This window comes from Nocardiopsis metallicus (assembly GCF_014201115.1).
Classification (GTDB): Bacteria; Actinomycetota; Actinomycetes; order Streptosporangiales; family Streptosporangiaceae; genus Nocardiopsis; species Nocardiopsis metallicus.
This window is the reverse complement of record NZ_JACHDO010000001.1, coordinates 1,777,984-1,888,994: the sequence shown is the minus strand read 5'-3', so window position 1 is coordinate 1,888,994 and position 111,011 is coordinate 1,777,984. Positions and strand designations below refer to the sequence as shown.

Annotated in this window: 110 protein-coding genes and 2 pseudogenes (2 of these 112 only partly in view); 60 read left to right on the top strand and 52 right to left on the bottom strand. The window is 70.2% G+C overall.

Annotated elements, in window-relative coordinates; genetic code table 11:
• The 7 genes from HNR07_RS08090 to HNR07_RS08060 all read left to right on the top strand — a co-directional run.
• Positions 1-296: the final stretch of a GbsR/MarR family transcriptional regulator gene (locus HNR07_RS08090; RefSeq protein ID WP_184363967.1), read on the top strand. 442 nt of this gene lie to the left of the window's left edge; only the last 296 of its 738 coding nucleotides appear in the window; its start codon lies off the left edge, out of view; its stop codon occupies positions 294-296.
• A gap of 503 nt (positions 297-799) precedes the next feature.
• Positions 800-1,774 carry a mechanosensitive ion channel family protein gene (locus HNR07_RS08085; protein WP_184363964.1) on the top strand — a complete coding sequence of 325 codons (975 nt, stop codon included), beginning with the start codon at positions 800-802 and terminating at the stop codon, positions 1,772-1,774.
• A gap of 428 nt (positions 1,775-2,202) precedes the next feature.
• The gene (locus HNR07_RS08080; protein WP_312893672.1) at positions 2,203-3,606 is read left to right on the top strand and encodes a hypothetical protein; all 1,404 of its coding nucleotides are present in this window, start codon (positions 2,203-2,205) and stop codon (positions 3,604-3,606) included.
• Positions 3,607-3,615: 9 nt separating this feature from the next.
• On the top strand, positions 3,616-4,173 hold the full coding sequence (locus HNR07_RS08075; RefSeq protein ID WP_184363961.1) for a dihydrofolate reductase family protein: 558 nt from the start codon (positions 3,616-3,618) through the stop codon (positions 4,171-4,173).
• Entirely contained in the window at positions 4,170-4,778 is a 609-nt protein-coding gene (locus HNR07_RS08070) for a DNA alkylation repair protein (RefSeq protein ID WP_184371698.1), read from the top strand. Before HNR07_RS08075 ends, HNR07_RS08070 begins: the two co-directional genes overlap by 4 nt.
• Positions 4,779-4,881: 103 nt before the next feature.
• A complete protein-coding gene (locus HNR07_RS08065) occupies positions 4,882-6,063 on the top strand; it encodes an NAD(P)/FAD-dependent oxidoreductase (protein ID WP_184363958.1) in 1,182 nt (393 codons plus the stop codon).
• A gap of 10 nt (positions 6,064-6,073) precedes the next feature.
• On the top strand, positions 6,074-7,009 hold the full coding sequence (locus HNR07_RS08060; protein ID WP_184363955.1) for a sigma-70 family RNA polymerase sigma factor: 936 nt from the start codon (positions 6,074-6,076) through the stop codon (positions 7,007-7,009).
• Here HNR07_RS08060 and HNR07_RS08055 read toward each other — a convergent pair.
• The 4 genes from HNR07_RS08055 to HNR07_RS08040 all read right to left on the bottom strand — a co-directional run bounded on the left by HNR07_RS08055 (position 6,954) and on the right by HNR07_RS08040 (position 11,776).
• Positions 6,954-8,135 (bottom strand): Rv2578c family radical SAM protein, encoded by a 1,182-nt coding sequence (locus tag HNR07_RS08055; protein WP_184363953.1) that lies wholly within the window; start codon positions 8,133-8,135, stop codon positions 6,954-6,956. The two genes, HNR07_RS08060 and HNR07_RS08055, sit on opposite strands and share 56 nt — an antisense overlap.
• A 231-nt stretch (positions 8,136-8,366) precedes the next feature.
• Positions 8,367-9,656, bottom strand: coding sequence for a glutaminase (locus HNR07_RS08050; protein ID WP_184363950.1), 1,290 nt, complete (start codon positions 9,654-9,656; stop codon positions 8,367-8,369).
• A 171-nt stretch (positions 9,657-9,827) separates the two neighbouring features.
• Complete coding sequence (locus HNR07_RS08045) at positions 9,828-10,808, bottom strand: aldo/keto reductase (protein WP_184363947.1); 981 nt, start codon at positions 10,806-10,808, stop codon at positions 9,828-9,830.
• A gap of 107 nt (positions 10,809-10,915) precedes the next feature.
• Positions 10,916-11,776: a helix-turn-helix transcriptional regulator gene (locus HNR07_RS08040; protein ID WP_184363943.1), complete on the bottom strand. Its 861-nt coding sequence runs from the start codon at positions 11,774-11,776 to the stop codon at positions 10,916-10,918.
• An 87-nt stretch (positions 11,777-11,863) separates the two neighbouring features.
• Between HNR07_RS08040 and HNR07_RS08035 the strand changes: the two genes are divergently transcribed.
• Positions 11,864-12,658 (top strand): SDR family NAD(P)-dependent oxidoreductase, encoded by a 795-nt coding sequence (locus HNR07_RS08035; protein WP_184363940.1) that lies wholly within the window; start codon positions 11,864-11,866, stop codon positions 12,656-12,658.
• Positions 12,659-12,899: 241 nt separating this feature from the next.
• Here HNR07_RS08035 and HNR07_RS08030 read toward each other — a convergent pair whose 3' ends face one another.
• Positions 12,900-13,535, bottom strand: coding sequence for a TetR/AcrR family transcriptional regulator (locus HNR07_RS08030; protein WP_184363937.1), 636 nt, complete (start codon positions 13,533-13,535; stop codon positions 12,900-12,902).
• 59 nt (positions 13,536-13,594) lie between these two features.
• Here HNR07_RS08030 and HNR07_RS08025 point away from each other — a divergent pair, with 59 nt between their 5' ends.
• A complete protein-coding gene (locus HNR07_RS08025; RefSeq protein WP_184363934.1) occupies positions 13,595-15,004 on the top strand; it encodes an aldehyde dehydrogenase family protein in 1,410 nt (469 codons plus the stop codon).
• A gap of 39 nt (positions 15,005-15,043) precedes the next feature.
• Here the strand turns inward: HNR07_RS08025 and HNR07_RS08020 are convergent, their stop codons facing one another.
• The 3 genes from HNR07_RS08020 to HNR07_RS08010 form a co-directional block, all read right to left on the bottom strand.
• On the bottom strand, positions 15,044-15,796 hold the full coding sequence (locus tag HNR07_RS08020; RefSeq protein WP_184371695.1) for a polysaccharide deacetylase family protein: 753 nt from the start codon (positions 15,794-15,796) through the stop codon (positions 15,044-15,046).
• Positions 15,797-16,013: 217 nt separating this feature from the next.
• A complete protein-coding gene (locus tag HNR07_RS08015; RefSeq protein ID WP_184363931.1) occupies positions 16,014-17,672 on the bottom strand; it encodes a polysaccharide deacetylase family protein in 1,659 nt (552 codons plus the stop codon).
• A 198-nt stretch (positions 17,673-17,870) separates the two neighbouring features.
• Complete coding sequence (locus tag HNR07_RS08010; protein ID WP_184371692.1) at positions 17,871-18,980, bottom strand: pyroglutamyl peptidase; 1,110 nt, start codon at positions 18,978-18,980, stop codon at positions 17,871-17,873.
• 453 nt (positions 18,981-19,433) lie between these two features.
• On the opposite strand from HNR07_RS08010, the gene amaB reads away from it, so the two are divergent.
• The 3 genes from amaB (at position 19,434) to HNR07_RS07995 (ending at position 22,156) form a co-directional block, all read left to right on the top strand.
• Positions 19,434-20,981 (top strand): L-piperidine-6-carboxylate dehydrogenase, encoded by a 1,548-nt coding sequence (gene amaB, locus HNR07_RS08005; protein WP_184363928.1) that lies wholly within the window; start codon positions 19,434-19,436, stop codon positions 20,979-20,981.
• 181 nt (positions 20,982-21,162) lie between these two features.
• A complete protein-coding gene (locus HNR07_RS08000; protein WP_184363925.1) occupies positions 21,163-21,651 on the top strand; it encodes a MarR family winged helix-turn-helix transcriptional regulator in 489 nt (162 codons plus the stop codon).
• Between the two features lie 76 nt (positions 21,652-21,727).
• Complete coding sequence (locus HNR07_RS07995; RefSeq protein WP_184363922.1) at positions 21,728-22,156, top strand: organic hydroperoxide resistance protein; 429 nt, start codon at positions 21,728-21,730, stop codon at positions 22,154-22,156.
• 130 nt (positions 22,157-22,286) lie between these two features.
• Here HNR07_RS07995 and HNR07_RS07990 read toward each other — a convergent pair whose 3' ends face one another.
• From HNR07_RS07990 to HNR07_RS07960, 7 genes are all read right to left on the bottom strand, one after another.
• Positions 22,287-22,745 (bottom strand): hypothetical protein, encoded by a 459-nt coding sequence (locus HNR07_RS07990; protein ID WP_184363919.1) that lies wholly within the window; start codon positions 22,743-22,745, stop codon positions 22,287-22,289.
• Positions 22,742-23,308, bottom strand: coding sequence for a hypothetical protein (locus HNR07_RS07985; RefSeq protein ID WP_184363916.1), 567 nt, complete (start codon positions 23,306-23,308; stop codon positions 22,742-22,744). Before HNR07_RS07985 ends, HNR07_RS07990 begins: the two co-directional genes overlap by 4 nt.
• 13 nt (positions 23,309-23,321) lie before the next feature.
• Positions 23,322-23,573, bottom strand: a complete 252-nt coding sequence (locus HNR07_RS07980) for a helix-turn-helix domain-containing protein (RefSeq protein WP_184363914.1) — start codon at positions 23,571-23,573, stop codon at positions 23,322-23,324.
• A gap of 280 nt (positions 23,574-23,853) precedes the next feature.
• Positions 23,854-24,864, bottom strand: coding sequence for a hemolysin family protein (locus HNR07_RS07975; RefSeq protein ID WP_184363912.1), 1,011 nt, complete (start codon positions 24,862-24,864; stop codon positions 23,854-23,856).
• The gene (locus HNR07_RS07970; protein ID WP_184363909.1) at positions 24,861-26,249 is read right to left on the bottom strand and encodes a hemolysin family protein; all 1,389 of its coding nucleotides are present in this window, start codon (positions 26,247-26,249) and stop codon (positions 24,861-24,863) included. Before HNR07_RS07970 ends, HNR07_RS07975 begins: the two co-directional genes overlap by 4 nt.
• 228 nt (positions 26,250-26,477) lie before the next feature.
• Positions 26,478-27,038 carry a TrmH family RNA methyltransferase gene (locus tag HNR07_RS07965; protein WP_184363906.1) on the bottom strand — a complete coding sequence of 187 codons (561 nt, stop codon included), beginning with the start codon at positions 27,036-27,038 and terminating at the stop codon, positions 26,478-26,480.
• Between the two features lie 195 nt (positions 27,039-27,233).
• Positions 27,234-27,881, bottom strand: coding sequence for a class I SAM-dependent methyltransferase (locus HNR07_RS07960; RefSeq protein ID WP_184363904.1), 648 nt, complete (start codon positions 27,879-27,881; stop codon positions 27,234-27,236).
• A gap of 138 nt (positions 27,882-28,019) precedes the next feature.
• Between HNR07_RS07960 and HNR07_RS07955 the strand changes: the two genes are divergently transcribed.
• Complete coding sequence (locus HNR07_RS07955; RefSeq protein ID WP_184363901.1) at positions 28,020-28,523, top strand: dsRBD fold-containing protein; 504 nt, start codon at positions 28,020-28,022, stop codon at positions 28,521-28,523.
• 346 nt (positions 28,524-28,869) lie between these two features.
• Complete coding sequence (locus tag HNR07_RS07950; RefSeq protein ID WP_184363898.1) at positions 28,870-30,132, top strand: APC family permease; 1,263 nt, start codon at positions 28,870-28,872, stop codon at positions 30,130-30,132.
• A gap of 76 nt (positions 30,133-30,208) precedes the next feature.
• Here the strand turns inward: HNR07_RS07950 and HNR07_RS07945 are convergent, their stop codons facing one another.
• The 7 genes from HNR07_RS07945 to HNR07_RS07915 all read right to left on the bottom strand — a co-directional run bounded on the left by HNR07_RS07945 (position 30,209) and on the right by HNR07_RS07915 (position 36,282).
• Positions 30,209-30,988: an NUDIX hydrolase gene (locus HNR07_RS07945; protein ID WP_312893669.1), complete on the bottom strand. Its 780-nt coding sequence runs from the start codon at positions 30,986-30,988 to the stop codon at positions 30,209-30,211.
• Complete coding sequence (locus HNR07_RS07940; RefSeq protein ID WP_184363895.1) at positions 30,985-31,716, bottom strand: HAD family hydrolase; 732 nt, start codon at positions 31,714-31,716, stop codon at positions 30,985-30,987. Before HNR07_RS07940 ends, HNR07_RS07945 begins: the two co-directional genes overlap by 4 nt.
• A gap of 129 nt (positions 31,717-31,845) precedes the next feature.
• Positions 31,846-32,793 (bottom strand): VWA domain-containing protein, encoded by a 948-nt coding sequence (locus HNR07_RS07935; protein ID WP_184363892.1) that lies wholly within the window; start codon positions 32,791-32,793, stop codon positions 31,846-31,848.
• Positions 32,794-32,889: 96 nt separating this feature from the next.
• Positions 32,890-33,858, bottom strand: coding sequence for a DUF58 domain-containing protein (locus HNR07_RS07930; protein WP_184363889.1), 969 nt, complete (start codon positions 33,856-33,858; stop codon positions 32,890-32,892).
• Between the two features lie 22 nt (positions 33,859-33,880).
• Positions 33,881-34,948: an AAA family ATPase gene (locus HNR07_RS07925; RefSeq protein WP_184363886.1), complete on the bottom strand. Its 1,068-nt coding sequence runs from the start codon at positions 34,946-34,948 to the stop codon at positions 33,881-33,883.
• A 180-nt stretch (positions 34,949-35,128) separates the two neighbouring features.
• Complete coding sequence (locus HNR07_RS07920; protein ID WP_184363883.1) at positions 35,129-35,986, bottom strand: DUF6671 family protein; 858 nt, start codon at positions 35,984-35,986, stop codon at positions 35,129-35,131.
• Positions 35,983-36,282, bottom strand: a complete 300-nt coding sequence (locus tag HNR07_RS07915; RefSeq protein ID WP_184363880.1) for a helix-turn-helix transcriptional regulator — start codon at positions 36,280-36,282, stop codon at positions 35,983-35,985. Before HNR07_RS07915 ends, HNR07_RS07920 begins: the two co-directional genes overlap by 4 nt.
• A 76-nt stretch (positions 36,283-36,358) precedes the next feature.
• On the opposite strand from HNR07_RS07915, the gene HNR07_RS35510 reads away from it, so the two are divergent.
• The 5 genes from HNR07_RS35510 to HNR07_RS07895 all read left to right on the top strand — a co-directional run bounded on the left by HNR07_RS35510 (position 36,359) and on the right by HNR07_RS07895 (position 43,073).
• Complete coding sequence (locus tag HNR07_RS35510; RefSeq protein ID WP_281386380.1) at positions 36,359-36,487, top strand: hypothetical protein; 129 nt, start codon at positions 36,359-36,361, stop codon at positions 36,485-36,487.
• A complete protein-coding gene (locus HNR07_RS07910) occupies positions 36,484-38,046 on the top strand; it encodes a proton-conducting transporter transmembrane domain-containing protein (protein WP_184363877.1) in 1,563 nt (520 codons plus the stop codon). The genes HNR07_RS35510 and HNR07_RS07910 overlap by 4 nt, the downstream gene beginning before the upstream one ends.
• A 2-nt stretch (positions 38,047-38,048) precedes the next feature.
• Positions 38,049-40,892 carry a DUF2309 domain-containing protein gene (locus HNR07_RS07905; RefSeq protein WP_184363874.1) on the top strand — a complete coding sequence of 948 codons (2,844 nt, stop codon included), beginning with the start codon at positions 38,049-38,051 and terminating at the stop codon, positions 40,890-40,892.
• Positions 40,893-40,940: 48 nt separating this feature from the next.
• Entirely contained in the window at positions 40,941-42,053 is a 1,113-nt protein-coding gene (locus tag HNR07_RS07900) for a calcium/sodium antiporter (protein ID WP_254422001.1), read from the top strand.
• 303 nt (positions 42,054-42,356) lie between these two features.
• Positions 42,357-43,073: a hypothetical protein gene (locus HNR07_RS07895; protein ID WP_184363868.1), complete on the top strand. Its 717-nt coding sequence runs from the start codon at positions 42,357-42,359 to the stop codon at positions 43,071-43,073.
• Here HNR07_RS07895 and HNR07_RS07890 read toward each other — a convergent pair.
• Positions 43,070-43,711 (bottom strand): helix-turn-helix domain-containing protein, encoded by a 642-nt coding sequence (locus tag HNR07_RS07890; RefSeq protein ID WP_184363865.1) that lies wholly within the window; start codon positions 43,709-43,711, stop codon positions 43,070-43,072. The genes HNR07_RS07895 and HNR07_RS07890 overlap by 4 nt on opposite strands.
• Before the next feature lie 214 nt (positions 43,712-43,925).
• On the opposite strand from HNR07_RS07890, the gene HNR07_RS07885 reads away from it, so the two are divergent.
• On the top strand, positions 43,926-44,573 hold the full coding sequence (locus HNR07_RS07885; protein ID WP_221318749.1) for a class I SAM-dependent methyltransferase: 648 nt from the start codon (positions 43,926-43,928) through the stop codon (positions 44,571-44,573).
• 34 nt (positions 44,574-44,607) lie between these two features.
• Here HNR07_RS07885 and HNR07_RS07880 read toward each other — a convergent pair whose 3' ends face one another.
• Positions 44,608-45,390 carry an SDR family NAD(P)-dependent oxidoreductase gene (locus HNR07_RS07880; protein WP_184363862.1) on the bottom strand — a complete coding sequence of 261 codons (783 nt, stop codon included), beginning with the start codon at positions 45,388-45,390 and terminating at the stop codon, positions 44,608-44,610.
• 443 nt (positions 45,391-45,833) lie between these two features.
• Between HNR07_RS07880 and HNR07_RS07875 the strand changes: the two genes are divergently transcribed.
• From HNR07_RS07875 to HNR07_RS07860, 4 genes are all read left to right on the top strand, one after another.
• Complete coding sequence (locus HNR07_RS07875) at positions 45,834-46,601, top strand: HipA family kinase (RefSeq protein ID WP_184371684.1); 768 nt, start codon at positions 45,834-45,836, stop codon at positions 46,599-46,601.
• Positions 46,598-47,026: a DUF3037 domain-containing protein gene (locus tag HNR07_RS07870; protein ID WP_184363859.1), complete on the top strand. Its 429-nt coding sequence runs from the start codon at positions 46,598-46,600 to the stop codon at positions 47,024-47,026. Before HNR07_RS07875 ends, HNR07_RS07870 begins: the two co-directional genes overlap by 4 nt.
• 145 nt (positions 47,027-47,171) lie before the next feature.
• Positions 47,172-48,428: a multidrug effflux MFS transporter gene (locus HNR07_RS07865; RefSeq protein WP_184363856.1), complete on the top strand. Its 1,257-nt coding sequence runs from the start codon at positions 47,172-47,174 to the stop codon at positions 48,426-48,428.
• Positions 48,429-48,583: 155 nt separating this feature from the next.
• Complete coding sequence (locus HNR07_RS07860) at positions 48,584-50,662, top strand: AMP-binding protein (protein ID WP_184363853.1); 2,079 nt, start codon at positions 48,584-48,586, stop codon at positions 50,660-50,662.
• 106 nt (positions 50,663-50,768) lie between these two features.
• On the opposite strand, the gene HNR07_RS07855 is transcribed toward HNR07_RS07860, so the two are convergent.
• Both HNR07_RS07855 and HNR07_RS07850 read right to left on the bottom strand, forming a co-directional pair.
• Positions 50,769-51,416: a LuxR C-terminal-related transcriptional regulator gene (locus HNR07_RS07855; protein ID WP_017580372.1), complete on the bottom strand. Its 648-nt coding sequence runs from the start codon at positions 51,414-51,416 to the stop codon at positions 50,769-50,771.
• On the bottom strand, positions 51,368-52,636 hold the full coding sequence (locus HNR07_RS07850) for a sensor histidine kinase (protein ID WP_184363850.1): 1,269 nt from the start codon (positions 52,634-52,636) through the stop codon (positions 51,368-51,370). Before HNR07_RS07850 ends, HNR07_RS07855 begins: the two co-directional genes overlap by 49 nt.
• A 392-nt stretch (positions 52,637-53,028) precedes the next feature.
• On the opposite strand from HNR07_RS07850, the gene HNR07_RS07845 reads away from it, so the two are divergent.
• From HNR07_RS07845 to HNR07_RS07830, 4 genes are all read left to right on the top strand, one after another.
• Positions 53,029-53,472 (top strand): SMI1/KNR4 family protein, encoded by a 444-nt coding sequence (locus HNR07_RS07845; RefSeq protein ID WP_017580370.1) that lies wholly within the window; start codon positions 53,029-53,031, stop codon positions 53,470-53,472.
• Between the two features lie 133 nt (positions 53,473-53,605).
• Positions 53,606-54,271, top strand: coding sequence for a peptide deformylase (gene def, locus HNR07_RS07840; protein ID WP_184363847.1), 666 nt, complete (start codon positions 53,606-53,608; stop codon positions 54,269-54,271).
• 258 nt (positions 54,272-54,529) lie between these two features.
• Positions 54,530-55,003 carry a ribonuclease HI gene (gene rnhA, locus HNR07_RS07835; protein ID WP_184363844.1) on the top strand — a complete coding sequence of 158 codons (474 nt, stop codon included), beginning with the start codon at positions 54,530-54,532 and terminating at the stop codon, positions 55,001-55,003.
• A gap of 659 nt (positions 55,004-55,662) precedes the next feature.
• Entirely contained in the window at positions 55,663-56,037 is a 375-nt protein-coding gene (locus HNR07_RS07830) for a hypothetical protein (RefSeq protein WP_184363841.1), read from the top strand.
• Between the two features lie 308 nt (positions 56,038-56,345).
• Here the strand turns inward: HNR07_RS07830 and soxR are convergent, their stop codons facing one another.
• Entirely contained in the window at positions 56,346-56,810 is a 465-nt protein-coding gene (soxR, locus tag HNR07_RS07825) for a redox-sensitive transcriptional activator SoxR (protein WP_184363838.1), read from the bottom strand.
• Between the two features lie 10 nt (positions 56,811-56,820).
• Entirely contained in the window at positions 56,821-57,519 is a 699-nt protein-coding gene (locus HNR07_RS07820) for an ABC transporter ATP-binding protein (protein WP_184363836.1), read from the bottom strand.
• Positions 57,520-57,766: 247 nt separating this feature from the next.
• Between HNR07_RS07820 and HNR07_RS07815 the strand changes: the two genes are divergently transcribed.
• Both HNR07_RS07815 and HNR07_RS07810 read left to right on the top strand, forming a co-directional pair.
• Entirely contained in the window at positions 57,767-58,744 is a 978-nt protein-coding gene (locus tag HNR07_RS07815; RefSeq protein ID WP_184363833.1) for a GlxA family transcriptional regulator, read from the top strand.
• A 62-nt stretch (positions 58,745-58,806) separates the two neighbouring features.
• Positions 58,807-59,784 carry a DUF2332 domain-containing protein gene (locus tag HNR07_RS07810; RefSeq protein ID WP_184363830.1) on the top strand — a complete coding sequence of 326 codons (978 nt, stop codon included), beginning with the start codon at positions 58,807-58,809 and terminating at the stop codon, positions 59,782-59,784.
• A 55-nt stretch (positions 59,785-59,839) separates the two neighbouring features.
• Here the strand turns inward: HNR07_RS07810 and HNR07_RS07805 are convergent, their stop codons facing one another.
• A complete protein-coding gene (locus HNR07_RS07805) occupies positions 59,840-60,823 on the bottom strand; it encodes an adenosine deaminase (protein WP_184363827.1) in 984 nt (327 codons plus the stop codon).
• A gap of 273 nt (positions 60,824-61,096) precedes the next feature.
• On the opposite strand from HNR07_RS07805, the gene HNR07_RS07800 reads away from it, so the two are divergent.
• Positions 61,097-62,272: an aminotransferase class V-fold PLP-dependent enzyme gene (locus HNR07_RS07800; RefSeq protein WP_184371681.1), complete on the top strand. Its 1,176-nt coding sequence runs from the start codon at positions 61,097-61,099 to the stop codon at positions 62,270-62,272.
• Between the two features lie 114 nt (positions 62,273-62,386).
• On the opposite strand, the gene pip is transcribed toward HNR07_RS07800, so the two are convergent.
• A complete protein-coding gene (pip, locus tag HNR07_RS07795; protein WP_184371677.1) occupies positions 62,387-63,340 on the bottom strand; it encodes a prolyl aminopeptidase in 954 nt (317 codons plus the stop codon).
• Positions 63,341-63,578: 238 nt separating this feature from the next.
• Here pip and HNR07_RS07790 point away from each other — a divergent pair, with 238 nt between their 5' ends.
• Together HNR07_RS07790 and HNR07_RS35860 are read left to right on the top strand one after the other, a co-directional pair.
• The gene (locus HNR07_RS07790; protein WP_184363823.1) at positions 63,579-64,481 is read left to right on the top strand and encodes a MerR family transcriptional regulator; all 903 of its coding nucleotides are present in this window, start codon (positions 63,579-63,581) and stop codon (positions 64,479-64,481) included.
• A 59-nt stretch (positions 64,482-64,540) separates the two neighbouring features.
• Positions 64,541-65,209, top strand: coding sequence for a transglutaminase domain-containing protein (locus HNR07_RS35860; protein WP_184363821.1), 669 nt, complete (start codon positions 64,541-64,543; stop codon positions 65,207-65,209).
• On the opposite strand, the gene HNR07_RS07780 is transcribed toward HNR07_RS35860, so the two are convergent.
• Together HNR07_RS07780 and HNR07_RS34290 are read right to left on the bottom strand one after the other, a co-directional pair.
• Complete coding sequence (locus tag HNR07_RS07780; protein WP_184371167.1) at positions 65,169-66,179, bottom strand: IS3 family transposase; 1,011 nt, start codon at positions 66,177-66,179, stop codon at positions 65,169-65,171. The two genes, HNR07_RS35860 and HNR07_RS07780, sit on opposite strands and share 41 nt — an antisense overlap.
• Positions 66,180-66,202: 23 nt before the next feature.
• Entirely contained in the window at positions 66,203-66,619 is a 417-nt protein-coding gene (locus tag HNR07_RS34290) for a hypothetical protein (RefSeq protein ID WP_221318652.1), read from the bottom strand.
• Between the two features lie 607 nt (positions 66,620-67,226).
• Here HNR07_RS34290 and HNR07_RS07770 point away from each other — a divergent pair.
• Entirely contained in the window at positions 67,227-67,655 is a 429-nt protein-coding gene (locus tag HNR07_RS07770) for a pyridoxamine 5'-phosphate oxidase family protein (protein WP_184371674.1), read from the top strand.
• A gap of 65 nt (positions 67,656-67,720) precedes the next feature.
• On the opposite strand, the gene HNR07_RS07765 is transcribed toward HNR07_RS07770, so the two are convergent.
• Positions 67,721-68,743 carry an aminotransferase class V-fold PLP-dependent enzyme gene (locus HNR07_RS07765; protein WP_184363819.1) on the bottom strand — a complete coding sequence of 341 codons (1,023 nt, stop codon included), beginning with the start codon at positions 68,741-68,743 and terminating at the stop codon, positions 67,721-67,723.
• A gap of 283 nt (positions 68,744-69,026) precedes the next feature.
• On the opposite strand from HNR07_RS07765, the gene HNR07_RS35855 reads away from it, so the two are divergent.
• Together HNR07_RS35855 and HNR07_RS07755 are read left to right on the top strand one after the other, a co-directional pair.
• On the top strand, positions 69,027-70,700 hold the full coding sequence (locus HNR07_RS35855; protein ID WP_184363816.1) for a tetratricopeptide repeat protein: 1,674 nt from the start codon (positions 69,027-69,029) through the stop codon (positions 70,698-70,700).
• Between the two features lie 155 nt (positions 70,701-70,855).
• A complete protein-coding gene (locus HNR07_RS07755; RefSeq protein WP_184363813.1) occupies positions 70,856-71,839 on the top strand; it encodes an NAD(P)/FAD-dependent oxidoreductase in 984 nt (327 codons plus the stop codon).
• 165 nt (positions 71,840-72,004) lie between these two features.
• Here HNR07_RS07755 and HNR07_RS07750 read toward each other — a convergent pair whose 3' ends face one another.
• The gene (locus HNR07_RS07750) at positions 72,005-72,205 is read right to left on the bottom strand and encodes a hypothetical protein (protein WP_184363810.1); all 201 of its coding nucleotides are present in this window, start codon (positions 72,203-72,205) and stop codon (positions 72,005-72,007) included.
• 224 nt (positions 72,206-72,429) lie between these two features.
• Here HNR07_RS07750 and HNR07_RS35505 point away from each other — a divergent pair, with 224 nt between their 5' ends.
• Both HNR07_RS35505 and HNR07_RS07740 read left to right on the top strand, forming a co-directional pair.
• Positions 72,430-73,416: a phosphotransferase family protein gene (locus tag HNR07_RS35505; protein WP_184363807.1), complete on the top strand. Its 987-nt coding sequence runs from the start codon at positions 72,430-72,432 to the stop codon at positions 73,414-73,416.
• A gap of 246 nt (positions 73,417-73,662) precedes the next feature.
• Entirely contained in the window at positions 73,663-74,373 is a 711-nt protein-coding gene (locus HNR07_RS07740) for a Mut7-C RNAse domain-containing protein (protein WP_184371672.1), read from the top strand.
• A 4-nt stretch (positions 74,374-74,377) separates the two neighbouring features.
• Here HNR07_RS07740 and HNR07_RS07735 read toward each other — a convergent pair whose 3' ends face one another.
• Positions 74,378-75,307, bottom strand: a complete 930-nt coding sequence (locus HNR07_RS07735) for a phosphotransferase family protein (RefSeq protein ID WP_184363804.1) — start codon at positions 75,305-75,307, stop codon at positions 74,378-74,380.
• A 418-nt stretch (positions 75,308-75,725) separates the two neighbouring features.
• On the opposite strand from HNR07_RS07735, the gene HNR07_RS07730 reads away from it, so the two are divergent.
• Complete coding sequence (locus HNR07_RS07730) at positions 75,726-76,298, top strand: maleylpyruvate isomerase N-terminal domain-containing protein (protein WP_221318748.1); 573 nt, start codon at positions 75,726-75,728, stop codon at positions 76,296-76,298.
• A gap of 866 nt (positions 76,299-77,164) precedes the next feature.
• On the opposite strand, the gene HNR07_RS07720 is transcribed toward HNR07_RS07730, so the two are convergent.
• Positions 77,165-78,112 (bottom strand): threonine ammonia-lyase, encoded by a 948-nt coding sequence (locus HNR07_RS07720; protein WP_184363801.1) that lies wholly within the window; start codon positions 78,110-78,112, stop codon positions 77,165-77,167.
• 174 nt (positions 78,113-78,286) lie between these two features.
• Between HNR07_RS07720 and HNR07_RS07715 the strand changes: the two genes are divergently transcribed.
• The 4 genes from HNR07_RS07715 to HNR07_RS07700 all read left to right on the top strand — a co-directional run bounded on the left by HNR07_RS07715 (position 78,287) and on the right by HNR07_RS07700 (position 81,483).
• Positions 78,287-78,796 (top strand): Lrp/AsnC family transcriptional regulator, encoded by a 510-nt coding sequence (locus HNR07_RS07715; RefSeq protein WP_184363798.1) that lies wholly within the window; start codon positions 78,287-78,289, stop codon positions 78,794-78,796.
• Positions 78,797-78,982: 186 nt separating this feature from the next.
• Complete coding sequence (locus HNR07_RS07710; protein ID WP_184363795.1) at positions 78,983-79,531, top strand: DUF1062 domain-containing protein; 549 nt, start codon at positions 78,983-78,985, stop codon at positions 79,529-79,531.
• Positions 79,532-79,681: 150 nt separating this feature from the next.
• Complete coding sequence (locus tag HNR07_RS07705) at positions 79,682-80,260, top strand: TetR/AcrR family transcriptional regulator (RefSeq protein WP_184363792.1); 579 nt, start codon at positions 79,682-79,684, stop codon at positions 80,258-80,260.
• Positions 80,257-81,483, top strand: a complete 1,227-nt coding sequence (locus HNR07_RS07700) for an FAD-dependent monooxygenase (RefSeq protein WP_184363789.1) — start codon at positions 80,257-80,259, stop codon at positions 81,481-81,483. Before HNR07_RS07705 ends, HNR07_RS07700 begins: the two co-directional genes overlap by 4 nt.
• Before the next feature lie 49 nt (positions 81,484-81,532).
• On the opposite strand, the gene HNR07_RS07695 is transcribed toward HNR07_RS07700, so the two are convergent.
• On the bottom strand, positions 81,533-82,336 hold the full coding sequence (locus HNR07_RS07695) for a hypothetical protein (RefSeq protein ID WP_184363787.1): 804 nt from the start codon (positions 82,334-82,336) through the stop codon (positions 81,533-81,535).
• A gap of 241 nt (positions 82,337-82,577) precedes the next feature.
• Positions 82,578-83,579, bottom strand: a complete 1,002-nt coding sequence (locus HNR07_RS07690; protein WP_184363783.1) for an aldo/keto reductase — start codon at positions 83,577-83,579, stop codon at positions 82,578-82,580.
• Between the two features lie 140 nt (positions 83,580-83,719).
• On the opposite strand from HNR07_RS07690, the gene HNR07_RS07685 reads away from it, so the two are divergent.
• Together HNR07_RS07685 and HNR07_RS07680 are read left to right on the top strand one after the other, a co-directional pair.
• Positions 83,720-84,574, top strand: coding sequence for a helix-turn-helix domain-containing protein (locus HNR07_RS07685; RefSeq protein ID WP_184363780.1), 855 nt, complete (start codon positions 83,720-83,722; stop codon positions 84,572-84,574).
• Positions 84,575-84,684: 110 nt separating this feature from the next.
• The gene (locus HNR07_RS07680) at positions 84,685-85,224 is read left to right on the top strand and encodes an MOSC domain-containing protein (protein WP_184363777.1); all 540 of its coding nucleotides are present in this window, start codon (positions 84,685-84,687) and stop codon (positions 85,222-85,224) included.
• A 121-nt stretch (positions 85,225-85,345) separates the two neighbouring features.
• Here HNR07_RS07680 and HNR07_RS07675 read toward each other — a convergent pair whose 3' ends face one another.
• On the bottom strand, positions 85,346-86,281 hold the full coding sequence (locus HNR07_RS07675) for a nucleotidyltransferase domain-containing protein (RefSeq protein WP_246420182.1): 936 nt from the start codon (positions 86,279-86,281) through the stop codon (positions 85,346-85,348).
• 212 nt (positions 86,282-86,493) lie between these two features.
• On the opposite strand from HNR07_RS07675, the gene HNR07_RS07670 reads away from it, so the two are divergent.
• Genes HNR07_RS07670 through HNR07_RS07660 form a run of 3 tightly spaced genes read left to right on the top strand, consistent with a single transcriptional unit; the run spans position 86,494 to position 89,305 of the window.
• Positions 86,494-87,321, top strand: coding sequence for an alpha/beta hydrolase (locus HNR07_RS07670; RefSeq protein ID WP_184363774.1), 828 nt, complete (start codon positions 86,494-86,496; stop codon positions 87,319-87,321).
• 8 nt (positions 87,322-87,329) lie between these two features.
• On the top strand, positions 87,330-88,415 hold the full coding sequence (locus HNR07_RS07665) for an ATP-binding cassette domain-containing protein (RefSeq protein WP_184371666.1): 1,086 nt from the start codon (positions 87,330-87,332) through the stop codon (positions 88,413-88,415).
• Positions 88,412-89,305, top strand: a complete 894-nt coding sequence (locus tag HNR07_RS07660; protein WP_184363770.1) for an ABC transporter permease — start codon at positions 88,412-88,414, stop codon at positions 89,303-89,305. The genes HNR07_RS07665 and HNR07_RS07660 overlap by 4 nt, the downstream gene beginning before the upstream one ends.
• A 112-nt stretch (positions 89,306-89,417) precedes the next feature.
• On the opposite strand, the gene HNR07_RS07655 is transcribed toward HNR07_RS07660, so the two are convergent.
• Both HNR07_RS07655 and HNR07_RS07650 read right to left on the bottom strand, forming a co-directional pair.
• Positions 89,418-90,257 carry a MerR family transcriptional regulator gene (locus HNR07_RS07655; protein ID WP_312893662.1) on the bottom strand — a complete coding sequence of 280 codons (840 nt, stop codon included), beginning with the start codon at positions 90,255-90,257 and terminating at the stop codon, positions 89,418-89,420.
• A 45-nt stretch (positions 90,258-90,302) separates the two neighbouring features.
• Positions 90,303-91,049, bottom strand: a complete 747-nt coding sequence (locus tag HNR07_RS07650) for an SDR family oxidoreductase (protein WP_184363767.1) — start codon at positions 91,047-91,049, stop codon at positions 90,303-90,305.
• A gap of 297 nt (positions 91,050-91,346) precedes the next feature.
• Here HNR07_RS07650 and HNR07_RS07645 point away from each other — a divergent pair, with 297 nt between their 5' ends.
• The gene (locus tag HNR07_RS07645; protein ID WP_184363764.1) at positions 91,347-92,732 is read left to right on the top strand and encodes an FAD-binding oxidoreductase; all 1,386 of its coding nucleotides are present in this window, start codon (positions 91,347-91,349) and stop codon (positions 92,730-92,732) included.
• Positions 92,733-92,740: 8 nt separating this feature from the next.
• Here HNR07_RS07645 and HNR07_RS07640 read toward each other — a convergent pair whose 3' ends face one another.
• From HNR07_RS07640 to HNR07_RS07630, 3 genes are all read right to left on the bottom strand, one after another.
• Positions 92,741-93,457: a MerR family transcriptional regulator gene (locus HNR07_RS07640; RefSeq protein ID WP_184363761.1), complete on the bottom strand. Its 717-nt coding sequence runs from the start codon at positions 93,455-93,457 to the stop codon at positions 92,741-92,743.
• 90 nt (positions 93,458-93,547) lie between these two features.
• Positions 93,548-93,742 (bottom strand): response regulator transcription factor, encoded by a 195-nt coding sequence (locus HNR07_RS07635; protein ID WP_376769908.1) that lies wholly within the window; start codon positions 93,740-93,742, stop codon positions 93,548-93,550.
• A 150-nt stretch (positions 93,743-93,892) separates the two neighbouring features.
• A complete protein-coding gene (locus tag HNR07_RS07630; protein ID WP_184363758.1) occupies positions 93,893-94,504 on the bottom strand; it encodes a histidine phosphatase family protein in 612 nt (203 codons plus the stop codon).
• Between the two features lie 315 nt (positions 94,505-94,819).
• Between HNR07_RS07630 and HNR07_RS07625 the strand changes: the two genes are divergently transcribed.
• Complete coding sequence (locus HNR07_RS07625; RefSeq protein WP_184363755.1) at positions 94,820-95,362, top strand: type 1 glutamine amidotransferase domain-containing protein; 543 nt, start codon at positions 94,820-94,822, stop codon at positions 95,360-95,362.
• 194 nt (positions 95,363-95,556) lie between these two features.
• Here HNR07_RS07625 and HNR07_RS07620 read toward each other — a convergent pair whose 3' ends face one another.
• The 3 genes from HNR07_RS07620 to HNR07_RS07610 form a co-directional block, all read right to left on the bottom strand.
• Positions 95,557-95,682, bottom strand: a complete 126-nt coding sequence (locus HNR07_RS07620; protein ID WP_184363752.1) for a methionine/alanine import family NSS transporter small subunit — start codon at positions 95,680-95,682, stop codon at positions 95,557-95,559.
• Positions 95,682-97,298 (bottom strand): sodium-dependent transporter, encoded by a 1,617-nt coding sequence (locus HNR07_RS07615; RefSeq protein WP_184363749.1) that lies wholly within the window; start codon positions 97,296-97,298, stop codon positions 95,682-95,684. Before HNR07_RS07615 ends, HNR07_RS07620 begins: the two co-directional genes overlap by 1 nt.
• Before the next feature lie 588 nt (positions 97,299-97,886).
• Positions 97,887-99,374 carry an NF041680 family putative transposase gene (locus HNR07_RS07610; protein ID WP_221318747.1) on the bottom strand — a complete coding sequence of 496 codons (1,488 nt, stop codon included), beginning with the start codon at positions 99,372-99,374 and terminating at the stop codon, positions 97,887-97,889.
• 155 nt (positions 99,375-99,529) lie between these two features.
• Between HNR07_RS07610 and HNR07_RS07605 the strand changes: the two genes are divergently transcribed.
• The 3 genes from HNR07_RS07605 (at position 99,530) to HNR07_RS07595 (ending at position 102,029) form a co-directional block, all read left to right on the top strand.
• Complete coding sequence (locus tag HNR07_RS07605) at positions 99,530-100,138, top strand: MBL fold metallo-hydrolase (RefSeq protein ID WP_312893660.1); 609 nt, start codon at positions 99,530-99,532, stop codon at positions 100,136-100,138.
• 158 nt (positions 100,139-100,296) lie between these two features.
• The gene (locus HNR07_RS07600) at positions 100,297-101,226 is read left to right on the top strand and encodes a ribonuclease Z (RefSeq protein WP_184363746.1); all 930 of its coding nucleotides are present in this window, start codon (positions 100,297-100,299) and stop codon (positions 101,224-101,226) included.
• 608 nt (positions 101,227-101,834) lie between these two features.
• Positions 101,835-102,029, top strand: coding sequence for a hypothetical protein (locus tag HNR07_RS07595; protein ID WP_184363744.1), 195 nt, complete (start codon positions 101,835-101,837; stop codon positions 102,027-102,029).
• Between the two features lie 28 nt (positions 102,030-102,057).
• On the opposite strand, the gene HNR07_RS07590 is transcribed toward HNR07_RS07595, so the two are convergent.
• Together HNR07_RS07590 and HNR07_RS07585 are read right to left on the bottom strand one after the other, a co-directional pair.
• Positions 102,058-103,038 (bottom strand): EamA family transporter, encoded by a 981-nt coding sequence (locus tag HNR07_RS07590; RefSeq protein WP_184363741.1) that lies wholly within the window; start codon positions 103,036-103,038, stop codon positions 102,058-102,060.
• 126 nt (positions 103,039-103,164) lie between these two features.
• On the bottom strand, positions 103,165-103,683 hold the full coding sequence (locus HNR07_RS07585; protein WP_184363738.1) for a GNAT family N-acetyltransferase: 519 nt from the start codon (positions 103,681-103,683) through the stop codon (positions 103,165-103,167).
• 40 nt (positions 103,684-103,723) lie between these two features.
• Here HNR07_RS07585 and HNR07_RS07580 point away from each other — a divergent pair, with 40 nt between their 5' ends.
• Positions 103,724-104,284 carry a helix-turn-helix domain-containing protein gene (locus HNR07_RS07580; protein WP_184363735.1) on the top strand — a complete coding sequence of 187 codons (561 nt, stop codon included), beginning with the start codon at positions 103,724-103,726 and terminating at the stop codon, positions 104,282-104,284.
• Positions 104,285-104,310: 26 nt separating this feature from the next.
• On the opposite strand, the gene HNR07_RS07575 is transcribed toward HNR07_RS07580, so the two are convergent.
• Positions 104,311-104,673, bottom strand: a complete 363-nt coding sequence (locus HNR07_RS07575) for an ArsR/SmtB family transcription factor (RefSeq protein ID WP_184363732.1) — start codon at positions 104,671-104,673, stop codon at positions 104,311-104,313.
• 149 nt (positions 104,674-104,822) lie between these two features.
• Here HNR07_RS07575 and HNR07_RS07570 point away from each other — a divergent pair, with 149 nt between their 5' ends.
• Positions 104,823-105,935, top strand: coding sequence for an NADH:flavin oxidoreductase/NADH oxidase (locus tag HNR07_RS07570; protein ID WP_184363730.1), 1,113 nt, complete (start codon positions 104,823-104,825; stop codon positions 105,933-105,935).
• A 64-nt stretch (positions 105,936-105,999) separates the two neighbouring features.
• Here HNR07_RS07570 and HNR07_RS07565 read toward each other — a convergent pair whose 3' ends face one another.
• The gene (locus HNR07_RS07565) at positions 106,000-106,731 is read right to left on the bottom strand and encodes a phosphotransferase family protein (protein ID WP_312893658.1); all 732 of its coding nucleotides are present in this window, start codon (positions 106,729-106,731) and stop codon (positions 106,000-106,002) included.
• Positions 106,732-107,392: 661 nt separating this feature from the next.
• Positions 107,393-107,749 (bottom strand): annotated as a pseudogene (locus HNR07_RS07560) (DUF3224 domain-containing protein); the annotation flags it as partial.
• Positions 107,750-107,918: 169 nt separating this feature from the next.
• On the opposite strand from HNR07_RS07560, the gene tnpA reads away from it, so the two are divergent.
• The 5 genes and pseudogenes from tnpA to HNR07_RS07540 form a co-directional block, all read left to right on the top strand.
• Positions 107,919-108,341: an IS200/IS605 family transposase gene (gene tnpA, locus HNR07_RS07555; RefSeq protein WP_184371658.1), complete on the top strand. Its 423-nt coding sequence runs from the start codon at positions 107,919-107,921 to the stop codon at positions 108,339-108,341.
• Positions 108,338-109,555, top strand: a complete 1,218-nt coding sequence (locus HNR07_RS07550) for an RNA-guided endonuclease InsQ/TnpB family protein (protein WP_184363727.1) — start codon at positions 108,338-108,340, stop codon at positions 109,553-109,555. Before tnpA ends, HNR07_RS07550 begins: the two co-directional genes overlap by 4 nt.
• Before the next feature lie 185 nt (positions 109,556-109,740).
• Positions 109,741-109,854, top strand: a pseudogene (locus HNR07_RS35850) (HTH domain-containing protein); the annotation flags it as partial.
• Positions 109,855-109,924: 70 nt separating this feature from the next.
• The gene (locus HNR07_RS07545) at positions 109,925-110,788 is read left to right on the top strand and encodes a helix-turn-helix transcriptional regulator (RefSeq protein WP_312893657.1); all 864 of its coding nucleotides are present in this window, start codon (positions 109,925-109,927) and stop codon (positions 110,786-110,788) included.
• 69 nt (positions 110,789-110,857) lie between these two features.
• A protein-coding gene (locus tag HNR07_RS07540) for a GNAT family N-acetyltransferase (RefSeq protein ID WP_184363724.1) crosses the window boundary here: on the top strand, positions 110,858-111,011 show its 5' end (the start). 536 nt of this gene lie beyond the right edge of the window; only the first 154 of its 690 coding nucleotides appear in the window; its start codon is at positions 110,858-110,860; its stop codon lies beyond the right edge, outside the window.

Sequence of the window (111,011 nt, the reverse complement as noted above, 5' to 3'; positions counted from 1 at the left end):
TCTCCAAGGCGGTGCGCTTCCTTGAGGCCTTCTCCCTGGTGCGGCGGGAACGCCCGCCGGGCCAGCGGCGGGACCTCTATCGGTTCAGCGGGGACTGGGTGCAGACCTTCGCCCGCCGCGAGGAACTGTTCGCCCCCTGGGAGGACGGGGCGCGCCGCGGCGCGCACCTGCTGGGTCCGCGAACCCCGGCCGGGGCGCGGATGGCCGAACTCGCGCACTTCATGCGTATCGTGCGCGGCACCATCGTCCAGGTGCGCGAACGCTGGCGCCGCGCCCGACCGGGACCTGGCTCCTGAGGACGTCGTCCGGGTTGTGGGCCGGTCCGTCATCGACGGCGTCCAGAGCCCGGGCACCCGAGCTTCGTCGCTCCGGAAGGGGGCGGGCCCGCTCAGCGGGCTGTGCGCCCGCGCGCCGGCCAGATCAGGGGTTGGCGTACATCCGAACCGCGACGCGGTCGCAACGGCGCGCCTGCGGGTCCTAGCGGGGATGGTCCGGTACGAGACGCCCATCGGGACCCCGGCCCACTGGCGGGTTCGAGCGGTCCTCCCAACCCCCGTACTTCGGGGAGGTGCGGGGGTCGTGGTTTTTCACGGGTGAACGCCGGGCGGTCCCACCGCTGCGGGCGCATGACGCCGCGCCAGTGGGGGGAGTCCCGCTCCCCGCGCACAGGCGTCTCCTCCTCGGCGGGACGGTGGTGGAGCGGAGAGCAGTCCCACAGCCTTTGACCAGTGCGGAGACGCGCAAGTACGTTCTACGTCGATCGTCGCTCGTATCCCTCCGACACAGTGGAGTATTTTCCGTGACACCCGCCGAGCTCGACCTGGTGAACAGCGAAGTCGTCGACCAGGCCACCGCCCTGCCCGCATGGGTTCAGAGCAACCTCGACGTGCTGATCGGTGTCCCCTTGCGGATCCTGTTGATCATCGTCGTCGCGCTGGTCGTGCGAGCCCTGGCCAGACGCGCCATCTCCCGCCTCCTGGAACGCGTCCTGCAGCCCGGAGAGGGCCGGAACGGGCAGCGCCGCCCCGCGCGGGGCCCCGCGGTCCTGCAACGGGATCCGGCGCGGGCCGACGAGCGGCGCCAGCAGCGCGCCAAGACCCTCGGCTCGGTGCTCAGCAGCTTCGCGACCATCGTCATCGTGGTGACGGCCCTGGCGATGGTGCTCGGTGAGGTCGGTATCGCCCTGGGCCCGCTGCTGGCCAGCGCGGGCGTGGTCGGTCTGGCGATCGGCTTCGGTGCCCAGAGCCTGGTCGCCGACTACCTGTCCGGCCTGCTCATCATGGCCGAGGACCAGTACGGCGTCGGTGACGTCGTCGACCTCGGTGAGGCGGTCGGCGAGGTCGAGAACGTCGGTCTGCGCCTGACCCAGGTGCGTGACATCAACGGTGGCCTGTGGCACATCCGCAACGGTGAGATCCAGCGGGTGCGCAACGACAGCCAGGGCTGGGCCCGCGCCGTCCTCGACGTCTCGGTGGCCTACGAGTCCGACCTGGAGAAGGTCTACGCCGTCCTGGAGCGGACCGGCCGGGAGCTGCGCGAGGACCCCGAGTTCGGGAAGTTCTTCCTGGAGGACCCGGCCGTCTGGGGTGTGCAGTCCCTGGACGCGGACGGCGTCGTCGTGCGCCTGGCCGCCAAGACCGTTCCCCTGGAGCAGTGGGGTGTGACCCGTGAGCTGCGCCGCCGGGTCAAGATCGCCCTCGACGCCGCGGGGATCGAGATCCCGTTCCCCCAGCGCACCGTCTGGATGCGGTCGGGCGACGGCAGCGCCGCCTGACGGATCCGCTCGCGCCCCGATCGGGGCGCCACCGGACGGTGACGCGTCAGCGGGGTCGCCCGTACGGGTGCCTGGTCACTCGTGCGGGCGACCCCGGAGTGTGCGCGGGAATGCTGTTCGGGTACGGCACACGAAGGCCCTCCAGCCCAGAAGTGGGAGGGCTGTTCTTGTGCGGAGGGGAAGCTCTCACGCAAAGGGTTGAAAAAGGGCGAGTTTCGCTTTTGGGTGTGCGGGTTGTTCTTCGTTTCTCTCGCGTGTGCGGATTTGTGAGAAAGCCCCGCGAACTCCTGTTCGGCTCGCTAGGTTGGATCGCGACAAGAAAAAACCCGACCCGGTGCGCTAACACCCGGTCGGGTTGTGGCCGACGCCTGCGCAAACAGGTTTGTCGACTGAGCCACTCCCTGACACCAGCAGGAAGGCGACTCGTCGTGGAGTCTACCCTCACGCACCCCTCCAGCACATCCGAAACTCCGAATCCGTCCGGGTTCTCTCCACCCCGCAAGCGCCCCCGGGGTGCGCTCAAGGGGATCGGGTTCATCCTCCCCGTCTGGGTCGTGCGGATCTTCAGCCAGGGTCGGCTGCCCACGCTGCGCTCGCTGGCTGCGTTGACGGCCATCGCCAACGCGGTCGACGCCGACGGCCGGTGGTGTTTCTTCTTCCTGGAGAACCTGGTCCAGCGCTCCAGCGGAACGCTGAGTGTCAGCAGCCTCAAGCGCGCCATCGACGACCTGGCCGAGGCGGGTATCGTTCGCAAGCTCACGCGTTCGGAGGTCATCGAGTTCTTCGCCGAGGACATCAAACGCGGCCGTTCCCCCTATCGGCTGCCGTGCGTGATGGAGCTCCTCGTCCCGGCCGAGGACTACCCCGAGTTGGTACTCGAAGAGATCAACGCCTGCCGCGCGCAGCTGGGCGAGGAGCCGCTCACCGCGCACAACCGGCCGCCCCTGACGCGCCGCCCGACCCCAGCTCAGGCTGAACCCACCCCCAGCTCAAATCGACCCACAGACTGTTTCCCTGGGGACCTTTCTGATGCCGAGGTGGATGGTTCCGTCCGTGGCACCTCAGGTACAGGAGAACAAACCCAACAAAAGCCACGGAACGGACTCTTCGGTATAATTGATCGAATTCCCAACAAATGTCTGGCCGACCCAGTGGCGGACCGGGAACGGTTGGCGCAGGCCGTGGACAGGCTCCTGCGCCAGGGGCTGAGCGAGGCCGACGTGCGGGCGCTGCTCTCGGGGCTGGAGCGGCTGCGCCGACCCTTCCCGGCGCTGATGTGGCGGCTGCGCCACATGGAGGCCGCGAGCGACTACCTGAACGGCTCGCTGGGCCGAGGCCTCCACGGATCGAACCCGCCCACGCCGTCGTGGCCCGTGCCGGGGGAGGACGGCGACCCGTTCGCCCGGCCGGAGCAGTTCCCGGTGGACAGCCAGGGGAAAGCCAGCGGTACCTGCCCCGAACACCTGACCGTGCGCAACCTCCCGGGTGGCGACTGCGCGATCTGCGGTCGACGCTGCCGCTCGGTCCCCGGCGAGCTCATGCACGAACCCGCGCCGGGCGCCGCTGACCTGCCCGACGACGCGCCGACACCGAGGGCCGCGGACCTCTCCCCGCAAGAGGAGGTCGTCCTGGACCCGGAGCTGCTGGGGCGGATGCATGACTCCCTGGGCGGGGCCGGGCGTGCCCACGGCTTCGAGCCGGTCCCGGGGAACGGTCGGCGGGTTTCCTCCGGGCCGGGGCTGAGGCCCAGAGCCCGCGCTTGGGCCGACCGGGCACGCGAGCAGTTGGAGAGGGCCCGAATGTGCGGCACACGGTGGGACCCCATCGGTTAGGTTCGCCGCATGGGACTCCTGACCTTCAGCCTCAACGTCACCCTGGACGGCTGCGTCGACCATCGGGAGGGGATCGCCGACGATGAGTCACACGCCTTCTTCACCCGCCTCATGGACGAGGGCGGGGCGATGCTGTGGGGCCGCGCCACCTACGAGTTGATGGAGGGCTACTGGCCCGCGGTCGCCCGCGGTGAGGAGGAGGCGCCCCCGGCGATGCGCGAGTGGGCGGTCAAGCTGGAGGCGAAGCCGAAGTACGTGGTGTCCTCGACGCGTACGGACTTCCCGTGGGCCAACAGCCATCACATCGCGGGCGACCTGCGCACGGGCGTACAGCGGCTCAAGGACGCGACCCCGGACGGGGTGCTCCTCGGCAGCGGCGGGCTCGCGACCGAGCTGGACCGGCTGGACCTGATCGACGAGTACCGGTTCCTGATTCATCCCAGGATCGCGGGCCACGGCCCGACCCTGTACGAGGGCGGTCTGCCCGGCACGCGACGGCTCGAACTGGTCTCGGCGAGGCCGCTGCGCAGCGGCGCGGTCGCCGTGCACTACCGGCGCGCTGACTGACTCGGAGCAGCTCTGTCGGCGTTGACCACGGCGTCAACCTGACCAGGCTGCGGGCGGTGGTCAAGCGGCTCAGGAAGCAGCAGGCCCTGGCGCGGGAGCTCTGGGCGACGGGTGAGAGCGCCGCGCGGCTGCTGGCGATTCTGATCAGCCGCCCCGAGGAGTACGGGCGGGACGAGATCGACGCGATGCTGCGGCGGGCGCGTTCTCGCAAGGTGCACGACTGGCTGGTCAACTACGTGGTGCAGAAGGGCCCGCACGCCGAGGAGCTCCGGCTGGCCTGGTTCGACGACCCGGATCCGGTGGTGGCGAGTGCCGGGTGGGCGCTCACCGCCGAGCGGGTGGTGAGGAGCCCGGAGGGCCTGGACCTGCCGGGGCTGCTCGACACGGTCGAAGCGCGGATGAAGGACGCTCCGGAGCGCCTGCGGTGGGCGATGAACGAGTGCCTGGCGCAGATCGGGATCGAGCACGCCGGGTACCGGGAGAGGGCGTTGGACATCGGGGAGCGGTTGGAGGTCCTGAAGGACTACCCGACCCCGCCGGGCTGCACCTCGCCGTTCGCGCCGATCTGGATCAGGGAGATGGCGCGGAGAAAGTCTACGTCGTAAAGGCGATGGATGGTTTCAGGGTGACTCAGGTCACACTTGAAGGCTGTCAGGGACGCGGAGGCTGTCTCGTTCAAGGGGTACTCGAACGGACAGGAGCAAGAACATGCGTCACCGCATCATCGTCCTCGGGGCCGGCTACGCCGGAGCCGCCTCGGCCGGATACCTCGCTCGTCATCTGCACCCCGGCGACTTCGAGATCACCGTGGTCAACGCCGAAGCCGACTTCGTCGAGCGGATGCGGCTGCACCAGCTGGCGGCGGGGCGGGAGCTCCGCGGGCTCGGACTGGCCGAGATGTTCGCGGGCACCGGGATCCGGTTGAAGGTCGCCCGGGTCGCCGCGGTCGACGCCGAGCGCAGGACCGTCGCCCTGGAGGGCGGAGAGGAGCTCGGGTACGACACCCTGCTGTACACGCTGGGCAGCACCGCGGCGAGCGGGGGAGTGCCGGGGGTGAGCGAGCACGCCTTCCACCTGGCGGAACGACCGGCGGCCGAGCGGTTGAAGCAGCGCCTGGACGAGCTGGGCGGGCAGGGGAGGGTACTGGTGGTCGGCGGCAACCTGACCGGGATCGAGGCCGCCACCGAGATCGCCGAGTCCCGCCCCGGGCTGCGGGTATCGCTCGCGACCAGCGGTGAGGCGGGCGGCTGGTTCGGGAAGAAGGCCCGAGCGCACCTGCTGAAGGCCTTCGACCGGCTGGGGGTCGAGCTGCACGAGCACGCCCTGATCGAGCGGGTCGAGGAGGGTGGGGCCGTCGCCGCGGGCGGCGAGGTCCTCGACGCGGACGTCGTCGTGTGGGCGGCCGGATTCGCCACCCACCCCATCGCGGCCGCCAGCGGCCTGAAGGTCGAACGCAACGGCCAGATCACCGTGGACCGCATGATGCGCTCGGTCTCCCACCCGCGGGTCTACGCCGCCGGGGACAGCGCCCACGCCGTCGGGGACAACGGTCGGCCGCTGCCCATGTCCTGCGCCACCGCCAACCTGACCAGGATGCAGGTCACCGCCGCCATCATCGGGGACCTGACCGGCCGCAAGGTCTCCAAGGCACCGCTCTTCTACCCGGGCAACTGCGTCAGCCTCGGCGGCAGGGACGCGCTCTTCCAGGTGGTCGACGGCCAGGCCAGGTCCAAGACCTGGTCCGTGCGCGGCTGGACGGCCACCGTGTTCAAGGCGGCCGTGCTCAAGAACGTTGCCTGGAACACCGCCAACCCCACCTACGGGCTGCCCGCGCGTAAACGCCGTGCGGTGGCCGTGTCCGGCCGCGTCGGGAAGGTGGTCGCCGACTAGCGTGTCACTCATGGACACCGCCACCGTGGAGCGCTTCGAGGCCAACCGGGACCGGATGGCCTCGTTGGCGTACCGCCTGCTCGGGTCGGCCACGGACGCGGAGGACACCGTGCAGGACGCGTTCCTGCGCTGGCAGGCCGCCGACCGCGCCCTGATCGAGGTCCCCGAGGCCTGGCTGACCAAGGTGGTCACCAACCTGGCCCTGGACCGGCTGAAATCGGCCCGGGCACAGCGTGAGAGGGCGGTCGGGGACTGGCTGCCGGAACCGCTGCTGGAGGGGGACCCGATGCTGGGCCCCGCCGACACGGTCGAACAGCGCGAGTCGGTGACCCTGGCGGTGCTGCTGCTGATGGAACGCCTTTCCCCGGTGGAGCGGGCCGTCTACGTGCTGCGGGAAGCCTTCTCGTACACGCACGGTGAGGTCGCCGAGATCCTCGACATCAGTGAGTCCGCCAGCCAGCAGCACCTGCACCGGGCCCGGCGCAGGGTCGCGGACGAACGAAAGGCCGGGGAGATCGACCGTGTCGCCGCCCGCCGGGTGGTGGAGGCGTTCATCGCCGCCGCTTCCTCGGGGAGCACCGGACGGTTGGTGGAGCTGCTGACAGACGACGTGTCCGCGGCCAGTGACGGCGCGGGGCTGTCCGGGAAGGTGCAGCGGCGTTCGGGGGCGCAGAAGGTCGCCGTGATGTTGCGGGCCGGGTTCAAACCCACCCCGGCCAAGCGCAGGATCGTCGGCGGCTCTCCGTCGCTCCACGCCGCCGTGGTCAACGGTGCCCCCGCCATGGTCGCCGTGATGGGGGACCGGGTCCTGGGCTTGGTGGTCCTTGAGGTCCGTGGCGGCAGGGCCACGGACGTGATCGGTACCGCCTCACCGGAGCGGCTCGAACGGTTCACCGAGGCCTGGCGGCGCGGTGAGCACGATGACCCCCTCGTCGAGTCCTGGTGACCGGGCGGTTGACTGCGGATTCCGGGAGCTGGAGGGAGAGCTGCTCGGCCTCCGTGTCGGCCTGCGCGCTCCCCCCGGTCCCGGATTCACCTCCCTGTTGCGGTCGGCGCGCCGAACCGCTTCTGCCGAGACCGTACCGGGCTGCGATCTCGCGCACCGCCGTGGTGACGATCCGCTGGTAGGACTCGGGGGCGTACGAACCCCTGCCGTACAGCTCGCGGTACAGGGGCACCAAGCGCGGGTGTTCACGCGTCAGCCAGGCGCGGTACCACTCGCGGGCACCCGGGCGAAGGTGCAGCACGACCGGGGTGAGGCGGGTGGCCCCGGCCTCGGCGACGGCCGCGACGGTCTCCTCGATCTGCTCGGCCGAGTCGGTCAGTCCGGGCAGGATCGGCGCCATCAGCACCGAACACCCGATGCCGCGCTCGGCCAGGCGGCGGACCACGTCCAGACGGGCGCGCGGGCTCGGGGCGCCCGGCTCCACCGTGCGCCACACGGCCGGATCCACGGAACCCACCGAGACCGCCATGCCGACCTCGGTCACCCGGGCGGCCTGTTCGAGCAGATCGAGGTCGCGTAGCACGAGGGTGCCCTTGGTGAGGATCGAGAACGGGTTGGCGGCCTCGCGCAGGGCCGCGATGATCTGCGGCATCAGCCGGTAGCGGCCCTCGGCCCTTTGGTAGGGGTCGGTGTTGGTTCCCATCGCGATGTGCTCGCCGCGCCAGGAGGGGCGGGCGAGTTCGGCGCGCAGCCGCTCACCGGCGTTGACCTTGACCAGGATGCGGGTGTCGAAATCGCGTCCGCTGTCCAGGTCGAGGTACTCGTGGGTGCGTCGGGCGAAGCAGTACACGCAGGCGTGCGAGCAGCCCCGGTAGGGGTTGACGGTCCAGCGGAACAGGGGGGAGTCCCCTTGGACGCGGTTGATGATGGACCGGGCCCGGACCTCGACCGCGACGGGTTCGCCGTTCTCGCCCGCCCGCACCGGCCCGGGACCGGCTGTGCGCACCCCCGCCCGCCCGGTACCGCGTGGCGGTGCCGGTGCGGCGGCGGGTTCGAAGAGTGCCTGCTGCATGGTGTTCCCGGCCCCGGCGTTCCCGGTGCCCTCTCGGAGGTTCTCCCAGCGCATGAAAGCAATTCGAACATAGTTTCGAATTCCTGTCCACTGTGCCCTGTGGACAGGAGCTCCCGGGTGCGGGCCCCGGCCCGCGTCGTGGGCCCGGCGCCCGCCCGGGGGCGTTGTCCGCGGGCGAGCAGCCACCGCGGGCGGGTGCGGCGGGCCCGGAACCGGCGTCCACCCGCTCGGGGGCTGCCGGTGTTGCCGCTCCGATCCGCCCCGGCGCAGCAGTCGGTGCGCCCTCTACCGCTCGCCGGGGTCGCGCAGCAGTCCCCGTTCGAGGCGCTCGGTACTCCAGCGCTCCACCGCACGCCCCCGGCTGTCCTGGAACTCGGGCACGGTCTCCTCCGGGTCGACCAGGATGATCCGGTGCCCGGCGTCGATGAGCTTGGCGGCCATCGCCGACGACGTGCGGCGCGCCACCGGTAGAACCTCGGCGACCCGGCTCATGTCGAACACCACGAGGCCGGTGGAGGGCTGGTTCCCGACCAGTTCGTGCACCAGCGCCTCGATGCTGCTCAGCACCATGTCGCCCTGGAGGACGTAGACCGTGGCCGGTTCGCCCTCCAAGACCTCCTTGCGGACCTCGCGCAGGGACGAGCGGGCCGGGCGGCCGGCCTCCATCAGGTGCAGGCCCATGTCCTCCGAGAGCCGTTCCATCATCGCCACCCCGCGCGCGCTGTTGCCGTGACCGTCCAGGCGCGGGGAGAACACCGCCACCCCCACCTGGCCGGGCAGGACGCCGATGATGCCGCCGGCCACCCCGCTCTTGGCCGGGATGCCCACGCTGGTGAACCAGTCCCCGGCCGCGTCGTACATGCCGCAGGAGGCCATCACGCTCAACACCTGCCGGGTGGTCCGCCTGCTGAACAGTCGTCTGCCGGTGTTGGGCTGCACACCCCCGTTGGCCAGGGTCGAGGCCATCAACGCGAGGTCGCGCACCGTGACGTTGGCCGAGCACTGGCGGATGTAGCCCTCCACGGACGCCGAGGGCTCCCCGGCCAGTCGGCGGGAGGCGTGCAGCAGGTAGGCGATACCGAGGTTGCGGTCCCCGGTCGCGAGTTCGGAGGCGGCCAGCCCCTCATCGATCTCCACCGGCCGCTGCGCCAGGTCGGAGAACAGTGCCAGTATCCGCTCCACCGCGGGTCGCTCGTCCCGCCGGACGAGCGCGTGCGTGGCGATCGCCCCCGCGTTGATCATCGGGTTGCGCGGTCTGCCGGTCTCCGGATCCAGGGACAGCTCGTTGAAGGCCTCGCCGCTGGGTTCCACGCCGACCCGCTCCAGCACGTAGTCCAGGCCGTGGTCCTCGATGGCCAGCGCGTAGGCGAAGGGCTTGGACATCGACTGGATACTGAACTCGTGGTCGGCGTCCCCGACCGCGTACACGGTTCCGTTGACCGTGCACAGCGCCACCGCCACCCGGTTCGGGTCGGCGGCCGCCAGCTCCGGGATGTAGTCGGCCGGGGCACCGGAGTCGATGTGCCCGGTCTGCTCGACGATGGCGTCGAGGTAGTCCAGGATCGGTGAGCGCAACAAGGGTTCCCCGCCTTCGGGTCGGTGCCGTCAAAGGTGTCGCCTCCACGGTTCTCCCCTGTTCGAGGACCTGGTGAAACCCCGTCGTGGTCCGGCTGCGGGCCGCGGGGCGGCCTTCGGTATGAGCCGCCGGGCCGGGGCGGGCTCGTGCCGGCCCCGGCCCCGGGCGGATCAGCGGGCCGCGTCCAGACGCACACGCTGTTCCGGGCTCAGTTCCAGGTCGACGGCGGCCAGGTTCTCCTCCAGTTGCGCCAGCGAGGACACGCCCGCCAGCGGGACGATCGGCAGGTCGTGGCCCAGCTGCCAGGCCAGGACCACCTGGTTGGGGGTCGCCCCGGTCTCCCCGGCGACCTCCCGGAGCGCCTTCAGGCGGGCCCGGGTGCCCGGGTGGTCGTAGTCGGGGGACATCGGCTTGTCCTCGCGGACGTAGGCGCCGCTCAGCAGCGGGGTGTACGCCACCAGCACCAGCCCCTCGTTGTGGCGCACGTAGGTCAGGATGTCCGTGTTGGCACCGCCGATGTTGCCGTCCGGGCAGACCGCGTCGCCCATGTCGGTGCGCGGGCGCAGGTAGCTGTGCTGGTACTGGAGCACCTCGTAGCCGGGCAGGCCCGAGGCGGCGGCGAGCCGGAGGGCGCGCTCCACCCGCCAGGACGGGTGGTTGCTCACCCCGAGCAGCCCGATGGATCCGTCGCGGACCTGCTCGCCGAAGGCCTCCACGGTCTCCTGGACGGCACCGTCGGGGTCCTCGATGTGGGCGTACATCAGGTCGATCCGGTCCCGGCCCAGCCGCTCCCGGCTGCGTTCGGTGGACTCGGCGATGACCTTGGCGGAGAGCCCCTCGCGGTTGTCCACGTAGGTGGTGCCCGGGGAGGCCGGGCGCGCCCCGAGCTTGGTGGCGACGGTGACCTCCTCGCCCACGCCCCGACTGCGCAGCCAGCGGCCGAGCAGGATCTCGCTCTCGCCGTTCCAGCCGCCGTCGGTGCCGTAGTTGTTGGAGGTGTCGATGAACGTCCCGCCCGCCTCCACGTACCGGTCCAGGAGGGCGAACGACGTCCTCTCGTCGGTGCGCCAGCCCATCAGCATGGCGCCCAGCGCGAGCACGCTCACCTCGCGCCGGGTGGCGGGGTCGGTTCCGATGGTGCGGTAACGCATGGGGGTCCCTCCGTCCGGGGGCCGCTACGCACGGTCCCTCGGCACAGGAGTCTGGGAGATGGAGCGCGCTCCAGGTCAACCCCCGAACCGAATCGGCCTCCCCGGTCTCAGCAGGACGTGTCCATGCGCTGCGTGCCCACCACGGACAGCAGCCTCAGCGCCTCCTCGGCCGGGGAACCCGGGGAGGCGGTGTAGACGACCACCCGTTGGTCCAGGTCGGTGATGTCCAGGACGTCGCAGTTGACGGTGACCGGGCCGACCACGGGGTTGTCGATGGTCTTGCGCAGGCCGGGTTCGGAGGCGGCCGAGGTGACGTCGTGCGAGTCCCACAGCAGTGCGAACTCCTCGCTGCCCGTGCGCAGCTCCCGCACCAGCGCGGTGATCTCGGGGGCGCCCGGGTAGCGGGCCGCGGCAGCGCGCAGATGCTGGGCGGCACCGCGGGCGAAGGTCTCGGCGTCCGAGAGGCCGTGCAGGCGCCGTCCACCCGGGTGCGGGCCGAGGAAGGCCCGGCGGATGAGGTTGCGTTCGCGCCGCGGGCGTGCGGAGAAGTCCTCCAGCAGGGCGGCGGCCAGATCGTTCCATGCCAGGACCTCGTAGGTGGCCGACAGCACGATCGCCGCCGCCTGCGGGAGCCGGTGGATCAGGCGCAGCACGCTCTCGCGCACTTCGCGGGAGGGGCCCGGCGGCGGTTCCGGCGGGCTGCCGGCGAGCCGGTGGAGGTGGTCGCGTTCGGCGTCGGTCAGCCGCAGGGCACGGGCCAGACCGCCCAGCACCTCGCGGGAGGGGCGCGGGGCGCGGTTCTGCTCCAGCCGGGTGTAGTACTCGGTGGAGATGTACGCCAGCTGCGCCACCTCCTCGCGGCGCAGCCCGGGGGTACGGCGGCGCTTGCCCCGGGGCAGCCCGACGTCGGAGGGGGCGATGCGTTCGCGTCTGCTGCGCAGGAAGGAGGCCAGCTCTCGGGTGTCCACCCGCCCAGTATGCGCGGGTAACCGAGGGCCGAGCCAGGTACAGCCAGTGCCTGGATAGCGGCGGAGGCTCCCAGCAGGCTTGCCGTCATGGACAACACGGAGAACACCCGCACCCACACATCCGCCGGCCTGCTGGCCGACAAGGTCGCCCTCGTCACCGGTGCCGGGCGCGGCATCGGGGCCGCCGCGGCGCGGCTCTTCGCCAGGGAGGGCGCCAAGGTGGTGCTCACGGCCCGCACCGGGGAACAGTTGGAGGGCGTGGTCAGGGAGATCCGCGACGGAGGGGGAGTCGCCGACCACGTGGTGAGCGACCTCGCCGACGGCGACAGCGTGCGCGCCGCCGTCGACCACGTGGTGGAGCTGCACGGGCGCCTGGACGTCGCCTTCAACAACGGGGCGACCGCGATCGCGCCCGGCGCGGTGGACCAGGTCAGCGAGGACGACCTGGACCGCGTCTACACCGTCAACCTCAGGGGAAGCTGGCTGGCGCTGTCCGCCGAGGTCGCCGCGATCCGCGCGACCGGCGGGACCGGGGCGATCGTCAACACCTCCAGTGTGGGCAGTCTGGGCGGCAACCCGACGCTGCCCGCCTACGCGGCGATGAAGCGGGCGCTCAACAGCCTCACCGAGTCGGCCGCCCTCAACTACGGCCCCGAGGGCATCCGGGTCAACGCCATCGCCCCGGGCACCACGCTGACCGACATGGTCCTGGGCTGGGAGGAAGCCGTGCCGGGGGTGCTCGACCACCTGAACGCCTCGACTCCGCTGCGCAGGGCCGCCCGGCCGGAGGAGGTGGCGGAGGCGGCCGCTTGGCTGCTCAGCGACCGGGCTTCCTACGTGACGGGGGCGGTGCTCAAGGTGGACGGGGGGATGGGCGCCTGAGCCCCTCGCCGAAGAGCTCGGCGGGGGAGCGCGGCCGCAAGCTGGAGGAGGCAGACGGAAGAGGGCTCGGGGCCGTCCCGTACGTGAGGCGAGGCGGCCCCCGGGCCATCCTTGCGGGCCATGATCGAATCTACATCGTCAAGGTGCTGGTTCGGAAACGACGGGAAGACCTACACCACGGGAGATCCCGACGACTACCGCAGACCCCGGTCAGGGCAACCCCTTGGGCCGGTTCTCGGACTCAGTCCGAGGCCGCGCCCAGGGCGCGCAGCAGGTAGGGCAGGAGGCGGTCGGCGATGTCGGTGCCGGGGCTGGCGCCGTCGTCCTGGCCCGGCGGGATCAGGAAGGTGTGGCTGACCATCGGGCCGATGACCATCTCGGCCACCACCAGCGGGTCCTCCACCGGGGGGATCTCCTGGCGGGCCACGGCCCGCTCCAACAGGGCGAAGACCCGTTCCTGGAGGGGGATGACGAAGGCGTCGAAGAGGACGTCGGCCAGGGCGCGGTTGTGGGCGGCCTCGCCGAGTACGGCGCGTAGGAGCTGGCCGGAGGGGCCCTCCAGGGCGGCGGCCTTGTCCTGGAGCAGCGCGCCCAGGTCGCAGCGCAGGTCTTGGTGGTCGATGTCGGGGCCCAGGTTCTCGGCCCAGGCCTGGGCGGCGCCGACCACCAGGTCCTCCTTGGAGCGCCAGCGGCGGTACAGGGTGGCGGTGGAGACCCCGGCCCGGCGTGCGACGGCGGCGGTGGTGAGCCCGCTGTAGCCGTGTAGTCGCAGTTCGGCGAGGGTGGCGTCCATCAGCGCGCGGTCCCGGTTGGCGTCGCGGGGGCGGCCCCGTGGGGCGGCTTCCGCGGACGTCTCCGGCAGATGGTCCGTCGTCATGGTGAGATCTTATGCCAGCCGACTATTGGAAACGAAACGTTTTCGTTTAGTCTTGTGGCATGGCTAACACCGAGACCCCCGAGCCCCTGACGCTGACCACCGAGATCCCCCCGATCGTCGCCAGACTGCGCGGCGCCTTCGCCAGCGGCCGCACCAAGCCGGTCGCCTGGCGCCGCGCCCAGCTGCGCGCCCTTCGGCGGCTGCTCACCGAGGAGCGCGCCACCCTGGAGAAGGCCCTCAAGGCAGACCTGGGCAAGCCCCCGGTGGAGGCGCACACCACCGAGATCGGTTTCGTGGTCAACGAGATCGACCACACGCTCAAGCACCTGTCCTCGTGGCTGCGCCCCCAGCGGGTGTCGGTGCCGATGGCGCTGGCCCCGGCCAGGGCCCGACGGGTGCGCGAGCCCCTGGGTACGGTGCTGATCGTCAGCCCGTGGAACTATCCGGTCAACCTGGCCCTGTCCCCGCTGGTCGGTGCGATCGCCGCGGGCAACGCGGCCGTCGTCAAACCCTCCGAGCTGTCTCCGGCCACCTCAGGGGCGTTGGCCGACCTGATCCCGCGCTACCTGGACAGCGAGGCGGTCGCGGTCGTCGAGGGCGGCGTCACCGAGAGCACCGCGCTGCTGGAGGAGCGCTTCGACCACATCTTCTACACCGGCAACTCGGCGGTGGCCCGCATCGTGATGGCGGCGGCGGTCAAGCACCTGACCCCCCTCACCCTGGAGCTGGGCGGAAAGAGCCCGGCCGTGGTCGAGCCCGGCGTGGACCTGGCCACCACGGCCCGCAGGCTGGCTTGGGGCAAGTTCACCAACGCGGGGCAGACCTGTGTGGCCCCCGACTACGTGCTGGCCATCGGGGACACGGCCGAGGAGCTCCAGAAGGAGTTGGCCGCGGCGATCACCGAGATGTTCGGCTCCGACCCGGCGCGGAGCCCCGACTACGGGCGCATCGTCAACGAGCGCCACTTCGACCGGCTCAGCGCGCTATTGGAGAGCGGTGACGTGGTCGCGGGCGGGCGGACCAACCGCGAGGACCTGTACATCGCGCCCACGGTGCTGGGGAACGTCGGGGCGGACACCCCGGTGATGGCCGAGGAGATCTTCGGGCCGATCCTGCCGGTCGTGCGGGTACCCGACCTGGACTCGGCGATCCGCTTCGTCAACGAGCGCGACAAGCCGCTGGCGCTGTACGGCTTCACCAACTCCGACGTCACCAAGCGCCGCCTGACCACCGAGACCTCCTCGGGCGGTCTGGGCTTCGGTCTGCCCATCGCCCACCTGGCCGTGCCCGACCTGCCCTTCGGCGGGGTGGGGGAGAGCGGGATGGGCGCCTACCACTCGGCGGCCTCCATCGACACGTTCTCGCACACCAAGTCGGTGCTCGACAAGTCGTTGCTGATGGACACCATGCGGGTGGCCTACGCCCCGATCAGCCAGGTCAAGGAGCGCATCCTGCGCAAGATGCTCTGATTCGGGACGCTCTTGATCCGGGCCGCTATTCGGTCCGGATCACTGCTTGGGCCGGGCGTCGCTGTAGGCGGTGCCCGGCTCGAGGTCGTCCTCGAACAGGTCGGTGACGGTCACGAACTCGTAGTCCTGGTCGGCGAGCTCGTCCAGGACGTCGGGGATGGCGTCGACGCTGCTTTCGTGGATGTCGTGGAAGAGCACCACACTGCCCTGGTCGGTCTCGTCCAGGGTGATGTCAAGGATCTTGTCGCTGTCGCGGTGCTGCCAGTCCAGGGTGTCCACGTCCCAGAGCAGGATGGGGTGGTGGATGGCCTCGCGGGCGGTGTCGCTGAGCGAGCCGTAGGGCGGGCGCATGGTGGCGGGCTTCTCGCCGGTGACGTCGGCGATGGCGCGGTCGGTGCGCTCGAGGTCGTCCTTGATCTGGTCGGCGGAGAGCGTGGCCAGGTCCTCGTGGTCCCAGGTGTGGTTGCCGACCTCGTGGCCGTCCTCGGCCATGCGCTCGACCGTGTCCTCGAACTTGCCGATCTTGGAGCCCAGGACGTAGAAGGTGGCCTTGGCGTCGTGTTCGTCCAGGACGTCCAGGAGCTCGTCGGTGTACTCGCCGGGGCCGTCGTCGAAGGTCAGCGCCACGCACTTGGCCTCGGTGCAGTCAGGGGCCCGGTCCGAGGAGTCCTCGCCCCTGAAGATCCGGTCCGCGGGGGCGGTGGGTGCGGCGGCCGCGGGGACGGAGGCGCTCAGGACCAGGCCCGAGGCGAGCAGCAGGCTTCCGGTCGTCCCGACGGTGGCTTTGCGCATCAAAGAGGTAACGTTCACGCGTCGAAATGTATGTGAAGATGCCGTGAAGGGCAAAGGTAAGGCCAGCTCAGAGCAGGGAAGTGAGCAAGGACTCTTTGTGCCGGGCGGGGAATGGAACGCGGGAACCTCTGCTATGAGGGGCCATCGGCGCGCCCCGGTCGCCTGAGCGGCGACCGGGGCCTCTTTGCGCTTGGTGTGCTTTCGGTGGTCGGGCGGGTCAGTTGGGCCGCGCGTCCGTGTGGACCTCGCCCGGATCCATGCCGTCCAGCCCGAAGATGTCGCTGACGGTCACGAAGTGGTAGCCATCCCGGTGCAACCCGTCCAGGACGTCGGGGATGGCGTCGACGCTGCTCTTGTGGATGTCGTGGAAGAGCACGACGCTTCCGGGGACGGTCTCCTCCAGCGCGTGTTTGGCGACGGCGGCGGTATCGCGGCTCTGCCAGTCCATGGTGTCCACGTCCCACAGGATGATCGGGTGCGGGGTGGCGCTGCGCACGGTGCCGTTCAGTGCCCCGTAGGGCGGGCGCAGGGTGGCCGGGAGCTCGCCGGTGACCTTCTCGATCGCCTTGTCGGTGCGTTCCAGGTCCTTGGCGACCCCGTCGGCGGACAGGGTGGTCAGGTCGTCGTGTTTCCAGGTGTGGTTGCCCATCTCGTGGCCTTCGGCGTGGGTGCGTCCCACGATTTCGGGGAACTCGGCGACCAGGGAGCCCAGGACGTAGAAGGTGCCCTTGGCCTCGTACTCGGCCATGTGGTCCAGAAGTTCCTCGGTGTGCTCACCGGGGCCGTCGTCGAAGGTCAGCGCCACGCATTTGAGGCGTTGGCAGTCCAGGGTGGTGCCCTCGGCGGTCAGGGTGCCGTCGAAGGGGAAGTCCTCTGGATCGGCGTTGGCGGTCACGGCCGCGCTGCGTGCCTGGTAACCCAGTTCGGAGAGGACTTCCTCGGCGGTCTCGGGCTCCACCGGCAGCAGGATCTCGCTGATCCGGCCCGCGCTGGGCACCACGGCGGGGTCCATGCGTACGGCCAGCCCGCCCGCGGTGCTGAAGGCCAGGTCGGCCAGGGGGGAGGCGGACCAGCGTTCGGCGGCCTCCCAGGCCTGCTCAGGGTCGCCCAGGTCGGCGTCGCCGACCAGGGGAGCGGCCTCGTCCTTGCCTTCCTCGGGGGCCGCGGGCGCACGGGAAGCGGCCGGGCTGTCGGGCCCTTCGGTGCCCTCGGGTTCCTCTGTGCCCTCTGCTGTGCCCTCTGCGTCTTCTGTGTCCTGGGCCGGTTCGGAGGCGGCGGCGGAGACCGAGTCCGGGTCGGCCTCGGCGCGCACGGCGATCTCGCCAACGAGCCCGGGTAGCTGTTCGGCGGAGATCCGGTAGCCGTCCTGGAGGACGTCGGCCACGGCCAGGTGCGCGACCTCCAGGGACTCCTCGTCCTGGAAGAGAGCGGTCCAGGGCAGGATCTCCTGGCTGGCGGTGTCGTACCAGAGCGTCGAGGACTCGGTTCCGGCGTCGCGTACCCCCGAGGTGGTCGCGGTGATCCGGGCGCCGAGCACGTGCTCGGAGGCGGCCAGGATCTCCACGTCCTGGGCGAGTTCGGGCTTTCCGCTGTCGGGCAGACCCTCCAGGAAGGCGGTCTGGTGTTCGGCCATCCGGGTGCGGACCTCGGTGGTCAGCGGATGGGACTCGCCCAGGACCGGGTAGCGGTAGCTCACGGTGCTGTGGTCGGCCTGGACCGACACCGTGCGGGTGGCCAGGCCTTCCAGGGCGTCCGGTGAGAACTGGATCGTCTCGGCGTAGGGCAGGTTCTGTTCGACGGTGTGACAGCCGGGTACCAGTAGTAGGCCCAGGGCAGCACTGAGAGTGAGTTTTCGTCGCAGAGAGGTGTCAGCCACCTGGGGACCATATCGGAGAGGGGTATCCGACAGGAAACCTTAGGGCGACGATACATAAGCAGAGAGTGACAAATTGCCCTCTGGTGGCCAGAAGGCGAATTTTGTCGCCTCCTCTCGGGCTCGGGCGTGTCACCGCCGCACTCGGGGCGGGGCGGAGGGCTCACCAGGGTACGGGGAGCTCAGTGCCGCACCGTGCGCTCACGACTCCTCGGACTCCTCGGGCTCCGCCGTCGCCTCGGGGCCCTCGGCGGCCACCGTGGCCACGATGGCGCGGGTCTGCGCCAGGGTGTCGGCGTGTTCGGCCGGGCGCGAGGTCTTGGGCAGGTGGACGTGTCCGGCCGCCGCCTTGGCCCCGGCCCGGTCCCGCAGCAGGGTGTTGCGGTAGGCGATCTCGTTGGACAGGTAGTCGCCGCCGCCCCCGCGCCGGGCCAGGGAACCCTCACTGGGCCCCTGCGGGCGTGTCACCGGGGCCTCGCCCTCGGCGGGCACCTCGGTCACCTCGGTGTTGGCCACGATCCGGTGCCGTCCGGCCACCGCCTCCACGATCCGCTGTGCGGGCAGGGACGAACGCGTCCACTCCGGGGCGTGCTCGCCCGGAATCGGGGCGCGTCCGGTCCGCGACACGTCCAGGTTGTCCGCGCCGCCGCCTCGCCACACCCCGTTCCAGACCTCCAGGTCGAAGCGGTCGGGGCGGCCGCGGCTGAGTGTGATGACCGCGTCGGCCACCCCGTACTGGTCGGCCAGGGCCTCCTCCACCAGTCCGGCGTCGAAGTCGCTCCAGCGCACCGGGAAGACCGCGGCGCGCACCACCGCGGTGCGCTCACCCACGGGGAAGGTCCACCCGTGCAGGTCCAGCGCGGCCGCCCCCGAGGGGTTGGAGCACTCCGGGTCGGTGTCCAGGTGGAAGGGGTCGAACCCGGTGACCACCACGCGCAGCCACCGATCGCCCGGGGGGAAGTCCAGGTCGGTGATGCCCCGGGAGGCGGTCTCGAACAGGTGCAGGAGCTCGGCGTGCCCTTGCTCCGAGAGCGGGAAGGAGGGCTCCCAGGCGCGCAGCCGGGAACGGAGCACCAGCCGGGCCCAGTACAGGGGCCGGTCGTCGACGGGGTCGGACCCGGTGCGGGTGGACTCGGTCCACAGGCGGGAGGCGTGGGAGGCGACCACCTCCCGGGCCTGGGTCAGGTCGGTGCTCGCGCGCAGGTCTGCGGCGAACAGGGGGTCGGCGGCGCCGAAGCCGGAGCGCGCCAGAATCCGGCGGGGCTCGGGGCGGTCGGCGCGGCGCTCTTCGAGGGTGGTGTCGTGGTGCACGGGCCAGCTGTCTGGGTCGGGGACGGGGGAGCGGGCCACGCGAGTCTAACGTCCACTGGTGACACTCCGGTGCGGGAGCGGGCCTGCCCGTCCCGGGGCTGACGGCGCGCACTCGGGTGTGCGCCGTCGCGTCCTGGGGACGCCGCCGCTCAGGAGGGGGTGGCGCCTTCCGGTTCGCGCCACATCGCCATCGGGGCGGCGCCGCGCGCACCCCACGCGAGATCGCCACCACGATCATGGTGCTGGCCACCGGGCTGAGCGGACTGTGGTCGGCCCCCCGGGCCAGGCCCTGGAGGACCGTGTGCCGGCCCTGGCGGCACGCCTGTCACAGCCGGCCTGGCACGTTCCAGCCGCGCCGCGCACCGGAACTGGACGTTGGGGGTGGACCGGGGGTCCTGGAGTTGGCAAGGTGTGAGGTGACCGTCTCCCCCTCTCAACGGAGAGAGAACACACATGCACAATGGTGCCCTCCCCGACACCGAGGTCCTCGCCGACCGCGCGCGGACCGCTCTGGAGCGGTGCGGCGTGACCCGCCTGCCCGAATCTGTCGGGGCACCCGGCGCGGCCCGTTCGCCGATCACCGGACAGACCCTGTTCCCCGTCGAGTTCGACACCCCTGGCTCCGCCGAGCGCGCGGTGGCCGCGGCGCGGGACTCCTTCACCTCCGTCTGGCGGGACACCCCCGCCCCGGTACGGGGGCAGCTCGTCCACCGGCTCGGTGAGCTGCTGCGCGAGCACAAGGCCGACCTGGCCGAGCTGGTCACCATCGAGGCGGGCAAGATCCGCTCCGAGGCCCTGGGCGAGGTCCAGGAGATGATCGACATCTGCGACTTCGCCGTCGGGCTTTCGCGCCAGCTCTACGGGAAGACCATGCCTTCGGAGCGGCCCGGCCACCGGCTGATGGAGACCTGGCACCCGCTGGGCGTGGTCGGGGTCATCACCGCGTTCAACTTCCCCGTGGCCGTGTGGTCGTGGAACACCTGTGTGGCGCTGGTGTGCGGCAACACCGTGGTGTGGAAGCCTTCTGAGCTGACCTCGTTGACCGCGCTGGGCTGCCACGGCCTGCTGATGCGCGCGGCCGCCGACGTGGGGGCGCCCTCGGACATCCACCGGGTGGTCCTGGGAGGTGCCGAGGTCGGTGAGGTGTTGGTGGAGGACGAGCGCATCGCGCTGCTCTCGGCGACCGGCTCCACGGCGATGGGTAGGGCCGTGGCGCCCAAGGTGGCTGCCCGGATGGGTCGCTACCTGCTGGAGCTGGGTGGTAACAACGCCGCGGTGGTGGCGCCGTCGGCCGATCTGGACCTGGTGGTGCGCGGCAGCGTGTTCTCCGCGGCGGGCACGGCCGGGCAGCGCTGTACGACGCTGCGGCGGCTGATCGTGCACGAGGACGTGGTGGACCAGGTGGTCGAGCGCGTGGTGGACGGCTACAAGCAGCTGCGCGAGCGGATCGGCGACCCCTATGAGGAGTCCACGCTGGTGGGTCCGCTGGTGGGGGAGCGCGGGTACACGGCCATGCGCGAGGCGCTGGAACGGGCCGAGGCAGAGGGCGGCCAGGTGCTGGTGGGCGGGGACCGGCGGTTGGAGAAGGACGCCGGTGACGCCTACTACGTCGAGCCGGCCGTGGTGCGCATGCCCGGCCAGGGCGAGATCGTGCGCCAGGAGACCTTCGCGCCGATCCTGTACGTGCTCACCTACCGCACCCTGGAGGAGGCGGTGGAGCTGCACAACGGGGTCCCGCAGGGGCTCTCTTCGGCGATCTTCACCCAGGACCAGGCCGAGGCGGAGCGGTTCCTGTCCGCGGCCGGGTCCGACTGCGGGATCGTCAACGTCAACATCGGTACCTCGGGAGCCGAGATCGGTGGTGCGTTCGGCGGGGAGAAGGACACCGGCGGCGGTCGTGAGTCGGGTTCGGATTCGTGGAAGGCGTACATGCGCCGGGCCACCAACACGGTGAACTATGGCGGGGAGCTGCCGTTGGCGCAGGGTGTGCGCTTCCTGTGAGTTCGGGCTGTCGGGCCTGAGCTTCTCGGTCTGACACGGGCCCGGGGTGTTATTCCCCGGGCCCGTTTCCCTGTGCGGTCCCCGGTGGTGAGCGGTGCACCCAAATCGGTTGTGTCCAACCCTGTTGTGCACAATCGAATTTCTGCTACGGTGGCCGGGACTGCGAAGCGGGGGAGGAACCATGGCAGGCATCGACGAGGGGGACCCCCTCGCTCTGGACCGGCAGCTGTGCTTCTCGCTCTACACCGCCTCCCGGGCCCTGACCGGGCTCTACCGGGAGATTCTGGCCGACCTGGAGCTGACCTACCCGCAGTACCTGGTGATGCTCGTGCTGTGGGAGCGCGAGACCCTGCCGGTCAAGGAACTCGGCCTGGCCCTGAGCCTGGACTCGGGCACCCTGTCCCCGCTGCTGCGGCGGATGGAGGGCGCCGGTCTGCTCACCCGCAGGCGCGGCCCCCAGGACGAGCGGATCGTGCACGTCAGCATCACCGAGGAGGGCGTGCGGCTGCGCGAACGGGCCGGGGGCATCCCCGAGCGGGTCCTGCGTGCCACCGACCTTCCGCCGGCCAGGCTCGCTGAACTCCAGGGCACGCTCGACCACCTCACCCGTGCGGTCAGCCAGGCCACGGGGCGGGGCGCAGCACGTGCCCCCTGCGACACCGACACCTGAACCACCAGCCAGTACGCCAAAGCAGTACATCCAACGGGCCCGGCGCACGGCCGGGCCGAACGAGAGGGAACCTTCCATGGCTTACAACGTCCTCTACACCGCCAACGCCACCGTCACCGGTGAGGGCCGCAAGGGCTTCGGCAAGACCGACGACGACCGTCTCGCGGTGGACCTGTCCGTGCCCAAGGGCCTGGGCGGCGACGACGGCGTGGGCACCAACCCCGAGCAGCTCTTCGCCGTCGGCTACGCCGCCTGCTTCCACGGCGCCCTGAAGAACGTCTCCCGCCAGGCCAAGGCCAACGTCGAGGGTTCCGCCATCGACGCCCAGGTCAGCCTGGGCAAGTCCGACGAGGGCCTGGACATCGCGGTCGAGCTGACCGTCACCATCCCGGGCCTGGAGCAGGCCGAGGCCGAGAAGCTGGTCGAGGCCGCCCACCAGATGTGCCCCTACTCCCGCGCCACCCGCGGCAACATCGAGGTCAAGCTGACCACCAAGACCGCCTAGGGTCCCCGGAGTTCAGACTCCAGAGCTGAGGAGTTCCCAGCTTCAGGGTCAACGGGTCGGGGCCGGTCACATCTTCTGTGACCGGCCCCGATTCTTGTGCCGCCCCCGCGGCCCGTGTACGCCCCCGGGCTCACGGACGACGGTAGGCCGCCAGGCGGCGCTCGAAGAGCGAGTCCACCGGATGGGCCGAGCCCCGGTCGCGCTCGGCCACCATGATCAGCTCCCGGGTCCCCGCCGAGAGCAGCGCTGTCACGGCCAGGGTGAACGCCTCCGGGGACAGCAGTGGTTCGGCCCCCAGCACCAGGGCTCTGCGGGTGGACCCCTCCATCCGGTACCAGCCGCGCAGTTCGTCCCAGGACAGCAGTATCCCCGGGCTGTCCTCAGTGGGTTCCAGCCGTACCAGGGCCCGCCGGGCGTCCTTGAGCTGGAGCTGGCTGGGCGGGAAGCGGACCGAGGGCTCGAACCGGATCTCCTTGCGCAGTCGCTCCGCGCACGCCCGCACGTAGGCGAAGTGGTTGAGCGGCCACGGGACGGAGTTGGCGTCGCTGTACAGCAGCCGTCCGGCGGTGTGGGCATAGGCGATGGTCACGGTCGCTCCTTGGGGCCGGTCGGTGCGGCGGGAGCGGGTACGGAGTCGGGGCGCACCGGGTCAGGATGCGCAGGGTCGGGGGCGGGTGCGAGCGCGTCGCCCACCGGAACCCGTGCGGGCGGGGTCCGGTCCGCGTTCGGCTCACCCACGGAAGGCCCGGTCGCGGGTGCGGGTTCGGCGGAGTTGCCGGTCAGGACGGTGAACAGCACGGTGAGCGCATGTCCCGAGTGGTGGCCGCGCAGGGTGACCACGCGTTCGCGGCCCCGGGCGTGCTCGCGCCGGGACTCGGAGGCGTCGCTCATCAGCGCCCGCCAGCGCGAGACCACCCCGTCGGGGCCGAAGAGCGAGGCCGCCTGTCCCTGGCCGTGTGCGGCGGCGTAGTGGATGATGGTCTGGCCGTTGGTGTCGGCCACGCAGGTGGTCAGGGCGGGCCACAGGCTGGGATCGGCCTCGATCAGCTCGGCCACGTCGCGGGCGCTCGCGGTGAGCCTGCGGGGGCCAGGCAGCAGGGGTTCGAGCCGGGTCGGGGCCGGGGAGCTGTCTGTCGTGGGGGTCGGGTTCACCGGACACCACCTTTCAACGGTGTGGTTTTTCGGGCTCATGGCCGATTCGTGATTCGCGCACGGCTTTTTCGACGTACAGGTTCAGCGATTCGCATGTGATTCGGCGAATCCATTTCTTGGGGCCGATCTTCACGGACTCGAGTTCATCGCTGTAGCAAAGGTCGTAGACTACGCGTTCGGATACGTCGAGTATTTGTGCTGCCTTGCGGACGCTGACCAAGAGCTTTTTCTGCTCAATGACGCGGATTTCCCGCGGCTCAGTCATGGTGAGAACCTAGCAATCCGGGTGGCCTGGTGTACAGGGTCGGGCTCCACAGGCCACATGTTGCTTATGCCCGAATGTCATGGATCGGGACCTGGGGCCCTCCCGTTCCCCCTGCCCCTTGACTTCCTCATACTCTGCGAGCCTTCGCGCCGTTTGAAAAGGGGGTCAAGTTCTCTGGGACTTTAAAGAGAAGGAAGATTTTTTCTGGCACAGCTCCAGATGGCACGAATAAGAGGGCGAAACCAACCGGTTTCGCCCTCTTATTCGTCCTTTGCTCGGTTCAGGCTGCGGTGTCCAGCAGCAACAGCCGGTCCAGGATGTCTTGGAGGGTCACCAGACCCATCAGCTCACCCGCCTCCTCGACCAGAGCCAGGTGGCTGCGGCTCTCCCGCATGATGCCCATCGCCGCGTACATCGGTGTGGCCGCCGACAGCGTCAGCACCGGGCGCATGAGGTCGGCGGCGGTGGTGTCGGCCGGGCTGGTCAGCGCCTCACGCACGTGCAGCACACCCACCGCCTCACCCTGTTCCATCACCACCAGGCGCAGATGCGTGGACTCGCGCGAGACCCGCTTGATCTCCTCCACCCCCGCGTCCGGACCCACCCAAGCGATCTCCTCGCGCGGGGTGATGTGCTCCTGGATCGGCTGGGAGTTGACCTCCAGGGCCGTGGCCAGCTGGTCACGGCGCTCCGAATCCAAAGCGCCCGCCTTGGCCGAGTGCTCGACCAGCTCGCGCACGTCGTCCGGGTTGTGGCCACTGATCAGCTCGTCCACCGCCTGTACGCCGAAGCGGTGCAGGACCCAGTTGGCCATGCCGTTGAGCATTATCAGGACCGGGCGCGTCACCAGCATGAACGCCCGCATCGGGACGGCCAACATGGTCGCTGATTTCTCCGGGTGCGAGATCGCCCAGGACTTGGGTGCCATCTCGCCGACCACCAGATGCAGGAAGGTCACGATGATCAGGGAGAATACGAATGAGAGCAAGTAGCCCAACGAGGTCGGCAGAGCACCGAACAACGGCTCCAGCATGTGGTGGAAGGCGGGCTTGGAGATCGCACCCAGGGCAAAAGTACACAGGGTGATACCCAGCTGAGAACCGGCCAGAAGCAAGGACAGGTCGCGGGCGCTCTTCAGCGCTGCCCGTGCAGCGAAACTGGTCTGTGCTGCCTCCTCCAAACGGTGCCGGCGCGCGGCCACCAAGGCGAACTCGATCGCCACGAAAAACGCGCTCAATGCGATGATCAGGGCGGTCAGCAGCAGGGCCAACCACACGTTCATGTCACTCATGCCCACACCTCCCGTTCCTTGACCTGCTCATCGGTGACCTTGATCAACCGCAGTTCCACCGTGCTGGGCACGTGCCGCTGGACCGCGTTCACGGTCAGCGTCAGCGCTGTGTCAGGGTCGCCGTCGTGAGCGCTGGAGGGCCGGGGCAGCGGCAGGTCCACTCGGTCGCCCACCAGCGGAAGCCGGTGGAGTTCGTGGATGACCAGACCTCCGATGGTCTCGTAGTCTCCTTCGGGCAGGTCGTGGCCGATCAGCCGCTCGACCTCGTCGATGTGCAGCGCGCCGGGCACGAGGTAGCCGTCCTCGCCGTCCAGGTGCGCCGGGGCCTTCTCCTCCGGTGTGTGCTCGTCAGCGATCTCACCGACCAGCTCCTCGGCCAGGTCCTCGGTGGTGATCACGCCGGCCAGTCCGCCGTACTCATCCACCACGCAGGCGAACTCCTCACCGGCCTCGCGCAGTTGGTCCAGGACACCCGGCAGCGGGAGCGAGGTCGGGACCATGACGGTAGGCCGCGCCACCTCGCTGACCCGGATGCCGGACAGGTCGCGGTCGCCCAGGGCGAGCACGTCGCGCAGGCAGATCACGCCCACGATGTCGTCCACACCCTCACCCAGGACGGGGAAGCGGGAGTGGTCGGAGGCCATCAGTTCCACGACCCGGCTGACCGGGTCGCCCTCCTCCACGGTGGTGACCTCTGGGCGCGGGATCATCGCGTGCCCGGCGGTGCGGTCGTGGAAGTCCAGGGTGCGGTCCAACAGGGTGGACACCTCGGCGGGAAGGTCACCGGTCTCACGGGACTCGGCGATGATGCGTTCCAGGTCGCGCGGTGTCGCCGCGTGCTGGACGTCCTCCACCGGGGTGATGTTCACCAGCTTGAGCAGCCAGATCGCGGCCTGGTCGAACACCCAGATGACAGGCCCGAAGACCTTGAGGTAGATGTTCGTGGACAGAGCCAGCCAGCGGGCCACCGGCTCAGGTTTGGCGATGGCCAGGTTCTTCGGGAACAGCTCTCCGAAGATCATCTGTACTGCGGTCGACAACAGCAGCGTGGTGATGGTTCCTATGGCTACGCCGGTGCCTAAGGGCACACCGGCGCCTCCCAGCAATTCTCCGAGACTGGTGCCGATCATGGGCTCCGCCACGAAACCGACCAACAGTCCGGTGACCGTGATTCCCAGCTGTGCCCCGGAGAGCATGAACGAAGTGCGGTTGGTGACCGCTAGGGCCCTTCTGGCCCCCGTATCGCCGGCTGCGGCCCGCGCCTTGAGACGTGATCGGTCCACGGCCATGTAGCCGAACTCCTGGGCGACGAAATACCCGTTGGCCGCGATTAGCAGCAGAACGACGACTACGCCGAGCAAGATGGTGAGAATGGTGCTGATCATCGGGCACGCACCGCCTGGTTCCGCCTGCTAACAGGGGTCCTGCTCAGGTGCGCGCCCTTCGGAGAAGGGGGCTCGTCGAGGTCTGGGTCACAGCATCCCTGGGGGACGCTGCCGGTACTTCGGGACGGATCCACTGTTCCTCTCTCTGCGCCTGTGCGCGTGGGGTGTGTGAAATATGTGGTTCTGGTCAAAGAAGGGACGACCGGCGGCGGGGAAAGATTCCCCGGCTCAGTTCCCGACGGGCGCGTCGGCCTCGTCGCCGAAGGTCGCCCACTCGCGGCGGCGGGCCTCGGCGAGGGCGATCGAGGTGGCCACGGCCACGTTCAGCGATCCGACCCGGCCGATCTGCGGAATGTAGGTGACGGCGTCCGCGCCCGCCAGCAGGGCGGGGGAGCAGCCGTGGTCCTCGGCTCCGACGGCCAGACACACGTCGGACTCCAGCGGCGCGGCGTGCAGCGGCACGGCGCCCTTGGCCAGCTCCAGGGCCACGACCTTGTAGCCGCCGGCGCGGGCGGCGTCCAGGGCCTCAGCCGTGCTGGACAAGCGGGTGTGCGCGACCTTCGCGGACGTACCCAGGGCGGTCTTGCCGACCTTGGGGTCGTCGGGGTCCGCGCTGTTGCCGGTGAGCCAGAGCTGGTCGACGCCGAAGGTCGCGCAGGTGCGCAGGATCGATCCCAGGTTGTAGGGCTGGGTGACCGACTCGACGAGAAGGGCCAGACGCCCCTCGGTGCGCCTGCGCCACTGGCGGTTCAGGCGTTTGACGTCCGTGGGACGCAACTGCGTGCTCAACTGCGGTGTGTTCCTCGAAGCTGTGGGCCGGGCGGTCCCGGCGGTTGTCGATACACATTACCGGGCGGGGGTCGTGCGCGCACGCGTGACCCGTGACACGTCACGGTAGGTTCGGGCATTCGGGTTCGGAGCCGACCGGTGGGCCCGGCCTGGTACCGGGGCGCGTGCCCGGTGCGGCGCCAGGGCCGGCGGGGCCTAATGGGCCTTGCGTACGGCCAGGACGCGGAAACCGGCCCGGGAGGCCACCCGCTCGGCGGGCAGGCCCTGGGCGTCCAGCCACTTCTGCAGGGAGTCCGAGCCCAGGTGGCGCTGGACCACCAGGTGCGCCACGCCCTCGGGGGTGAGCCGGTTCAACCAGGTGCGCAGCATCGAGTGCAGCACGTTCTTGCCCACCCGGATCGGTGGGTTGGACCAGATCGCGTCGAAGGGGCCGAGCAGGTCCTCGGCAGCAGGGGCCGGGCCCTCGCCCCCTTCCGCCGCCAGGCCGCCCTCGGGGGCGACCACGGCGAAACGGGCGTTGCGCAGATCGTGCTCGGCGGCGTTGCGCCGGGCCAGCCCCACGGCCCGGGCGTTGACGTCCACCCCGAGCACCTGGGCCCCGGGCGCACGCGAGGCCATCGTCAGGGAGATGGGGCCGTAGCCGCAGCCCAGGTCGAGCAGGCGGCCCTCGGCGGGCGGCGCGGGAACGCTCTCCAGCAGGACCCGGGTGCCCAGGTCGACCTTGTCGGGTGAGAAGACGCCGCGGTCGGTGTGCAGACGCAGGTGCAGGTCGGGCAGGACCAGGTCGGCCGTGGAGGGCCGGCTGGCGGCGTCGGGATCGGAGTCGAAGTAGTGCTGGGCCACGCCGTGACGCTACCAGGCGGCGCTGGGAGGTCGTGACGGCAAAAACCTCGCATACCACCGGAAACGAAAGGATCAACCCCCTGTCCCCGGGCGAAACTGCCCGGAAGATAGAGACAAGCGAGGTTTGTGGGGGAACCCATGCGAGCAGAGGTAGGAGACCGGCTGGTCGTCGAGAGCCCGAACGCCGACACCCACCGCCGCACGGGGGTGGTCACCGAGGTCCGGGGCGCGCAGGGGGCACCGCCGTACCAGGTGCACTGGCAAGACAGTGAGCAGGGCCACGAGGTCCTGGTCTACCCGGGACCCGACGCGCACATCGAACACCCGCCCGGTCCGGGCGCGGACGGAGAGGGAGCGGATGCCATGCAGACGATGAAGCGCTGGAACGTGGACGTGGTCGTCGCCGAGGAGAGCGAGGGTGACGCCGCGCGCACCTGGGCCGAGGTGGGGCTGATCGCCGACGACGGCACGGCTCTGCGCGGCCACGGGATGGCCCGCAAGCACCCGTCGGACATGGACGTCCCCGAGATCGGCGAGGAGCTCGCCGTCTCCAGGGCACTGTCGGACCTCTCACGTCAGCTGCGCCAGGTCGCGGCCGAGGACATCAACGACAACACCGGTTCGCCCTGGCGTCCGACCTGACCCCACAGCGTTGTCCGCGCCCATCCGGGCGCGACCGTACTGGGAGCGGCCCCCGGTCCACCACCGGGGGCCGCTCCATGCCCGAACCCGGCACCGTGCGGGGCGCGCGCGGTGCCGGGAGGCGGCGTCAGAGGTCACTCCTGGATACTGATGTGGAACGGTTCGCACCCGGCGGTCGCCGGTATCGGGCACACTCGGAAGTTGGACACGACCTTTGTCCCGTTCCTACGGGCCTCCCCGTCCCCCGCCGCTCGTGCTTCCCTTCCGGAGCGACCAGGACCGCGGGAACGGGGAGAAGCGCGTTCGCCGGCCAGGCGCCGGCAGACACTCACCCAAGGAGACCTCGTTGGCCACCTCTTCCGGACCGCAGGCCAGATCCGCCCGGACGCTGGGAACCGTCGACGCGGCCGCCATCGGCGCCGCGGCGATGCTCGGCGCCGGGGTGTTCTCGGTCTTCGCCCCGGCGGCACTGGGCGCCGGGGCGTGGCTGCCCGTCGCCATCCTCATCGCCGGGGCGGTCGCCTACTGCAACGCGGTCTCTTCGGCCCGGCTGGCCGCCCGGCACCCCGAGAACGGCGGTACCTACGTCTACGGGCGTGAGCGCCTGGGCGACCTGTGGGGGTACCTGGCGGGCTGGTCCTTCGTGGTGGGCAAGATCGCCTCCTGCGCGGCGATGGCCCTGACCTTCGCGGCCTACACGGTCCCGGAGTACGCGAAACCGGTGGCTGTGGCCGCGGTGGTGGTGCTGGCCGCGGTGAACTACCGGGGGGTGCGCAGATCCACCCTGGTCATCAAGGTGCTGCTCCTGCTGGTGCTGGCGGTCCTGGTCGCGGTGTTCGTCACGATGCTGCTGAGCGGGCGCCTGGCCGCGGTGGCCCAGGTGGACGGGCTGGGGCCCTGGCCGGGCTCCTTCGGCGTGCTGGGCGCCGCGGGGATGATCTTCTTCGCCTTCGCCGGGTACGCGCGCATCGCCACCCTGGGCGGGCAGGTGCGCGATCCGCGGGTCACCATCCCCAGGGCGATCACGCTCTCGCTGGGCACGGTCCTGGCCCTGTACCTGGTGATCGGTACCGGCCTGCTCATCGTGCTGGGGCGGGAGCGCCTCACCACCAGCCACGCGCCCTTGGTCGACGCGGTCCAGGTGGCCGGGTTCCCCCTGCTGGTGCCGTTCGTGATCGCCGGGGCCGCGCTGGCCAGTCTGGGCGCCCTTGTGCCGCTGCTGATGGGGGTCTCGCACGTCACCGCGGCGATGGCCGCCGACGGCCACCTGCCGCGTCCGCTGGCCGCCATGAGCGAACGCTACGGGGTGCCCTTCCGGGCCGAGGCGGTGGTGGCGGCCATCGTGATCGGTCTGATCCTGGTCGCCGACCTGACCGGCGCGATCGCCTTCTCCGCCTTCGGGGTGCTGGTCTACTACGCCATCACCAACGCCTCGGCGCTGCGCCTGGGCCCGGACGAGAACCGTCCGCCGCTGATCGTTCCGGTCACCGGCCTGGTGGGGTGTGTGGTCCTGGCGACCAGCCTGCCGCTGCCGGCGGTCGTGGCCGGGGTCCTTGTGCTGGGGGCGGGCGCGGGTCTGTGGTGGCTGCGCCACCACGTGCTCGTCTAGCCGCCGCCGGTCGGTGGGGCCCGGTCGGGGCCGGGGCTCCGCAGTGCCTCAACAACTCCGGCCCCAGGAACCCCGGTCACCGCAGTCGGCGGTGCTGGACCAGGAACTCCATGCCGCGCCGGGCGGTGGTGGACAGCCGCAGCTCCGCCAGCCCCGCGGGGGTGAACCACCCGCAGTCGGCGGTGGAGCCGTCCTGTTCGAGCACGTGCGGTTCGCTCGGTTCGAGGACGTGCACGTGGGAGAAGACCCACACCGAGTAGATGTCGGTTCCGCTGGTCCGGGTCCGGCGGTGGCTGGCCACCTTGATCAGGTCACCGACCACACCGGCCTGACCGGTCTCCTCGAGCACCTCGCGCCGTAGCGCCGCGCGCACGTCCTCACCGGTGTCCACGCCGCCGCCGGGCAGGTGCCAGGTGCCCGCGCCGGGGAAGCCCTCGGCGATGCGGCTCAGCAGGATGCGCCCGGCGGCGTCGGTGACGATCCCGTAGGAGGCGAAGCGGCGCAGCCGGGGCCGCGCGTCGTCTGCGGGACCGGGCTCCTCCTCGGCCAGGGCGGGGGCCGCGGGGGTGAACCCCTCGACGGGCACCACCGAGGGCCAGGCCGAGACCAGGTGGGGCTCGGCGAACACGACCCGGTCCACGTGCAGGGCCCGGCCCCGGTACAGGCTCACGGTCTCGGTGAGCACCTCCAGGGCCACCAGCGGCGCCTGCGGCTCCAGCCCGCCCAGTTCACGTGCGACCTCCTCGGGGTCCTGGCCGAACAGCACACGCGTGCCGGACAGGACCGGCCCCTGGGGGCCGGAGGTGATCAGGTGCGCGGTGACCCGGCGGGCCATCCAGTCGTCGATCGAGCTCACAGTGCGCCCGTCGCGGCCGCGCTGGGCAGACCGAGCATGCGCAGGAGGCCGTCCAGGCCGGTAAGGGTGGTGATGCCCTCGAGGGGCTGGCGGGCCTGGCGGTCCACGATCACCGGGCGCATACCCGAGGACACCGCGCCCACGCCGTCGGCCTGGATCTGGTCGCCCACGTGCCAGCAGGCGCTGGGCTCCACGCCCAGGCGCTGGGCGGTGGCGTGGAAGATCCGCGGGTCGGGCTTGCCCGCGCCCACGGTGTCGGCACAGACCACGGCGTGGAAGTAGGGCGTCAGTTCCAGGGCCTGGAGCTTGGCGTGCTGCAGGGCCTCGATGCCGTTGGTGAGCACGGCCAGCCGGTAGCCGGCAGAGGACAGGGCGCCCAGCACCGCGAAGGTGTCGGGGAAGACCTGCCAGCCGGCGCGGTGGCCGTCCAGGTAGAGGCGGTAGAGGTCGTCGCAGTGCTGGTCGGCGACGTCGTTGTGGCCGGCCTGGACGGCCAGGGCCCGGATGCGCTCGCGGCGCTGGTCCTCAAGGCTCAGGTCGCCGCGCAGGTAGGCGCCGAAGGAGATTTCGGTCTGGGCGTCCCACAGCGCGCGGGCGGCGCCGAAGTCTGGGTGGCCGAGCCGCTCCATGACCGCGCGCAGACCCGCGGACGAGGCGGCGACGTCGTCAATGAGGGTGTCGTCCAGGTCGAAGCAGATCGCGGCCGGGGGTGCGGGTGTGTTCGGCATCGTTCCTCGAAGTGGATGGGCATGACAAAACATGCCAACGCTAACCGGTAGCCGCGCAGGAAAAGGTGTAAACCCCACCTAAAGGGATGTGACCAACATCACTGATGCCGAGGGTTGGTTCTCTCCACATCAGGGAAGTCGCTGGAACCACAGCAGTGAGGTCAATGCGGTCGCCAGCGCCAAGACGATCGCGACCATCACGAACCGAGTGACGATCTCCTCATGCACCATCTCCAGACCCAGCGAGGAACCGATGTCCTCATAGACCTCGTCCAGCTCCGTCTCGCTCTCGGCCTCGTAGAAGTGCCCCCCGGTGTCCTGGGCCAACCCCTGCAACGCCTCCTTGTCGATGTCGGCGGGCACCTGGTAGCCGTCGATCTCGATCATCGCCGCCCCGCTTCCGAACGCGATCGTGGACACCGGCACCTCCTCCTCGGCGGCAGCCGCCGAAGCCTGCGCGATATCGCGCCCACTGGTGTTCTCCCCGTCCGAGAGCAGCACGATCGCCGACGGCGGCGGATCCTCCTCCGCGTCCTCGTCGAAGCCGCGGATCGCCTCCAGCGAGGCGAACACCCCCTCACCGATCGCCGTCCCCGGCCCCAGCCGCAGGTTCTCGATCAACCCGATCACCGAGGCGTGGTCCTGTGTGGGCGGCGCCACCACCGTCGCGGTCGACGAGAACGACACCAACCCCACGTTGAACCGGTCCGGCAGCGTCCCCACGAACCCCTGGGCCGACTCCTTGGCCGCGTGCAACCGGTCCGGCTCGATGTCGTTGGCCGCCATCGACAACGACACGTCCACCGCCACCATGATCGTCGCCCGCTCCCGCGGCGCCTCGACCGGCATCGCGGGCACCGCCATCGCGGCGATCAGCACCCCCAGAGCCAGCGTGAACAGCGTCGCCGGAACATGCCGGCGGACGTCGGGCCGGTGCGGCACCACCTGGTTCAACAGCTCCAGGTTGGTGAAACGCACCGTGTACTCGCGCCGCTGCCGCTGCACGTACACGTACGCGCCCACCAGTAGCAGCAGGGCCAGCAGCCACCACAGCCGCTGCGGCTCCAGGAAGGTCATGGCTGCCTCACGTCCCCCGTGCCCGTCCTGGCGCGGGACCCTCCCGCGCCCTTGTCACCCGCACTCCGTCCGAGTCCCCCGAGTCCTCAGAAGCACTCACCGCGGCACCCCCGGGGTGTGCCTGGCCATGTGGTGGGCGGTCCGGCGCTGGTGGATCACGAACCGCGCCGTATCCAGGACCCAGTCCCGATCCGTGCGCAACACCAGGTGGTGTACCCCGCACCGGCGCAGTGCCCCCCGCACCGCCGCCCGCTGTGCCTCGGCCGCCCTGCGGTAGCGCTCGCGCACCGTACGGGTCAGACGCACATCACGTACCCGTCCCGTGGTCGGATCACGCAGAGCCACGTCACCCACATTCGGCACGTCCAGCTCACGCGGGTCCACCACCTCTACCACCAGCACCTGGTGGCGCGAGCCCAACTGGCGCAGCGGACGCTCCCAGCTCACCTCGCCGCCGAACGCCGGGGTGTCCAGGAAATCGGAGATCACCACCCGCAGCCCCCGCCTGCGCCGGGTCCGCACCAGATCGCCGACCGCCTCGGCCAGAGTCGCCCGCTCCGCGTCCGCGGAGCGCTGGTCCCCCCGCGGAGCGGCCGCCACCGTGGCCAACAACGACAGCAGCGCCTCCTTGCCCGACCGTGCGGGCCAGCGCCGCACCCGCCCCTCGTGCAGGAAGTGCGCGCCGAAGCGGTCACCCACCCGCTGGGTGAGCAGGTTGGTCGCCACCAGGGCGCCCACCGCCACGTCACGCTTGGAACGCAGACCCGTCCCGAAGTCCATGCTCGGCGACAGGTCCAGCAGCGTCCAGCTCTCCAACTCGCGGTCGGCCACCACGTCGCGCACGTGCGGGGTGTCGGTCCGGGCGGTCACCGCCCAGTCCATGTGCCGCACGTCGTCCTCACCGGGCTGGTACAGCCGGGCCTCGGCCGCCTCCGAACCCGGCCCCAAGCGCAGCCCCAGGTGCTCGCCGTGCAACAACCCGTCCAGGCGATGCACGATACGCAGGTCCAACCGCCGCAACGCCGCACGCAGCCGCGGATCGGTACCGATGGCGGGTGTGTTCACACGATCACCTCGTCACCCTTTCCTATCTCTGCGAGGCGAAGGAGGCGGTCTCACCGGTGGGCGGTTCGTCCCAGATGACCCGGGGCGCGGGAACGGTGGACAGGATGCGGTCGACCACCTGGGCCGGAGTGACGCCGTCGGCCAGGGCGTCGAAGGTCAGCACCAGGCGGTGCGCGATCACGTCGTGGGCCAGTACCCGAACGTCGTCGGGGAGCACGTAGTCGCGCCCGCGCAGCAGCGCCAGCGCGCGGGCGGCCGCGACCAGTCCCAGGGTGGCGCGCGGGCTCGCCCCCACCTCCAGCGCCTGGCGCAGGTCGGGCATCTGGTAGTTCTCCGGCTCACGCGTGGCCATGACCAGGCGCACCACGTAGTCGGCGATCAGCTGGTGGATGTGCACGCGTTCGGCGTCGGCCTGCAACTCTCCCAGGGTGACCGGGTCCAGGACCTGGTGCGCGGTCGGCGGCTTCGAGCTCATCCGGCGCAGGATCTCCATCTCCTCGTGCGCCTGGGGGTGGCCCACGGTGACCTTCATCAGGAACCGGTCGCGCTGGGCCTCGGGCAGCGGGTAGACGCCCTCGGACTCCACCGGGTTCTGGGTGGCGATCACGATGAAGGGGGAGGGCAGCGGGTAGGTGGTCCCGCCGATGGACACCTGCCGTTCGGCCATGACCTCCAGCAGCGCCGACTGCACCTTGGCCGGGGCCCTGTTGATCTCGTCGGCGAGCACGAAGTTCGCGAAGACCGGGCCCAGCTCGACGTCGAAGCGCTCGGTGGAGGGGTGGTAGATACGGGTGCCGACGATGTCGGAGGGCACCAGGTCGGGGGTGAACTGCACCCGGGAGAACGAACCTCCGGTGACCTTGGCCAGGGTCGACACCGCCAGGGTCTTGGCGATGCCGGGCACCCCCTCGATGAGGCAGTGCCCCTGCGCGACCAGGGCGATCAGGGAACGCTCCACCATGCGCTCCTGGCCGACGATGACCGTGGACACCTCGTGCAGTGCCGCCCGCAGCAGCCGGGTCGGCTCGCCCGGAGCGCTCTCCGGCCCCGGTGCGGGAGCGGAACCGTTCCCGGGTGAGGTTTCTGCCATGTCCCGTCCTTCCCGGACTCGGCGCCCCGTACGTGGACGCCGGTAAGGAGTAGGTTGTGGATCACCTGTGGCGACACTACCTGTTTAGGCGCTCTCGGTCCGTTAGACAACGCCAGGCCAGAACCTGGGACGGGCATGGGAGCGGGGTGAGCTGGGCAGCGGCCGGGGGCTGCCGATCCGTCAGGGGTTGCAGTAGGGGCATTCCCCGGGGTCGGCCGCGCGGGCGCCCGCGACCGGGCGGGGTCGCCGGTGCTCGCAGCGGGCGCAGCCCTGGACCTCGACCGCGATACGGGCGGTAGGGGTGCGGCATGCGGAGCAAGGCAGTCCGGGGCGTGTGTCGACGGTGCCGTAGCCGGGTGCTGCACAGGCGGGGCACAGAGCGCTGAGCCTGTCGGCCAGACGTCGGGCAAGCAGGGCGATCTGCCGCATACGCGTCGGGTTGTGGTGGGCCCGCATGTCGGTCTCCACGAAGGCGAGGCCGTCTTCTGAGGCGTGGGCACAGCGGCGGATCGCCTCCGCGAGCTCCTCGCGGGAGACGATCCCCTTCTGGAGGCCGTCGTTGGTGTCGCCGGCGTTGGGACGGACGATGAGGGCGTGCTCCCCGAAGCGGGCCGAGGCCAGGAAGCGCTCGGTCTGCTGGTCGAGTGCCGAGGCGGTGGTGTGGGCGAAATTCGTGTGCTCGCTCAGCCGTTGCTCGACGACCTCGATGCCGAGGTCGTGGTCCACGAAGGCGAGGATCTCCAGTCCCACGGGGACGAAGGGCACCTGCGGGTGGGGACCGAAACTGCCCTCACTGGCCAGCCCGCGGGGAAGCCCACTGGCTTCGATCCCGAGCCGGGCCTTGAGGAGGGCGGTTTCCCGCGCCGGAGCGGGACGCTCGATCTCGCCGGTGAAGGTGCCGAGCCGGTCGGTATCCAGTTCGGGGACGCTGACGCGCAGGCCGGGGGCGCGGGCCAGCGCGGGGGCCAGTACGTGTTCCTTGGCGTGCTTGGTGGCGAGTGCGACGGGGGTGCCCCGGTAGGGGTGGGTGCCGCTCAAGCTGCGCCCTGTGTGGGAGGGGAGCCGTTGTCCAGGACCCTCAGGATGTCGCCGACCGCGTGGTCGCGTTCGAGCGGGTGACGCAGGGGCAGTTCGGGGTGCAGGCGGTAGTGGTTGCGTCGGCCCTCGCGGGTGCGTTCCAGGTAGCCGGCCTCGGCCAGGTCGGCGACGATCCGCTGGGTGGCGCGTTCGGTGATGCCCACCGCCTCGGCCACGTCGCGCAGGCGTATGTACGGATCACGGGCCAGGCACAGCAGTACATGGGCGTGGTTGGTGAGAAAAGTCCAGTCGGCCACGGGCCCACCCTACTTCATGCGACGGTTCAGTCGCGCTCTTTGACTCACGTCTTATAATTCGTGTATAGATTTGCGTATGTCATGGAGAGAAGCCGACGCGGCGATAGAGGGCGTGCACGGGCCCGCGCACGGCACCGCTGAGCCCCAGGAACCCCCGACCCGCTTCGCGGCCCGACCGCTGCGCACCCCGGGGCGGACCCGATGAGCGCCCTGCTGGTCATGGCGGTGGCACTGCCGGGACTGGCCGCGCTGGTATGCGTGCTGGCTTCCGAACGTCTCGGTGACCGCGCCGGCGCGCTCGGCGCGGCAGCCGCGGCAGCCGCGCTCTGCGCGGTCGTCCCCACAGCGTTCTCCGCGCTCTCCCAGAGCCCGGTCACCGCCCCCGGGCTGTTCGCCGACCGCCTGTCGGTGGTGATGCTGGCCCTGGTGCTCGGCGTGAGCGCCGTGGTGCAGTCGTACGCCAACCGCTACCTCTCGGGCGACCCGCGTCAAGCACGCCTGATCGCGGCCATGGGAGCCACCACCACGGCCGTCGCGGTCCTGGTGAGCTCCGCCACGTTCGGGGTGCTCGTCGCCGCCTGGGTCGCCAGCGGTCTGGGCCTTCTGGTGATGCTCGCCCAACGCTCGGACCTGCCTGCTGCCAGAACGGGCCTGCGCCGGACCGCAGCGGCCCATGCCGTCGGCGACCTCGCGCTGATAGCGGCCGCGGCCGTGCTCTGGACGACGATCGGCGGCCTCGACCTGCGCGGTGTGGAGGCCGGGGCCCAGGAACTGGCGGGACAACAGCTCCACCTCTTCGGCGTGGGCGTACCCGCGGCCCCCCTGGTGGCCTGCCTGCTACTGGTGGCGGCGATGGGCCGCTGCGCGCTGGTGCCCCTGCACCGCTGGCTGCCTGCGACCCTGGCAGCCCCCACCCCGGTCTCCGCGTTCATGCACGCCGGGCTGGTCAACGCGGGGGGCTTCCTGCTGGTCCGTATGGGCCCGGTCTTCGGCGCGTCCGGCCTGGCCACCCACCTGGCGTTCACGGTAGGAGCGCTGACGGCCCTCTACGGGACGGCGCTGATGCTGGCTCGCCCCGACGCCAAGGGCGCGCTCGCCTACTCCACGATCGGCCAGATGGGGTTCATGGTGATGGCCTGCGCGCTGGGCGCCTTCGCCGCCGTGGTCTTCCACCTGGTCGCGCACGGAATGTACAAGGCGACACTGTTCCTGAGCGTCGACTCCGCCATCCACAACCGCAAGCGTCACCGGGCCGTCCCGCTCCCCGCTCCGGCCGGAACCGGCTGGCCGCCACCCCTGCGGCTGGCAGCGGCCGCGCTCGTGCCCGCCGCGGCGATCTCACTGGCCCTGGCCACCTTCGCGCGGGGGGCCCTCGAACAGCCGGGCGCGATCGTGCTGCTCGCCTTCGCCTGGTTCAGCGCGGCGCGCGCCCTGTGGGTCTGGCTCGGAGCGACACCGGGGCGCGCAGCCGTGGGCATGGGTGCGGCAGCGAGCGTGTGCGTGGCCTACGCGGCCCTGGTGGCCGTGGCCAAGGACTTCCTCGGGCCGGTGCTCGGTGAGGCCGCCCACTCCGCAAGCCCCTGGCTGGTACTGGTCCCCGCAGCCGTCATGGCGGCGCTCTCCCTGGTCTGGTTCAGGTCTTCGCAGAGCACGCGCTCGGTGCTGTACACACGGGCGCTCGACGCGGGCACGGTCGTCACCGATGACGGATGGCGCAGCACGACCCCGAGACAGCCCTCCCTTCGAATCCCGTCTGGAGTCTGAAGATGACCGCTCTCAGATCGCAGAGCCACAACCGGTTGCGGGCGCAGGTGGCCTCGGCGGAGAGGGTCCTCTCCGCGGCCTGGCCGCTGAAGACCTTCGTGGCCGTGAACCCGCTCGGCGGAGTCGAGCACCTTCCCTTCGAAGAGGCGGTGCGGATGGCGGGCGACCTGCTCGGGCTGCGCGGCCACCTGCCCCTGGAACGCTTTCGCGCCCTGCACGTCCAGGGCCGGATCAACGACGCGGACCTGGACGCGGCCCTGCTGCGGCGTTTGCCCGAGTTGGCCGGACTCGACCCGGTCCTGCTCGGCGAGCGCCCCCGCACGGCACTGCAGGTACTGCGTACCGACCTCCTGCACGGTGAGGAGCCGGCGAAAGGGGCACCACGGCCACGCGGTGCCGGCCAGTGGTGCGACACGCTCCTCGGAACACGGGTCGCCGAGGCCGTGGACGGTCAGGTCAGCAAGTGGTGCGCGGCGTTCTTCGACACCGCACAGGCACACTGGTCGATGCCGGGGCGCGAACACGGCCTCTACGGGTCCTGGCGCGCGCTGGTCGCCTCCGACCCCGCCCTGCGGCGGTTGCGCCTGTCCCAGGAGCGCTTCACCGACCTGCCCGAGCGTCCCGAGGACGCGGTGCTCGGGGCGCTGGCCGCGTTGAACGTGCCCGAAGGCGAGCACCGAGGTGAACTGCGGGCCCAGCTCGCACGCACCCCGGGCTGGGCGAGCCAGGTCAAATGGCGCGGTGAACACCCTGACCAGGCACCGCACCCCGCCGACCTGGTCGACCTGTTGGCGATGCGTCTGACCTACGAGGCCGCGCTCGTCGAGGCGGCCACCAGCCAGCTTCCCTACGGAAGCGGTTCGCTGCGGGCCCTCATCGAGGTACGGCTCGTGGACGAGCGTCCGCTCTCGGGGGTGGAGTCCGGTTTCGCGCGCGCCTGTGGCGTCGCACGCGCCCTGGGTGCCTCGACGCCTGGAGGGCCGGCTCTGAACCGGCTCAGGGACGTGCTCGAACGCCTGCCCGCCACCGAGCGCGAATGGGTCTGGCTGGACGCCTACGAGTGGCACTACCGCGACCGACTGCTGACCGCCCTGGACCGCCCGGCTCCGCCCGAGCGGACCGGACGCCCCCCGGCGCAGGCCGTGTTCTGCATCGACGCGCGCTCGGAGGGACTACGCCGCCACCTGGAAGACCTCGGCCCCTACCAGACCTTCGGCTTCGCTGGTTTCTACCAGCTGGCCATCCGTTACCGGGGCCTGTCCAGCCCCCACGAGGCACGTCTGTGCCCGGCACCGCTCACCCCGAACACCCGGATCACGGAGCTTCCGGCAGAGGGCGCCGAGACGGAGGCGGCACGCGGTATCGCGGCCGAACGCCACTCCGACGCGCTCGCGCGCGCCTTCCACGGCGCCAAGGACGACCTGGCGTCCCCCTTCGCGCTGGCGGAGGCCGCCGGGTGGGTAGCCGGTCCGCTGTCCGCCGTCAGGACCGCGGCCCCCGCCCTCTACACGCGGCTACGCGGCCGCCTCGCCGAACGGGCCACCCGACGAACCACCGACCTCACCGTGAACGCCCCGGACTGGGAGGAGGCCGAGGCCCTGGCCCGGGCCGCCGAACACCAGGGGATCCGCGCCCTGCTCGCCCGCCCCGGACTCTCCGAACAGGAATGCGAGGAGTACCGTCTGCGGGCGCTCGCCGGAGGCGAACCCCGTCTGCGGGAACAGCTCGCCCTCACCCAGGAGGGCCACGCCGACCGCGTCCGCCAGGCGCGGCGGCTCGGCTCCGACGTCGAGGAACAGGTCCTGTGGGCCCAAACCGCGCTCCGCACCTTCGGGCTGGTGGAGAACTTCGCACGGATCGTTCTCCTGGCCGGCCACGGCAGCCACACCGAGAACAACGCCTACGAGGCGGCGCTGGACTGCGGCGCCTGCGGTGGCCAGCGCGGCGGCCCCAACGCCCGTGCGGCCTGTGCGATCCTCAACCGGCCGCAGGTCCGTGCGGCGCTGGCCGAACGCGGGACCACCATCCCCGACGACACCGTCTTCGTCGCGGCCGAGCACGACACGGCCACCGACCGGGTGCGCTTCCTCGACGCGCACACGATTCCCGGGACGCACCGCGCGGACATCGACCGGCTACGGGCGGATCTGGCCACCGCCGGATCGGGGCTGGCCCGCGAGCGCGCCGAACACCTTCCCGGCGCAGCCGGGTCCGCGTACGGGCGTGCGGCCGACTGGGCGCAGGTACGTCCCGAATGGGGACTGGCCCGTCACGCCGCCTTCATCATCGGCCCGGGCGAGATGGTGCGCGGGCTCGACCTGCAGACCCGGACGTTCCTGCACTCCTACGACTGGCGTGTGGACCCCGACGGGACCGTGCTGGAGACGATCCTGACCGCTCCCGGCCTGGTGGTGCAGGGGATCAACGCCCAGTACTACTTCTCCAGCGTGGACCCGCGGGTCCTGGGGGCGGGTGACAAGACGCTGCACAACGTGGTGGGCGAGGTCGGTGTGCTGGAGGGCCACAGCGGGGACCTGAGACTCGGGCTCCCCTGGCAGTCGGTCGGGGCCGGCGACCGTCTGTACCACGAGCCGATGCGGGCGCTCTACGCGGTCGAGGCGCCGATCGAACGGGTGGACGTGCTCATCGCGCGAAACGACCTGCTCAAGAACTACTTCGACGGAGGATGGGTCTCCCTGGTTCTGCGCGAGGGGCCCGAACGCCCCTGGCAGCGGCGCCGTCGTGACGGGCAATGGGAGCTGTGGAGCCCCGCTGTCCCGGCCGAGAGGCAAGTGTTGGCCGCGGCCGGGGCGGGGGACGAGGAGCAGGGACCCAGCCAGGGGTAGGTTGGGCTCGGTGTGCCGTGCGTCCTGTGGAGGGCTGAGTTGAGTGCGGTGACGGTCTTCGCGCTGATCCTGGGCTTCGTGCTCCTGATAGCCGGAGGAGAGTCGCTCGTGCGGGGAGCGAGCTCGCTGGCCCGGACCCTGGGGATGTCGCCGTTGGTGGTGGGGCTGACCGTGGTGTCGTTCACCACTTCCGCGCCGGAGCTGGCCGTCGGTGTCGGCGCGGTGTTCGACGGCTACCCGGGGTTGGCCGTGGGCAACGTCGTGGGCAGCAACATCGCCAACATCCTGCTCGTACTGGGGGCGGCGGCGCTGGCCGCGCCCCTGGCGGTGAACTCCCAGGTGGTACGCACCGACATCCCGGTGATGATCGTGCTGTCCGCGGGGATGCTCCTGCTGGCCCTGGACGGAACCGTCAGCAGGTTCGACGGCGTCGTGCTGTTCGCCGCGCTGTTGGTCTACGTAACCGTCACGGTGGTGGTCTCCCGGCGCCGGGCCTACGCCGGCTCCGCCCCGGCCCCCGGGGCCGATGGCCTCGCTCAGCGCCCCGAGCGCGCTCGGGGCGCACGCGCGCTCCGGGTCCTGGCCGACCTCGGACTCGTGGTCCTGGGGGCCGCCCTGCTGGTGGCGGGCGCCAGGCTGCTGGTGGACGCCGCCAGCCGGATCGCGGCTCAGCTGGGGGTGAGCGACCTGGTCATCGGGTTGACCGTTGTGGCGGTGGGCACGTCGCTACCGGAACTCGTGACCTGCGTCGTGGCGGTGGTCAAAGGCCAGCGCGACCTGGCGTTGGGCAACGTGGTCGGCAGCAACGTGTTCAACATCGGAGCCGTGCTCGGGCTGAGCGCCGTGGTCGCCCCCGAGGGGATCGAGGTGGCGGCCAGCGCCCTTCGGTTCGACATACCGATCATGTTCGCGGTGACGCTGATCCTGCTGCCCATCGCCCTCACCAGGTTCGCCGTGGCCCGGTGGGAGGGTGCGGTGCTCCTGCTCTTCTACTGCGCCTATATCGGCTACCTGGTCCTGGAAGCCGGAGGGTACAGCGCGCTCGACCTCTATGGTGCGGTGGTGCTGTGGTTCGCCGTGCCCGTCATACTCGTGTGGCTCGTCCTGCTGGCCGTGTCCGAACTGGGCCTCCAACGCGGTCGGCGGGGGAGGAGGCCCTGAGCCTGCGGCCGAGGGCAGGGCGCCTCTGCGGGAGCGGGGAGACAGACTCAGCGGTCCCCGCCCGGGGACCTGAGGAGGGGAGAGGAGGGTGCTTCGCGGTGTCCTGTGCGTGGACGCCGGTAAGGAGTAGGTTGTGGATCACCTGTGGCGACACTCCCTGTTTGGGCGCTCTCGGTCCGGTAGGCGACGTGAGACCGGGAACAGCGCACAAAACGGCACGGACGAGGAGAACGGCACGGACACACAGGACAGCACAGGTCAGGGGACGCATGGGACCGGTACCGACGGGGGAGGGGAAGTGACATGACCGCGCCGACAAGAGGCCTCAACGACGTCGACCCGCGCCAGCTCGGCGGCTACCGGCTGCTGGGCAGGCTGCACGAGTCCCGCCTGGGCGTGGTCTACCTGGGGCGCGACGCCGCCGGGGAGCGGATGAGCGTGGCGATGCTCAACGACGCCGCGGCCATCGACGAACCCACCCGGCAGCGGTTCGCGCACGCGGTCCGCGACGGCGCGGGGGTGGCCTCCGCACGCACCAGCGGACGCTCGGCGCTGTGGGTGGCGGTGCCCTACGAGGAGGGCGGCGCCGGGGCAGGGCACTTCCTGGAGGAGGCCGGCCGGGGCGGGCCCGTGGTCCGGCAGGGGCCGGTGGTGATGCCGCACTGGGCGGGGGAGCGGGGCGGATCGGCGGTGCGCTGGTCGCCCTGGACGGGCCGCCGGGAGAGCGCGGTGGCCACCGGTGAGGCCAACTGGTGGCTGATCGGAGGGCTGGGCGTTCTGCTCCTGCTCCTGTTGTTGCTGATGTTCTCCCTGTACCTGTGGATGATGCAGTTCCCCTCCCCGGAGATGCCGACCTCGGGGCAGCCCGACTTCGAACAGTCCGAACCGGCCGAGGAGACCGAGCCGAGCCCGTCGCCTCAGGACGGTGAGGGGGATCCTGCCAGCCCGGTGCCCACCGTGCCCAACCCGGGTGAGGACGGCGGGGACGACTGGGGTGACCTGCCCGAGGACAACCTCTAGTCCTCCGGGGCCGGCAGGCTCTCAGAAGTCCTTCCCGGTTCCCCCGCGTGGCTCTGGCCGCGTTTGGGTCGGGCCCGCAGGTGGGCGCGTTCGCCCTGGCGACCGAAGAGGCTGAGCATCTCGACCGCTCCGTCGTCGGCCGACCCGAACCAGTGCGGCAGCCGGGTGTCCATCTCCACCGCCTCGCCGGGGGAGAGCACCATGTCGTGCTCGCCCAGCACACACCGCAGGTTTCCGTTGAGCACGTAGAGCCACTCGTAGCCCTCGTGAGTCTGAGGGTCGGGCTCCCGCCGGGGGCTGTTGGCCGGGAGGATGAGCTTGTAGGCCTGGATGCCGCCTGCCTTGCGGGTGAGCGGGACCATCGTCATCCCGTGCCGGGTGACCGGGCGCATGTGGATGCGCGGGTCCCCGGTGGGCGGGGCGTCCACGAGCTCGTCCAGCGTGACGCCGTGCACCCGGGCCAGGGGGAGCAGGAGTTCGAGGTTGGGGCGGCGCTCGCCGGACTCCAGCCGGGACAGGGTGCTCACCGAGATCCCGGTCGCCTCGGACAGTTCGGCCAGGGTGACGTCGCGCCGCCGCCGGAGTTCACGCAGGCGGGGGCCGACCGCGGAGAGGGTCTCGTCGAACTTGTCGTCCATCCGCCCAGTTTGCCAGATCGGCAACGAACATTGCGCGAAACGCCGCGAGTTCGCATCATCCTTCGTGGAGGTGGTCGTGTGACCAACGATCTGAGGGATGGGCCCGGGGGCGCGGAAGCGCAGGCGCGGCTCTGCGAACGGGTCATGGGTGACCGGCGCCACGGCCTGGAGCCGCTGGCGACACGGACGGTACCGGGGGGAAGAGGGAGCGTTGATGTTGTCTGAGGACTTCGACAAGGAGTACTGGGAGAAGCGCTACGGCGGCCACGGTGGGCATGCCGGTCACGGAGGCCAGGGTGTGCGGACCAGCCCGCAGCTGGTGGCAGAGGCCTCCGACCTGGAACCGGGCACGGCGCTGGACGCCGGCTGCGGCGAGGGAGGCGACTCCCTCTGGCTCGCCTCGCGCGGCTGGCGGGTGAAGGCGGTGGACCTGTCCGAGACCGCGCTGGGCCGCGGCCGCGAGCGCGCCGCCGCACAGGGGCCCGAGATCGCGGACCGCATCACGTGGGAACAGGCCGACCTGACCCGCTGGGCTCCGCCGGAAGGCCACTTCGCCCTGGTGACCAGCCAGTACGTGCACACCACCGGGTCGCTGCGGGACCTGCTCGCCCGACTGGCGGCGGCGGTCGCCCCGGGCGGGACACTGCTCTTCGTCGGCCACCACCCCGGCGACGAGCAGAGCACCCACGACCGCGGACACGATGCGCACGTGCACTTCACCGCGCCCGAGCTCGCGGCCGACCTGGACCGTGCGGACTGGGAGGTGCTCGTGGCCGAGGACCGCTCGCACCGGGTGACCCGCCCGGACGGCCGGGAGTTCAGCATGCATGACGCGGTGATCCGCGCCCGCAGGCTCCGGTAGGGGAGCGGAGACGTCGACGAGGGACAGCTGGGTCTTACAGCGCGTGGCCGCCGGCCACCTGCAGGACCTGCCCGGTGACCCAGCGCGCCTGGTGCGAGGCCAGGTAGACCACGGCGTCGGCGATGTCCTCCGGGGCGCCGACCCGGCCCATCGGCACGATCTGCTCCGCCCGCCGCAGGAGGTCGGCGTCCATCCACCCGGTTTGGACGGGGCCCGGAGCGACGGCGTTCACCCGGATCCCGCGCGGTGCGAGCTCCAGGGCGGTGGAGCGGGTGAGCGCCTCCAGCGCCCCCTTGGAGGTGCCGTAGCCGATCTGGCGCGGGAACGCCCGGGCCGAGTCGGTGGAGATGTTGACGACGGACAGGGGGGCGTCGCCGCGGTGCAGCCGGGCCGCCTCGGCGATGAGCACGGCGGGGGCGACGGCGTTGACCCGGTAGTGGCGCTCCATCGAGGCGTGGGTCAGGGTGTCCACGGTGTCCGGGGATTCGCAGTGCGCCGCGTTGTTGATCAGGACGTTGAGTGCCCCGGCCCGCTCGGTGACCTCGCGGATCAGCCGGGCGGTCCCGCCCGGCTCGGACAGGTCGGCGCCGACGGTGAAGGAGCCGTGCCCGAGCTCGGTCGCGAGCTTCTCGCTCTCCTCCGGCGGGGGAGTGAGGTGTGCCCACTCCGAGCCCTCGGGGGCGGGGTCCTCCTGGGCGAGGTAGTGGATGGCCACGCGGGCCCCCTGGGCGGCGAAGGCGCGACTGATGGCCGCACCGATGCCGCTGGAGCCGCCGGTGACCAGGACGGTCTGGCCGGAGAGGCGGGTATCGATCATCGGTTCTCCTTGAGGGGAGTGCGTGTGGTTCGGGGCCGGGTGACGGGGTGGGAGAGCCCTCGCGTTCGGAGAGACCAGATTAGGGGGCGTGTCGGGGCGGGGCCCGCCATTTTTTGAGTCGGGGGTTGGCTCCGGAGAGGTCCTCGCTCTTGCTGTTCGCACTATAGATCTACGACGTAAAGGCAGCGTAGTTTTTCTATCAAAGCAGATACGGAAAATGAATTCGCGCGGCTACGCCGCACGCCTCCTAATTCCTCGTTTCGGAGGTCTCGGCGTGTCGGGGTGTGGGCTGGCTGGTATCTAGAACGTGTTCAGCCTTGGTTTGGCGGGCCCTGGGCCGGTGCCGACAGTGTCCGGGTGGGTCGGGGAACGCGTCTCCGCTGTGTTTGATTCAGAGGGGTGCGGTTCGTTCTTCGGCGGTGCGGTGGTCCGGATCGGTGCCTATGCTGGCCAGCGTGCTGAAAAAGGTGATCGCGACGCGGTACGTGCTGCCGCTTCGCGAAGGAGGTTCGCTCCCGGGGTTGGTCGAGGCCGACGACCTGGGAATGTACGTGGTCAAGTTCATCGGTGCCGGTCAGGGGCGCAAGACCCTGGTGGCCGAGGTCGTGACCGGTGAGCTGGGCCGGGCCCTGGGGCTGCCGGTCCCGCAGCTGGCCCTGGTGGAGTTCGACGCGGTCATCGCCCGCGGCGAGCCCGACCAGGAGGTCCAGGAGCTGCTCAAGAACAGCGGCGGACTGAACCTGGGGATGGACTTCCTGCCCGGTTCGCTGGGGTTCGACCCGCTGACCTTCGAGGTGGACCCGGACTTCGCCGGGCGGGTGCTGTGGTTCGACGCCCTGACCGGGAACGTGGACCGCTCCTGGCGCAACCCGAACATGCTGCTGTGGCACGGCCGGCCGTACCTGATCGACCACGGGGCGACGCTGATCTTCCACCACAGCTGGGCCAACGCCGAGAAGTTCGTCGGCCGGGCCTACGACGCCTCCGACCACGTGCTGTCCGGAGGGGCCCCGGATCTGGCGGCGGCGGACGCGGCCCTGGCCCCGTTGGTGGACGAGGGCCTGTTGCGGGACGTGGTGGGGCTGGTGCCCGACGAGTGGCTGGTGGACGAGCCGGGGTTCGCCTCGGCGGAGGAAGTGCGTGAGGCGTACGTGAAGCACCTGGTGGCCCGTGTGGCGGACCGTTCCTGGTTGCCGGAGGTGTCCTCGTGAGCGAGCGGTACACCACGGTGACCACCGGACAGGTGGGTGTGGAGCGCGAACGCGCGGTGTTCGAGTACGCGCTGCTGCGAGTGATCCCGCGGTTGGAGCGCGGTGAGTGCGTGAACGCCGGGGTGATCGTGTACTCGCAGGAGCGGGCCTTCCTGGCGTCGCGTTCGGCCCTGGACGAGGACCGGCTGCGGGCGGTGGACCCCCGGGTGGACGTCGCGGGGGTGCGCCGGGCTCTGGAGGCGGTCGAGGTGATGTGCCGGGGCGGTGCTGAGGCGGGTCTGGCCGGTCGGGAGCGGCAGGGGCAGCGGTTCCGGTGGCTGACCGCGCCCAGGAGCACGATCGTGCAGCCGGGGCCGATCCACGGCGGGTTGACCCTGGATCCGGCTGCCGAGGTGGAGAGGTTGTTGGACCGGTTGGTGCGGTGACTGGGGCCGGGACGTAAGGGACGTCACAGGTTTTGGGTGGTTGGGTGGGGAGCGAAAACCTCCTCTTCGGTGTTGGTATGGAGTGGTCCATACCCATGGGCGCGCTCCCAACCACCCCTTGACGTTTCTTCGAACTGGAGTGCCTGTGCAGTCCCCATCGTCCCCCTCCGCCTCCCCTGAACAGGAGATTCGCCCGAGTTCGACTCGGTCGCGCAAGTCGATCGCGTTGCTCGTGCTGGTCCTCGGTGTACTCACGGCCACCGGGCCGCTGGCGACCGACATGTACCTGCCGGCCTTTCCTCAGATCACCCAGGAGCTGGGGGCGACGGAAGGGCAGGTCGGGCTGACCCTGACCGCGATCATGCTGGGTCTGTCCGTGGGGCAGTTGGTCATCGGGCCGATGAGTGACGCCTGGGGGCGTCGCGGTCCGCTGCTGGTGGGCGTGGCGCTGTTCACGGTGACGTCGGTGCTGTGTGTGTTCGTGCCGAACGTGACGGTCTTCATCGTGCTGCGATTCCTGCAGGGTGTGGCCGGTGCCGCGGGTGCGGTGGTGGCCCGGGCCGTGGTCCGCGACCTGTTTCAGGGTGACGACGCGGTGCGGTTCTTCTCCCGGCTCGCGCTGGTGATGATGCTGGCCCCGCTGCTCGCGCCGCTGGTGGGTGCGCAGCTGTTGTTGGTGGGCCCGTGGCAGTTGAGTTTCTGGGTGCTGGCGGCGATGTCGGCGCTGAGCTTCGTGCTGGTGCTGCTGTGGTTGCCCGAGAGCCTGCCGAGGGAGGCCCGGCGCATTCAGGGTCCGCGTCAGCTGGCCTCGACGGTGGGGACGCTGGTGCGTGATCCGAAGTTCGTGAGTCCGGTGCTGACGCTGGGGCTGAGCTTCGGGATGCTGTTCACCTATGTCTCGGCGTTCTCGTTCGTGTCGCAGAACGAGTTCGGGATCTCGCCGCAGGGCTACGGGTGGTTGTTCGCGGTGAACTCGCTGGCGATGATGGCGGGGACACAGGGCAACGGTCTGCTGGTGGGCCGGGTGGACACCTCGCGCCGGTTGCTGTTGGGTCTGCTGCTGGCGCTGGTCGCGGTGGGGACGCTGCTGGCGCTCGCGTTGTCCGGGGTGGCTCAGCTGTGGATGGTGTCCGGTCTGCTGGCGCTGATGATGTTCAGTGTCGGGTTCATCATGCCGAACGCGACGGTGTCGGCCCTGGACGGTCAGCCGGTGGCGGTGGCGGGTACGGCCTCGGCGTTGATGGGTTCGCTGCAGTTCGCGTTGGGCGGTGCGATCGCGGCGATGGCGGGGATGACGCCTTCGGGTGAGGCCTCGTTGGTGAGTATGGCCGTGGTGATGGCGTCGGTGGCGGTGCTGTCGTTGTTGGCTTTCGTGTGGTCGGCCCGGTCAAAGGTGGGATGAGCCCAGGTCCTTGCCCGTTTTGCTCTGAGTCTTGAGTTCTGCGCCCTGAGGTTGCCGTTCGTTAGGGAAATGGGCACAGTAGGGCACAATTCCCCGACTGAGGCGGGTGGGAATCGTGTGGGGCCCGCCTTCATGATGTGACAGAGGATGAGGGTATGGGCGAGACCCCCGGTTCGTTGGCTCGAGCACACTCAGGGTTGAGCGACCTGGTGTATGAGGTGGCGACCTCTGACGCGCACGCGCACGTGTTCTCCGTCCTGGCGGACGGGGCCTGGGAGCGGCGGACCGCCGGGGAGTTCGCCACGGAGGTGACGGCTCTGGCCAAGGGGCTGGTCGCGGCCGGTGTGGCCGAGGGCGACCGGGTGCTTCTGGTGTCGGCCTCGCACCAGGACTGGGTGCGGGTGGCCTACGCGGTGTGGTCGGTGCGGGCGGTGCTGGTGCCGCTGCCGGAGACGGCCTCGGCCGAGCGGGTGAGGCATGTGGTGCGCCAGACCCGCCCGTCGGCGGCCGTGGTCCAGGGTGATCGCCAGTACCGGACCGTGGTGGGGCTCCAGCGTGAGCTGCCGGACCTGGGCCGGGTGTGGCGCCTGGAGGAGGGCCTGCCCAGTGTGGTGAGCCTGGGCACGTACATGGACGCCTCCGCGGTGCGGTTCCGGCGCGACGAGGTGGCGCCCGAGGACCCCGCGGTGATCCTGTATCCGGTGAGCACGGTCTCGCGGCAGACGCGGGGTGTGGTGCTCTCGCACGGTGCGCTGCTGACGGCCGCGGCCGACCTGGTGGATCGGATGTGGCCGCGGCTGGAGGGCCTGGCCCCCGGACGGGCGAGTGCTGTGCTGGACCTGCCGTTGTCGCAGTTCGCGGGGTTGGCCTCGCTGGTGGCGTGTGTGGTGGGCCGGATCCGGGTGGGCCTGGTGGCGCCGGGGCGGTTGCGGAGTGAGCTGGAGCGGTTCAAGCCCACGGTGCTGGTGTGCCAGCCGGGGCTGTTCGAGCGGGTGCACGGTGTGGAGCGGGAGAGCGCGCACTCCACGGACTGGGACTCGGTGGGGACGTTCAACGCGGCGATGGACGCGGCGGTGCAGTTCGACCAGTCGCCGAAGAAGGGCGCCTGGCAGCGGCTGTCGCGGTCGATGTACGACTGGTCGTTCTCCAAGATCCGGGATCTGCTGGGTGGCCGGGTGCACCTGGCGGTGTGTTGGGGCGGTGGGCTCTCGGAGCGGCTGGACAGTTACTTCAGCGGTGTGGGTGTGCCGGTGATGCAGGTGTACGGGGCCGCGGAGACCGCGGGTGTGTTCACCGCGAACGCTCCGGGTGAGCGGGTGCCGGGCACGGTGGGCAAGGCGATGCCCGGGCGTGAGGTGTGGGTTTCGCGCGAGGGCGAGCTGTACGTGCGCGGTGGTGCGGTGTTCTCGGGCTACTGGGCGGACGGTGAGGGCTCGCGGGCGGCCTTCCGTGAGGGGTGGCTGGCCACGGGTGTGCTGGCCGAGGTGGACGACGAGGGGTATGTGCGGGTGCGTGCGCGGTTGCGGCCGCAGGCGTCGATGGCGCCGGTCCCGGGTCGGTTCGTGCCTCGGGGGCCCGCTCCGGCGGTGGAGGCCGACCCGGTCGTGCTGGGGGAGTCGGCGGGGCGGGCCGAGCCGGCGGTGACCGCCACGGTGGCGTTGCCGTTGGCTGAGGCGCCCACGCGGGAGCTGGAGGTGGCTCCGACGGTGGAGGAGCCGGTGGAGCGCCGGGGGGAGAGCACGTCGGTGCGGCCGGGGACGGGTGAGTTCGCGGCGGTGGCGGCGGGTCCAGGTGGCGCTGTCGGCGCCGGGGGTGTTTCGGGTGATCGTTCGCGTGATGCCGAGGTGGTGGCGGAGTTCGAGGCCCGGTTGCGGGCCCATCCGTTGATCAGTCAGGTGTTGGTGATCGTGGAGGGGCGTCCGTTCGCGAGTGCTCTGGTGACGTTGGTGCGTGATCAGTTGGAGTACTGGCGGTTGGTGAACGGGCGTCCGTTGTCGATGGCGCCGGAGGAGATCGCGGGGGACCGGGATCTGCTGCGTGAGGTGCAGGGCCTGGTGTACGAGGCGAACCGGAGCGTGCCTCGGCATTTGGCGGTGCGGTCGTTCCACGTGTTGGCTGAGGAGTTCACGGTGCAGTCGGGGTTGGTGCGTCCGACGGGTGAGTTGCGGCGTGAGGCGGTGCTGCGTGCGTTCTCGGAGGAGATCGACGGGTTGTACCGGGTGCGTCGTGACTAGGTTCTGAGCTGGCTGTCTGAGCTGGGCGGTGGTGGCCGCGGTCCCTTCGGGGCCGCGGCCTCTTGTGTTGGTGCGGTGGGTCGGTCCGGGCGGTGGGCTGGTTCGGTTATTGGCCGTTGAGGTAGGCCAGGACGGCCAGGACGCGGCGGCTGTCGTCGGAGGAGGGCGGCAGGTCGAGCTTGGTGAAGATGTTGTTGATGTGTTTGCTGATGGCTTTTTCGGTGATGTAGAGGCGTCCGGCGATGGCGGAGTTGGAGCGGCCTTCGGCCATTTCGGCGAGGACTTCGCGTTCGCGGGGGGTGAGTTGGGCGAGGGGTCCGCTCTGGTCCTGGCGGGCGAGGAGTTGGGAGATGACGGCGGGGTCCATGGCGGTGCCGCCGGCGGCGACGCGGCGGATGGCTTCGATGAACTGGCCGATGTCGAAGACGCGGTCCTTGAGGAGGTAGCCGACGCCGCCGCCGTCGTCGGAGAGGAGTTCGCGGGCGTAGAGCTGTTCGACGTGCTGGGAGAGCACGAGGATGGGCAGGCCGGGGACGTGGGTGCGGGCCTGGATGGCGGCTTGGAGGCCTTCGTCGGTGAAGGTCGGGGGGAGTCTGACGTCGACGACGGCGACGTCGGGTTTGTGTTCGATGAGGGCGTTGTGGAGGTCTGGGCCGTTGTCGAGGGCGGCCACGACGGTGAATTCGTGGGCTTCGAGGAGTCGGATCAGTCCGTCGCGGAGGAGGGCAAGGTCTTCGGCGATGACAACGCGCAAGGGATCTCCAGGGTCACGATGGTGGGTCCGCCTTTGGGGCTGGTGATGTTCATCGTGCCATCGAAGGCGTCCAGGCGGCTTGCGATGCCGGTGAGCCCGCTTTCGGGTGTGGGTCGGGCGCCTCCTTGCCCGTTGTCGGTGACGGTGATGACCAGTCGTTGGCGGCCGTGGTTGATGTGGACCCAGGCGTGGGTGGCCTGGGCGTGTTTGGCGGTGTTGGTGAGGAGTTCGGCGATGGCGAAGTAGGCGGCTGATTCGACGGGGTCGCCGGGGCGTCCGGTGAGGTGGGTGGTGACGGTGATGGGGAGGTGGTGGGTGAGGGCGAGGGCGCGGACCGCTCCGTCGAGTCCGCGTTCGACGAGGACGGGTGGGTGGATGCCGCGGACGAGGTCGCGCAGTTCGATGAGGGCTTGGCGGGTGGTTTCGCGGGCTTGGGCGAGCATCTGTTTGGCGGCTTGGGGGTTGGTGTCGACGATGTGTTCGGCCATGCCCAGGTCCATGCCGAGGGCGACGAGGCGGGCTTGGGCTCCGTCGTGGAGGTCGCGTTCGATGCGGCGGATTTCGGCGGCTTGGGTGTCGATGGTGTCGGCGCGGCTGGTGGCGAGGTGGGCTACGCGTGCGGTGAGTCGGGCTTTTTCGGAGGGGGCGAGGATGAGTCGGGCGAGGGTGTGGTGGGCGGTGGTGGTGAGGGGGTGGAGGGTGTGGGCGATGAGGAAGGTGATGAGGGCGAGGGGGAGGACGAGGAGGGCTTGGGTGGGGGTTTGGGGGGTGATGAGGCCGTAGAGGTCGGGGATGTGGCGCCAGAGGTAGAGGGCGTAGGCGGTTTGGAAGAGGGCGTGGGCGTAGAGGGTGAGGGGGAGGAGGGCGAGGAAGGTGAGTAGGGGGGCGGAGGTGAACCAGAGGAGGTCGCGCCAGGTGGCGGGGTCGGTGAGGATGATGCGGACGCGGGTGTGGACGCCGGTGGGTGGGAGGGGGCGGTAGGCGGCGGGGACGGGTTGTTGGGGGTTGATGCGGGTGAGGGTGGAGCGTTGGGCGTTGGCGATGGTGCGCAGGGTGGTGGCGGTGAGGATGGTGAAGGGGAGGCCGACCCAGATGAGGGTGAGGATGGCGGAGGCGAGGACGAGGGGGAGGAGGAGGAAGGCGGCGATGTTTTGTGAGACGAGGAGGAGGGTGTAGGCCAGGGCGGTGAGGGGGCCGGCTTTGGGGCTGGCGGTGGCCATGGTGGTGTCTTCTTTCGTGGGTGGTGCGCCTTCCTGGTTTTCTATTCTGGGGGGTGGGTGTGGGTGGTTTCGGGGGTGGTGGCTCCCCTGTTGGTGGGGGTTGGGTGTGGGGTGGTGGTGTGGGGGGTTGTGGTGTGTTTCATGGGTTCCATTATGGGCTTTTGATGTTGGTGTGTGCACGCGTAGTGACATTCTTGGCGTTTGTGGGGCGTTCGGTGTGAAAGGTGCAGGTGGGGTGGCCTGGGGGTGAGTCGGTCGGGGGTGGGTCGGGGGCTCGGTGCGGGGTGGTTGTGGGGTGTGAGTGGTGTTTTGTACGGGGTGTGGGTGCGGATTCGGTCGATTTTCGGCGCAACTCGCCGCCCGCGATTTCCCGTGTCTTGCCACGACCTGTGATGATCGTGGGTGTGTGGCGTGAACTGATCCTGGAGATGTATCCCGAGGCCGATCTGAGTGATCCGGCTGACGAGGTGACCCTGGCCGAGGTCGAGAAGCACTTGATGCTGCCCTTGCCGTTCGAGTTGGCCTCCCTGTTGAGGGAGACGGACGGGGTGACCAACGAGTACGGGGACGCGGTGGTGTGGAGTGCCCGTCGGTTGGTGGAGGACAACCTGGCGATGCGCGGGGAGCCGGACTATCTGGAGTTGTACGCGCCCTTCGACGAGATGATCTTCTTCGGTGACTCGGACATGGGGCCGCAGTTCGCCTACGTTCACACGGACTACGGTCCGGGGATCGTGGTGTGGGATCATGAGAGTGACCGCAGGCGGCTGGTGGTGGTGTCGTTGCGCGACTACCTGGCCCGGTGCTTCATCCAGGGCAACGCGTGGTTCCGCTAGCGCTGGCCTGTGTGGGCGGGGCCGGGGGCCTTGGCTCTCGTGTGCTGGGGTGACCTGCCGGTTCGTGCTATTTTTCGTCTTTGGTGGTGTTGTGGCCACCGAATCCCCTTGAGCCCGCCTTGAGAGTAGGACCATGTCGGAGCAGTCCATGCCCGTGCCCGTTACCGTTGTCCAGGGCCGGGAGGTGTCGGACTTTCCGGAGCTGGCCCCCGAGGCCGCCCGGGGTCGTGTCCTGCGCGTCACGGTCACCGGTGAGGAGGTCTTGCACCGGGTCAACGCCGATGTCCCGGAGTCGATGCTGGGCGGGGCCGAGCTGGCGCAGCTGATCGACGACATGTTCGTGACGATGTACGCGGCCGAGGGCGTGGGCCTGGCTGGCAACCAGGTGGGCGTGGACCTGCGGGTGTTCGTCTACGACTGTCCCGATGACGAGGGGGTGCGGCACGTGGGGCACGTGGTCAACCCGGTGTTGGACGAGCGCGACCTGGATGACGCGGTGGTGGTGGAGAACGAGGGCTGTCTGTCGGTGCCCGGTCCGCACGCGGAGCTGGGGCGGGCCGAGCACGCCACGGTGCGCGGGCTGGACAAGGACGGCAACGAGGTGGTGCTCAGCGGTAGCGGTTACTTCGCGCGCTGCCTGCAGCACGAGACCGACCACACCTTCGGCAAGCTCTACATCGACCGGCTCTCGGCGCGTGAGCGCAAGCGGGTGCTGAAGAAGATGAACGAGATGGCGGACAGCGTGTTCGCCCGCCGGGAGGAGCGCGCCCAGGAGCTGGAGCGCGAACTGGCGGGGTAGCCGGGGTGGTTCCCTGGGTCCTGGGCGGGGGCGTGTCGGGTTCTTCCTGGCGCGCCCCCGCTTCGTGTTCTGGGGATATCACTGTGGGCGATGGTTTTGGGTGGTTGGTTTCTGGGGGGCTTGGGGCGCCTTTGGTTGGGTCGGTGGTCCGCTATGGCTGGTTTGTGGGCTCCATTGGGATGGATTGGCGCTGGAAGTGGCCCCCATGGTGGGGGCTGTGGCCTTTTTGTGACCCGGGAGGGCGGTAGATTGCCCGGCATGCACAACGGGGACGAGGTCGACCAGGGGTCGACGGAACGTGTGGTCATCTACACCGACGGGGCGTGCAGCGGCAACCCCGGACCTGGCGGTTGGGGTGTGTGGCTGCGCTACGGGGAACACGAACGCGAGATGTTCGGCAGCGAGGCGCAGACCACCAACAACCGGATGGAGCTGATGGCGGCCATCCAGGCGCTGGAGAGCCTCAAGCGTGATGTGCCGGTGCTGCTGCACACCGATTCCTCCTATGTCAGCAACGGCATCACGTCGTGGGTGCACGGGTGGAAGAAGCGCGGGTGGAAGACCGCGGACAAGAAGCCGGTGAAGAACGTGGACCTGTGGCAGCGCCTGGACGAGGTGGCGGCCCGGTATGACGTGGAGTGGAAGTGGGTGCGCGGGCACAGCGGTGACGTGGGCAACGAACGCGCGGACGAGCTGGCCCGGCGCGGTCGTGATGAGGCCGCCGGGTTGTAGGGGCCCTGGGTTGATGAGAGTTCGGTAGGACCTGTTGGTGTGGCGGTGGTGCCCCTGGGGTGGGGCGTCGCCGCCTTTGTCGTGTCTGGGGTGTGTGGTGGGGCGGTGTCGTCGGTGGGGGTCTCAGCGGTGGTGGCAGGTGGGGCATGTGGGTCTGGTGCGGCGGGCGTAGGCGGTGGTGGCCAGGGTCAGTCCGATGCCCCAGAGGACGTAGGAGCCGATGCTGGTCCACCAGAACCAGTCGGGGTAGCCGGGGCCGAAGGCGTCGGTGCCGTGGAGGATGAGGCTGCTCAGGTTGAGGCCGAAGTAGAGGTTCAGGCCGGTGGCGGTGAACAGGGCGGGGACGAGTAGGAGGTTGCGGGGGATGGGGCGGTGGGCCAGGAGGGGGGGTCCAGGCGGGCCAGGTGCGGCCGAAGCGGTGGACCAGGGCCAGGGGGAGGAGGATGCCGGCGGCGGCCAGGAGGAGGGCGAGTCCGGTCATGGCGGTGGTCGCGGTGGCGGGGTCGGTGGTGAGGGGGCTTTGGGTGCCGGTGGTGGCGGCCTGGGCGGTCAGGCGTGTGGTGCAGGCAGCGATGGTGAGGTAGGCGGCAGTGAAGGCCCAGGGGGGTGTGGTGTTCAGGGCGGGGAGGGTGTGGGGGGTGCGTCCGCAGGTGGTGCAGGTGGCGATCCAGCGTCGGTGGGCGGCGCGGGTGGTGGCGGCGAGGAGGAGGGCCATGGTCAGGGCGCCCAGGCGGGTGGCGATGGCGAGGGGATTGAGGGGGATGTCGGAGATGCCGAGGAGGAGGAGTCCGACGGTGTCCAGGAGGAGGAGCAGGGTGGTGGCGGTGGTGAGTGCCGCGGTGGTGGCGGCCGTGGTGAGGAGGGTGCGGGGCAGGTGTGGGGGGTGGGTGCGGGCGAGGAGGGGGGTGAGGGCCAGGGTGAGGGTGCCCAGGGTGATGATGCCCCAGTCGGAGGCGATGAGGAGGTCGTCGCCTACGGGTGGTAGGTGGGGGCGGGTGTCGGTGAGGGTCCAGTACAGGCGTAGGGCGGTGTAGAGGGCGGCCCAGGCCAGGGTGGTGCGGATCAGGGTGTGGGGTGCGCTGGTGTGGGCGCGGGGTGTGTGGGTGGTGGGCATGCTCCCAGGGTGTGCGTGGGGTGTGGGGTGGGTCTTCCCTCTGGGGTGGGGTGTGGCTCCCTCGGGTGGGGGAGGGGGTGTGCGGTCCCGGGGGTTGTTCGCGTGGGGGGTGTGGGGGGTGTGCAGGTCAGTGGGTGGACCCGGGTTGGTTCTTGCCCTTGCCTGTTGGTGGAGGAGCGGTGGGGCGCTGTTGGGGGTGTGGTTGCGGTGGGGTGGGGCTCTGGGGCTCTAGCCCTCGTCCTTGAAGGGGTCGACCATGAGGCGGCGGGGGCCGGGGCCGGTGGCGGCGAGTTCGTCCTCGGGGTTGGAGAGCACGCAGGTGTTCAGGGACAGGCAGCCGCAGCCGATGCATCCGGTGAGGTCGTCGCGTAGGCGGATGAGTTGGGTGATGCGGGCGTCGAGTTCGTCGCGCCACTGCGCGGAGACCGCGGCCCAGTCGGCGCGGGTGGGGGTGCGGTTCTCGGGGAGTTGGTCCAGGGCTTGGCGGATGCGTGCCAGGGGGATGCCCACGCGTTGGGAGATGCGGATGAAGGAGACGCGTCGGAGGGTGTCGCGGCGGTAGCGGCGTTGGTTGCCGGTGGTCCGGCGGCTGTGGATGAGGCCCTGGCGTTCGTAGAAGTGCAGGGCGGAGATGGCGACTCCGGCGCGTTCGGCGACCTGGCCGACGGTGAGTTCCTTGGTGATGGGTGGCACGGGTCCTAGTTTAGGGCGTGGTGGGGTGTGGGGTTTGGGTGCTTTGGAGGGCGTACAGGCGTGCGTAGGCGCCGCCGCGGACGAGGAGTTGGTGGTGGGTGCCGGTTTCGGTGATGTGTCCGTTGTTCAGGAGCAGGATGTGGTCGGCGTTGCGGGTCAGGCGCGGGTGGTTGGTGAGGGTGAGGTGGGCGGTGGTGGGTGTGGGTCTGGGGGTGGGTGTGGTGGGTTGGTTGATGAGGAGGAGGTGGGCGCCGGTGTGGTGAGCGTGGAGGGTGCGGGCGTGGTGGATGTGGGGTGCGAGTGCGGGGTCGAGGTCGGCTGTGGGTGTGTCCAGGTGGTGGTGGGTCAGGTGGGTGGTGGTCAGGGTGTGGGCGAGGTAGGGGTCGTGGTGGTCGGGGTTGGTGTGGCCGGTGATGGTTTGGGCGAGGGTGGCGTTGGGGTGGGTGGTGTGGATGGTGGTGTGGGTGGTGATGTGGCCGGTGGTGGGTGGGGTGTGGTGGTTGAGGAGTTGGGTGAGGGCGTGGGCGGTGGTGGTGGGCAGGCCGAGGAGGGCGATGTGTTGGCCGGGGTGCAGGGTGAGGTCGAGGTGGTGGATGAGGGTGTGGTGGTTGTGGGTGAGGGACACGTCGTGGAGCTTGAGCAGGGGTGTGGTGGGTGGTGGGTGGTGGTGGGTGGTGTGTCGTAGGTGGTGGCGGGTGGAGAGCCTCACGGGTGTCCGTTCGTGTGGGTGGTCGTCTCCTGCCTGGGATTGTCCCGGGCGTGTGAGAGTTCTTGTTATCTGTTCGTGTCCTTGGTCTCGTGGGTTCAGGTTAGGGGTGGGTGGGTGAGGAGGGCATCAGCTTGGCGGGGGTTTTTGTCAGTTTTGCTGCGTGTTTTGGGTTGTGTGGGGTGGGTGGCCGGATCGTTGGGGTGTGTGACCTTGTGACCTGTGGTGGGGGCTTGGTGGGATAGCGGTTATGGAGCACAACAGCGAGAACAGTGCCCACCACGAGGTGGTCATCGTCGTCTTCGACGGCGTACAGAGCCTGGACGTGAGCGGCCCCTTGGAGGTGTGGGCCGGGGCGGCCCACGCTGCGGGGTCGCGCTACCGGGTACGCACCGCCTCCCTGGGCGGGGCGAACGTGAGGTGTTCGAGCGGGCTGGGGTTGGTGCCCTCGGTGGCGCTGGAACAGGTGGGCGGGGTCGACACCCTGGTGGTGGCCGGGGGCGAGGGCGCCCACCACCCGGACCCGGTACTGGTGGCGGCGGTGCGGGAGTTGGCCGGGCGGGCGAGGCGGGTGGCCTCGGTGTGCTCGGGCGCGTTCGTACTGGCCCACGCCGGTGTGCTGGAGGGGCGGCGGGCCACCACCCACTGGCGGCACTGCGAACGCCTGGCCAAGGAGTTTCCCGGCGTGCAGGTGGAGCGCGACCCGGTGTTCGTGCGCTCAGGGCAGGTGTGGACCTCGGCCGGGGTGACGTCGGGGATCGATCTGGCCCTGGCGGTGGTGGAGGAGGACCTGGGCCGACAGGTGGCGCTGGAACTGGCCCGCATGCTGGTGGTCTTCCTCATCCGTCCGGCGGGGCAGGCCCAGTGGTCCACCCAGTTGACGACCCAGAGCGCGGAGCGGGCCGAGGTGCGCCAGGTACAGCACCTGGTGGACGCCGATCCGGGGCAGGGGTGGTCGCTTGAGCGGATGGCGGAGCGGGCGGGGTTGTCGGTGCGCCAGTTCTCGCGGGTCTTCACCGCCCAGGTGGGGTGCAGCCCGGGGCGGTACGTGGAACGGGTGCGGGTGGAGTGGGCGCGTCGGCGTCTTGAGCAGGGGTCGGCTCCGGTGGCGGCGATCGCGCGCGGATGTGGGTTCGGCACCGATGAGGGGATGCGGCGGGCGTTCGTTCGGGTGCTGGGGTGTGCGCCCTCGCACTACCGGGAGCGCCTGGGGGCGGGGGCGGTGTGAAGACGCGGGGGTAGCGGGGAGTAGGTGGCCGCACACGTGCTGTCTTCACGAGAGGGTGCCAGTTGAGCGTGGAAGCGGACTCCGAGCGCGAGAGGACGGTCGCCGCCTACCGGCGTTTCGCGGCCAGCTGCGCCGGGGGTGGCTCGCCCGACTATGAGCGGATCGCTCTGGGGGTGGCCGAGGACGAGCAGATACTGGATCTGGTGCTGTCGCTGCCCGCGGGTAACAAACGCCAACCCAACCTGCTGTTGGGCGCGGTGCGTTTCCTGGGTGGGCCCACCGACTCCTTCGCGGGGTTCGCCCAGTGGGTGGTGGCCCACTGGGATCGGGTGCGCGCGGTGGTGTTGGAGCGCATGACCCAGACCAACGAGGTGCGGCGGTGCGCGACTCTGCTGCCGGTGCTGGCGCAGTTGCAGGGGCCGTTGGCGTTGATCGAGGTGGGTGCCTCGGCGGGGCTGTGCCTGTACCCGGACCGGTACCGGTACTCCTATGACGGCGGTGCGCCGATCGGCCCGGCGGACAGCCCGGTGCTGCTGGAGTGTGAGACACGTGGGCCGGTGCCGGTCCCGCAGGAGGTGCCGCGGGTGGTGTGGCGGGCGGGGGTGGATCTGAACCCGCTCCATGCGGGGGACGCCGACGACGTGCGCTGGTTGGAGTCGCTCATCTGGCCCGGTCCCACCTGGGCCGGTCGGGTGGAGCGGTTGCGGGCGGCGGCCTCGGTGGCCGCCGCGGAGCCGCCGTTGTTGGTGGCGGGCAACCTGCTGGAGGCGTTGCCGGAGCTGGCGGCCAAGGCCCCCGCCGATGCCACGCTGGTGGTCTTCCACAGTGCGGTGGCCGCCTACCTGTCCGAGTCCGAGCGTGGGCAGCTGGAGCAGATGATGGGTGAGCTGGACGGGCACTGGATCTCCAACGAGGGCGGGCGGGTCATCCCTGGTTGGGAGCACGTGCGGCCGCCGGAGCCGACCAACTTCACCATGGCGTTGGACGGGCGGGTGGTGGCCTACACCGGTGAGCACGGCCAGTCGGTGACCTGGCGCTGACCCCTGACCCCCAGAGGGGGCCTTCGCATGATGCGAAGGCCCCCTCTTTGGGGTTCTAGAAGGTGTAGGCGTCCACCTCGGCCAACAGGGCGCGGCGGCGCTCTGGGGGCAGGAAGGAGGCGGTGAAGGAGTTGCGGGCCAAGGTGCGCAGCTGCTCGGTGTCCAACCCCAGGTGCTCCTGCAGTCCCCGGTAGTTGTCGTGGACGTAGCCGCCGAAATAGGAGGGGTCGTCGGAGTTGACGGTCACCAGCAGGCCCGCCTCCATCAGGGCGGGCAGGGGGTGGTCGGCCAGGGTGGCCACGGCGCGCAGGCGCACGTTGGAGAAGGGGCACACCGTCAGCGGGACCTGGGTGGCGGCCAGGTGGGAGACGAGTTCGGGGTCCTCCAGGCAGCGGATGCCGTGGTCGATGCGCTCGGCTCCCAGCAGGTTCAGGGCCTGCCAGATGTAGGAGGCGGGGCCCTCCTCGCCGGCGTGGGCCACGCGGCGCAGGCCCAGTTCGGCGGCGGCTGCGAAGACCTCGGTGAATTTCTCGGGCGGGTTGCCGACCTCGGCCGAGTCCAGCCCGACGGCGCTGATGCGCTCCAGGTGGGGGCGGGCCGCCATCAGGGTGTCCATGGCTTCTGTGGCGGGGCGGTCGCGCAGGAAGCACAGGATGAGGCTGGTGGAGATGTTGTGGCGTTCCAGGCTGGTGTCCAACGCCGAGGCCAGGCCGTTGATGACGGTGTCCAGGCTGACGCCGCGGCCGGTGTGGGCCTGGGGGTCGAAGAAGATCTCGGCGTGGCGCACCCCCTGGGCGGCGGCGCGGGTCAGGTAGGCCTCGGCGAGGTCGTGGAAGTCGGCTTCGGTGCGCAGGACGTCCATCAGCTCGTAGTAGAGGTTGAGGAAGGACTGCAGGTCGGTGAAGGAGTAGGCGTCGCGTAGGGCGTGGACGTCGGTGTGGGGCAGGGTGATGCCGTTGCGGTCGGCCAGGTGGAAGGCGAGCTCGGGCTCCAGGGTGCCTTCGATGTGGATGTGGAGTTCGGCTTTGGGGATGGCCATGACTGCCGGGCACCTTTTTCGTTGGGTTTTCGGGGTGGGGGGTGTGGTGGTTGTTGGCCATTGTGGCTGATGAGCGGTGGTGCGCGGGCCGTCTGTGGGTGGGTGTGGGGGCGGTGTGGGCCACATCGGTGCGGTGTACCGGGCGGTGGGTGTCAAAGTTCGGTGAGGGTTGGCCGTGCTCGCGTTCGACGGTGGGGTTGGCTCCGGTGGGCGGGGTGGGGTGTGGCAGGGTGCCTGCGGTAGGGGTGGGCCGGTGTGAAGGAGTGGGCTGTGGTGGATGTGGCGGAGCTTCGTGAGGACACTCCGGGTTGTGCTGGGGTGGTGTTCTTGGACAACGCGGGGGCGTCGTTGGTGCCGCGTCAGGTGCACCGGGCGGTGGTGGAGCACCTGGAGTTGGAGATGCGGGTGGGGGGTTATGAGGCCCAGGATCTGGCCGAGGGGGCGCTGACACAGACCACGGAGCAGGTGGCGGGGTTGATCGGGGCGGCCCCGGGTGAGGTGGTGTTCTTCGAGGGGGCCTCCCAGGCGTGGTCGCAGGCTCTGGGGGCGGTGGAGTTGGTGCCGGGGCAGCGGGTGTTGACCACCACCAGTGAGTACGCCTCCAACGGGGTGGGGTTGTTGCGCGTGGCCCGGTTGCGGGGGGTGCGGGTGCAGGTGGTGCCCGATGACGCAGAGGGGGTGCTCGACCTTGGGGTGCTGGAGGCGGAGCTGGCGCGCGGGGACGTGGGGTTGGTGGCGATCAACCACATGCCCACACACAGCGGTCTGGTGAACCCGGCTGAGGCGGTGGGGGTGCTGTGTCGCAGGTTCGGGGTCACCTACCTGTTGGACGCGTGCCAGTCGGTGGGTCAGTGGGAGGTGGACGTGGAGCGGATCGGGTGTGATCTGCTCTCGGCCACCGGCCGTAAGTTTGTGCGGGCGCCGCGGGGGACGGGGTTTTTGTATGTGCGCTCGGGTGCCCGGTTGGGTGAGCCTTTGCTGGTCAACCACATCGGTGGTGAGTGGAGCGGGGCGCAGGAGTACCGGGTGTTGCCCGGAGCGGCGGGTTTGGCGTCTTTTGAGCATGCGGTGGCGGCCCAGATCGGGTTGGGGGTGGCCGCGCGTTACGCCCGCTGGGTGGGGATGGTGTGGGCCCGGGAGCGTATCGGGGAGTTGTCGGGGTTGCTGCGCCGGGAGTTGGGGCAGGTGGCGGGGGTGCGGGTGCACGATCGGGGCCGGGAACTGTCCGGGATCGTGACGTTCTCGCTGGCGGGCCGTGAGTCGGCGTGGGTGGTCAAGGCGTTGCGTGAGCAGGGGGTGCGCACCAGCCTGTCGCGGCCCTCGGACCAGGTGTGGACCCAGGAGGCGGCCCAGGGGTCGGCTCCGGCGGTGGTGCGCGCTTCGGTGCACTACTACAACACCGAGACGGAGCTGGAGCGGGTGGTGGAGCTGGTACGGGCGCTGGCCTGAACGGGGCGGGCCGGCAGACTCCAGGGCCCTGCGAGGTGGTGGCCTCGCAGGGCCGCTGGCGTGTGCGGGGTGGGCCAGACATCGGCGCGGCCTGGTGCCCGTGAGGGCCGGGTGCTAGTCAAGGTGGGCGAAGCGGTCGGTGGCGGTCACCACGGCCGCGCCGATCCCCCCGGTGTTGGCGGTGTGCGCGGCGTCGCCCACGATCACCAGTTCGGCGGCCTTCCAATGACGGGCCAGGTCATAGGCGGTGTCGCTGGGGCCGCTGATGTCCAGGCGGCCGTTGATGAGGACGGCGGGGATGTGCGCGACCTGCGGGATCTGCTCCAGGAGCTGGCCCGGGGCCAGGAAGCAGTCGTTGGCCCAGTAGTGGGTGACGGCACGGGCGAAGGTGTAGCGAAAGTCGGGGTCCTCGTAGCGGGGGTCCGGGGTGAAACCGGGGGCGGTGGCCACGTGGGTGTCCTCCCACCGGCACCAGGCCTTGGCAGCGTCGTGGCGCACGCCTGGGTCGGGGGCGGCCAGCAGGCGGGCGTAGGCGGCCGGTAGGGCGCGGGGGTCGGCATCGGGCCCCGCGGCGGCGTAGAAGTCCTCCCACTGTTGGGGGAAGACGCGGCGCATGTCGTGGGTGATCCAGGTGATCTCGGCGCGGGTGCCGGCGGTGACGGCGAACAGGACCAGGGAGATGACGCGGTCGGGGTGGGCTTGGGCGTAGGCCAGGCCCAGACAGGACCCCCAGGAGGCGCCCAGGACGTGCCAGCGTTCGATGCCCAGGTGGGTGCGCAGGGCTTCGAAGTCGTCGATGAGGTGGGCGGTGGTGTTGGTGGACAGATCGGTGTCCACGTCACCGGCGCTGGGGGTGCTGCGGCCGGTACCGCGTTGGTCGAGCAGGATCACCCGGTAGCGGTCCGGGTCGGTGAACCTCGACCATGTGGGGCTGGCCCCGGAGCCTGGGCCGCCGTGGACCATGAGGATTGGGTTTCCGTGGGGGTTTCCGGCCTCCTGCCAGAACACGCGGTTGCTGTCGGGGCGGATCAGGTAGCCGCTGGTGTGGGGGGTGCTGGTGGGGTACACGGGTGTGGCTCCGATCAGGGGCGGGGCGGGAGCGGGGGCCTGGTGGGTGAGCGTTTGCGGACCGGTGCGCCGGGACGCTGTGCGGTTGCTGTCCTGGCGGGGTGTGGCCCGGTCTGGCCCGGCGCTGATGTTATCGATCACCGTGCGCGGGCACCGACCGTTGGGGTGGTCCCGGTCGGGGCTGCGGGGTGGAGCGCGGGTTGACCGTGCCCTTGGGGCAGGGTTCAGACTCAGGGGCATGAGCGAGTCATCGGAGCAGTCGGAGCAGGTAGAGCTGACGCGCGGGGAGTTCGCGCGCCGCAGCGGCCTGTCCCCCAAGGCGTTGCGGCTGTATGAGCGGTCGGGGTTGTTGGTGCCGCACCGGGTGGAGGCTGCCAACGGGTACCGGTTCTACCTTCCTGGGCAGGTGGGCGTGGCGGTGCGGGTGCGTGAGTTGCGGCGGATGGACATGCCGTTGTCGATGGTGGCCGAGGTGGTGGCGGCCTCACCACAGGAGGCGGTGGGGTTGGTGCGGGCCTGGTGGCGGGTGCGCCAGGAGGTGGAGCGTTCGCGGCAGGCCATGCTCGAGCGGGTGTGCGACCTGGTGGGTGAGCACAGCCCGCAGTCGGTCACCGGTGCGGTGCCGGGGTCGGGTTCGCCGAAGGTGTCAGGTGCGGGCGAGGGGGTGGGGGCGACCTGGTTGGAAACGGTGCCGGCGGTGAGGGTGGCCTGTGCGCGGGCGCGGGTGGGTTTGCAGGATCTGGTGGAGACCTATCTGGGGTTGGCCGAGCGGGTGCGGCGGGTGGTGGTGGGGCAGGGTGCGCGGGTCGGGGAGCAGACGTGGGTGATCTATCACGGGACGCCTTCGCCTGATGGGGCGGCGTTGATCGAGGTGGCGGTGCCTTATGAGGGGGTGGCGTGGCCGGAGCGTGGGGTGTCGTTGCGGTGGGAGGGGGCGGGGGTGTGGTTGGTGGCCGCGGTGGCGCGGCGGGATTGTTTCTATCCGCGGATCATGGGGGCTTATGCGGCAGTGGAGCGGGGGTTGGTCGAGCGGGGGTTGCGTTCGGTGGACGGGTTTCGGGAGGTGTATGTGCGGCCGTGGGAGTCGGTGGGTGAGGGGGAGACGTTCGCGTGGGTGGTGCGGCCGGTGGTCCAGGGCTGAGGGCTGGGTTTGGTGAGACAGGTGTTCTGGGTCGGGTGGGGTGAAAGGTCGTGTGGGTGATGGGTGAGAGCGGTGCGGTTGCGGGTGGTGCCCGGGTGAACGAGGGCGGGGGTGCCTCGCGGGCGTGGGACGGTTCGGCGGGGGCGGGTGTGAGGAGCGCTCCTGCCCCGGTGGGGGTGGATCGGTGGCGTGCGCACACCCCCTTCACCGACCCGGGTGGCTACCGGGAGGTATTGGCGGCCCTGCCCTTGGACGTGGCGGGGATCGGTGCACGGGTGCGCAAGGTGTTGACGCACTACAGGTCCGGTGGGCTGGTTGGTGTGGGTGAGCGGTGGGAGGAGATCGACCATCGGTGGGTGGAGGCGATGTTGGCCACCGACGTTGCCCGGGATGGGCGGGAGTGGTCGGTGCAGCGCGCTGAGCCGTTGGTGGGGTGCTGTCGGGATTTCGCGGTGTTGACGGTGGCGGCGTTGCGCGAGCACGGGGTGGCGGCGCGTTCGCGGGTGGGGTTCGCGTCGTATCTGAACCGGGATTTTGGTACCGATCACGTGGTGGTGGAGTACTGGGACGGGCAGCGGTGGGTGTGGGCGGACACCCAGTTGGACCCGCAGGTGGGGTGGGGTGTGGATCCCTTGGATTTGTCCCATCGGAGTGTGTCAAGTCGAATCGGACAGGGGCAGGTGATCGTCAGGCCGCTTCACGCAGGTCAGCGCTGTGCTGTGCGGTAGGCACGATGTCCGGCTCGTTGATCCACGCGGCCTCGGGAAGAGCAGGAAGCACAGGCCTGCGGGTGAACCGCTGCGGATTGGCCGCGCGAAAGGCCTCAATGGCTTGCGCTCGCTTGTCCTGAATCGCGTGCGCGGTGCCGATATGCACCGTGAAAGGAGTGTGCAGCCCGATCCCGGAGTGGTAGTGCTCGTGGTTGTAGTACTGGAAGAATCTGCGGCAGAACCGCCGGGCTCCCTGAATGGACCCGAACCGGTCAGGAAACGCCGGGCAGTACTTCAGCGTCTTGAAATGCGCTTCGCTGTAGGGGTTGTCGTTGCTCGTCTTCGGCCTGGAGTGCGATTTGGTGATGCCGAGCATGGACAGCAGCTCGGAAACGGGCTGCGATGTCATCGCGGTACCGCGGTCGGAATGGATCACTTCGGCGGCGATCTGGCCGTTGGCCGCGATGGAGTTGGCGATGAACCCTTCGGCGATCTCGCCTGATTCTCTGGTGTGGATTTCCCAGTGCACCACGCACCGGGAGTAGATGTCGATCATGACGTACAGATCGAAGAACCTGCCCGGGCCGGGTCCACGCAGTTTCGTTATGTCATAGCTCCACACCTGGTTCGGGGCGTGGGCCACCAGCTCGGGTTTGGTCTTGGGCGGGTGGGTGGCCTGGGCCCGCCGCTCCCGGCTCTGGCCGCGTTCGCGCAGCAGCCGGTACATCGTGGCCACCGAGCACAGGTAGGTGCCCTCGTCCAGCAGGGCCGCCCACACCTGCCGGGGAGCTTTGTCCCGAAACCTCGTGCTGTTGAGGACTGCGATGATGTGTTCGCGTTCTTCGCTCTCCAGCCGGTTCGGGGGAGGCGTCCTGGCGGGTTCGGTCGGGGCGGAGGGGTTTCGGTCCCGGTTGCGGTAGTGGGTCGAGCGGTTGATGCCCGACAGGCGACAGGACTCTTTGACGCCGGTATGCGGTTCGAGTTGGATTCGTGTGTTCTCGCGAACCTCGGTTACGAGTTCTCCGAGTCCGCGCTCTCGGACACGATCTCCAAGAGCGCGTGTGCTTTTCCCAGGATTTCCATGGCTGCCTCGGTCTGGGTCAGCTTCTTGGACATCCGGGCGTTGTCACGCTCAAGTTTGGCTTTCTCCCGGCGCAGCTGTTCCAGTTCGACCTGTTCAGGTGTCTTCTTTCTGGAAGTCGCCCCGGCCGGTGAGGTGCTCAGTTCGCCGCCATCTCTCTGTTTGCGCCAGAGCTGGATGCTGGAGTCGTAGAGTCCTTCCCTGCGCAGCAGGGCGCCTTTCTCGCCGGCGGGTGCGGTGTCGTATTCCTCCAGGACCCGCAGCTTGTAGGCGTGGGTGAAGGTCCGGCGCTTGGGCCGGGTGGCTCGAGGCCCTTCATCGTTGGTGTGGAGGTCGTGGTTGGTCATCGTCACGGTGGTGGTTGCCTGTTCTCGCCCTGCTTGTGCCAGTTAGTGAAGGTTATCCCTTGGTGTCCCACTTGAGCCTGACACAGAGGGCATGAGGGTGCGGTGGGTGAGGTGGCGTTCTCGGGGGCGTCGGCGGTGTGGTTGGCGGTGCGTTCCGGTGAGGTGGAGGGGAGGGGGTTCGGGGTGGATCCGGAGTTGCCGATGTTGCGGGGTGGGTGGTTGGTGCGTGACTACGTGTGGTTGGAGGTGGCGCACCGGTTGGGTGTGGAGACGTTGTTGTGGGATGGGTGGGGTGCGATGGGTCGGTGGGGTGAGAGTGCGTTGGCTGATGAGGTGGCGCATTTGGTGGTGGCTGCGGATGCGGGTGATGGGGGTGCGGAGGAGGAGTTGGCGCGGCGGTTTGCCTGTGATGGGCGGTTGGCTCCGGGCGGGCGGGTGTACTGTGCTTCGCCTTCGGGCTATCGGGGGTGGGTGGATCTGGGGTCGCGGGTGGGGGAGCCGCGTTTGTGAGCCGGTGGGGGGCTGGGAAGCTGGTGTTTGGCATGTTCCCGGAGTTTGGAGAAGAGCCCTCGTGTCCGATCGTGTTTCACCCGCCGATCCCGCGTCTGTGGCCCAGGAGGCTCAGCAGGTGGGGGAGCAGGACCCTTTTCTGGTGTTTTGGAGTGAGTACCGCCTGTGCACTTTGGCTTCGCCGCGCCCGGACGGCAGTATCCACCAGGTTCCGGTGGGGGTGACCTATGACCCTGAGCGGCATCTGGCGCGGGTGATCACCTTCGCTTCCAGCTACAAGGCCACCAATGTGGCTGCTCGTCCGGGTGCGCGGGTGTCGGTGTGCCAGGTGGAGGGGGGACGGTGGTCCACGCTCGAGGGTGAGGCCACGGTTTCGCGGGAGGAGGGGGCGGTGGCCGAGGCGGTGCGCCGCTACGCCGAGCGGTACCGGCAGCCGCGCCCCAACCCGGACCGGGTGGTGATCGAGATCGCCGTCAAGCGGGTGATGGGTAACGTGCGCCCCGAGCGTGCGGGGATCGTTCCCTGAGTTGAGGGTGTGAGGAGGGCTGGTGTGCGTATGCGCACGCCAGCCCTCCTTTTTCGTGCGCGGGTTCAGGCGGTGAGGGCCTTGGCGGCCAGGTCGGCGTCGGCTTGGGTGTTGTACAGGTGGAAGGCCAACCGGGTCTGTCCGCTGCGTTCGGTGGCCACGATCCCGGCTTCGCGCAGGGTGTGCAGGGCGCCGGGGATGTCCACGGTGGTGATGGCCGAACGGGCTGGGGGCTGGTCCAGGTGGGCGCGGAAGCGGTCGGCCAGGCCGGTGTTGTGGGCGTGCACGTGTTCGACGCCGTGGTCGAGCAGGACCTTCAGGGCGGGGGCTGCGGCCAGGGCGGCGAACCAGTTGGGGGACAGGTCGAAGGCGCGGGCGGTGGGTGCGGGCTCGAAGTGGTCGCGGTAGAAGGCGGTGGTGGGGGTGGCGTCGGCCATGGGGCCGGCGTTGGTGGGGCGTAGTCGGGTGCGCAGGGTGGGGGACAGGTAGCCCAGGGCCAGGCCGCGTGGGGCCATGAGCCATTTGTAGGCGGAGCAGACCAGGGCGTCGAAGCGGGTGGCGTCCAGGGGGTGCCAGCCTGCGGCTTGGGTGGCGTCGGCCAGGACGAGGGTGTGGTGGGTGCGGGCGGCGGCCAGGATCTGGTCGGTGGGGGCCAGGGCTCCGGTGGCTGATTGCACGGGGCTGAAGGCGACCAGGGTGGTGGTGGGGGTGATGTGTTCGGCCAGCTCGTGCAGGGGTGCGGTGTGTACGGTCAGGCCGCGGTCGGTGTGGGTGTGGAAGGGGAAGGTGGTGGAGGTGAATTCGCCTTGGGGCACGAGGATGTGGGCGCCTGGGGGGAGGGAGGCGGCGCTGGTGCCCACGAGTTGGGAGGTGGTGGCGCCCAGGGTGATGTCGTCGGCGGGGGCGTTGATGAGTTGGGCGAAGCGGGTGCGGGTGTCTTCTACTGCCTGGAACCAGTGGTGGGGGTCGGCGGTGGCGGTGTGCCAGGCGTGGGTGGCCTGGGTCAGGGCCTGGTGGGCGGTGGTGGGTGGGATGCCGTACTGGGCGGTGTTGAGCCAGACGGTGTCGGTGTTCCACAGCTTGTCCATGTGTGGGGAGCGTAGCTGAGGGGGTGGGGAGCGGTCGGGACGGTGGGTGTGCTTCGTTCGCCCTTGAAGTTGAAGGGGTGCTGTTCGGGGTTGGGTGGTAGCGCGCTGTGCATTGTGGGTGGGGGTCTGGGCCGGGGCCGGTGTGTCGGGGATAACTGTGCGGAGGGCAGAATCGTCGTAGGCGACGCATGTGGGCCTGGGCACGAACAGTCATGGTGGTGGAGGTGTCGCTGGTGCGGTCTGGTCTTGTCGCGGCTTCTCGGCTCCGGTGGTGGTGAGCGCGGTGGTCGACAATCGCACGGGCGATATCCACGGGACTTCCATCCAGGCTGGTGTCATCCACGGGTCCCTGACCGTGAACACTCATCTGCCCGGCGCGCCGGTGCCCGGGTGGGTGGAGGTGGCCATGCCCGTGCCCCGGTACGGGGCGGGCGAGCTGGGCGTCCACGGCTGCCTGCCCGGCTCTGAGGGGGTTGGGTTGCCTGCCTATGTGGTCAGGGACGTGGACAGCGAACTCGATCAGCGCCTGTCCGCGGCGGCAGCTTCGCCGCGTGGCGGATTGGTGTTGGTGGCTGGTGCTTCGACCGCGGGTAAGACCAGGTCGCTGGTCGCGGCGGTGGGTCGGACCCTGCCTGAGCGGATGCTGGTGGCCCCGCCCGAGGACGCCGACCTGCGTCCTTTGCCCGGCTGGCTCGCCGCAAGGGCCGAACGTGCGCCGCAGGGGTGGGTGGTGTGGTTGGACGACTTGGACCGTCACTTGAGCGCTTCGGGGCTGACCCCGGCGCTGATTGCTGAATTGGGTGTGGCCGGTGGGGTGGTGGCTGCCACCATTCGGAGCCACCAGTTGGAGGCGCTGCGTCCGAGTGTCACCGACGGTGATGCCTCGGCCCCGGTGGGGGTGGGGTATGCGGTACTCAAGAGCCTGCCGGTGGTTGTGGAGCGTCGGTGGAACACGCAGGAGCGTGAGCGGGCTCGTGCCAGCGAGGACGAGCGTGTGGTGCAGGCGGCGAGCGATGAGCGGTTCGGGGTGGCTGAGCAGCTGGCTGCGGGCCCGGTGCTGGAACCGATCTGGCTTGGCGGGCCGGACAGTGGCCATCCGCGGGGTTATGCGTTGGTGGCCGCCGCGGTGGGTTTGGCCCAGGCCGGGGTGGCGAGCCCGTTGACCCGGGAGCAGATTTACGCCGCTCACACGGCTTACCTTCCCGATCCGCCGCCTTTGCCGGAGGAAGTTGATCGGGCCTGGGCCTGGGCGATCCGACAGCGCAGTGGTCTGGCGGGGTTGCTGGTGCCCGCCGACCACGAGGGCCGGTGGCGGGCCTTCGATTACCTCACCCCCCAGGGCCACGTGCCTGATGCGGTGTGGCGCACGGCCTTGGACACGGCCAGTGAACAGGATCGGATCGCTGTGGGCGTCACGGCACGGAGTTTCGAGCAGGACGATATCGCTGAGGAGGCCTTTCGCCCGTTGGCTCGTCGGGGCCACCTCGACGCGATGTTCTACTACGCGTTCCAGCTGTCTCTCAGACCCGGACAGGGGTGGGTGTGGGAGGCCATCGAATTGTACGAGCGGGCCGCCGGTCGGGGTCACGTCGAGGCGATGTTCGAAGTCGCGGAACTGTACGCGATTGAGTTGCCGGGTCAGGAGCTGATCGCCGAGTACTGGTACTCGGATGCCATTGATCACGGCCATTCGGAGGCGGTGTACGGGCTCGCGGAACTGCTGGCGGAGGAGAGGGGGCGGGAGGGGGAGGCCGAGAGCTGGTATCGCAAGGCCCTCGAACAAGGCGACAAGGACGCGATGACGGGTCTGGGACGCCTGTTGGGGAAGGTGGGCCGAAAGAAGGAAGCCCTCGACTGGTGGCGGCGAGCCGCGGAACAGGGTGACACTCACGCGATGTATGTGCTCACGGAAGTGCTGGCGGAGGAGCCTGGGCGGGAGAAGGCAGCCGGAGACTAGTACTGGCGGTTGGAGGACATCGGGAGGGGGAACTGGGGGCGTTCGTCGACCCAGTGATCTACGGACACCACCTGCGAATTTGCTGGTTTGGCAAGGTTTGTTGTCATGACTTGGGGTGGTGCGCAGGATGGGTGTCACGAGCGAAGGAGACACCCATGAACGAACCCGTACGCAGCTTCGAGGTCGTGGTGGTCGGTGGTGGCGCCGCCGGGCTGGCCGGGGCGCTGACGCTGGCCAGGGCACGACGATCGGTCCTGGTCATCGATGCCGGTGGGCCGCGTAACGCCCCCGCGGCGGGGGTGCACGCCTACCTTGGGATGGAGGGTGTGCCCCCCGCTGACCTGGTGGCCAAGGGCCGCCAGGAGGTCGCTTCCTATGGGGGTGTGGTCGAGTCGGGGCGGGTGGTGGCCGCCCGGCGCACCGAGCAGGGGTTCGAGGTGGAGTGCGAGGACGGTGCGGTGGTCGCGGCCCAGCGGCTGTTGGTGACCACAGGGCTGGTGGACGAGCTCCCCGACATCGCGGGTCTGGCCGAGCACTGGGGCAGCGGGGTGCTGCACTGCCCCTACTGCCACGGTTGGGAGGTGCGCGACCAGCCGCTGGCGGTGGTGGCCGGCGGGCCCGTGGCCGTGCACGCCAGTTTGCTGTGGCGGCAGTGGAGTGATCAGGTGACGCTGTTCGCCCACCCCGGCACCGGGCTGGGCGAGCCGGAACGGGAGAAGCTGGCCGCCCGCGGCATCACCGTCATCGACAGCCCGGTCCAGGCCGTGGAGTCGGGGCCGGGCGGGGTGAGCGGGGTGCGCACCGCAGACGGTGCGGTGGTGGCGGTGAACGCGGTGGTGGTGCCCACCTTCATGCGTTCACGTTCTGAGCTGCTGGTCGACCTGGGTGTGGAGGTGAGCGAGCAGTGGATGGGCGAGCACCTGATGGGCACCTATGTGGAGTCCGATCCCAACGGTGCCACCTCGGTGCCGGGTGTGTGGGTGGCCGGTAATGTCACCTCGGTGAGCGAGCAGGTGATCGGTGCGGCCGCCGCGGGTAACAAGGCGGGGGCGATGATCAACGCCGACCTGGTCATGGCCGAGGCCGAGCAGGCCCTGGCCCGAGCCGGGCAGGACGTGCAGGCAGAGCCCGTGCGGTGAGGGGGCGCCGCCGCGGCTGCCTTGAGGGGAGTGGGCTGGGGTGGGGGCCAGCCTGTGAACGGGCGGGGAATGAGGGGGTGCAGGGAGCGGGTGGCTCTGTACCCCCCCTTGGGTGTTCACCGGTGAGGGCGGGGCGCCCGGGGGAGAAGGTTTGGTGGCTGCGGATCAGGACGTGCCTGTCACCTGCTGGTCCTGGTCGTCGGGGATGAGGGGGTGCCCGTCCGCCAGAGCACAGGAAGCCGAACGGCTCAGCGCTAGGGCGGTTCCCGCGGGCGAGGTGGGGCAGCGCAGTGCCAGCGCGTGCCGGATCCGAAGGGGACGACGGGCCGGGGCCTGAGAGGGCGTGGGGTGGATGGAGGCGCTCATGGGGACCGCTTCCGTGCGGGGACAGGACGAGGGTGAGGCTAACGACCCGGGGACAACACAGCCTGAACATCCGGGGACGGCGTCCCTGCCAGAGGGCGACAACCCCGCCCTTGTGGCGGGCCCGGGGGTGGGGGCGACAGGAAACCCGATGCGCCCGGTGCGGGCCCGGCATTAGGGTTGGCGGTCCCCCTCCTTCTGCCCCCTTCCCCCCGGGAGTCTTTGTCATGAGCGGTGCCCGCGAGTTCGCCCAGATCCCCCCGTTGCAGGACCTGGTGGGACGCGCCCTGCGAGGGGAGGTCACCGTGAGCGGGCTGGAGCGGTTGCGCGGCGGCACCAAGAAGGGTGTGTACCGGTTGGAGCTGGCGCAGGGCTCCTCGGTGATCGCTTATGTGTGGGGTGCGGCGGAGAATTTCTGGCCCCAGGACATGTGCAGCTCCCCCGACCCTGACAGTGACCCCTTCGCCCACGCCGACGGAGTGGATCTGTTCGTGGGTGCCTCCCAGGCCCTGGAGTCGCTGGGGGTGCGCAGCCCGCGGGTGCACCTGGTGGAGCGCGCACATCCCGAGCTCAACGCTGACGTGGCCATCGCCGAGGACGTGCGCGGCTCCACCTTGGAGGAGCACCTCGCCCACGGGGACCCGGACCTGGTGGGGCGGGTGTTGGGCCGGTTGGGTGAAGCGCTGGCAGCCATGGCCGTGCCGGTGCAGACGGGGGTGGGCAAGGTGTCGCGGCCTTTGCTGCACGATCGTTCCTGCGAGAGTGTGGTGCTGGATCGGGCCTTGGTTGATGTGGCTGAGGGTGCGCGGCGGCGCCCCGAGCTGGCCCGGGTCGCACCCCGGCTGGAGCGCCGGCTGGGTGAGTTCTTTGACCGGGTGGAGGCGCGCCCCGAACACGGGGTCATCCACGGGGAGCTGGGCCCGGACCACGTACTGGTGGACGAGGGCGAGAACCCGGTGCTCATCGACATCGAAGGGTTGATGTACTTCGACGCGGAGTGGGAGCACACCTTCCTGCGGCTGCGCTTCGGTGACCTGTACGAGCACCTGGAGCGGCCCGGCCTGGACCCGGCCCGCATGGATCTGTACATGCTGGCCCACCACCTGTCGTTGGTGGCCGGTCCGCTGCGCCTGTTGGAGGGCGACTACCCCGACCGGCAGGAGATGCTCGACATCGTCGAGTATCACCTGGGTCGGGCCCTGGCCCACGCCTAGGCAAGTCTTCGAAGGGTGGTTGCGGTCGGGGCGGTGCACGCCCGACCACAGACTTGGGTATCAGGGGTGCGGGCGCAGGCCCAGCACCACGCAGGTGTCGGTGTCGGGGCAGGTCACCCAGGACGCCCTCAGACCTGCTCGGGTGAAGGCGGCCATGAATCGAAAGCGGCCTGACCGGGGCGGTGGTGCCGTAGCCTCCCGTGACGCCGTCGCCCGTGCCATGGTGGGGGTAGGGGACCGGCGAACCTGGTCGTGCGCTTCGCGCCCGAGCTCCGTTTCTTCCTACTGCCATGCCACCGGCACGCACAGGTGCACCTGGATCCTGATCCCACCTCCACCCTCGGCCACATCGTGGACTCGCTCGGTGTCCCGCCGACCGAGGTCGGGGCGTTCACGGTGCACGGCGCGGCCGTCACATCCTCCTACCGCCCGCACCCCGGCGATCACGTCGAGGTCGCCGCTGTTGAACGCCCCCAACCCCTGCCGCAGTGGCCGCCGACGTTCCTGTTGGACGTCCACCTGGGCACGCTCGCGCGCAGGCTCCGTCTCCTGGGTGTGGACACCGCCTACGACAACGACCGCGACGACCCCTCACTGGTCCGCCAGGCCAACGCTGAAGGGCGCGTTCTGCTCACACGCGACCGCGAACTGCTGTGTCGCAAGAACCTGCACACGGGCGGGCATGTCCGCCATGACCGCCCCGACGATCAGCTGTGTGAGGTGCTGGAGAGGTTCGCGCCGCCGCTGGAGCCGTGGACACGGTGTCTGGCCTGTAACGGACTGCTCACTTCGGCTGCCAAGGGTGAGGTTGACGAGCACCTGTGTGCGGGCACCCGCGCTACCTACGACACCTTCGCGCGCTGCCACTCGTGTGGACAGGTGTACTGGCCCGGGGCCCACCATGAGCGGCTCGAACCGATTGTGTGCGGGGCCCAGGCCCTTCTGGACCCGGGCTGAACCCTCAACCCCGTCCCGCTGCCCCGCCCGCCGGGCCTTTGGGCGCAAGGGCAGCCCAGGGCCCGGAAGGGTTCGAGGCGAACAGGCGCAGCAGCCCCAGGAGACGGCTGGCCGGGGGCGCGGTCCAGTGCCGCTGACCGGGTTGTGGAGCCGGGTCCTCCAGACGGCCCAACGCCCAGGTCAGATGGTGCCACAGCACGCTGGCCTCCCACCCCTGCCCGATCGCCTCGCCGCCCTCGCTCCGGTAGGCGTTCAGGACCCGGGGCAGCCACCAGGGCGGGAGTTTGGCGAAGTCCATCGCTGGGTCGGCCACCGCGGCGTCACCCCAGTCCACGATCCCGCCCAGGTCTTTGCCCGGTGTCACCAGCAGGTTCTGCGGTGCGATGTCGCCGTGGACCAGGACGGGGTCCGCACCCGTGGGCACGAGGGCTGACAGGTGTTCACACCAGGCCCCCAGCCAGTCGGCGGCCTCGGCGTCGATGTGCCCCGAACCCAGGAGGCGTTCCAGTAGCGGACCGGCGTCGGTGACCCCGGAGTCGCGTGGTAGGCCGACAAGGCCGTCGACGGGGACGGTGTGGATGCGGGCGAGTTCCCGGCCGAGGCGGTCCAGGAGGGCGGTGTCGGGTTCGGTGCCGACCAGGTCACTACCGGCCACGCGTTCCAGCACCATGTACGGGGTGCCGCCAGGCGGGTCGGTGAACTCGACCAGCGCGGGCGTGGTGACACCGGCCTGGCGGGCGAGTGGAACGAGTGCGGCCTCCTTGCGCAGGTGCGCTTCGAATCCGGGGCCGCGCGGAACGCGCAGGACCAGGTGTTCGCCCAGTGCCAGTACGTGGTTGGCCACCCCTTCGGGTAGGGGGAGTACGTGCTCGGCGGGAACGTTGTGGCGCTCGGCGATCGTGTGCGCGGTGGCGAGGGCGTCGTGGATCATCATCGCTGATCCTGGCACGCCCTTGCCTGGCCCGTCCCGGGGTTTTCGGGGTGAGGAGAGTGTCTGCGGTGTCGGGCGGTGGGTGGTTCCCGGGGTCGCGGTGGCGTCGTCGAGGGTGGTCGGATCATCCGGGGGCCGGTCTGGGCGCGCGCGGGAGAAGGGGGCACCCTCACAGAAGACGGGTTCGTGGAAGCGTGCACTGATGCGGCGGTGTGTCGCGGCTTCCAAGGTGGAGCCTGTTCGGCAGCTCGGCGAAGCCCGCCTCGCCGTAGGGGGGAGGCGGGCACGACCCGGGCGTTGGAGGGGCTCACCTTCGAGCGGTGAGTGGTCGAAGGTCTACTGCTCCGTCCCGTAGTTATTCTTCTGGCCTCGGAAGGGTTCGCCCGAGGCGATGTCGGTGGCCGTGGTTAGACTCCCCCGCATGCGAGGCGAAGATGTGCGGGCGGCGGCCGATACGGCACTGGAGTTCCTGGAGCCCCGCCTGGGGCGTGACTGGTCGGCGGCCATTCCCGGGATGGACTTCACCGTGGCCTCGGTACTGGCCCACGCCGCACAGGGCCCGTTGTGGTACTGCCTGGATCTGATCGGCGGCACCGCAGATGAGGCAGCCTTCGAGATCACGGTGCGGCCGGACGCAGACCCCCACGCGCTGCTGCGTTCCTTGAACAGCGCCGCACGGCTGTGCGCGATGAGCGTGGACGCCCATCCGTCGAGTGCGCGCGGGTTCCATCCGATGGGCGCGTCCGACCCTTCGGGGTTCGCGGCGATGGCGTGCGCGGAGATCTTGGTGCACACCCATGACGCGGCCACCGGTTGGGGGGGAGGACTTCTGTGTGGATCAGGGGTTGGCCGGCCGGGTGTTGGCGCGGCTCTTTCCCTGGCAGGAGCCCGGCATGGATGCGTGGCGGTGTCTGTTGTGGGTGCACGGCCGGGTGGAGTTGGCCGGGGTGCCGGGCGGGCGGGGGTGGCGTTGGTACACCGCCCCGTTGAGTGAGTGGGACGGCAGGCCTCCGCCCTCCGGGTGAAGGTGCCCGGTGGTCCTGTCGGACGCGGTCGGGTGCGCACCAGGCTCCGGTGAAGGATCGAGCAACTGACGTCCCTGCCTCGTCTGTGGACGGGGTTCGGGTGAACGACTACGACGGTTTCGCCGAGGACTACGCGGCCCCCAGCGAAAGCGGTATCCAGAACGCCTACTACGAGCGGCCCGCGATGCTGTCCTTGGTCGGGTAGGTGTTCGGGCGGCGGATCCTGAACGCGGGCTGCGGGGCGGGCCCGCTCTCGGCCGCTCTGGGCGAGCGCGGCCCAGGTGAGCGGTATCGACGCCAGTGCTTCGACGGTGGCGTTGGCCAGGCGGCGCCTGGGGGGATGAGGTGGATCTGCGGGTGGCGATCTGGCCGATCCCCTGCACGCGATGACCGGTGCCTTCACCGGTGCGGTTTTTCGGCTGTGTGTGATCAGCGAGCCCCAGCCCGACGCGGCCGCTCGTGCGTTGTTTCCCGAGGACTTCCAGGGGCCCTCGACCAGGATCGGTTTTCTCTTGTGCGTCTTCGTCCTGGAGGTGCCTTGAGAGCAGGAGCGGGACACAGTAGGCGGGTACACCTCCGGACAGTACAGCGGGGGGTGTACCCGTCTCGTTTGTGTGGGGTCCTGACCTGGTCTCAATAACGTTGGCGGGCCGTTGCGGGGGCGGGGAGGGGCTTGGGGCACCCCTGAGCGTCTGGCTTCCTAGAACGTTCGGTTATCGGAAGTCAGGATTTCCAGCTCCACGGGCATTCGTTTCGTCATGAAAACCACTTAACGTTAATTAATAACGTAATCAACGAAACGTTATTCAGAGGGGTGCTCCGACATCCAGCCCCGTCAGGGAGCCGACACCAGCCGGGGGAGCAGCCCCTGATCGACATTGGCGCCCGTGATGAGCGTGGCCACCACCGCCCCCGGCAGCTCATGGGCGGCGATCGCCGCCAGCCCCGCCGCGCCCGCCGGCTCGGGCACCACCCCCAGCGTCACCAACGCGGTGCGCATCGCCCGGAGTATCTGGGCATCGGAGACCTCCACCATCTGATCCACCAAGACCCGCATCCGCGCCACCGAAGCCGGGATCGGATCACTGATCGCGATCCCCTCGGCGAAGGTGTCCGCGCGCTCTGTGCCCACAGCCCGCCCCAACCGCCAACTGGTGGCCATACTCGGCGCGCCCTGCGCGCACACCCCCACGACGCGGGTAGCGGGCGAATGCTCCTTCAACCAACGCGCCACCCCCGTGATCAGCGCCCCGTCCCCCACCGGCAGCACCACCGCGTCGATCGGCCCCGCCTTCAACAGCTCCACACCGATGGTGCCCGCACCCTCGGCGATGCGGGGGTCCTGGCCGTCCTCGACGAAAACCGCGTCCGGGTGGGAGCGGGCGAAGGCGCGGGCCGCCTCGTCCACACCGTTCCCCTTGGCCTCGTGCACCCGCGCGCCCAGCGAACGCATCCGCGCGAGCTTGACCTGGCTGATCCCCGCCGGAACGAACACCTCCGCCCCCAGCCCGTGCCGGGTGGCCGCATACCCCACCGCCTGGCCGAAGTTTCCGGTGGAGGTACACACCATCCGCGTTCCCGGCGCCAGCTCCCGGGCCAGCAGGTCCGCGCCCCTGCCCTTGAAGCTGCGCAGCGGGTTGAGGGTCTCCACCTTGACCAGCACCCGCCGCCCCAGCGCGGCGCACAGCTGCTCGTCCACGTACTGCGGGGAGTCGAGGAAGACCGGGTCGATCAGTTCCGCGGCCCGAGCGATCCGCTCCAGGTCCAGATCCAGTGTGTGCATGCCAAAGGCCTTTCTCTCGCAGGAGGTGAGGGGTCGGTCCGGTGCGGCGCGCACGCCGACGCGGGGCGGGGCAGGCAGAGTCCCTCGTTCTCGGGGGCGGCCGCTCCTTCGACAGTAGAGCGAAAGGCGCTGGTCGCGATTGAAAAGTTTTCGGCCCTGGCGCAATATTGTTGCGTGTCCTTCACACCTGACCCCATCGACCACCACCTGCTCGGTCTGCTGCAGCAGGACGCCGGGCGTACCCTGCGCGACCTCGGTGAACAGGTGGGGCTCTCGCCCAGCGCGGTCCAGCGCCGCATCCGCGCCTACCACCGGGCCGGGGTCATCACCGGTCAAATCGCGCTGGTGGACCCGGTCGCGCTGGGGGCCACCACCCTGGCGGTGGTGCTGGTGACCCTGGAGCGTGAGTCGGCCGAGCACCACGCCCGCTTCCGCGCCCGGATGCTCGCCGAACCGCGGGTGCAGCAGTGCTACGACCTGGCCGGACAATGGGACTACCTGGTCATGCTCATCACCGGGAACCTGGCGGCCTGTCGTGCGTTGTCAGACCGGCTGTTCATGAACGACGCCAACGTGCGCCGCTACGACACCCTGCCGGTGCTGGACCCGGTCAAGGTCGGCTTGAGCGTTCCCCTTCCCGACCCCGAGTCCGATGCCGACGGCGGTACTGTGCCCGACCGCTGAGGCGGCTCCGCCGAAAAACCGGTGGCGCGGACGCGAGGCGCTCCTCTACGTTGACGGGGCCCCCTACGAGAGGACGCGCGCGCACATGACGCCCCCCGCTCTTTAGATCTGACTTTTCCCGCATTGGTCGCCGACGTCGCCGTCGGCTCTGTTTCCCGTGCTTTTCGTCAGGTCTGTAAGAGAGTCATGTCTACGCGATCTTCTTTCGTGCTGCCCTGGGCCGTGCGTCGCACGCGCCTGCCCCTGCTCGCCCTGCCGTGTGTGGACTGCCCCGCCGAGCGGGCCACCACGGGTGCGGGCAGGTTCCGTGTCAACGCCAACGGCAAACTTCTGGACGTGTGGCTGCTGGTCAACTGTGTGGGTTGTGACCGCACCAGCAGGCTCACCGTCCACCACCGGATCCCGGTCCGCTCCCTGCCCGTCCACCTCCTGGAGGGGTACACGAAGAACTGTGCTGACCTGGTCGCGGGAGTCCTGCTCGACCCCGCACTCGCCAGGCGCCACCGCTTCGTGCTCGACTGGCGGGGCTGCTGGGAACTCCACGCCCCTCAGGTCGCGGATGATCCCTGGCCCCTGGAAGTGCGGGTCACCTTCGATCAGCCCGTGCCGGTGCGCCCCGAACAGCTCATCGCGCACGGGCTGGGGATCAGCCGCGGTGAGGTGCTGCGCAGGGTCAAGGCCGACATCCCGCTCAAGCGCAGGACGATGGGGGACTTCTCCTTCGTCGTGGTGTGATCTCCCCTTGCGGGCTTCGAACCTCCCGGCGGGGGTTGGGAGCCCGCAGGGCTTTACGGGGGGCGGGTTTCGTGACATCCTCGAAATTGGGCGGCTGACCAAGGCAGTCGTCCAGGGCGATCGGCCAAAGAATTTTCGAGGAGGGCACACGTGGGGACCGAACGGAGCCGACAGGTGCGCGAGCGCCTGCTCACGGCGGCCAGTGAGCTCATCGCCGAACGGGGGTGGTCCGCGGTGAGCACCCGGGTGCTGGCCGAGCGGGCCGGGGTGGGAGCGGGCCTGGTGCACTACCACTTCCCCTCGCTGAACGCCCTGCTCAACGAGGCGGCCCTGGGGGTGATGGCATCCGTGGCCGAGCAGACCCTGGCCCAGCTGGAAGGCACCACACCCCAGGAGGGGTTGGACCTGGCCCTGGCGGCCCTGGACGCCTACCCGGGCGATGACCCCGCCTCCACGCTGTTCGTCGAGGCCTACCTCGCGGCCGGGCGCGACGCCGAGCTGCGCCGCGGCATCACCGCCGTGCTGGAGCGCTTCCGCGCCCCCCTGGCCGACTGGCTGCGCGCCGGCGGCATCGCCGACCCCGAGGCCACCGCCCGGGTGCTGGCCTCGGCCGTGGACGGCGTCATGTTGCACCGCGCCCTGGACCCCGCACTGGACGCCTCCGCCGTCGCACCCGTGCTGCGGCGCCTGCTGGTGCCCGCCCACCCCACCGACAAGGAGCAAGGATGAGCACCACGAACACACCCCAATGGCCCGCTCGGGCGGTTATCGTCGGGGCCGGGATCGCCGGTCTGGCCCTGGCCCAGCGCCTGGACCGGCACGGTTGGCGGGTGAGTGTGCTGGAGCGGGCGCCGGGTCCGCGGCCGCAGGGTTACATGATCGACTTCTTCGGGCCCGGCTACGACGCCGCTGCGGCGATGGGGCTCCTGCCCCGGCTGCGCGAGCTGGGCCACCGCTTCCCCGAGGCCGCCCTGGTGGACGAGCACGGCCGCCAGCGCGCCGCGATCAAGTTCGAGGGCTACGCCCGTGCCCTGGGCGGTGAGTTGGTCTCGATCATGCGCCCGGACCTGGAGCGGGCCCTGCGTGAGTCGTTGCCCGCTCGGGTGGAGGTGCGCTACTCCAGCACCCCCGAGCAGATCACCGAACACGGGAGCGGGGTGCGGGTGCGGTTGGGCGATGGTCAGGTGGTGGAGGCCGACCTGTTGGTGGGGGCCGACGGCATCCACTCCACCGTGCGGAGACTGGTCTTCGGCGAGGAGGAGCGGTACCTGCGTCACCTGGGGTTCCACACAGGTGCGTTCACCTTCCACGACGCGCGGGTGCACGCCGCGACCCGGGGCCGTTTCCAGCTCACCGACAGCCTGGGCGCGCAGATGGGGTTGTACGCGTTGGAGGGGGATCGGGTGGCGGCCTTCACCGTGCACCGCACCGATGACACCACGCTGCCCGAGGACCCGCGGGCCGAGTTGCGTCGGGCCTACGCCGGGCTGGGCTGGCTGGTGCCCCGGGCATTGGAGCTGTGCCCCGAACCCGGTCAGATCTACTACGACCACGTCGCCCAGGTGGAGATGGAGCGGTGGAGCCGCGGGCGCACGGTGCTGATAGGTGACGCCTGCCAGGCGGTGTCGCTGCTGGCGGGCCAGGGCGCGTCGATGGGGATGGGCGGCGCCTACGTTCTGGGGGAGGAGTTGGCGCGCGCGGGCACTCTGGCCGAGGGGTTGGAGCGCTACGAACAGCGGTGGCGGCCGGTGGTGGAGGAGCGCCAGCGAGCGGCTCGCACCGGAACCTCCTGGTTCTTGCCCAGCACTCCGGGCCGGTTGCGGTTGCGGCGGTTGTTCCTGCGTCTGTCGGCGCTGCCGGGGGTGGAGCGGTGGATGGCGACCTCGCTGTCGGGCAAACCCTCCCGGGTGGTCAAGGACCTGTCGCCGTCCGGGAGCGCCAAGCCCGCCTGAGGAACACGGGCACGGGGCGGTGCGGGGTGGGCCACGTGCCTGTGGTGGGTCAGGGTCCTCCGGCGTCCTCCCAGGGGCCGATCTCGTCCGGTGCGGGCACGGTGAGGTCGACGGGCTCGTCGAGGCTGTGGATCTCGTATTCCGAGTAGGTGGTGAATTCGGCCTCTTGCTGGTCGGCACCGCTGCGGGTGGTCTCGGCCGACAGTCCCAGTGGGGTCCCCTTCACCGTGGTGAACAGGACGAACTCCGTCGTGCCTTCGGCGCTTTGGACACTGCCTTCCAACCGGACGGCGGGGCGCTCGGCGTGGTCGGTGTCGTTCTCGCCCATGGCGGGTGTCAGTTGTGCGCGGAAGGGAGCGCGGCGTTGATCAGCGATGGTCCCGTCGTTGACGATGGCCTCCAGCGTGGTCTGGACGGGGAAGAAGGACTCCTCGTCCAGGTCGTAGACGGGGTTGTCGTGGAACCATTCGTAGGGGTCGCGTCCCCAGGAGATCACCGGGGTGTCGTGGACCCACATGCTGGTGGGGGCGGCTCCGTCGCCGGCACGGTCGACCAGCACCGCGGGGGTGGGTTGGGTGGTGTGGGTGAACCACTGGTGGGAGAGACCGAGCACACGGCGGGTGTCGGTGGGCCGGTCCTGGTAGGGGCCGCCGCCGTCGCCTTCGTGGACCAGGCCGCTGATCCGGTAGGTGGAGGCGTCCTGGAGCTGGCGCAGTGCCGCTGCGGCGAGGTCGGTGCCCTGGGGTGGAGCCTGGGCCGGGGTGTGGGAGAGCCCGACCTGGGTGCGGGGCATGTGGTAGGCGATTCCGGCGGCCAGGACGGCGATGGCGGGGAGGGTGAGGGCGGTCAGCATCGCGACCAGTTTGCGGGGGGTGGGGCGCCCTCTGAGGTGCTGAGCGGTGGGGTCGCTCGGCGGGTTTGGGGGGGGTGCCTGGGGCGGGTGGCGGGAGGGCCGGGGTCGACATCGGGGCCTTCTGGTCGTGGGGTGGGACCGGACCATTGTGGCTTCCCGCCGCGCGCCAGTGGACATCGGGTGAGGCACGGCGTCCGCCGTGGGGGCGGGGCGCACCGTGCGCGAGGCGGAAGTGTCCGGGTTAGGGGCCGAAGGGGCGCTCGTGCGTGGGCGGGATGACCTGGTGGTCGCCGTTGAGCCAGGTCTGGGTGGTGGCGTTGAGGTCGTGCGGGTAGCCGGGTTCGAAGTCGGCCAGGGCGTTGATGTGTTCGATGGCCTCGGGTGGCAGGGTCACCTGGAGTGCGCCCAGGTTGTCCTTGAGTTGTTCGGTGCGGCTGGCGCCCAGGATGGGGTGGATGCGCGGGGAGCGGTGCAGGGCCCAGGCGATCGCGACCTGCGCGGGGGTGGCGTTCACCTCCTGGGCGATGCGGGTGATGGTGCGGGCGGCGCGGTGCTGGTGTTCGGTCAGGGTGGTGGGGTCCACTCGGCCGGCGGGGGCGGTGGTGTCGGTGTAGCGGCCGGAGAGGATCCCTGCGGCCAGGCCGTTGTAGGTGGTCAGGCTCAGTCCCAGGGTGCGGGCCATGGGCAGGAGTTCGCGTTCGATGTCGCGTTGGAGCGGGTTGTAGGGCACCTGGAGGGCGATGAAGGGGGTCCAGCCGTGTTGCCGGGCCAGGGTGTTGGCTTGGGCGATGACCCAGGCGGGCATGTTGGAGGCGCCCACATACAGGACCTTGCCTGCGCGTACGGCGTCGTCCAGGGCGCGCATGGTCTCTTCGAGGGGTGTGTACTCGTCCCAGGTGTGCACCCACAGAAGGTCGATGCGGTCGGTGCGCAGGCGGCGCAGGCCCTGTTCGAGGGTGTGGGTGAGGTTGCGGCGGTGGCTGCCTCCGGAGTTGGCGTCTCTCGCATCGCTGGGCAGGGTGAACTTGGTGGAGAGTACGAAGCGGTCGCGGCGGCCTTTGAGGAGTGCGCCCAGGACCTGTTCGCTGTCTTGGTAGGCCGAGGCGGTGTCGATGAGGTTGCCGCCCGCGTCCTGGTAGAGGTCGACCATGCGGCGGGCCTGGTCGGGGTTGGCGAAGGTCATGGCGCCCAGGAGGAGCTGGGACACACGTAGCCCTGAGGGGCCCAGGAGTTGGTGGCGCATCGGAGTTGTCCTTTTCGCGGTGTGGGTGTGTGGCATGGGTTTTCAGTCTGTGCCCGGTGGGTGGTGGGGAGGAAGGCCGTGGTGGGGCTGGCCCTGACAGGGCCAGGTTCGGCTGCGGGGCTGGTTCGTAGACTCGGCCCATGGATCAGAGCGGAATGGGTGCGTTCCTGCGTGAGTGCCGTGAGTCGACCCCGCCCGAGCGGGTGGGGTTGGCGGTGGGCGCGCGCCGTCGTACACCGGGGTTGCGTCGGGCGGAGCTGGCCACGTTGTCGGGGGTGAGCGTGGACTACCTGACCCGGTTGGAGCAGGGACGTGATCGCAACCCGTCGCCGCAGGTGTTGGTGGCGTTGGCTGACGCGTTGGGGTTGTCGGTGGGTGAGCGGGTGCGGTTGCGCAACCTGTCGAAGGTGGCGTCGGGTGCGGGTGCGCTGTGCCCGGGCGGGTTGCCTCCCGAGCGGGAGGTGCGGGCCGCCACGCGGGCTGTGTTGGGGCGGTTGGAGCCCGCTCCGGCGGCGCTGTTCAACCGGTTGGGTGAGACGCTCGCGTACACGAGGGGCTATGAGTGCCTGATGGGGCCGTTGGGGCTGTTGGACGTGGAGGACGACCAGCCCGCGAACCGGGTGTGGTTCGTGTTCGCTGATGATCGGGCCCGGTCGGTCTACCCGGACTGGGAGGAGGTGGCCGATGCGCGCTTGGCGGAGCTGCGGGCGGAGGCGGCCCCGCAGGATCCGCACCTGGCGCACCTGGTGGAGGAGCTGGCGATCGTGGGCGGTGCGCCCTTCACCGAGCGGATGGCGGGCCCGGAGTCGGCGCCGCAGGTGAGCGGGGTGGAGCGGCTGGCCCACCCTGAGGTGGGTGAGCTGCGCCTTTCCTATGAGCGATGGGACACCCAGGGCCAGTACCTGGTGGTGTACCTGCCCGCGGACCAGGCGTCGGAGGTGGCGTTGGAGCGGCTGACCCGCACGGGGTTGCGTGCGGTGGGCGGTGAGCACTGACCCAGGGGTGCGCGCATGTGCCTGGCCGGTGTGGGGCGACCTGAAGGTCGTTGGTGTGGGCTGTCTAGGCTGGGGTCGCCCGTGCAAACGCGTCCAGGAGGAGGGTGGCCATGGCCGCCGTCGTGGAGTCGGTCAGCAGCAGTGGTGAGCACACGTTCAGCAAACCTGTCCGAGGCAGTATCCGCCTGTTGGCCGGGTTGGGGGTGGAAGGGGACGCGCACCTGGGCACCACGGTCAAGCACCGGTCGCGGGTGGCTGTGGACCCGACCCAGCCGAACCTGCGCCAGGTGCACCTGATGCACGCCGAACTCCTGGAGGAGGTGGCCCTGGCCGGGTTCGCGGTCGCGCCGGGGCAGATGGGGGAGAACATCACCACCCGTGGGATTGATCTGTTGGGGCTCTCCCGGGGCACGGTGCTCGGCTTCGGGCGGGCGCGGGTGGAGGTCACCGGGCTGCGCAACCCGTGCGCGCAGATCGACGGGTTCTCCCAGGGGCTGCTCAAGCAGATGGTGTACCGGGACGAGCAGGGTGGGCTGGTGCGCCGGGCCGGGGTGATGGGTGTGGTGCTGGCGGGCGGGCTGGTCGAGCCGGGGATGGCGGTGACGGTGGCCGAACCGGCGGGGGCGCACGTACCCCTGGAACGGGTCTGACCGGGCCGCCTTGTGTCGGCCGGGGGTGTTGCGCACCCGGCTCTGGTCGGCTCTGTTTCGGGCCTGGGCCCGTTTCAGGTGCGTGCCTGCTCCGAACCCGGACCGGGGGTGGGCGTCCCGTTCAGGGGCGGGGGGCCTTGACGCCGTGGGTGGCGGTGTACTCCTTGGCCAGCCAGGGCGCCAGGTCTTCGACGAGTTCGTGCAGGTGGTCGGGGTCGGTGGTGGGGTGCTGGGCGGTGTGGGCCGCCGTGCGCATCTGGTCGTGGCGGTCGGGGTAATAGTGACCGAAGACGTCCGCGGCCAGGCCCAGGTCGCTCGTCCATCCGCCCCAGGAGGGCATGACCAGGGTAAAGCCGGTGCGTACCAGGCGGCGCGAGACGCCGCGGCTGAGGGTTCGGTAATCGGTGTCGCTGGTGGCCTGGGCGATGCGGGTGCGCCAGCGGGGCAGGGTCAGGTGCAGGTCGCCGTTGGTCTCGCGGGCCAGCAGGGTGGTGGGCCGGTGGTCGGGGAGCTGCTGGGCCAGGTCGGGGCCGATCAGCGGGGTGCACAGGCAGGCGAGGAAGAATCCGGCGTCGTACAGTTCCAGGTCGCTGGTCAGGTTGGGCACCGAGTCAAGGAGGATGCCGCCGCCGTCGACCTGGTCGAAGGCGGCGTCGATCTCTTCGTGGAGGGTGCGGGCCCGGGCGTGGTCGTCTCCGCCTGGGGTGGTGCGCAGGACCACCAGTGCGTCCAGGTCCGAGACGCCGGGTGTGGCGGTGCCGCGGGGGATGCTGCCGTACAGGTAGGCGCTGTGCATGCGGTCCTTGAAGGTGGGGCCCAGGCGGGTGCGCAGGGCGTCGACCACGGGGGTGAAGGCGGTGGTGACCTGGTCGAGGGAGCCTTCGCGGGTGATGGTGCCGTCGGGGTTCAGGCCCTGGGGCGGCGGTGGTGTCAGCGCTCTCATCGGGGTGGCTCCGTGTTCGGCGTCGTGGAACATCAGCTCGGGACCCAGGTTGAGTTCGGGGCGCTCCAGGACCTCGGTCAGGTCCGGGCACTGGGCCGGGGCCGCGATCTGCATGGGGGCATGCTCGCAGTGGCCCCAGACGGCTGGCAAGTGAATTTGTGCTGTTCAGGGCGTTTGCTCTGCTGCGAGGTAGTGCTGGCACCACTGCTGGTGGTGGGCGGGACTGGACCTGCAAGAGGGTGTCTGCGTCATCGTGCCGGGACGGCGGCGTCTCTAGCGTGGAATCCATCAGAAAGCCTGTTGTCTGCGGAACTTCGGGGAGAGTCATGGTCGCGGCGGGCCCATCCACCAACTCGGTCACTGACCCGCTCCGCTACGGGCGCGCTCTGGGGTACGGCGTTCGCCTGCTGGCCTGTGACGGGACCGAGGACGGTCGGATCGTGGAGGAGTTGGGGGACGCGGCCACGGCGGACCACATCGCGGTCCTGGTGCCGGGTAACGACAACTACCTGGGCAACTACTTCAACCAGAAGCGGGCCACGCGGCCGCGCGCCAACGCCCAGACGCTGCTGGCGACGATGCGTGAGGTGGCGCCGGGTGAGCGGGTGGCGGTGGTGGTGTGGGTCGGGTACCGGACCCCGCGCGGGTTCGGTGAGGCGGTCTCGCGCCGTCCGGCGTTGGAGGGGGCCCGGGATCTGGTCCGGCTGACCCGGTTCCTGCCCCGTTCGGCGCGGGTGACGTTGGTGGGGCACAGCTACGGCACGGTGGTGTGCGGTCTGGCTCTGGGGCAGGGGCGGGTCAGTGACTGTGTGGCGTTGGGCAGCCCTGGGATGGGGGTCCGCTCGCGCCAGGAGCTGGGGTTTTCGGGGAATCTGTGGGCGGCGCTGGGGCCCAGTGACTGGATCCGGTTCTTTCCTCGGGGGCATGTGGGCGAGATCGGGCACGGCCCTTCGCCGATGCGGTCCGGGTACGGGGCGCGGGTTTTCGAGACCGGTGACATTCGGGGGCACTGTTCCTACTACCGGCAGGGCAGTGAGTCGGTGCGCAACATCGCGCGGATCGCGTTGGGGCGTTATGAGGAGGTGACGCCGGTGGTGGTTGCGGCTCCGCGGCGGCCGCTCGGTGAGTTCACCGGGGAGGCGGTGGTCTCGTGAGCACCCGGGTGAGTGGCGGGCCGGTGATCGTGGCCGAGGGGCTGCGCAAGCTCTACCCGGGCGGCAAGGTCGCTTTGGACGGGGTGGACCTGGTGGTGGAGCCGGGGACGGTGCACGGGCTGCTGGGCCCCAACGGGGCTGGCAAGACCACGTCGGTGCGGGTTCTGGCCACCCTGTTGGGGTTCGACGGGGGCCGGGCCCGGGTGGCGGGCGCGGATGTGGCCACCCAGGCGCGGCTGGTGCGGTCCCGGATCGGGTTCGTGGGCCAGTACGCGGCGGTGGACGAGATCCTGAGCGGGCGGCGCAACCTGGAGATGTTCGGTCGCCTGTACCACCTGGGGCGGCGCCGCTCCAGGGAGCGGGCCGTGGAGTTGCTGGAGCGTTTCGATCTGACCGGGGCCGCTGACCGGTCGGTGCGTACCTACTCGGGTGGGATGCGCCGCCGGTTGGATCTGGCGGCCGGGTTGGTGTTGGATCCGCGGGTGTTGTTCCTGGACGAGCCCACCACCGGGTTGGATCCGCGCAGCCGCGCCGAGGTGTGGCGGGCGGTGCGTGAGCTGGTGGCGGCGGGCACCACGGTCCTGTTGACCACCCAGTACCTGGAGGAGGCCGACCGGTTGGCCGACCGGGTCTCGGTGGTGGATGCCGGTCGGGTGATCGCCGAGGGCAGCCCGGAGGAGTTGAAGGAGCGGGTGGGCGGTGGCCGGGTGGAGGTGGTGGTCGCCCGGGCCGAGGAGCTGTCGGTGGCCGCGCAGGTGCTGGGCCGGGTGTCGGGGGCGCGGCCGGAGGTGGATGTGGACGCGTTGGGTGTGCGGGTGTCGATGGGTGGGCGCGGTGCGGCGCTGACCAGGGTGGTGCGGGCGCTGGACGAGGCGGGTCTGGACGTGGAGGACATCGCGTTGCGGCGCCCCACTCTCGATGACGTGTTCTTGAGTCTGACGGGGGAGGAGAGGGCCGGTCAGCGGGGCGGTGGGGAGGATGAGGGTGTTCAGGCGGGCTCGGTCGGTGCGCTCCCCGGGCGCGGAGGGGCGGAGCCGAGGGGTTCCGGCCAGCGGGGTGCGAGTTGGCGCGGGGCGCGGGAGGAGCGGTCATGACCATCACGCCGACCAAAGCGGTGCCTGGCGGGCAGGAGGTACCCGAACTGAGCGTCCCCGAACGCGAGCCGCGGGGTCCGCGCGTGTGGGTGCGCCGTGCGGGGTGGGCGGTGGCCGATTCTACGGTGGTGGCGCGCCGCTACCTGGCACACCTGGTGTACAAGCCCGACGAGGTCATCGGCACGTTGATGATCCCGGTGCTGGCGGTGCTGCTGTTCGGGTTCGTCTTCGGGGAGGCGATGGGCGCGGCCATGGGGGTGGGCGGTGAGGACTACCGCGACTTCCTGATGCCGGGGCTGTTCGCGCTGACGATGGCGTTCGGGATCGGGAACACGACGATCGCGGTGGTCACGGATGTGGGCCGTGGTGTGGTGGACCGGTTTCGGACGCTGCCGATGGCGCCCTCGGCGCTGTTGGTGGGGCGCGGTATGGCGGATGTGGTCTCGGCCGTGGTGGACCTGGTGGTCCTGGTGGGGATGGGGTTGCTGATCGGGTGGCAGTGGCACAACGGTCCGGTGGCGGCGTTGGCCGCGCTGGGGTTGCTGTTGCTGCTGCGGTTGGCGTTCACCTGGATCGGGATCTACCTGGGGTTGCTGGTGCGCAGCCCCGAGGCGGCGATGAAGTTCTTCTCGTTGGTGTTTCCGCTGGCGATGGTGGCCGAGACGTTCGTGCCCACCGAGGTGATCCCGGGCTGGTTGGCGCCGGTGGCCGAGTGGAATCCGCTGTCGGCGACGGTGTTGGCCTGCCGTGAGCTGTTCGGCAACACCACGGTGGTGGGTGAGTCGTGGGTGGCGCAGAACGCGTTGTTGATGGCGGTGGTGTGGCCGCTGGTGCTGTTGGCGGTGTTCGTTCCGCTGGCGCTGCGCCGCTACCGGAAACTGAGCAGCTGATCGGCTGCTCAGCTGAGCGCTGGAGTGGCCGGGGCCGGGGTCTGCCAGTCCGCCAGGGGGTGGGGGTGTGCGCCCCCACCCCTTTTTTTCGTGTGAGGTGCGGTGGGGCGGATCAGGCCAGTGGAGCCTGGATCTCGGTCACCCATCCTTGCGGGTCCTCGGGTGCGGCCAGGGTGACCTCGCGGGTGTAGCCGTGGGTGTGGTGGCCGTTGTCCTCGATCCAGCGGGCCAGTTCCTGCGCGGTGGGCAGGACCTCGGCCATGGGGCCGCGGTGCACGATGGTGGCGGCCCGTTCCACGGCCGGGACCTGGACGAGGGAGAGCCCGTCGATGTCGTGGACTTCGGTGCCCACGGGCATCGAGGCGTGCACGAGGATGCCGCCTTCGGGGGCGTCCTCGTAGCGGGACAGGCCCGGGCCGACGGGGGTGACGCCCGCGGACTCCAGGCGTTGGCACAGTTCGGTGAAGAGCGGGCTGATGACCGGGCCGATGGCTTCGGGCTCGAAGGTGGCGGCGGTGCCGGTCAGCTCGGCCACGCGCACGGGCGGCAGGGGTTTGATGACGATGTCGTTGGCGGACATGGTTCCCTCGTTCTCGATGATGCGGAGCCTCGCTTCCACGCGGGCCAGGCGTGTTTCGGCCTCGGTGACGGACTGGGCCAGTTCGGCGCGGCGCAGGCGCAGCATGCCGCGCAGCTCGGTGGAGCTCAGGCGCTCGTCCAGGATCGCGCCGACCTGTTCGAGGTTGAAACCCAGGTCCTTGAGGGCGATGACGCGGTTGAGCCGGGCCAGCTGGGCCGCTTCGTAGTGGCGGTAACCGGTGATGGGGTCGGTGCGGGCCGGGCGCAGCAGGCCGATGGAGTCGTAGTGGCGCAGCATGCGTACCGAGACCCCCGCGTGTTTGGCGAACTCTCCGATGGTCAACATGGTGCTGTCCAGTACAAGGGCTGACACGGTGTCAGGGTCAAGACGGTGCCCGGGGCCGGGGCGCGGGGTGTGTCATTGGTCGCGTGCCAGGTACTGGGCGAAGGTGGTGCGGCCCACGGCCTGGTCGGGGGTCAGGTGGGCGCCGGAGCGGTAGGCGGCGAAGGTGGCCCCGGGTAGGCGCAGGGGGATCAGGCGGCGGGCGGTGCGGGTGGTGTCCAGGTAGGTGCGGGCCAGGTCGTGGAAGGACTCGACCTGGGGTCCGCCCAGGTCGGGGACGCGTCCGGCGGGTTCTTCCAGGGCCAGGCGGGCCAGGCGCAGGGCGACCTCGGCGGGGTCGATGGGCTGGACGTCGATGTCGGGGTAGGGCATCACGGGCAGGCGGCAGGCCCGGGCGCAGATGTCCTCGATGAGGGGGTGGAACTGGGTGGTGCGCAGGATGGTCACGCCCAGTCCGGAGGCGAGCAGGGCTTCCTCGACGGTGTGTTTGGTTCGGTAGTAGCCCAGGGGGATCTGGTCGCAGCCCACGATGGAGATGTAGACCAGGTGGGTGAGGCCGGTGGTGCGGGCGGCGCGGATGAGGTGGGTGGCGGCCTGGATGTCGCCGCCGGTGGGGCTGGTGGCGCAGTGCACGACGGTGTGGACGCCGGTCAGGGCCTGGGTGAGTCCCCGCCCGGTGCGCAGGTCGACGGCGTGGGCGGTGTCGGCGAGGGTGCCGGGGTGGCGGCTCAGGGTGTGTACCGGGTGGTCGGTGCGGCGTAGTTGTTCTACGAGGGGGATGCCCAGGGTTCCGGTGGCGCCGGTGACCAGGATCGTGTTCAAGTCCCCACCTCCGCGGCCGCGGTTGATGCTGGCTGTTGCTGGTGTCTGTCGGGCTTTGGTGGTCCAAGCTAGCACCCCCACAGGGTGGTTTTGGGGACTTTTGGTGGGGTTTCGTGGTGTGTCATCGCAGGTGGGCGGGATGTGGGAGCGGGTGGGGGTTCGGCACCCGGCGCGCTCGGGGCGCGGTGCGGAGTGGCAGCCCCCGAAAGACGTGGGGGACGGGGCGAGTTGTCCGGTTAGAGTGCTGGGCAGCGTCAGCGCAGTGAGCGCCGACACACAGTGGTGAGGAGCGTGCCCATGTCCGGGGTCGTCGAGGAGCTGGTGGCCGCGATCGGAACGGAACAGGTGGTCACCGACCCCGCGGTGATACGGGGCTACTCCCATGACGAGGCCGAGTGGGCGCCTTATGGGGCCGCGGCCGCGGTGGTGCGGCCCCGCCACACCGCCGACGTCGCCGAGGTGGTGCGGATCTGCGCCGAACGCGGGGTCTCGGTGGTCGGGCGCGGGGCCGGGACGGGCCTGTCGGGTGCGGCCAACGCCGGTCAGGGCTGGGTGGTGGTCTCCTTCGAACGGATGAACCGGGTGCTGGAGGTGGACCCCGTCCAGCAGACCGCCACCGTCCAGCCGGGTGTGGTCAACGACGTCCTGCGCGAGCGGGTCGCCCAGGACGGCCTGTGGTACCCGCCCGACCCCGCTTCGGCGCCGTGGTCGACGATCGGCGGGAACGTGGCCACCAACGCCGGCGGGCTGTGCTGCGTCAAGTACGGCGTCACCCGGGACTACGTGCTGGGCATGGAGGCCGTGGTGGGCACCGGTGAGGTCGTGCGGCTGGGAAGGACCACCGCCAAGGGGGTGACCGGGTACGACCTGGCCGGGCTGATGGTGGGCTCGGAGGGCACGTTGGGGCTGGTCACCGAGGTGACGTTGCGTCTGGTGCCGCTGCGCCGGGGTGTGGAGCACACCGTGGTGGGCTACTTCGACTCCCTGGTGGACGCCGGGCGCGCGGTCGCCGCTGTCTCGGCTGCGGGCATCGTGCCCTCGGCACTGGAACTCATCGACCGGTTCTGCCTGCAGGCCGTGGACGAGTGGAAGAACATGGGCCTGTCCGCCGAGGGCGAGGTGCTGCTGCTGGCCCGCAGTGACCTGCCCGGGGCTTCGGGGCAGCAGGAGGCCGAGCGGATCCTGGAGTGCTTCGAGCAGGAGAAGGCGGTCTACGCGGTGCGCTCCACCGACGCCGAGGAGGCCGAGGCGCTCTTCCAGGCGCGGCGGCTGGCCTACCCGGCGCTGGAGCGGTTGGGGCCGCTGCTGACCGAGGACGTGTGCGTGCCCAAGGCGCAGGTGCCGCACATGCTGGAGGCGATCGAGGCGGCCGGGGAGCGCTTCGACACCAAGATCGGAAACATCGCCCACGCGGGGGACGGCAACCTGCACCCCCTGTTCATCGTGCCGGCCGGGGACGAGGACGCCAAGAACCGGGCCAAGCAGGCGTTCGAGGTGATCGTGGACCAGGCCCTGGCCTTGGGTGGGACGGTCACCGGTGAGCACGGGGTGGGGCTGTTGAAGATGCGCGGCGCCGCTGACGAACTGGGACCGCGGGTGCTGGCGATGCACCGGGCGGTCAAGGGCGCGCTGGACCCCAGGGGCATCTTCAACCCGGGCAAGGTCTTCGCCGTGGACGGGTGAGAGCCGGGTCAGCTCGCGTACCCGGCGTACTCCTCCAGGCGGGCGGCGGCGGTGAGCATGGCCCGTGAGCGCTGGGTGAGTTCGGCGCCGCGCTGGGCCAGGGCGGCGTGCAGGGCCTGGCTGCCGCCGCTGGCGCGGAGTTCGTGGATGACCGGAGGGATGTCGGGCAGCGGGTAGCGGACCTGGCGCAGCAGATGAACCATCCGGGCCTCGCGCAGGTCGGCCGGGGTGTACAGGCGGTATCCGGTGGGGTGTTCGCGCTTGGGGTCGAGCAGTCCGGCGTCCTCCCACACCCGCAGGGTGGAAGTGCGCACCCCCAGGTGGTCGGCGACCTCACCGATACGCAGATCCCCGGTGGGCGCGGCGTGCGTTTGGGGGGACTGTTCGGCGACCGCCGCCAGGGCCTGGCCGGTGGCGTGCAGGGCGGTGCGCTCCTCGTGCAGGGTGTGGTGGGCGGCGTCGATCAGCGCCAGGGCCCGGGGCAGGTCGCCCGCGTGCACGGCGGCCATGATCTGGCGGGCGGTGGCACCGCCCAACCCCGCGCTCAGAGCCCGGAAGGTGAGCAGGGCCCGGCGGTGGCGTTCGGTGAAGACCCGGTAACCGGCGGGGGTGCGTGCGGTCGGGGGCAGGACGCCCTCGTCGGCGTGGTTGCGCACCTGCTGGGTGGAGATCCCGGCGGCCCGGGCCAGGTCGATGGGGCGCAGCCGATCGCGGGGCTCGTCCAACGTGTGTTCCTCCCGGGAGTGTGTGGTGGCCAGGATAGGGCGAACCGGCGCGGGCGCGGTGGTGCGCGCCGGGGTTGGCCGGGTGCGGGTTCAGCGAAGGCCCGCCTCGTAGGCCAGCAGCCCGGCCCGGGTGCGGTTGTCGCAGCCCAGTTTCTCCAGCAGGCGGGAGACGTGGCCCTTGACGGTGGCCTCGCTCAGGCAGAGCCGCCCTGCGATCTGCCCGTTGGTCATCCCCTCGCCCAGGCAGGCCAGGACCTCGGTTTCGCGTTCGGTCAGGGAGGCCACCAGGGTGGCGCGGTCCAGGCGGTGGCTCTGGGATGTGTGGGCGCTGGCGAGCAGGCGGCGGGCGGCTTCGATGGCGGCCTGGCCGTCGTGGGCCTGGTCGACGACGGTGATGTGGGGGCCCGCCCAGGTCTGGGAGGGGCCCGGGCTGAGTCAGGGGCGCAGGTGCGGCGGGAAGCCCGTCCAACGCAGGTCGGGCGGCAGGTGGTCCAGGTCGTTGAGGGTGACCAGTGACGAAGGGCTCCGGGGTGTGTAGCGGATGATCGTCAGCCCGGCGTTGGCCACTCCCACGCTCACCCACCGCCAGGGCGGGGAGTCCAGGGCCGCGGTCACCAGCCACGCCACCAGGTAGGCGTGGGTGATGACCACTTCCCGGCGTTCTTGTGAACCCTTTGCGGGACCGGTGAGGAGTTCCAGTGCCCGTTGGCCCAGTTCCGGGGAGCGTTCGGGGGCCGGGATCCGGGCCAGGAAGTCCAGGACCCCGTCGGCGTGGGCGTCGGGGACCTCGTGGCGTTGGGGTAGGTGCGGGGCGTAGTCGCCGGCCTCGGCGAGTTCGACCGGTGTCACGCCTTCCAGGTGGTCGGCGATCAGGTGTGCGGTCTGGGTGGCGCGGGGCAGGCCGCCGTGCCACAGGGCCTGGGGGGCGAACTCGCGCAGCCGGGCTCCGAGGAGTTCGGCTTGGCGGTGGCCGGTGTCGGTGAGTTTTCCGGTGGCCGGGTCGGCTTGGGCGTGGCGGGCCAGGTACAGGTGGCGGGTCGCGGGCATGTGGGCCCTTTCCGGTCGCTGAGGTGTTGCTGGGGGTGGTTCTTGGGTGCGATCCACCGTGGCGGCGGGTGGTTCGCGGTCGAATGTGCTTCGTGCTCAGCGAGGGCTACGGGGCGTTCTCGGGGTCGAAGGCGGACGTCAGGGCGGATGTACGGGTTTGCCCAGGCGGGCCTAACCCGGTTGGGCGGGCCGGAGCTGCACGGTCGGGGCGCAAGGTGTGAGTGATCGGCCCCGGGTGGGTAGGGGCGCACGTGAAAGCGGACTCATCCGGGTTCGCGTATGCGCGTAGTACCGAGCAGTACACAAGGGGGCACCATGGCTGACGCACTCACCGGACGCCGGGTGGCGATTTTGGCCGCTGACGGAGTCGAGCAGGTGGAGCTGGTTCAACCACGGCAGGCGCTGGCCGAGGCCGGGGCCCGGGTGGATCTGGTCTCGCTGCACGGCGGGCGGATCCAGGCGATGAACGGCGACATCGAACCGGCCGACCGGTTCGATGTGGACCAGGAGGTGTCCAAGGCCGGGGTCGACGACTACGACGCGCTGGTCATCCCCGGCGGCACGATCAATCCGGACAATCTGAGGTCGGACGCCGACGCGGTGGGGTTCGTGCGCGACTTCGTGGCCCAGGGCAAACCGGTCGCGGCCATCTGCCACGGCCCCTGGGTTCTGGTGGAGGCCGACGTGGTGCGCGGGCGCACCGTGACCTCCTATCCCAGTATCCGCACCGACATCCGCAACGCCGGGGGTGTGGTGGTGGAGGAGGAGGTGGTCACCGACCACGGTGTCACCACCAGCCGCAACCCCGATGACCTGCCCGCGTTCTGCGCGCGGATCGTGCGGGAGTTCGCCGCCTGAGCGGTCTGAGCTGCCTGAGCTGTCCCTGGTCCGGTCTGACTCCATCCGGGCCAGGGGCCCCTCCAGCGACGGGGCCGGTCCGGTGGAGTGGGCAGTGAGCCGACAGCCGGGCTGTTGTCCCGCGTCGACCGGGGGAACGTCCGAGGGGCGGTGGACCGCGCTGTGCGATCCACCGCCCCTGGGACGTTCGCGGTTCAGTTCGGGGTCTGCTCCGACTCGGGCTCGTCGGGGTGGCGGCGCAGGTGCAGCACGGCTGCGGCCAGGCCGCCCCAGAGAACGATCATCGAGATGACCATCATGACGATGGCGCTGGTGGACATCAGTGGCCCTTCCCTTCCTGGTCGTCGTCGCTTGGGCGGGGTGCCGTGATCTTGTCGGGTTCGTCCAGCTGGGCGGGTGCTTCACCGTCGGGCTGGGCCGCGACGTGCTCGGCGTCTCGGCGGGCGATGGTGTCGGCGCGCTTCCAGGGGACGCAGGCGACGACGATGCCGAAGACGATGGCGCCGATGGCGACTCCCCAGCCGGCGACCAGGAGGAAGGCCTGAGGGTAGTCCTCGTAGGGGGAGGTCAGTTCGGCGCGCAGGCTGTCCCACATCATGAAGCCCAACAGGACGGGGGTGATACCGCCCAGGGCGATCTTCCACCACCAGTCGAGGCGGACGGAGGAGATGGCGTTGGCGTGCTTTTCGAACAGGGGGAGCCTGCGCAGGATCCAGCCGAACACGAGCACCATCACGAGACCGGCCAGCGCGATGCCGTACTGGTTGATGAAGCGGTCGAAGGTGTCGAGGAAGTACAGGCCCTGGGGTGTGGGGAAGAGCAGGACCGAGGCGAGCGCCGTGGCTCCGCCGACCAGCAGTACGGTCTGGACGCGGCCCAGGCCGGTGCGGTCCTGTACCGCGGAGACGATCACCTGGACGATGCTGATCAACGAGGACAGACCGGCGATGACCAGGCAGCCGAAGAACAGCACCCCGAAGAGCGCACCGCCCAGCGGCAGGGTGGAGATGATCTGCGGAAAGGCGACGAAGGCCAGTCCGATCCCGGCGGTGGCGACCTCGTCGACGGCCGTTCCCGCGGTGGCGGCCATGAAGCCCAGGGCCGCGAAGACGCCGATACCCGCCAGGAGTTCGAAAGAGCTGTTGGCGAAGCCCGCGACCATGGCCGACCCGGTCAGGTTGACCTTGCGGCGCAGGTAGGAGGCGTAGGTGACCATGATGGCGAAACCGATGGACAGGGAGAAGAAGATCTGCCCGTAGGCGGCGATCCACACCCCGCCGTCGAGCATGGCGCCCCAGTCCGGGGTGAACAGGGCGTTCAGGCCCGCGGTGGCCCCGTCCAGGGTGAGTGCCTGGATGACGAGCAGGACGAAGAGCACCACCAGCAGGGGGATGAAGATCTTGTTGGCCTTCTCGATGCCCTTGCGTACGCCCAGGGCCAGCACGGCCAGGACCAGGGCCCAGACGGCCACCAGGGGCCAGGCCACCCCGCTGACGAATCCGGAGACCATCCCGGGGCCGTCGCTGACCTGGAGGAAGTCGTTGAAGAAGAATCCGTCGGGGTCATCACCCCACTGCTGTCCGAGGGCGAACCAGGTGTAGCGCACGGCCCAGGCCACGATGACGGCGTAGTAGATGGCGATGACGAAGCAGATCGCTACCTGCCACCAGCCGATGGCCTCGGCCGGGCGGGAGATGCGCCGGTAGGCGAGCGGAGCCGAGGAACGGTACCGGTGTCCGATGCTGTACTCGAGGATGAGCAGCGGGATGCCCGCCGTCAACAGGGCGATGAGGTAGGGGAGGAGGAATGCCCCGCCCCCGTTGTCGTAGGCGATGTAGGGGAATCGCCAGATGTTGCCCAGTCCGACGGCCGATCCGATTGCGGCCATCAGGAATCCCGCGCGCGTCCCCCACTGCTCGCGAGGCTGTTGCCCCATGTTCAGGTCTCCTAAATCATCCCGTAGTTCGCGATCCGCACGGTAGCAGGATTTGGCCTTTTGGGCATTGTTGGGGCTGGTATGTGCGCTGTATGTCGTTTGGATTCGCGGTTTTGGTGCTGGTTTATCTAGAGGCTGCGGAGTGGGGGCGGGGTTCTGAGCGTCAAGGCGGGCTTATCAGTCACCCTCAGGTCGGCTCACCCGAGGCGCGTGCCGTGAAGGCGATCAGCTCTCGCGGTACCGACCGGGGTGGTGGTGTGGGGTTCTCGATGGTGCTCACCTGGCCGACGCTAGCCCAGGGGGACCCCGCGCGCACGCAGCCCCGCAGCAGTGGAGCCGAAGGTTCACCGGGGCATCCACTGCTTGGGGAGCACGGGTGCGCCGAAAGGGCTGGTGGCCGGTGGGTCGCGGAGCGCTAGAAGGGGTGTAGGGGGGTAGAAGTGAAAGGTGGGGTCCATCGCCGTGTACTCACCCGTGACCCACCGGGAGGAAACATGACCCATGTGCCTGTGGAGGTCGCCCCCGGTGTGCACCGCATCGGTGACGAGCTCGTGAACTTCTACCTGGTGGAGACCGCTGGAGGGCTGGTCATGGTGGATGCCGGGCTGCCCGCGCACAGCGGCCGGTTCCTAGCTTGGCGTTTAACCTGCTTGCTTGGCTCCGGGGTGCCCCGTAGTGCCCGTTTTGTTCTTCTTGGGAACCCCGTATCGGGGAGCTGGACGCTTGTTCTGGCTCCCCACCGGACGCCCCGGACCAGGCCCGCAGGATTTCGGTGCACCCCACACACACCGGCAGGTCAGCGCGAATGTACCGAAACCCCCGACGCACCCGCGCCGGACTCATCCGGTCCGCTTCCACCAGCCGATGCCAGGGCAATCTGACCTGACGCGCCAACAACCGGGCCAGACGTAGCTGGGTATAGGCCACCACGACCAGCCAGGACCACCGGTCCGCCGATCGCGGGTCCCGTAGCCGGGGTGCGTTCCACCCCAACGACTGTTTGAGGAAGCGGAAGGTGTGCTCGATGTCGAACCGGCGCAAATAAGCCCACCACATCTGACTGACCTGCTCTGAGCGCATGCCGGTGGCTGAGGACCACAACCACAACGGTTTGGGATCGCGCCGCGAGGGCAAAGCCTGCACCTGCAACAACACCAGGGTGCCCTCGATCACCGGTAGCTCACCGGGGTGCTCGGCCCAGGCTGAGCGGTGGGTCAGCCGGGGATGCATCCGATCCCAGGAGCGCGCGGTGGCACTGCCGTAGCGGCGGGTGGCAGCGGTGGTCACCGTCTCCGGCTCGGGCCAGGTATCGGGGGCGGCCATCCGTAGGGCAGCCCCGTGTTTGGGCGGGCGCCCGTTGGCTGAGATCGGTCGGTGCTCGGCTGGGCCGTAGAGCACCCGGTTGGAGGGCAACCGGCCCACCACCTGAACGGGCAGATCAGCGAGCAGATAGGCCAGACGAGGACTGTCATAGCCCGCGTCAACCACCACCACAATGTCGGGATCGCCCTGCTGGTGGTGTTCAGCCCTGATCAATCGGGCGATCAGCTGGCGGACTTGGTGGGCGGTGACGGTGGTGGGGTCCTCGTCACTGTGCAGGCGGCGCAGGTCCAGGGGCGCGGTCCAGGAGGTGGAGCCCTCTTCCAGTGCGACGATCATGGAGTAGGGCCAGCCCGGGACCATCTCGGCCTGGCCGGTGCCGCGCCCGTAGGTGTGGCACCAGGCCCGGTCAGGGCTGGTCCAGGCGTCCGGGCGCAGCCAGGGGGAGACATCGCAGGCCAACACGATGCGCCCGTGGAAGCGGGGCAGGGGCAGCGAGGCCAGGATCGATCGCAGTTGGGTGGTGTCGATGCTTCCGTGGGCCAGGGCGGCGTAGGCCGAGCCGTGGCCGCGGTGGTGTTCGGGCTCCAGGGAGAGTTGTGCCAGGTGGCGCACGGGGGTCGGGGTGCTGACCAGGGCTTCGCAGACCTCGAAGAGGGCGTCAGCACGTGTGGTCAGGCAGGCGTGGAACTGGGAGCGGAATCGGGCCAATGTCGACAGTGGCTCGACAGGGGTGTGCTGGTGCAGCAGACTCATGGTGACGGCCTTCGTTGTGATCAGGTGTGTTCGTGGTTGAAGCACATGATCACGCGAAGGCCGTTGTGCTGTCCGGGAAACAACGAAGCCCGTGACCGGGACGGTATCCGGTCACGGGCTCGAGGTTAAACGCCAAGCTAGACGCGGTCGCCTGGGTGGGGGGACGGCTGCGCGCGGTGGTACTCACCCACGCCCACCCCGACCACACCGGGCTGGCCGAGCGCGCCCGGGACAAGGGCGGGGCCCGGGTGTGGGTGCACGAGGCGGACGCGCCCATCCTCCAGGACGGTCCGACCAGCTCGGTGGTCCACGCCCCTCCCGAGCGTCGGTTGCTGTCCTACCTGGCGCGCTACCCCTCCTCGACCCGGTCGCTGATGCAGTTGGGTCATGCAGGGGCGTTCAGCTCGGACCGGGTGTGCGAGTACTCGGTCTTCGGTGACGACGAGGTGTTGGCGGAGGTTCCGGGACGGCCCAGGGTGCTGTCCGCGCCGGGGCACACCCCGGGCAGTGTGCTGGTGTCCTTCGCGGACCGGGGGGTGGTGTTCACCGGTGACGCCCTGGTCACCGAGGACCCCAGCGTCGGCTGTTCGGGGCCGCGGGTGGTGAGCCGGATGTCCACGCATGACAGCGCCCAGGCCTTGGAGTCGTTGGAGCGGTTGGTCGACCTGCCCAAGGAGACGGTGCTGTTGCCCGGTCACGGTGAGCCCTTCACCGACGGGCCCCGCGCGGCGGTGATCCGGGCCCGGGCCACGGGCGTGCGCTGAACCGCCGCACGCCCCGCTGCCCCTCTCGGATGCGGTCGGGTGTGACCGCGGCGGCCGCGTGAACAGGGTCCGCGCTCGCTGAATGTGCCTCCGGGGCCGCTGGGCGCACGTTTGGGGGAGCGCGGGCGCTCCGGTCCAGCGGTGGGACAATGCGCACCATGTCCGTACGCGAACTCGTGGTCCTGGGGACCTCCAGCGCCGTGCCCACCCGGCGGCGCAACCACAACGGCTACTTCCTGCGTTGGGGCGGCCAGGGTGTGCTGTTCGACCCGGGCGAGGGCACCCAGCGCCAGATGCGCCTGGCCGGGCTGGCCGCCAGCGACATCACCCGGATCTGTGTGACGCACTTCCACGGCGACCACAGCCTGGGGTTGCCCGGCACCATCCAGCGCATCGCCCGCGACCAGGTGCCGCACCCGGTGCGGGTGGCCTATCCCGGGGCCGGTGAGCAGTACTGGCGCCGTCTGCGCCACGCCACGTCCTTTCGCGACACCGGCGTGATCGTGCCCCAGCCCGTGGGCGGGTCGGGCGGCTGCCCGGTGGGGGAGGACGAACCCTTCACGGTCACGGCGCTGCCGCTGCGCCACTCGGTGCCCGCCTACGGGTACCGGCTCAAGGAACCGGACGGGTGGCGGATGCTGCCCGAGCGACTGCGGGAATTCGGGGTGCGCGGCCCGGACGTCTCCCGGCTCCAGCGCGAGGGGTCGGTGGAACTGGCGGACGGGCGTGTGGTGGAGTTGGCCCACTGCGCGGTTCCCCGGCCCGGTCAGGTGTTCGCCTTCGTCATGGACACCGGTGAGTGCGAGCAGGCGGTGGAACTGGCCCAGGGGGCGGACATGCTGGTCATCGAGTCGACCTACCTGGATTCGGAGGAGCACCTGGCTCGTGGGTACGGGCATCTGACCGCGCGCCAGGCCGGGCGGATCGCCGCGCGGGCGGGGGTGCGCCTGTTGGTGCTGACCCACCTGTCCGAACGCTATGAGGAGTCCGAGGAGCCGAACTTCGTGTCCCAGGCCGGTGCGGAGTTCGACGGTCCGGTGGTGTTGGCCGCTGACCTGGACCGGATTTCGGTTCCCGGGCGGCGCTGATCTGGGCTTTTGGGGCATTCTAAAAAACGTTGATCCCAGAAGAAGCATGGGTGGGTTGGCGGTATCCAACGCAGTGTTGCACTTGTGCACTGTGGAAGGCTCCTGATGCCCCCCGACCGGTCTCCACCCCTGTTCCGGTTTCCCCGGGGCAGGAGGGGGAGTCCGTCAGCGCCGTCAACGCTTTGGGCGGCGGCGTACTGGGCGCGCACACCACCAGCCCACCGGGGCTGTGGATCATCGCCCCGGTGGGCCAGCGCCCCTACCCCCCCGGCCTGCAGCGACACGGAATTCGTGGGCTCGCAGCTCTCCGCCTTCACGCTGGTCGGCGCGGACTACGAGATCGAGGCGCGCTTTCCGCCCCTGCCAGCCGGAACCCGCCGGACCAGTCTGACCACCCCCGGCACCCAGGGGATCTTCACCGCGGAGGGCTCCTACGGCTTCGCGCTGTTCTCCCCGCGCCGTGACGGCGCGTTCGTGGCCGCCGAGTTCGACCTGACCGGCAACGGCCCGGGTACCGTCAACCACCTTTACGGCGCGAACTTCGGGCAGGACGGGTCCATGGCGGCCGGTTCGGGTGGTTCGGGATCCAGGACCCGGGCAGCGCGGACGTGTACCGGTCGCTGCGGATCGGGCCCGAGGGGGACGCCACCCGCCACATGGAGCCGTTCGGCTATCCCTACCGGGGTGAGTCGGGTACGACCGACCGGGTCCAGCTGCACTTTCCGGCCCCGCCGCTGGAGGTGGACACCGTGACGTTCACGGCGGGTCCCTTCGGTGACTTCGAGGGCCTACCCCTGGAGTGAGTGCCCTGGATAGAAGGGGCGGGGGAGCTCAACTCCGTTCCAGAGCCGGTTGGTTCCCGTTCGGGGCGGGTTGTTCGGTGGCGGGGAGCACCGCGGTTTCTGGGGTTCTCGGCACGGCGGTCTGGGCGATGAAGGCTCCGGTCACGATCACCGCGGCGCCGAGGACCTGCACGGGGGTGAGCGCTTCGCCGAGCAGCACCCAGGCCAGCACGATCGCGGTGACCACCTCCAGGTAGGCCACACCTCCCGCGACCTGCGGGGAGAGCTTCTTGATCGCCGAGACCCCGGTGAAGTAGGCGATGGCGGTGCACACCAGGCCCAGCCACAGCGCGATCATCCAGCCGGGCAGGGCGAGGGCACCCAGGGGAAGCGGGTCCGCGAGCAGTCCCCAGGGCAGTGTCCAGGGCTGGGCGAGCACCCCCAGCAGGGCGGTGGCGATCAGCGCGCCGAAAGCGATCACCGCCAAGGGGTCGGTGTCCTCGCCCATGGCGTCACCGAGCAGGAAGAAGGCGGCCTGGGCGGCGGCCGCGCCCAGGGCCAGGCCGACCCCGATCGCGTCCAGGCGCATCCCCGCCCAGACCTCCAGCAGCAGGCCGAGCCCGGCCACGGCCAGGACCACGCCCACCACGGCGGCGGGGGAGACCTGGTTGCGGCGCACCACCCGCACCCACAGCAGGACCAGCACCGGGCCGAGGAACTCCAGCAGCAGCGCGATCCCCACCGGGATACGGGCGATGGCGGCGAAGTACAGGGCTTGGACACCGGCCATGGGGAACACCCCGTAGGCCAGGACCAGCAGGGGTTTTCGCTGGGCGACGCGCCAGTGCCGCGCGGCCACGGGCAGCAGGATCAGGGCGGCCCCGGCCAGGCGCAGCCAGGTCACGTGCAGGGAGTCCATCCCCGCGTCCAGCAGGGGGCGGGCGAAGACTCCCGAACCGCCGAAGGCCAGGGCGGAGGCGAGCGCGAAGACCAGCCCGGAGGGGCGGTGGCGCGCGGTGGGGGCGGACACGAACGGCACTCCAAGGGGGGGATGAGGTGAGGGGATTCCACCGAGGACAAGCCCGTCGGCTTCAAGGACCAGGCGAGCTGTGGGCATATGGCGGGCCTGCGGGGGAGGTAGGGCGGGAACCCGGGATCAGGGTTCGGGGGTCAGGTCCAGCTGGGCCCAGGCCACGTCGTGCCAGGCCCCGTGTTTGTGTCCTACCCGGCGCATGAGGCCCACGTCCTCGAAGCCCATGGCCCGGTGCAGGCCCAGGCTGGCGTCGTTGGGCAGGGTCATACAGGCGATGGCGGTGCGCATGCCGCGTGCGGCCAGGCGCGGCAGCAGTTCGGAGTACAGGGCTCGCCCCGCGCCCCGGCGGTGCCCTACCTGCCTGAGGTAGACGCTGACCTCGCAGGTCCACTGGTAGGCGGCTCGGGCACGGAAGGTCCCCCCGTAGGCGTAGCCGAGCACCCCCTGTTCGTCCTCCATGACGATCCACGCGTGCTGGAGCTGGGCCGTGGTGATGCGTTCGGCCATCTGCTGGTCCGAGGGCGGGGTCAGCTCGAAGGTGATGGAGGTGTCGGTGACGTAGGGCGCGTAGATCTGGGCGCACGCCGCGGCGTCGGCGGCCGTGGCGTCACGGATGCGTGCGTGGGGCAGCAGGGAACTCATGTTGAAGATAGTAAGCGACTGTGTCCACTATGGTGAACGCATGAGTGACCAATTGGGACCCTCCCTCGCCGTGACCCTGCAGGCTCTACGCCGTGACCGCGGGCTGAGCGGTGCAGCCCTGGCCGAGCTCTCCGGGGTCTCGCGCGCCATGATCAGCCGGATCGAGAACGGCGACGCCCAGCCCACCGCCTCCCTGCTGGGGCGCCTGTCCGGCGCCCTGGGCATCACCCTGTCCGAGCTCATCGCCCAGGCCGAGCAGGGCGATCGCCGTCTGGCCCGGCTGGAGCAGCAGCCCGTGTGGACCGATCCCGAGACCGGTTACCGCAGGCGCGCGGTCTCACCCACCGCCGGTGGCGCCCTCGAGTTGGTCGAGGTCGAGCTCCCGCCGGGCGCCCGGGTGGCCTACCCGCTGGAGGCCTACACCTTCACCCGCCACCAGATCTGGGTGCTTCAGGGCACGCTCGCCTTCCGTGAGGGATCGGTCGAGTACGTCCTGGAGCGGGGGGACTGCCTCCAGATCGGCGCGCCCGCGCCCTGCGAGTACCGCAATCCGACCGAGGAGTCCTGCCGCTACCTGGTGGCCATCACCCGCCGGGGTTAGGGGCGCAGCTTCGGGGCGGTCGGCCTTCAGCTGTCGGCCGGATCCTGGTCTTGGTGTGCGCTCTGGGCGTTCACCACGGCGGGGAGCAGGCCGGGGAAGCGCTCTTGTAGCTCCTCCTCGCGCAGTCGGCTCATGCGGGAGGTCCCCTCGTAGTACTGGCGGATGACCCCGGCCTCGCGCAGCACCCGGAAGTGGTGGGTCGAGGTGGACTTGCTCACCGGGAGGTCGAAGGCGATGCAGGCCATGTCGTCGTGGCCCAGGGAGAGCTCGTGCACGATGCGCAGCCGGATCGGATCAGCGAGCGCGCTCAGCACCGTCTCCAGCTGGATCTGGTCGGACTCGGGGTGCTCCAGTTGTCGACCCTGGGTGGTGCGTGCGCTGCTGGACATGCGGTGACCTCCGTAGGCGCGGGCTTTTCGACAATGTACGAGAGGCGCCATAGTTTGACAACCATCGTAGTACGACATGTACCGTACAAGCGGTGGTTGGCATCCCGGCCAGCCCACGTGCCCGACCCGCTATGCGAAGGACGCCGACTGTGAGCACCCTGTTCACCCCGCTGAAGCTGCGGTCACTGGAGATCCCCAACCGCGTCTGGATGGCTCCGATGTGCATGTACTCCGCACCCGAACAGGGCCCGGACATCGGAGCGCCCACGGACTTCCACCTGACCCACCTGGCCTCCCGTGCCGCGGGCGGCGCCGGACTGGTCATGGCCGAGGCCACCGGGGTGCGCCCCGACGGCCGCATCAGCCCCTGGGACCTGGGCCTGTGGAACGACACCCAGCAGGCCGCCTTCGCCCGCGTGACCGCCGCCATCCGCGCCCACGGCTCGGTCCCGGCCATCCAACTCGCCCACGCCGGACGCAAGGCCGCCACCGACAAGCCCTGGCTCGGAGGCCGCGGACTGGGCGCCGGTGAAGGCGGCTGGACCACGGTCTCCGCCAGCGCCGAACCCTTCGCAGGGCTGCCCACCCCACACGAACTCACCCGGGAGGAGATCGCCCAGCTGGTGGGCGACTTCGCCGCCTGCGCCGAACGCGCCCTGGCCGCCGGGTTCCAGGTCGCCGAGGTCCACGGCGCCCACGGCTACCTGATCAACTCCTTCCTCTCCCCAGTGGCCAACCACCGCACCGATGCCTACGGCGGTGACCTCCAGGGCCGCGTGCGCCTGGCCCTGGAGATCGTGGAGGCCGTACGAGAGGTGTGGCCCGAACACCTGCCGGTGCTCTTTCGTACCTCGGCCACCGACTGGCTCAGCGAGGACCCCGAGGACACACGCCGGGGCTGGACGGTCGAGGACACCGTTCAGCTGGCCAAGGAACTCGCTGCCCGGGGCGTGGACCTGCTCGACGTCTCCACCGGCGGCATGACCCACGACGCCCGTATCCCCGCCGAGCCCGGCTACCAGGTGCCCTTCGCCGAACGCGTGCGCGCCGAGGCAGGCATCCCCACCGCAGCCGTGGGACTCATCCTCGAACCCGACCAGGCCGAGGAGATCGTGGCCACAGGACGGGCCGACGCCACCATGCTCGGCCGCCAGCTGCTGCGCGAGCCCTACTGGCCCCACCGCGCTCGCGCCGAACTCGGGGACAGCCCTTCCTGGCCCGAGCAGTACGGCTACGCCGTGGCACGACCCGGGAAGCGCTGAGCGTTCGGTGCGGTCGGGGGACCGGCCCGTGACGGGCGCCGTGCAGCGGGGAGAGCGGTGGGAGTCAGGCGGCCAAGGCCTTGAGGAAGGCGGGGCGCTGCTCTTCCAGCCAGGCGCTGCGGCGGTCCTTGACGCGTTCCCACGCGGACCAGCCGCCCGCCTGCTCCACGATCTCGACGAAGAGCGGGTTGCCCTGCTCGAGCATGCCCTTGACGAAGGCGCGTGAGACCTCGTTGTACTGCTCGATGGCCTCCGGCAACGCCCGGCGGTCCTCGGCGGACATGCCGTAGCCCTCGGCGAGCAGGCTCAGCCGGTGCACAACGTTCGCCCCGGCGAACTCTGACTCGGCGAGCACCTCCGGGGGCAGGGTGGGTGCCACGTAGAAGGCCAGCGCGGCCAGGTCCCACACCGGGCGGCCCGGGGCGGCCAGGTCGAAGTCGATCAGGGCGTGGCCCTCACCGTCACGGAAGACCAGGTTCTCCAGACAGGGATCGTTGTGGCACAGCAGCGTGCCGCCCTCGGGGTCGCTCAGGGCGGTGGGCCAGTCCGCACCGCTGTCGAAGGAGAGGTGCGCTGCGGCGTCGTGGTAGCGGCGCAGCAGACGTGCGGAGGCGCTCACCACCCCATCCTCCGTGGCCCAGGCGGGGAAGGGCGGGACGGCCACGTCCCCCTCAACGAAGGTGAGCTCCTCGGTGCCGTCCTCGTGCAGGGCCAGCGGCCGGGGAGCCCCCTCGAACCCGCTCGCGGTCAGGGCGCTCAGGTACTCCTGCAGGGCGGGGGCATGGGGCGGGGGCATGGGGCGGGGCGGTGCGCACGACCCGGTCGCCGCGGCGCAAGACGGTGTTCATCATGCCGCCGCTGAGCGGCTGGTCCTGTTCCCGCCCCTCGGCGCCGACGACCATACCCGGTGTCCTTTTCCTCGCAAAGCCTGCGGCACCAGGAAAACCCGTGGTGCGCCAAGGCTCAACAATCTACTGTTCTGCCTGTCACCCGGGCCAGGGATTTTCGTGTCGAGGAGAAGTATGCCGCGCCGACGTTCGCCCCAGGAGAAGAAACTCCTCAGTTACAAGAAGGATCGCCGCAACAACTACGGCGAGAACGACAAGAGCTCCCGCAAGAACATCGGGCGCAACAAGCGCCGCCAGGTGCGGGTGCCACGGCGCCGGGCCACCGAGGCGCTGGCCACGCTGCGAGGCGTGGCCGACCCGGACTCGTGTGCGCGGGCCCAGGAGCGGGTCGAGGGCCGCAGGCCCACCGAACGCCACGTCTGGTCCAAATGGCCTGACGCGACCCTGGCCCAGGACGTGCTGTGGAAGCTCAAGGCGCGGGTGCGGGCCGAGGGGGGAGGACGGGGCCAACGCCCGGCGCCTGGAGCGGATCCGACGTGTTCACGCCCGTGTGCGCCGCCAGGACCCGACTGTCTGAGCCCCGCGCCCGTTGTGCGGGACTCAGACGGGTCAGCCCAGCTCGAAGTCCAAGTTGTAGGGGAAGGCCCTCTGCCCGTTGCGATAGACGAAGCTTCCCGTGCCGCGCAGCCCGGCCAGGTCGCCGGTGCCGGTGCCCTCGACGACCTCGATATGGCCGTGCACCGTCCCGTCCGCGGTGAAGGAGCCCCGTTCGGCCAGCACGAAGGTGCCCGCACGCCCGTCCAGGGTTCCGGTCACCAGCTCCAGGCCGGTGAAGGTGCCGTTGGCCTCGTCCACGTAGAGCACGGTGTACTCGCAGCTGGTGGCGGCTGCCTCGATACCACCGGAGAAGCTGTTGGTGACCGAGGCGCAGGCCAGCCTCGGATACGTCCCGGCCGGACCGGTCCCCTCTTCCTTCCATCAAATCCTCCTGAGGGGACCACCAGCTTGAGCCGGTGGGGGAATCAGGTTTCCCGCGTAACGGGACAAGGGCAGCCGAACCCCCGCCAGGCGGTCCGGCATCCACCACAGGACACAGCAAATAGACCCGTGGAACTTGTATACTGCTCTCGTGTCTGTGACTCGCAAGCCTCGCCGGTTCTCCGGTGGCGTGTACGACCTCGGACTCCACGTCGTGTGGTGCTCGAAGTACCGCCGCCCGGTCCTTGACGCACGCGTGGCACAGCGCCTGGAAGACCTCATCCGGAACAAGGCCGGTGAGCGCGGCTGGGAGATCATCACAATCGAGGTGATGCCCGACCACGTGCACCTGTTCGTCAAGCACGACCCCAAAGCATCGGCCTCATACGTCGCCAACCAGTTCAAGGGGTACACCTCGCGCGTGCTGCGTGAGGAGTTCCCCCACCTTCGGTCGAAGCTCCCCACCCTGTGGTCGTCGTCGTACTTCGCCGCATCCGTGGGAGCCCTCAGCGCCGACACCGTACAGCGCTACATCGACACCCAGTGGGAACGCCCGTGGAAGAAGGGACAGGGTAGGTGATCCGCGCGTACAAGTTCCTCCTTCGCCCCACCAAGCGCCAACAGGCATCACTTGTCGAGATGCTGCGCGACCACTGCTCTTTGTACAACGCAGCGTTGCAGGAACGCCGCGACGCCTACGCCCACCCCTCCAAGACGAAGATCAGGTACGGCGACCAGTCCGCGCAGCTCAAAGAGATCCGCTCCTTCGACCCCGAGCGCCAAGGGCGCTGGTCCTTCTCCTCCCAGCAAGCCACGCTGCGGCGCCTGGACAAAGCGTTCCAAGCGTTCTTCAGGCGGGTGAAGACCGGGCACAAGCCCGGGTACCCCCGGTTCCGTGGGGTAGGCCGGTTCGACACCGTGGTCTTTCCCAAGGACGGCGACGGATGCCGCTGGGACTCCACACCCACCGACGCGGTGACCCGCGTGCGCTTCCAGGGTGTGGGGCACGTGCGGGTCCACCGGCACCGGCCAATCAAGGGCCGGGTGAAGACGGTCAGCGTCAAGCGCGAGGGCGACCGGTGGTTCGTGGTTGTGGCCTGCGACCAGGTACCGGCCCAGCCCCTGGAACCCACGGGGCGTGTGGCCGGTATCGACATGGGTGTGGCCTCCTTCCTCACCACAAGCGAGGGTGAGCACGTCGACAACCCCCGGTTCCTCGCGCGGTCCGCTCAGAAGCTGGCCGCCGCACAGCGCGACCTGTCCGCCTTCCCCCAGCGGGTCAAGGCGAAGAACCGCACCCGCAAGCACCGTGCGGCACAGGCCCGGGTCACCCAGTTGCACGCGAAGGTGCGGCGCCAACGCGTGGACCACCACCACAAGGCGGCGCTTGACCTCATCCGCCGCTTTGACGCGATCGCACACGAACGCCTGAACATCGCGGGTATGACCAAGAAGCCCGCACCCAAGCCCGACCCCGAACAGCAAGGCGCGTTTCTTCCGAACAACGCCGCCGCCAAGGCCGGGCTGAACAAGAGCATCATGGACGCGGGTTGGGGAGTGTTCCTGGGAATCCTCGCGCACAAGGCTGAGAGCGCCGGTCGTGAGTTGACCCCGGTGGACGCCCGCAACACCTCGCGCACCTGCCCACGCCAATCGTGCGGGCATGTGAGCGCGGACAACCGCACCAGTCAAGAGAAGTTCCGTTGCGTCCGGTGCGGCTATACAGAGCACGCCGACCGGGTGGGAGCGGTCAACGTCGGTATCAGGGCCGGGCTGGTCCTTCCTGTCGCCTGAGTGGAGACAGGAGAAGCCCGCCGCTTCAGCGGCGGGAGGAGTCACCCCTGGTAGGTGATGTTGCCGGTGAGCTGAGCGGACATGGCGGTGCTCCTTCGTCGGTGTGCGCGCACGGTGCGCGCTGTCAGGAACAGCCTGGTCGCGGTACCTGACATGTTCTGTCAGGTATGTGAGACCATGCGCTCATGCGCGCTGACCGGCTTCTGTCCCTGCTGCTGCTTTTGCAGAACCGGGGGCGGATGAGTGCGCCCGAGATCGCCGCTGAACTGGAGGTTTCGGTACGCACCGTCTACCGGGACGTGGAGGCGTTGGGCGCCTCAGGGATCCCGGTCTACGCCGATCGCGGCCCCCGGGGCGGGGTTCGCGCTGGTGGAGGGCTACCGCACCCGCCTGACCGGGCTCAGCGGCACCGAGGCCCACGCACTGTTCCTGGCCGGGACCCCTGGTGCGGCCGAGGACCTGGGGTTGGGGGCGGTGCTGGCGACCGCCCAGCTCAAGCTGCGCGCCGCCCTGCCCGCGGCTCTGGCCGAACGCACCCGGGCGGTGGCCGAACGGTTCCACCTGGACGCGCCCGCCTGGTTTCGTGAGGCCGACGAGGTGCCCCATCTGGCGGCGGTCGCGGGGGCGGTGTGGGACCAGAGGGTGGTGCGCGCGCACTACCGGCGCTGGCGCGGTGAGGTGCACAGGGAGCTGTGTCCGCTGGGAGTCGTGCTCAAGGGCGGGCTCTGGTACCTGGTTGCCCAGGTCAGGGGCCCGGGGCTGAAGAGCGCGGTGGAGGGCTCGCAGGAGCGAGGGCAGGAGCCGGGGGAGACGGAAGGGACGGGGAGGCCGGTGCGCACCTACCGGGTTTCCCGGTTCCTGAAGGTTGAGGACGCCGGGGAGGTCTTCGATCGGCCCGGGGGGTTCGACCTGGCCGCGTTCTGGGAGGAGTCCTCTCGCCGTCTGGAGGCGGCTGTGCGCCAGGACGTCGCGCGGGTGCGGCTCTCGCCCCGGGCCAGCGCACTCTTGCCGATGAGGTTCGGTGCCGCGGGCACGCGCGCGTTGGAAGGTGCGGGGCCGCCGGACGCCCAGGGGTGGGTGGAAGCGGACCTGGAGGTGGAGGCCTCGACCGTCGCGGTCGGTGACCTGCTCGGGATGGGCGCGCAGGTCGAGGTCCTGGGTCCGGCGGAGCTCAGGTGGGCCCTGGCCCGGGAGGTCGCGGCTGTGGCCGAGCTCTACCCGGACTCGGTCTGATGGTGCGGGGCCCGGCGGGTTCTGCGGTTGTGCCCGCGAATGTTGGAGCCGGATGCTGGGATGTTGGGCATGAGCCGTACCTCCCCTGAACCGCTGGCCCCGCTGATCCGCCGTTGGCAGCGCGGGTGGGGGCTGGCCTCCGCTCTGGCGCCCGCCGAGGAATCCGACGGCGCCCTGCACGTGGACCTGGGCCGTCCGGGCCGAAAGACGGAGCGGATCGTGC

Excerpts from the sequence above, each read along its gene's own strand:
- HNR07_RS08065 (WP_184363958.1), top strand. The coding sequence starts at position 4,882 with ATGCGTCACCGCATCATCGTCCTCGGGGCCGGCTACGCCGGAGCCGCC.
- HNR07_RS07815 (WP_184363833.1), top strand. The coding sequence starts at position 57,767 with ATGGAGCACAACAGCGAGAACAGTGCCCACCACGAGGTGGTCATCGTC.
- HNR07_RS07880 (WP_184363862.1), bottom strand. The coding sequence starts at position 45,390 with ATGATCGATACCCGCCTCTCCGGCCAGACCGTCCTGGTCACCGGCGGC.
- HNR07_RS35510 (WP_281386380.1), top strand. The coding sequence starts at position 36,359 with ATGTCATGGAGAGAAGCCGACGCGGCGATAGAGGGCGTGCACGGGCCC.
- HNR07_RS07905 (WP_184363874.1), top strand. The coding sequence starts at position 38,049 with ATGACCGCTCTCAGATCGCAGAGCCACAACCGGTTGCGGGCGCAGGTG.
- HNR07_RS07845 (WP_017580370.1), top strand. The coding sequence starts at position 53,029 with ATGATCGTGGGTGTGTGGCGTGAACTGATCCTGGAGATGTATCCCGAG.
- HNR07_RS07710 (WP_184363795.1), top strand. The coding sequence starts at position 78,983 with ATGTCTACGCGATCTTCTTTCGTGCTGCCCTGGGCCGTGCGTCGCACG.
- HNR07_RS07790 (WP_184363823.1), top strand. The coding sequence starts at position 63,579 with ATGAGCGAGTCATCGGAGCAGTCGGAGCAGGTAGAGCTGACGCGCGGG.
- HNR07_RS07935 (WP_184363892.1), bottom strand. The coding sequence starts at position 32,793 with ATGACCTTCCTGGAGCCGCAGCGGCTGTGGTGGCTGCTGGCCCTGCTG.
- HNR07_RS07970 (WP_184363909.1), bottom strand. The coding sequence starts at position 26,249 with ATGATCAGCACCATTCTCACCATCTTGCTCGGCGTAGTCGTCGTTCTG.
- HNR07_RS07675 (WP_246420182.1), bottom strand. The coding sequence starts at position 86,281 with ATGCAGATCGCGGCCCCGGCCCAGTGCCCGGACCTGACCGAGGTCCTG.
- HNR07_RS07680 (WP_184363777.1), top strand. The coding sequence starts at position 84,685 with ATGGCCGCCGTCGTGGAGTCGGTCAGCAGCAGTGGTGAGCACACGTTC.
- HNR07_RS08055 (WP_184363953.1), bottom strand. The coding sequence starts at position 8,135 with ATGCGCTGGGAGAACCTCCGAGAGGGCACCGGGAACGCCGGGGCCGGG.
- HNR07_RS08045 (WP_184363947.1), bottom strand. The coding sequence starts at position 10,808 with ATGCGTTACCGCACCATCGGAACCGACCCCGCCACCCGGCGCGAGGTG.
- HNR07_RS07890 (WP_184363865.1), bottom strand. The coding sequence starts at position 43,711 with ATGGACGACAAGTTCGACGAGACCCTCTCCGCGGTCGGCCCCCGCCTG.
- HNR07_RS07600 (WP_184363746.1), top strand. The coding sequence starts at position 100,297 with ATGTCCGTACGCGAACTCGTGGTCCTGGGGACCTCCAGCGCCGTGCCC.
- HNR07_RS07690 (WP_184363783.1), bottom strand. The coding sequence starts at position 83,579 with ATGCGCCACCAACTCCTGGGCCCCTCAGGGCTACGTGTGTCCCAGCTC.
- HNR07_RS07700 (WP_184363789.1), top strand. The coding sequence starts at position 80,257 with ATGAGCACCACGAACACACCCCAATGGCCCGCTCGGGCGGTTATCGTC.
- HNR07_RS07720 (WP_184363801.1), bottom strand. The coding sequence starts at position 78,112 with ATGCACACACTGGATCTGGACCTGGAGCGGATCGCTCGGGCCGCGGAA.
- HNR07_RS07630 (WP_184363758.1), bottom strand. The coding sequence starts at position 94,504 with ATGCCCGCGACCCGCCACCTGTACCTGGCCCGCCACGCCCAAGCCGAC.
- amaB (WP_184363928.1), top strand. The coding sequence starts at position 19,434 with ATGCACAATGGTGCCCTCCCCGACACCGAGGTCCTCGCCGACCGCGCG.
- rnhA (WP_184363844.1), top strand. The coding sequence starts at position 54,530 with ATGCACAACGGGGACGAGGTCGACCAGGGGTCGACGGAACGTGTGGTC.
- HNR07_RS35505 (WP_184363807.1), top strand. The coding sequence starts at position 72,430 with ATGAGCGGTGCCCGCGAGTTCGCCCAGATCCCCCCGTTGCAGGACCTG.
- HNR07_RS07765 (WP_184363819.1), bottom strand. The coding sequence starts at position 68,743 with ATGGACAAGCTGTGGAACACCGACACCGTCTGGCTCAACACCGCCCAG.
- HNR07_RS07755 (WP_184363813.1), top strand. The coding sequence starts at position 70,856 with ATGAACGAACCCGTACGCAGCTTCGAGGTCGTGGTGGTCGGTGGTGGC.
- HNR07_RS07695 (WP_184363787.1), bottom strand. The coding sequence starts at position 82,336 with ATGCTGACCGCCCTCACCCTCCCCGCCATCGCCGTCCTGGCCGCCGGA.
- HNR07_RS08035 (WP_184363940.1), top strand. The coding sequence starts at position 11,864 with ATGGACAACACGGAGAACACCCGCACCCACACATCCGCCGGCCTGCTG.
- HNR07_RS07910 (WP_184363877.1), top strand. The coding sequence starts at position 36,484 with ATGAGCGCCCTGCTGGTCATGGCGGTGGCACTGCCGGGACTGGCCGCG.
- HNR07_RS07615 (WP_184363749.1), bottom strand. The coding sequence starts at position 97,298 with ATGGGGCAACAGCCTCGCGAGCAGTGGGGGACGCGCGCGGGATTCCTG.
- HNR07_RS07660 (WP_184363770.1), top strand. The coding sequence starts at position 88,412 with ATGACCATCACGCCGACCAAAGCGGTGCCTGGCGGGCAGGAGGTACCC.
- HNR07_RS07625 (WP_184363755.1), top strand. The coding sequence starts at position 94,820 with ATGGCTGACGCACTCACCGGACGCCGGGTGGCGATTTTGGCCGCTGAC.
- def (WP_184363847.1), top strand. The coding sequence starts at position 53,606 with ATGTCGGAGCAGTCCATGCCCGTGCCCGTTACCGTTGTCCAGGGCCGG.
- HNR07_RS07735 (WP_184363804.1), bottom strand. The coding sequence starts at position 75,307 with ATGATGATCCACGACGCCCTCGCCACCGCGCACACGATCGCCGAGCGC.
- HNR07_RS07975 (WP_184363912.1), bottom strand. The coding sequence starts at position 24,864 with ATGAGTGACATGAACGTGTGGTTGGCCCTGCTGCTGACCGCCCTGATC.
- HNR07_RS08075 (WP_184363961.1), top strand. The coding sequence starts at position 3,616 with ATGGGACTCCTGACCTTCAGCCTCAACGTCACCCTGGACGGCTGCGTC.
- HNR07_RS07850 (WP_184363850.1), bottom strand. The coding sequence starts at position 52,636 with ATGGCCACCGCCAGCCCCAAAGCCGGCCCCCTCACCGCCCTGGCCTAC.
- HNR07_RS07940 (WP_184363895.1), bottom strand. The coding sequence starts at position 31,716 with ATGCCGAACACACCCGCACCCCCGGCCGCGATCTGCTTCGACCTGGAC.
- HNR07_RS34290 (WP_221318652.1), bottom strand. The coding sequence starts at position 66,619 with ATGACCAACCACGACCTCCACACCAACGATGAAGGGCCTCGAGCCACC.
- HNR07_RS07895 (WP_184363868.1), top strand. The coding sequence starts at position 42,357 with ATGACCGCGCCGACAAGAGGCCTCAACGACGTCGACCCGCGCCAGCTC.
- HNR07_RS07610 (WP_221318747.1), bottom strand. The coding sequence starts at position 99,374 with ATGAGTCTGCTGCACCAGCACACCCCTGTCGAGCCACTGTCGACATTG.
- HNR07_RS07565 (WP_312893658.1), bottom strand. The coding sequence starts at position 106,731 with ATGCCCCCGCCCCATGCCCCCGCCCTGCAGGAGTACCTGAGCGCCCTG.
- HNR07_RS07805 (WP_184363827.1), bottom strand. The coding sequence starts at position 60,823 with ATGGCCATCCCCAAAGCCGAACTCCACATCCACATCGAAGGCACCCTG.
- HNR07_RS07685 (WP_184363780.1), top strand. The coding sequence starts at position 83,720 with ATGGATCAGAGCGGAATGGGTGCGTTCCTGCGTGAGTGCCGTGAGTCG.
- HNR07_RS07585 (WP_184363738.1), bottom strand. The coding sequence starts at position 103,683 with ATGAGTTCCCTGCTGCCCCACGCACGCATCCGTGACGCCACGGCCGCC.
- HNR07_RS07620 (WP_184363752.1), bottom strand. The coding sequence starts at position 95,682 with ATGTCCACCAGCGCCATCGTCATGATGGTCATCTCGATGATCGTTCTC.
- HNR07_RS35860 (WP_184363821.1), top strand. The coding sequence starts at position 64,541 with ATGGGTGAGAGCGGTGCGGTTGCGGGTGGTGCCCGGGTGAACGAGGGC.
- HNR07_RS08025 (WP_184363934.1), top strand. The coding sequence starts at position 13,595 with ATGGCTAACACCGAGACCCCCGAGCCCCTGACGCTGACCACCGAGATC.
- HNR07_RS07575 (WP_184363732.1), bottom strand. The coding sequence starts at position 104,673 with ATGTCCAGCAGCGCACGCACCACCCAGGGTCGACAACTGGAGCACCCC.
- HNR07_RS07580 (WP_184363735.1), top strand. The coding sequence starts at position 103,724 with ATGAGTGACCAATTGGGACCCTCCCTCGCCGTGACCCTGCAGGCTCTA.
- HNR07_RS07980 (WP_184363914.1), bottom strand. The coding sequence starts at position 23,573 with ATGACTGAGCCGCGGGAAATCCGCGTCATTGAGCAGAAAAAGCTCTTG.
- HNR07_RS07730 (WP_221318748.1), top strand. The coding sequence starts at position 75,726 with ATGCGAGGCGAAGATGTGCGGGCGGCGGCCGATACGGCACTGGAGTTC.
- HNR07_RS07995 (WP_184363922.1), top strand. The coding sequence starts at position 21,728 with ATGGCTTACAACGTCCTCTACACCGCCAACGCCACCGTCACCGGTGAG.
- HNR07_RS08020 (WP_184371695.1), bottom strand. The coding sequence starts at position 15,796 with ATGCGCAAAGCCACCGTCGGGACGACCGGAAGCCTGCTGCTCGCCTCG.
- HNR07_RS07925 (WP_184363886.1), bottom strand. The coding sequence starts at position 34,948 with ATGGCAGAAACCTCACCCGGGAACGGTTCCGCTCCCGCACCGGGGCCG.
- HNR07_RS07750 (WP_184363810.1), bottom strand. The coding sequence starts at position 72,205 with ATGAGCGCCTCCATCCACCCCACGCCCTCTCAGGCCCCGGCCCGTCGT.
- HNR07_RS08000 (WP_184363925.1), top strand. The coding sequence starts at position 21,163 with ATGGCAGGCATCGACGAGGGGGACCCCCTCGCTCTGGACCGGCAGCTG.
- HNR07_RS07670 (WP_184363774.1), top strand. The coding sequence starts at position 86,494 with ATGGTCGCGGCGGGCCCATCCACCAACTCGGTCACTGACCCGCTCCGC.
- HNR07_RS08030 (WP_184363937.1), bottom strand. The coding sequence starts at position 13,535 with ATGACGACGGACCATCTGCCGGAGACGTCCGCGGAAGCCGCCCCACGG.
- HNR07_RS07885 (WP_221318749.1), top strand. The coding sequence starts at position 43,926 with ATGTTGTCTGAGGACTTCGACAAGGAGTACTGGGAGAAGCGCTACGGC.
- HNR07_RS07875 (WP_184371684.1), top strand. The coding sequence starts at position 45,834 with ATGCTGGCCAGCGTGCTGAAAAAGGTGATCGCGACGCGGTACGTGCTG.
- HNR07_RS07645 (WP_184363764.1), top strand. The coding sequence starts at position 91,347 with ATGTCCGGGGTCGTCGAGGAGCTGGTGGCCGCGATCGGAACGGAACAG.
- HNR07_RS08060 (WP_184363955.1), top strand. The coding sequence starts at position 6,074 with ATGGACACCGCCACCGTGGAGCGCTTCGAGGCCAACCGGGACCGGATG.
- HNR07_RS07860 (WP_184363853.1), top strand. The coding sequence starts at position 48,584 with ATGGGCGAGACCCCCGGTTCGTTGGCTCGAGCACACTCAGGGTTGAGC.
- HNR07_RS07955 (WP_184363901.1), top strand. The coding sequence starts at position 28,020 with ATGCGAGCAGAGGTAGGAGACCGGCTGGTCGTCGAGAGCCCGAACGCC.